The organism is Candidatus Tisiphia endosymbiont of Myopa tessellatipennis (assembly GCF_964031105.1).
In the GTDB taxonomy this organism is placed as follows: Bacteria; Pseudomonadota; Alphaproteobacteria; order Rickettsiales; family Rickettsiaceae; genus Tisiphia.
The window spans coordinates 173,014-288,356 of sequence record NZ_OZ035005.1; the positions used below are offsets into that span (position 1 = coordinate 173,014).

General features: G+C 32.8%; 100 protein-coding genes, 3 tRNA genes and 3 pseudogenes (2 of these 106 only partly in view). 41 read left to right on the top strand and 65 right to left on the bottom strand.

The window, feature by feature from the left end; genetic code table 11:
• Positions 1 to 2, top strand: a 2-nt sliver of a protein-coding gene (locus tag AAHN03_RS00880; RefSeq protein ID WP_342278796.1) for an NADH-quinone oxidoreductase subunit J. The gene continues 613 nt to the left of window position 1, outside the view; a 2-nt sliver of its 615-nt coding sequence is all that appears in the window; its start codon lies off the left edge, out of view; its stop codon straddles the left edge of the window (only 2 of its three bases are visible, at positions 1 to 2).
• A protein-coding gene (gene nuoK, locus AAHN03_RS00885; protein WP_341757565.1) for an NADH-quinone oxidoreductase subunit NuoK crosses the window boundary here: on the top strand, positions 1 to 309 show its 3' portion. It extends 6 nt beyond the left edge of the window; the window shows 309 of its 315 coding nt (coding positions 7-315); its start codon lies beyond the left edge, outside the window; the stop codon is at positions 307 to 309. Before AAHN03_RS00880 ends, nuoK begins: the two co-directional genes overlap by 8 nt.
• Before the next feature lie 5 nt (positions 310 to 314).
• Complete coding sequence (nuoL, locus tag AAHN03_RS00890) at positions 315 to 2,240, top strand: NADH-quinone oxidoreductase subunit L (RefSeq protein ID WP_342278797.1); 1,926 nt, start codon at positions 315 to 317, stop codon at positions 2,238 to 2,240.
• Positions 2,241 to 2,259: 19 nt separating this feature from the next.
• Positions 2,260 to 2,964, top strand: coding sequence for a cyclase family protein (locus tag AAHN03_RS00895; RefSeq protein ID WP_342278798.1), 705 nt, complete (start codon positions 2,260 to 2,262; stop codon positions 2,962 to 2,964).
• 7 nt (positions 2,965 to 2,971) lie between these two features.
• Positions 2,972 to 3,637, top strand: a complete 666-nt coding sequence (locus AAHN03_RS00900; RefSeq protein WP_342278799.1) for a penicillin-binding transpeptidase domain-containing protein — start codon at positions 2,972 to 2,974, stop codon at positions 3,635 to 3,637.
• A gap of 55 nt (positions 3,638 to 3,692) precedes the next feature.
• On the opposite strand, the gene AAHN03_RS00905 is transcribed toward AAHN03_RS00900, so the two are convergent.
• The 3 genes from AAHN03_RS00905 to AAHN03_RS00915 form a co-directional block, all read right to left on the bottom strand.
• Entirely contained in the window at positions 3,693 to 5,363 is a 1,671-nt protein-coding gene (locus AAHN03_RS00905) for an IS1634 family transposase (protein WP_342278361.1), read from the bottom strand.
• A 407-nt stretch (positions 5,364 to 5,770) separates the two neighbouring features.
• Positions 5,771 to 6,010: a membrane protein insertion efficiency factor YidD gene (gene yidD / locus AAHN03_RS00910; RefSeq protein WP_341762207.1), complete on the bottom strand. Its 240-nt coding sequence runs from the start codon at positions 6,008 to 6,010 to the stop codon at positions 5,771 to 5,773.
• A 129-nt stretch (positions 6,011 to 6,139) separates the two neighbouring features.
• Entirely contained in the window at positions 6,140 to 6,445 is a 306-nt protein-coding gene (locus tag AAHN03_RS00915; RefSeq protein ID WP_342278800.1) for an HU family DNA-binding protein, read from the bottom strand.
• Positions 6,446 to 6,722: 277 nt separating this feature from the next.
• Here AAHN03_RS00915 and AAHN03_RS00920 point away from each other — a divergent pair, with 277 nt between their 5' ends.
• Complete coding sequence (locus tag AAHN03_RS00920) at positions 6,723 to 6,938, top strand: palindromic element RPE1 domain-containing protein (protein ID WP_342278801.1); 216 nt, start codon at positions 6,723 to 6,725, stop codon at positions 6,936 to 6,938.
• Between the two features lie 93 nt (positions 6,939 to 7,031).
• Here the strand turns inward: AAHN03_RS00920 and mgtE are convergent, their stop codons facing one another.
• The 18 genes and pseudogenes from mgtE to AAHN03_RS01015 all read right to left on the bottom strand — a co-directional run bounded on the left by mgtE (position 7,032) and on the right by AAHN03_RS01015 (position 26,536).
• Positions 7,032 to 8,402 carry a magnesium transporter gene (mgtE, locus tag AAHN03_RS00925; RefSeq protein ID WP_342278802.1) on the bottom strand — a complete coding sequence of 457 codons (1,371 nt, stop codon included), beginning with the start codon at positions 8,400 to 8,402 and terminating at the stop codon, positions 7,032 to 7,034.
• Between the two features lie 291 nt (positions 8,403 to 8,693).
• A tRNA-Leu gene (locus tag AAHN03_RS00930) sits at positions 8,694 to 8,778 on the bottom strand.
• A 389-nt stretch (positions 8,779 to 9,167) separates the two neighbouring features.
• Complete coding sequence (locus AAHN03_RS00935) at positions 9,168 to 10,037, bottom strand: TIGR01459 family HAD-type hydrolase (RefSeq protein ID WP_342278803.1); 870 nt, start codon at positions 10,035 to 10,037, stop codon at positions 9,168 to 9,170.
• Between the two features lie 536 nt (positions 10,038 to 10,573).
• Positions 10,574 to 11,546: pseudogene (ftsZ, locus tag AAHN03_RS00940) on the bottom strand (cell division protein FtsZ); the annotation flags it as partial.
• Between the two features lie 93 nt (positions 11,547 to 11,639).
• Positions 11,640 to 13,022 carry a class II fumarate hydratase gene (fumC, locus tag AAHN03_RS00945; RefSeq protein ID WP_342278804.1) on the bottom strand — a complete coding sequence of 461 codons (1,383 nt, stop codon included), beginning with the start codon at positions 13,020 to 13,022 and terminating at the stop codon, positions 11,640 to 11,642.
• A 555-nt stretch (positions 13,023 to 13,577) separates the two neighbouring features.
• Positions 13,578 to 14,279: a DUF2278 family protein gene (locus AAHN03_RS00955; RefSeq protein WP_342279226.1), complete on the bottom strand. Its 702-nt coding sequence runs from the start codon at positions 14,277 to 14,279 to the stop codon at positions 13,578 to 13,580.
• A 679-nt stretch (positions 14,280 to 14,958) separates the two neighbouring features.
• Positions 14,959 to 15,366: an HI0074 family nucleotidyltransferase substrate-binding subunit gene (locus AAHN03_RS00960; RefSeq protein WP_342278805.1), complete on the bottom strand. Its 408-nt coding sequence runs from the start codon at positions 15,364 to 15,366 to the stop codon at positions 14,959 to 14,961.
• Positions 15,353 to 15,646 (bottom strand): nucleotidyltransferase domain-containing protein, encoded by a 294-nt coding sequence (locus tag AAHN03_RS00965; protein ID WP_342278806.1) that lies wholly within the window; start codon positions 15,644 to 15,646, stop codon positions 15,353 to 15,355. The genes AAHN03_RS00960 and AAHN03_RS00965 overlap by 14 nt, the downstream gene beginning before the upstream one ends.
• 371 nt (positions 15,647 to 16,017) lie before the next feature.
• Positions 16,018 to 16,713 (bottom strand): hypothetical protein, encoded by a 696-nt coding sequence (locus AAHN03_RS00970; protein WP_342278807.1) that lies wholly within the window; start codon positions 16,711 to 16,713, stop codon positions 16,018 to 16,020.
• A 196-nt stretch (positions 16,714 to 16,909) separates the two neighbouring features.
• On the bottom strand, positions 16,910 to 17,701 hold the full coding sequence (gene xth, locus AAHN03_RS00975; RefSeq protein ID WP_342278808.1) for an exodeoxyribonuclease III: 792 nt from the start codon (positions 17,699 to 17,701) through the stop codon (positions 16,910 to 16,912).
• Positions 17,698 to 19,086, bottom strand: a complete 1,389-nt coding sequence (gene ubiB / locus AAHN03_RS00980) for a 2-polyprenylphenol 6-hydroxylase (protein WP_342278809.1) — start codon at positions 19,084 to 19,086, stop codon at positions 17,698 to 17,700. Before ubiB ends, xth begins: the two co-directional genes overlap by 4 nt.
• A gap of 101 nt (positions 19,087 to 19,187) precedes the next feature.
• A complete protein-coding gene (locus AAHN03_RS00985) occupies positions 19,188 to 19,835 on the bottom strand; it encodes a dienelactone hydrolase family protein (protein WP_341762099.1) in 648 nt (215 codons plus the stop codon).
• A 251-nt stretch (positions 19,836 to 20,086) separates the two neighbouring features.
• On the bottom strand, positions 20,087 to 21,325 hold the full coding sequence (gene ftsA / locus AAHN03_RS00990) for a cell division protein FtsA (protein WP_342278810.1): 1,239 nt from the start codon (positions 21,323 to 21,325) through the stop codon (positions 20,087 to 20,089).
• 5 nt (positions 21,326 to 21,330) lie between these two features.
• Positions 21,331 to 22,125 (bottom strand): cell division protein FtsQ/DivIB, encoded by a 795-nt coding sequence (locus tag AAHN03_RS00995; RefSeq protein ID WP_342278811.1) that lies wholly within the window; start codon positions 22,123 to 22,125, stop codon positions 21,331 to 21,333.
• Complete coding sequence (locus AAHN03_RS01000) at positions 22,122 to 23,084, bottom strand: D-alanine--D-alanine ligase (protein ID WP_342278812.1); 963 nt, start codon at positions 23,082 to 23,084, stop codon at positions 22,122 to 22,124. The genes AAHN03_RS00995 and AAHN03_RS01000 overlap by 4 nt, the downstream gene beginning before the upstream one ends.
• The gene (murB, locus tag AAHN03_RS01005) at positions 23,077 to 23,964 is read right to left on the bottom strand and encodes a UDP-N-acetylmuramate dehydrogenase (protein ID WP_410521338.1); all 888 of its coding nucleotides are present in this window, start codon (positions 23,962 to 23,964) and stop codon (positions 23,077 to 23,079) included. Before murB ends, AAHN03_RS01000 begins: the two co-directional genes overlap by 8 nt.
• A gap of 297 nt (positions 23,965 to 24,261) precedes the next feature.
• Complete coding sequence (gene murC, locus AAHN03_RS01010) at positions 24,262 to 25,728, bottom strand: UDP-N-acetylmuramate--L-alanine ligase (protein ID WP_342278813.1); 1,467 nt, start codon at positions 25,726 to 25,728, stop codon at positions 24,262 to 24,264.
• Between the two features lie 130 nt (positions 25,729 to 25,858).
• Positions 25,859 to 26,536 carry a hypothetical protein gene (locus tag AAHN03_RS01015; RefSeq protein ID WP_342278814.1) on the bottom strand — a complete coding sequence of 226 codons (678 nt, stop codon included), beginning with the start codon at positions 26,534 to 26,536 and terminating at the stop codon, positions 25,859 to 25,861.
• Positions 26,537 to 27,209: 673 nt separating this feature from the next.
• On the opposite strand from AAHN03_RS01015, the gene AAHN03_RS01020 reads away from it, so the two are divergent.
• Positions 27,210 to 28,832, top strand: a complete 1,623-nt coding sequence (locus tag AAHN03_RS01020) for a glycoside hydrolase TIM-barrel-like domain-containing protein (protein WP_342278815.1) — start codon at positions 27,210 to 27,212, stop codon at positions 28,830 to 28,832.
• A gap of 62 nt (positions 28,833 to 28,894) precedes the next feature.
• Entirely contained in the window at positions 28,895 to 30,025 is a 1,131-nt protein-coding gene (locus AAHN03_RS01025; RefSeq protein WP_342278816.1) for a glycoside hydrolase TIM-barrel-like domain-containing protein, read from the top strand.
• 360 nt (positions 30,026 to 30,385) lie between these two features.
• Here the strand turns inward: AAHN03_RS01025 and hpf are convergent, their stop codons facing one another.
• Positions 30,386 to 30,970, bottom strand: a complete 585-nt coding sequence (gene hpf / locus AAHN03_RS01030; protein ID WP_342278817.1) for a ribosome hibernation-promoting factor, HPF/YfiA family — start codon at positions 30,968 to 30,970, stop codon at positions 30,386 to 30,388.
• Between the two features lie 486 nt (positions 30,971 to 31,456).
• Positions 31,457 to 31,816 (bottom strand): hypothetical protein, encoded by a 360-nt coding sequence (locus AAHN03_RS01035; RefSeq protein ID WP_341747969.1) that lies wholly within the window; start codon positions 31,814 to 31,816, stop codon positions 31,457 to 31,459.
• A gap of 638 nt (positions 31,817 to 32,454) precedes the next feature.
• Between AAHN03_RS01035 and def the strand changes: the two genes are divergently transcribed.
• Positions 32,455 to 32,982, top strand: a complete 528-nt coding sequence (def, locus tag AAHN03_RS01040) for a peptide deformylase (protein ID WP_342278818.1) — start codon at positions 32,455 to 32,457, stop codon at positions 32,980 to 32,982.
• Positions 32,979 to 33,899, top strand: a complete 921-nt coding sequence (gene fmt / locus AAHN03_RS01045) for a methionyl-tRNA formyltransferase (RefSeq protein ID WP_342278819.1) — start codon at positions 32,979 to 32,981, stop codon at positions 33,897 to 33,899. The genes def and fmt overlap by 4 nt, the downstream gene beginning before the upstream one ends.
• Here fmt and ligA read toward each other — a convergent pair.
• From ligA to AAHN03_RS01065, 4 genes are all read right to left on the bottom strand, one after another.
• Positions 33,888 to 35,987 (bottom strand): NAD-dependent DNA ligase LigA, encoded by a 2,100-nt coding sequence (ligA, locus tag AAHN03_RS01050; protein WP_342278820.1) that lies wholly within the window; start codon positions 35,985 to 35,987, stop codon positions 33,888 to 33,890. The two genes, fmt and ligA, sit on opposite strands and share 12 nt — an antisense overlap.
• A 375-nt stretch (positions 35,988 to 36,362) precedes the next feature.
• Positions 36,363 to 37,346, bottom strand: coding sequence for a polyprenyl synthetase family protein (locus tag AAHN03_RS01055; protein WP_342278821.1), 984 nt, complete (start codon positions 37,344 to 37,346; stop codon positions 36,363 to 36,365).
• Positions 37,347 to 37,620: 274 nt separating this feature from the next.
• Complete coding sequence (locus tag AAHN03_RS01060) at positions 37,621 to 39,288, bottom strand: hypothetical protein (protein ID WP_342278822.1); 1,668 nt, start codon at positions 39,286 to 39,288, stop codon at positions 37,621 to 37,623.
• A gap of 1 nt (position 39,289) precedes the next feature.
• Positions 39,290 to 40,792, bottom strand: coding sequence for an Npt1/Npt2 family nucleotide transporter (locus AAHN03_RS01065; protein WP_342279228.1), 1,503 nt, complete (start codon positions 40,790 to 40,792; stop codon positions 39,290 to 39,292).
• Positions 40,793 to 41,274: 482 nt separating this feature from the next.
• Between AAHN03_RS01065 and AAHN03_RS01070 the strand changes: the two genes are divergently transcribed.
• The 5 genes from AAHN03_RS01070 to lpdA all read left to right on the top strand — a co-directional run bounded on the left by AAHN03_RS01070 (position 41,275) and on the right by lpdA (position 45,233).
• Positions 41,275 to 41,997, top strand: coding sequence for a transglycosylase SLT domain-containing protein (locus AAHN03_RS01070; protein ID WP_342278823.1), 723 nt, complete (start codon positions 41,275 to 41,277; stop codon positions 41,995 to 41,997).
• 123 nt (positions 41,998 to 42,120) lie between these two features.
• Positions 42,121 to 42,810 (top strand): methyltransferase domain-containing protein, encoded by a 690-nt coding sequence (locus AAHN03_RS01075; RefSeq protein ID WP_342279229.1) that lies wholly within the window; start codon positions 42,121 to 42,123, stop codon positions 42,808 to 42,810.
• Between the two features lie 303 nt (positions 42,811 to 43,113).
• Entirely contained in the window at positions 43,114 to 43,356 is a 243-nt protein-coding gene (locus AAHN03_RS01080) for an AbrB/MazE/SpoVT family DNA-binding domain-containing protein (RefSeq protein WP_341762081.1), read from the top strand.
• Positions 43,343 to 43,741, top strand: a complete 399-nt coding sequence (locus tag AAHN03_RS01085) for a type II toxin-antitoxin system VapC family toxin (RefSeq protein ID WP_342278824.1) — start codon at positions 43,343 to 43,345, stop codon at positions 43,739 to 43,741. Before AAHN03_RS01080 ends, AAHN03_RS01085 begins: the two co-directional genes overlap by 14 nt.
• Before the next feature lie 94 nt (positions 43,742 to 43,835).
• Positions 43,836 to 45,233, top strand: coding sequence for a dihydrolipoyl dehydrogenase (lpdA, locus tag AAHN03_RS01090; protein WP_342278825.1), 1,398 nt, complete (start codon positions 43,836 to 43,838; stop codon positions 45,231 to 45,233).
• Between the two features lie 253 nt (positions 45,234 to 45,486).
• On the opposite strand, the gene trpS is transcribed toward lpdA, so the two are convergent.
• Positions 45,487 to 46,479 (bottom strand): tryptophan--tRNA ligase, encoded by a 993-nt coding sequence (gene trpS, locus AAHN03_RS01095; protein WP_342278826.1) that lies wholly within the window; start codon positions 46,477 to 46,479, stop codon positions 45,487 to 45,489.
• Positions 46,480 to 46,574: 95 nt separating this feature from the next.
• On the opposite strand from trpS, the gene AAHN03_RS01100 reads away from it, so the two are divergent.
• Entirely contained in the window at positions 46,575 to 47,318 is a 744-nt protein-coding gene (locus AAHN03_RS01100; RefSeq protein ID WP_341762076.1) for a lysophospholipid acyltransferase family protein, read from the top strand.
• Positions 47,319 to 47,766: 448 nt separating this feature from the next.
• Here the strand turns inward: AAHN03_RS01100 and AAHN03_RS01105 are convergent, their stop codons facing one another.
• From AAHN03_RS01105 to truB, 4 genes are all read right to left on the bottom strand, one after another.
• Positions 47,767 to 48,432, bottom strand: a complete 666-nt coding sequence (locus tag AAHN03_RS01105; protein ID WP_342278827.1) for an N-acetylmuramoyl-L-alanine amidase — start codon at positions 48,430 to 48,432, stop codon at positions 47,767 to 47,769.
• 291 nt (positions 48,433 to 48,723) lie between these two features.
• Complete coding sequence (gene pnp, locus AAHN03_RS01110; RefSeq protein WP_342278828.1) at positions 48,724 to 50,970, bottom strand: polyribonucleotide nucleotidyltransferase; 2,247 nt, start codon at positions 50,968 to 50,970, stop codon at positions 48,724 to 48,726.
• A gap of 66 nt (positions 50,971 to 51,036) precedes the next feature.
• Complete coding sequence (gene rpsO / locus AAHN03_RS01115; protein ID WP_341758004.1) at positions 51,037 to 51,306, bottom strand: 30S ribosomal protein S15; 270 nt, start codon at positions 51,304 to 51,306, stop codon at positions 51,037 to 51,039.
• A 255-nt stretch (positions 51,307 to 51,561) separates the two neighbouring features.
• The gene (gene truB / locus AAHN03_RS01120) at positions 51,562 to 52,482 is read right to left on the bottom strand and encodes a tRNA pseudouridine(55) synthase TruB (RefSeq protein WP_342278829.1); all 921 of its coding nucleotides are present in this window, start codon (positions 52,480 to 52,482) and stop codon (positions 51,562 to 51,564) included.
• A 291-nt stretch (positions 52,483 to 52,773) separates the two neighbouring features.
• On the opposite strand from truB, the gene AAHN03_RS01125 reads away from it, so the two are divergent.
• The gene (locus tag AAHN03_RS01125) at positions 52,774 to 54,255 is read left to right on the top strand and encodes a hypothetical protein (protein WP_342278830.1); all 1,482 of its coding nucleotides are present in this window, start codon (positions 52,774 to 52,776) and stop codon (positions 54,253 to 54,255) included.
• Positions 54,256 to 54,584: 329 nt separating this feature from the next.
• Positions 54,585 to 57,230, top strand: coding sequence for a pyruvate, phosphate dikinase (ppdK, locus tag AAHN03_RS01130; RefSeq protein ID WP_342278831.1), 2,646 nt, complete (start codon positions 54,585 to 54,587; stop codon positions 57,228 to 57,230).
• On the opposite strand, the gene AAHN03_RS01135 is transcribed toward ppdK, so the two are convergent.
• From AAHN03_RS01135 to AAHN03_RS01180, 10 genes are all read right to left on the bottom strand, one after another.
• Positions 57,203 to 58,312, bottom strand: a complete 1,110-nt coding sequence (locus tag AAHN03_RS01135) for an RluA family pseudouridine synthase (RefSeq protein ID WP_342278832.1) — start codon at positions 58,310 to 58,312, stop codon at positions 57,203 to 57,205. The genes ppdK and AAHN03_RS01135 overlap by 28 nt on opposite strands.
• A 148-nt stretch (positions 58,313 to 58,460) precedes the next feature.
• Positions 58,461 to 58,739: a helix-turn-helix domain-containing protein gene (locus AAHN03_RS01140; protein WP_341755153.1), complete on the bottom strand. Its 279-nt coding sequence runs from the start codon at positions 58,737 to 58,739 to the stop codon at positions 58,461 to 58,463.
• Positions 58,736 to 59,062, bottom strand: coding sequence for a transcriptional regulator (locus AAHN03_RS01145; RefSeq protein WP_342278833.1), 327 nt, complete (start codon positions 59,060 to 59,062; stop codon positions 58,736 to 58,738). The genes AAHN03_RS01140 and AAHN03_RS01145 overlap by 4 nt, the downstream gene beginning before the upstream one ends.
• Positions 59,063 to 59,273: 211 nt before the next feature.
• Positions 59,274 to 60,287, bottom strand: a complete 1,014-nt coding sequence (locus AAHN03_RS01150; RefSeq protein WP_342278834.1) for a COX15/CtaA family protein — start codon at positions 60,285 to 60,287, stop codon at positions 59,274 to 59,276.
• Between the two features lie 39 nt (positions 60,288 to 60,326).
• The gene (locus tag AAHN03_RS01155) at positions 60,327 to 61,013 is read right to left on the bottom strand and encodes a hypothetical protein (protein WP_342278835.1); all 687 of its coding nucleotides are present in this window, start codon (positions 61,011 to 61,013) and stop codon (positions 60,327 to 60,329) included.
• Positions 61,014 to 61,234: 221 nt separating this feature from the next.
• Entirely contained in the window at positions 61,235 to 62,545 is a 1,311-nt protein-coding gene (gene proS / locus AAHN03_RS01160) for a proline--tRNA ligase (protein ID WP_342278836.1), read from the bottom strand.
• Between the two features lie 15 nt (positions 62,546 to 62,560).
• Complete coding sequence (gene folE, locus AAHN03_RS01165) at positions 62,561 to 63,133, bottom strand: GTP cyclohydrolase I FolE (protein ID WP_342279230.1); 573 nt, start codon at positions 63,131 to 63,133, stop codon at positions 62,561 to 62,563.
• A gap of 23 nt (positions 63,134 to 63,156) precedes the next feature.
• Positions 63,157 to 64,533: a hypothetical protein gene (locus tag AAHN03_RS01170; protein WP_342278837.1), complete on the bottom strand. Its 1,377-nt coding sequence runs from the start codon at positions 64,531 to 64,533 to the stop codon at positions 63,157 to 63,159.
• 16 nt (positions 64,534 to 64,549) lie between these two features.
• Positions 64,550 to 64,626: transfer RNA gene (locus tag AAHN03_RS01175), tRNA-Ile, on the bottom strand.
• A gap of 125 nt (positions 64,627 to 64,751) precedes the next feature.
• Positions 64,752 to 64,827: transfer RNA gene (locus tag AAHN03_RS01180), tRNA-Lys, on the bottom strand.
• A gap of 160 nt (positions 64,828 to 64,987) precedes the next feature.
• Here AAHN03_RS01180 and AAHN03_RS01185 point away from each other — a divergent pair.
• Entirely contained in the window at positions 64,988 to 65,716 is a 729-nt protein-coding gene (locus AAHN03_RS01185; RefSeq protein WP_342278838.1) for a 3-deoxy-manno-octulosonate cytidylyltransferase, read from the top strand.
• A 142-nt stretch (positions 65,717 to 65,858) separates the two neighbouring features.
• Here the strand turns inward: AAHN03_RS01185 and AAHN03_RS01190 are convergent, their stop codons facing one another.
• The 7 genes from AAHN03_RS01190 to dapF form a co-directional block, all read right to left on the bottom strand.
• Positions 65,859 to 66,599 carry a biotin--[acetyl-CoA-carboxylase] ligase gene (locus tag AAHN03_RS01190; RefSeq protein ID WP_342278839.1) on the bottom strand — a complete coding sequence of 247 codons (741 nt, stop codon included), beginning with the start codon at positions 66,597 to 66,599 and terminating at the stop codon, positions 65,859 to 65,861.
• Between the two features lie 132 nt (positions 66,600 to 66,731).
• On the bottom strand, positions 66,732 to 68,189 hold the full coding sequence (gene nuoN, locus AAHN03_RS01195; RefSeq protein ID WP_410521339.1) for an NADH-quinone oxidoreductase subunit NuoN: 1,458 nt from the start codon (positions 68,187 to 68,189) through the stop codon (positions 66,732 to 66,734).
• A gap of 368 nt (positions 68,190 to 68,557) precedes the next feature.
• Positions 68,558 to 70,354, bottom strand: a complete 1,797-nt coding sequence (mrdA, locus tag AAHN03_RS01200) for a penicillin-binding protein 2 (protein WP_341763102.1) — start codon at positions 70,352 to 70,354, stop codon at positions 68,558 to 68,560.
• Positions 70,344 to 70,850 (bottom strand): hypothetical protein, encoded by a 507-nt coding sequence (locus tag AAHN03_RS01205; RefSeq protein WP_342278840.1) that lies wholly within the window; start codon positions 70,848 to 70,850, stop codon positions 70,344 to 70,346. Before AAHN03_RS01205 ends, mrdA begins: the two co-directional genes overlap by 11 nt.
• Positions 70,847 to 71,803 carry an NAD(P)H-dependent glycerol-3-phosphate dehydrogenase gene (locus tag AAHN03_RS01210; protein ID WP_342278841.1) on the bottom strand — a complete coding sequence of 319 codons (957 nt, stop codon included), beginning with the start codon at positions 71,801 to 71,803 and terminating at the stop codon, positions 70,847 to 70,849. Before AAHN03_RS01210 ends, AAHN03_RS01205 begins: the two co-directional genes overlap by 4 nt.
• On the bottom strand, positions 71,800 to 73,047 hold the full coding sequence (gene mtaB, locus AAHN03_RS01215; protein ID WP_410521340.1) for a tRNA (N(6)-L-threonylcarbamoyladenosine(37)-C(2))-methylthiotransferase MtaB: 1,248 nt from the start codon (positions 73,045 to 73,047) through the stop codon (positions 71,800 to 71,802). The genes AAHN03_RS01210 and mtaB overlap by 4 nt, the downstream gene beginning before the upstream one ends.
• Positions 73,040 to 73,996 carry a diaminopimelate epimerase gene (gene dapF, locus AAHN03_RS07620; RefSeq protein WP_410521341.1) on the bottom strand — a complete coding sequence of 319 codons (957 nt, stop codon included), beginning with the start codon at positions 73,994 to 73,996 and terminating at the stop codon, positions 73,040 to 73,042. Before dapF ends, mtaB begins: the two co-directional genes overlap by 8 nt.
• 70 nt (positions 73,997 to 74,066) lie before the next feature.
• On the opposite strand from dapF, the gene AAHN03_RS01235 reads away from it, so the two are divergent.
• The 6 genes from AAHN03_RS01235 (at position 74,067) to AAHN03_RS01260 (ending at position 78,816) form a co-directional block, all read left to right on the top strand.
• Positions 74,067 to 74,240 carry a palindromic element RPE1 domain-containing protein gene (locus AAHN03_RS01235; protein WP_342278843.1) on the top strand — a complete coding sequence of 58 codons (174 nt, stop codon included), beginning with the start codon at positions 74,067 to 74,069 and terminating at the stop codon, positions 74,238 to 74,240.
• Positions 74,241 to 74,478: 238 nt separating this feature from the next.
• The gene (locus tag AAHN03_RS01240; protein ID WP_341763098.1) at positions 74,479 to 75,012 is read left to right on the top strand and encodes a DUF1543 domain-containing protein; all 534 of its coding nucleotides are present in this window, start codon (positions 74,479 to 74,481) and stop codon (positions 75,010 to 75,012) included.
• Between the two features lie 182 nt (positions 75,013 to 75,194).
• Complete coding sequence (locus AAHN03_RS01245; protein ID WP_342278844.1) at positions 75,195 to 76,457, top strand: pitrilysin family protein; 1,263 nt, start codon at positions 75,195 to 75,197, stop codon at positions 76,455 to 76,457.
• Positions 76,454 to 77,149 carry a uroporphyrinogen-III synthase gene (locus tag AAHN03_RS01250; RefSeq protein ID WP_342278845.1) on the top strand — a complete coding sequence of 232 codons (696 nt, stop codon included), beginning with the start codon at positions 76,454 to 76,456 and terminating at the stop codon, positions 77,147 to 77,149. The genes AAHN03_RS01245 and AAHN03_RS01250 overlap by 4 nt, the downstream gene beginning before the upstream one ends.
• A complete protein-coding gene (locus AAHN03_RS01255) occupies positions 77,130 to 77,744 on the top strand; it encodes a hypothetical protein (RefSeq protein ID WP_342278846.1) in 615 nt (204 codons plus the stop codon). The genes AAHN03_RS01250 and AAHN03_RS01255 overlap by 20 nt, the downstream gene beginning before the upstream one ends.
• A 4-nt stretch (positions 77,745 to 77,748) precedes the next feature.
• Complete coding sequence (locus AAHN03_RS01260; RefSeq protein WP_342278847.1) at positions 77,749 to 78,816, top strand: tetratricopeptide repeat protein; 1,068 nt, start codon at positions 77,749 to 77,751, stop codon at positions 78,814 to 78,816.
• A 2-nt stretch (positions 78,817 to 78,818) separates the two neighbouring features.
• Here the strand turns inward: AAHN03_RS01260 and AAHN03_RS01265 are convergent, their stop codons facing one another.
• The 6 genes from AAHN03_RS01265 to nuoF form a co-directional block, all read right to left on the bottom strand.
• Positions 78,819 to 81,188, bottom strand: a complete 2,370-nt coding sequence (locus tag AAHN03_RS01265) for a penicillin-binding protein 1A (protein WP_342279234.1) — start codon at positions 81,186 to 81,188, stop codon at positions 78,819 to 78,821.
• Positions 81,189 to 81,715: 527 nt separating this feature from the next.
• A complete protein-coding gene (gene miaB, locus AAHN03_RS01270) occupies positions 81,716 to 83,053 on the bottom strand; it encodes a tRNA (N6-isopentenyl adenosine(37)-C2)-methylthiotransferase MiaB (protein WP_342278848.1) in 1,338 nt (445 codons plus the stop codon).
• Between the two features lie 81 nt (positions 83,054 to 83,134).
• Positions 83,135 to 83,449 (bottom strand): type II toxin-antitoxin system RelE/ParE family toxin, encoded by a 315-nt coding sequence (locus AAHN03_RS01275; protein WP_342278849.1) that lies wholly within the window; start codon positions 83,447 to 83,449, stop codon positions 83,135 to 83,137.
• Positions 83,436 to 83,702: a type II toxin-antitoxin system Phd/YefM family antitoxin gene (locus tag AAHN03_RS01280; protein ID WP_342278850.1), complete on the bottom strand. Its 267-nt coding sequence runs from the start codon at positions 83,700 to 83,702 to the stop codon at positions 83,436 to 83,438. Before AAHN03_RS01280 ends, AAHN03_RS01275 begins: the two co-directional genes overlap by 14 nt.
• 63 nt (positions 83,703 to 83,765) lie before the next feature.
• Positions 83,766 to 84,752 carry a hypothetical protein gene (locus AAHN03_RS01285; RefSeq protein ID WP_342278851.1) on the bottom strand — a complete coding sequence of 329 codons (987 nt, stop codon included), beginning with the start codon at positions 84,750 to 84,752 and terminating at the stop codon, positions 83,766 to 83,768.
• A gap of 42 nt (positions 84,753 to 84,794) precedes the next feature.
• Positions 84,795 to 86,060, bottom strand: a complete 1,266-nt coding sequence (nuoF, locus tag AAHN03_RS01290) for an NADH-quinone oxidoreductase subunit NuoF (protein WP_342278852.1) — start codon at positions 86,058 to 86,060, stop codon at positions 84,795 to 84,797.
• A gap of 636 nt (positions 86,061 to 86,696) precedes the next feature.
• Here nuoF and AAHN03_RS01295 point away from each other — a divergent pair.
• The 9 genes from AAHN03_RS01295 (at position 86,697) to AAHN03_RS01335 (ending at position 97,631) form a co-directional block, all read left to right on the top strand.
• Complete coding sequence (locus tag AAHN03_RS01295; RefSeq protein WP_342278853.1) at positions 86,697 to 88,727, top strand: hypothetical protein; 2,031 nt, start codon at positions 86,697 to 86,699, stop codon at positions 88,725 to 88,727.
• Between the two features lie 138 nt (positions 88,728 to 88,865).
• The gene (locus tag AAHN03_RS01300; protein ID WP_342278854.1) at positions 88,866 to 89,027 is read left to right on the top strand and encodes a hypothetical protein; all 162 of its coding nucleotides are present in this window, start codon (positions 88,866 to 88,868) and stop codon (positions 89,025 to 89,027) included.
• 145 nt (positions 89,028 to 89,172) lie between these two features.
• Positions 89,173 to 90,234, top strand: a complete 1,062-nt coding sequence (locus AAHN03_RS01305; protein ID WP_342278855.1) for an IS110 family transposase — start codon at positions 89,173 to 89,175, stop codon at positions 90,232 to 90,234.
• A 1,059-nt stretch (positions 90,235 to 91,293) separates the two neighbouring features.
• A complete protein-coding gene (rho, locus tag AAHN03_RS01310; protein ID WP_341762045.1) occupies positions 91,294 to 92,646 on the top strand; it encodes a transcription termination factor Rho in 1,353 nt (450 codons plus the stop codon).
• A gap of 20 nt (positions 92,647 to 92,666) precedes the next feature.
• The gene (mdh, locus tag AAHN03_RS01315; protein WP_342278856.1) at positions 92,667 to 93,614 is read left to right on the top strand and encodes a malate dehydrogenase; all 948 of its coding nucleotides are present in this window, start codon (positions 92,667 to 92,669) and stop codon (positions 93,612 to 93,614) included.
• Positions 93,615 to 93,767: 153 nt separating this feature from the next.
• Positions 93,768 to 94,520 (top strand): peroxide stress protein YaaA, encoded by a 753-nt coding sequence (locus AAHN03_RS01320; protein WP_342278857.1) that lies wholly within the window; start codon positions 93,768 to 93,770, stop codon positions 94,518 to 94,520.
• A 332-nt stretch (positions 94,521 to 94,852) separates the two neighbouring features.
• The gene (locus AAHN03_RS01325; RefSeq protein ID WP_342278858.1) at positions 94,853 to 95,587 is read left to right on the top strand and encodes a hypothetical protein; all 735 of its coding nucleotides are present in this window, start codon (positions 94,853 to 94,855) and stop codon (positions 95,585 to 95,587) included.
• 270 nt (positions 95,588 to 95,857) lie between these two features.
• Positions 95,858 to 96,364 (top strand): transposase DNA-binding-containing protein, encoded by a 507-nt coding sequence (locus AAHN03_RS01330; protein ID WP_342278859.1) that lies wholly within the window; start codon positions 95,858 to 95,860, stop codon positions 96,362 to 96,364.
• Positions 96,365 to 96,569: 205 nt separating this feature from the next.
• On the top strand, positions 96,570 to 97,631 hold the full coding sequence (locus tag AAHN03_RS01335) for an IS110 family transposase (RefSeq protein WP_342278860.1): 1,062 nt from the start codon (positions 96,570 to 96,572) through the stop codon (positions 97,629 to 97,631).
• Positions 97,632 to 98,153: 522 nt separating this feature from the next.
• Here the strand turns inward: AAHN03_RS01335 and AAHN03_RS01340 are convergent.
• The 4 genes from AAHN03_RS01340 to AAHN03_RS01355 all read right to left on the bottom strand — a co-directional run bounded on the left by AAHN03_RS01340 (position 98,154) and on the right by AAHN03_RS01355 (position 101,638).
• Positions 98,154 to 98,378 carry a hypothetical protein gene (locus AAHN03_RS01340; protein ID WP_342278861.1) on the bottom strand — a complete coding sequence of 75 codons (225 nt, stop codon included), beginning with the start codon at positions 98,376 to 98,378 and terminating at the stop codon, positions 98,154 to 98,156.
• A gap of 21 nt (positions 98,379 to 98,399) precedes the next feature.
• Positions 98,400 to 99,140 carry an NAD(P)-dependent oxidoreductase gene (locus tag AAHN03_RS01345; protein WP_342278862.1) on the bottom strand — a complete coding sequence of 247 codons (741 nt, stop codon included), beginning with the start codon at positions 99,138 to 99,140 and terminating at the stop codon, positions 98,400 to 98,402.
• Positions 99,141 to 99,468: 328 nt separating this feature from the next.
• On the bottom strand, positions 99,469 to 100,773 hold the full coding sequence (locus AAHN03_RS01350; protein ID WP_342278863.1) for a hypothetical protein: 1,305 nt from the start codon (positions 100,771 to 100,773) through the stop codon (positions 99,469 to 99,471).
• 121 nt (positions 100,774 to 100,894) lie between these two features.
• Entirely contained in the window at positions 100,895 to 101,638 is a 744-nt protein-coding gene (locus tag AAHN03_RS01355; protein WP_342278864.1) for a class I SAM-dependent methyltransferase, read from the bottom strand.
• Positions 101,639 to 101,820: 182 nt separating this feature from the next.
• On the opposite strand from AAHN03_RS01355, the gene AAHN03_RS01360 reads away from it, so the two are divergent.
• Positions 101,821 to 102,468, top strand: coding sequence for an HD domain-containing protein (locus AAHN03_RS01360; RefSeq protein ID WP_341762036.1), 648 nt, complete (start codon positions 101,821 to 101,823; stop codon positions 102,466 to 102,468).
• Positions 102,469 to 102,987: 519 nt separating this feature from the next.
• Here AAHN03_RS01360 and AAHN03_RS01365 read toward each other — a convergent pair.
• Positions 102,988 to 104,050: pseudogene (locus tag AAHN03_RS01365) on the bottom strand (IS110 family transposase).
• Between the two features lie 145 nt (positions 104,051 to 104,195).
• Entirely contained in the window at positions 104,196 to 104,357 is a 162-nt protein-coding gene (locus AAHN03_RS01370) for a hypothetical protein (protein WP_341761148.1), read from the bottom strand.
• A 199-nt stretch (positions 104,358 to 104,556) separates the two neighbouring features.
• On the opposite strand from AAHN03_RS01370, the gene AAHN03_RS01375 reads away from it, so the two are divergent.
• Positions 104,557 to 104,859 (top strand): hypothetical protein, encoded by a 303-nt coding sequence (locus tag AAHN03_RS01375; RefSeq protein ID WP_341762035.1) that lies wholly within the window; start codon positions 104,557 to 104,559, stop codon positions 104,857 to 104,859.
• Positions 104,860 to 105,133: 274 nt separating this feature from the next.
• Here the strand turns inward: AAHN03_RS01375 and AAHN03_RS01380 are convergent, their stop codons facing one another.
• Complete coding sequence (locus AAHN03_RS01380) at positions 105,134 to 106,348, bottom strand: EAL domain-containing protein (RefSeq protein ID WP_342278865.1); 1,215 nt, start codon at positions 106,346 to 106,348, stop codon at positions 105,134 to 105,136.
• A gap of 80 nt (positions 106,349 to 106,428) precedes the next feature.
• Between AAHN03_RS01380 and AAHN03_RS01385 the strand changes: the two genes are divergently transcribed.
• From AAHN03_RS01385 to AAHN03_RS01395, 3 genes are all read left to right on the top strand, one after another.
• Positions 106,429 to 106,695: a BolA family protein gene (locus tag AAHN03_RS01385; RefSeq protein WP_342278866.1), complete on the top strand. Its 267-nt coding sequence runs from the start codon at positions 106,429 to 106,431 to the stop codon at positions 106,693 to 106,695.
• A 97-nt stretch (positions 106,696 to 106,792) separates the two neighbouring features.
• Positions 106,793 to 108,214: a DASS family sodium-coupled anion symporter gene (locus AAHN03_RS01390; RefSeq protein ID WP_342278867.1), complete on the top strand. Its 1,422-nt coding sequence runs from the start codon at positions 106,793 to 106,795 to the stop codon at positions 108,212 to 108,214.
• 141 nt (positions 108,215 to 108,355) lie between these two features.
• Positions 108,356 to 109,978, top strand: a complete 1,623-nt coding sequence (locus tag AAHN03_RS01395; protein ID WP_342278868.1) for a hypothetical protein — start codon at positions 108,356 to 108,358, stop codon at positions 109,976 to 109,978.
• Between the two features lie 105 nt (positions 109,979 to 110,083).
• On the opposite strand, the gene AAHN03_RS01400 is transcribed toward AAHN03_RS01395, so the two are convergent.
• Positions 110,084 to 111,043 carry a hypothetical protein gene (locus tag AAHN03_RS01400; protein ID WP_342278869.1) on the bottom strand — a complete coding sequence of 320 codons (960 nt, stop codon included), beginning with the start codon at positions 111,041 to 111,043 and terminating at the stop codon, positions 110,084 to 110,086.
• A 159-nt stretch (positions 111,044 to 111,202) separates the two neighbouring features.
• On the opposite strand from AAHN03_RS01400, the pseudogene AAHN03_RS01405 reads away from it, so the two are divergent.
• Together AAHN03_RS01405 and AAHN03_RS01410 are read left to right on the top strand one after the other, a co-directional pair.
• A pseudogene (locus AAHN03_RS01405) lies at positions 111,203 to 112,759 on the top strand (DHA2 family efflux MFS transporter permease subunit).
• 16 nt (positions 112,760 to 112,775) lie between these two features.
• Positions 112,776 to 113,249 carry a Na+/H+ antiporter subunit E gene (locus AAHN03_RS01410; RefSeq protein ID WP_342279235.1) on the top strand — a complete coding sequence of 158 codons (474 nt, stop codon included), beginning with the start codon at positions 112,776 to 112,778 and terminating at the stop codon, positions 113,247 to 113,249.
• A gap of 67 nt (positions 113,250 to 113,316) precedes the next feature.
• On the opposite strand, the gene AAHN03_RS01415 is transcribed toward AAHN03_RS01410, so the two are convergent.
• Complete coding sequence (locus AAHN03_RS01415; protein WP_341762027.1) at positions 113,317 to 113,820, bottom strand: RNA pyrophosphohydrolase; 504 nt, start codon at positions 113,818 to 113,820, stop codon at positions 113,317 to 113,319.
• Positions 113,821 to 113,924: 104 nt separating this feature from the next.
• A complete protein-coding gene (locus tag AAHN03_RS01420; RefSeq protein WP_342278870.1) occupies positions 113,925 to 115,283 on the bottom strand; it encodes a PleD family two-component system response regulator in 1,359 nt (452 codons plus the stop codon).
• Positions 115,284 to 115,343: the final 60 nt, after the last annotated feature.

Genomic DNA, 115,343 nt, shown 5'->3' on the forward strand with positions numbered 1-115,343 from the left:
AGTACTATTACTTTGGAACATTATTTAACTTTGTCGGCCCTCATTTTTAGTATAGGGATGGTTGGTTTGTTTATGCATCGTAAGAATGTTATAACAATTCTTATGTCGATTGAATTGATGCTGCTGGCTGTAAACATCAATTTTGTGGCATTCTCTACTTATGCACATGAGATATCTGGGCAAATTTTTAGTATAATAATTTTAACAATAGCAGCTGCCGAGACCACAATAGGACTTGCAATATTACTAGTTTATTTTAGAAATAAAGGCTCAATAGAAGTGGGTGATATAAATCAGATGAAGGGCTAATTGATATGATAGCTTCGGCAGCAACACTTACAGTAATGTTACCTTTAATCTCTGGTATCATCAATGGTTTGTTTTGTCAGTGTTTTAGCAAAAAACAAGCAGCTTTCATTTCTACTATTGCTATAAGTTTATCGGCCTTATTATCTATGTTTATATTTTACAATGTGGGTGTAAACAAAGCCATTATTCATATAATTTTAGCAAAATGGCTAGAAGTTGGTAACATGAAAGTAAGTTGGGCGATTTACGTCGATCAGCTAACCGCTATTATGTTTATAGTGGTTACTTGGATTTCAGCTGTTGTACATATTTATTCTCTTGGCTATATGGCAGATGATGATGGATTACCTAAATTTCTAGCATTTCTATCATTATTCACTTTCTTTATGCTATCTTTGGTATCAGCAGATAATTTTTTACAATTATTTTTTGGTTGGGAAGGTGTTGGTCTCTGTTCATATTTGTTAATTGGTTTTTGGTATCAGAAAGAAGCGGCGAATAAAGCAGCAATTAAAGCCTTTATAGTAAATAGGGTAGGAGATTTTGCTTTTATACTTGGGATTATTACCATTATTGTTTATTTTGGTGTAGTTGATTTTACTAGTGTATTTGCTAAAGCAAAGTCATTATCTAATATACAATTAAGTATATTAGGTTTTAAAGCAACAGTAATTGACGTGGTATGTTTGCTATTATTCTTGGGATGCATGGGCAAATCGGCTCAAATTGGCTTGCATATATGGCTACCAAATGCTATGGAAGGTCCAACTCCAGTTTCAGCACTTATTCACGCTGCAACTATGGTAACAGCCGGGGTCTTTTTAGTAGCTAGATGTTCTTATTTATTTGAATATAGTATAGGGGTATTGCACTTTATTGCCATTATTGGTGGTATTACATGTATATTTGCCGCAACTATTGCCATAGTTCAAGATGATATAAAAAAAATTATTGCCTATTCTACTTGTAGCCAACTTGGTTATATGTTTCTTGCTTGTGGTGTGTCAGCTTATAATGCTGGTATTTTTCATTTAGTCACCCATGCATTTTTTAAAGCTTTATTATTTTTATCAGCTGGTAGTGTAATTCACGCTTGTCACGAACAAAATATTTTTAAGATTGGTGGTTTGAAAGATAAGATGCCAATTACTTATTGTAATTTTTTAATTGGATCACTAGCTCTCATAGGTATTTATCCTTTAGCAGGATTTTATTCAAAAGATGCTATTTTAGAGCTAGCATATAGTAGCGGTGGTATCGGTACTATCGTGTTTATTCTTGGAATTTTTGCTGCAGTTCTGACTGCCATTTATTCTATGAAAATTATCTTATTAGTATTTCATGGAAAAACTAGATTAACTATTGACATCAATCATGTCCATGAATCACCCAATATCATGAATGGACCACTTAGTCTTTTAGTGGCAGGTAGTTTTTTTGTAGGAATGATAGGTTATTATATATTGTCTTTTGACAAACCAAATGGTTATTTCCTTGATAGTATATTTAATATTCATATTTACCAAATACTAACAATTCATCCTCCTCTTTATATAAAATTATTACCAATGGTTTTGGGACTAATAGGTATTGTTTTGGGGATTTATTTTTATAGAAGAATCAAAGAAAAAATAAAAATAGGATTTATAGAAAAGCTGTTGGTACATAAATATTATTTTGATGAGGTTTATGACTTTGTGATAGTAAGATTAGTAACTAACTTAAGTAAGTTATGCAATTTGATGGATCAAAGAGTGATAGATAGATTTGGTCCAAATAGCTTTGCCAAAACGGTAAATTACTTTGGTTTTTTGGTGAGTAGATCGCAGACAGGTTATGTATTTAATTACACTTTATATATAGTTTTATGTATAGTTGTTTATATTACTTTCTTTATAATAGGAATATTGCGAACTGATTCTTTTTGGTAAGTTTGAAGTAGGGATAGTCATGATTTTTCCATACAAAATTATTGATCTTACACACACTCTTGATGAGCAGACTCCTTCGTGGAGTGGAGGTTGTGGGTTTAATATTGAAGTTAAATTGGATTATTCTGACTGCCGACAGAATGAAGAATTTCGCGTGCAGCAGTTCAAAATGCATGCCGGGATTGGTACACATATGGATGCACCAGCACACTGTATTCCAAGTAGTACTACCATTGACCAAATACCATTATCGCAGCTGCTTGCTCCTTGTGTTGTTATTGATGTATCAAGCTCTTGTCATGAGCGTTATAGTCTAAGCCTAACGGACATTGAACATTTTGAAGAACAATACGGAATGATCAATGAGGGAAGTTTTGTGATGATCAAAACAGGATGGGAAAAGTTTTGGAGTGATCCGGGAAAGTATAGCAATAATCACGTTTTTCCTTCTATATCAGTTGAAGCAGCGGAGATACTGACAAAACGAGGTGTGTGCGGACTTGGTATTGACACTTTGTCACCAGACAGGCCAGCAGATGGATTTCCCGTTCATAAATTGTTTTTGGGCAATGGCAAATATATTGTTGAAAATGTTGCTAATTTGGCAAATCTACCTATAACAGGAAGCTGTATCTTAGCTCTACCAATTAAGGTAAGAGGGGCAACAGAAGCTCCGATAAGGCTTATTGGCTTAATAAAAGAAGAAACAAATTTAAATTTTTGAGGGTATAATGAAAAAACTTATTTTCTATTTAAGCATAGAGTTATTGTTTAATACATCCTCACTGGCAGATACCAAATGCTTTTTGGTTAAAGAAAATGATAAAATTATCAAACAAGAAGGTGATTGTGCATCACGCTATGCACCTTGCTCAACGTTCAAAATCGCCATTAGTTTAATGGGATATGAAGAAGGATTGCTAGTTGATGAGACTCATCCTGAGTTACCATTTAAAGAAGGTTATGTAGATTGGCTTGACAGGTGGAAACAGCCCCACAATCCAACAACATGGATGCAAAATAGTTGTGTTTGGTATTCTCAAGTTTTGACGCAAAAGCTTGGGATGAGTAAATTCAAAGACTATGTTATAAAATTTAACTATGGGAATCAAAATGTTTCAGGTGATAAAGGTAAAAACAATGGATTAACGAATTCATGGCTATCCAGTTCGTTGGAAATTTCACCTGAAGAGCAAGTCGTGTTCTTACAGAATCTTATTGATAACAAATTACCAATAAGTCTTAAATCTCATGAAATGACAAAAAATATACTCTTTATAGAGGAACTACCAAACGGCTGGAAACTTTATGGGAAAACAGGCAACGGTTCTCAGCTTAATAAAAATAGAACGAAGAAGTTAGACCTCCCGACTTCCGCATTTTTTAATAAGGCATAAGCTTAGAAGGGTCATAGTGCTAGGATTTTTAAAATTTAGGCACAACATTATTTTGTTATTTTAAATATATTGCAGCATGGTCTGAACGTTTGATGTTAAAGGTTTTATAGATTTTTCTAGCTTCGTTTTTTATTGCACTTGGTAGTCTATAAAGATCACCAGTCTTTGTATGTCTTAAGATTGAATCCTGTACTGATATTAATAATTCAACGATGTTAGTTACACTGATCTTTTGGGTCAGAGCAACCTTGTATTCTATAGTTTTAAGCACTGCAAAACTCATATAACACACAGCTATGTGTGCTTCTATCCTTTGTTTAGTCCAGTGAAAAATTGGACGCATTTGTAAATTATGTTTATTGATTCTAAATTGCTCTTCAATTACCCATAATCTAGCATATTTTGCTATTGCTTCATGTGGAGTTATAGTCTGGTCATTGGTGATTACCCCATGTATGCCATCCCACAACGCATCCTGCTCTATCTTCTCTGCGTCAATATAGCTCTTGCCATTTTCACTAGAAGTATATTTTTTTACTCCACTATTAGATATAAGTTTTTTAGTACTACCAAACTCACCAATAGTCTTATTAATTTTATCTAAAATTTTTTGTCGCTCCTGTGCATCATTAATAGCCCTTTTAGATTTATAACTGGTAATTAGACGTTTACCATCATGCTCTAGATCGGCAATCCAAGTAAGATCATTGCCTATAACAGTAGGCTTATAGTTTTCCTCTGATAATATTTCTTCTTTCTTTTCTTTCTTGAGTGTTTTAAGCTTTGCTGCCACAATATAACGATAACCACCTTCATCGAGAGCTTGCAAGTTAGCTTTACTAAACATTGCACGATCAGCAATAAAACAGACATCTTTAACTTTAAGATACGCTTGCCAGCTGTTAATTGATTTAATTAAGGTGCTAACTTCTGCGGTATTACCACTAAACAGCTCATAGCCAAGTGGTAATCCATCCTCATTAGTTGCTAGGGCAAGAACTAGTTGGGTAGTATTAAAGCGATGATCTTTACTATAGCCAAAGGCTCTTAGCTCATCTATTTCTACTGATTCAAAGTATAGTGTAGTAACATCAAAAAATACTAGGCTAATCTCTTTATTAGGAATCAGGGTTAGGGTGTTTTTAAAGCATAATTCTTTAATTTTAGGTATTTGCTCATGTAATTTGTCCATCATCCGATAAGTAGCATCTAGATCATGATGCCTGTCAAATTGATCGCTTAAATACTCAACTATCCCTTTTTTACTATTTGGTCTTACCATACGGGCTAACACTAAATCCTTCAGCATCCCAGCGTCACGTTTCCTTGCTAGTAACTGGTTAAAATGCATTTGATCATAAACATGCCCCCCTATTTGATGCACTCCTTCAACAACTCGCTTGACTTCTACAACCTCATTTAGTTTTACTTCGTTAACAGGTAGAATATCTTTTAGCAGCTTGTTAGTTGGACGACCTCTTTTAACCTCGTTAGTATCATCAGTAAACAAATTCCCCTGCCCAGTTGCAGCTTCTCTCTCAGCTTTAATCTTGGCAATCAAATATTGTGCTAGGGCAACTAATTTAGCTTCTTCTACTTCATCTACGAAGACTCCTAAATGACGTACTATACGCTGTTTGACGTTACCTTTACTATCACGATAACCTTCCACTATTTGAATAGATTGCCTTGGACTATTAGGAGTTTTTTTACGACGTATGTACATATTAGGGCTATAAAATATGGGGCTATATTTAATTAATTAAATAATAAACAACATCGCAGTTAAAGTCAATAATAAAATATCTACTAGGCACAACAGAACGAGAGTACCACTTCACCTCCTTACTAATGCCACTTATAACAACTAATATCAAAAAATCTGCGGAAGTCAGGTAGAAGTTAGACCTCCAGCAAGGATGGTTTATTGGCTGGATTCAAAGAGATAATAGGACTATTGTATTTGTAAACCATATTACAGATGATAGTAAGCAAGACACTTATTCAAGCCTACGTGCTAAAGCAGAGGCAAAAGAAAAATTACTACATTTGATTAAAGACTGAGCAAAAATGATTTGAAAAATTAGGCTTCGTGAAGATTTTGTTTTTATGAGTAGCTCTATACTTTTCTAATTAATTTTCAGGTTGGGTAGTATTAGGCACAGGATCATATCCTCCTTGACAGAAAGGATTACACCTAATTATTCTCTTAATAAATAACCATAATCCTTTAATATTACCATGCATTCTTATTGCTGATCTAGCATATTCTGAACATGATGGATCAAAACGACAATTATCACCAAGTAGGGGGGAAATAAAGAATTGATAAAATCTAATAAGTATGAGTAACAAATTAAAGCGATGTTTCATTTTGATCATGGTTACCTCAAAAAGAGTATACTCAAATGATCCTACGAATTGGATTTGAAAATGAATGGTGAGCATGCGAACCCATGATATTTTCAAAAAACAATTCTTCAAATCATTTGAGTATATTACTTACTTTGCAGTTTTTAGTTTTGAGTCTTTACGTCCATTGCAGGCAGATTTTAGTTTTTCACCAGCAGAGAACTTAGGTTGAACGTAAGCTTCAATTTTAAGAGGCTGACCAGTTCTAGGATTTTTGCCAGCTCTAGCTGCTACTTTACTAGAGTAAAACTTACCAAAGCCAATCAGTATTACGTCTTTACCTTCAGCAAGAATAGAAGTAACTGCATTGGTAAATGTATTTATAATCTTTTCAGCTTCAACTTTAGTACAATTTTGTTGGTTTGCTATATAATCAATGAATTCACCTTTGTGCATAAATTTTTCCTTTAAGTGAGTTAGTTTAATTTAATTCAGCTAATGATAGCTTGCCTATCAGGTAAAGATATAGATATAGATGTTGTAAATCAATAATTATTAGCTATTAAAGTTATCTATATTATAAAATATTTTCACTTTACGTTTCTTTTTGATATTATTAACACAGATATCTATTTGTTGTTACTGGTTGTCAAGCATCATCATATAAGCATTCAAGCAGGGCAGTTTAAAAGCCACAACTAATGATAGAAAAGTTTGTTTTTAAAATGCATAAATGTCTATTAGCGAAGAGCCGCAAAGCGGTGACGCTAATAGACGTCTTGTACTTTTCTACAATAGACTTCTTTCGAAACTCGCTTATGCTGAGGGATTTGAAGGAGACGCGGAACGCAGAACCGCAGCGTACTCTAATGTACGTGAGGATTCGAGTGCCGCATCGACGTACAAATCACCAGCAGAAGTAGAGTTTCGAAAGAAGTCTAATTTTTAAATTGCCATGGGGGTTATGCGTAAGGTGTGAGTAACTAATACTTCAATACTTCTTGTAGCACTTTAAATTAAACTCGATAATCACAAGGCAAGTTTACACCAAAAAGGTATAAGCTAAAGTAAGAAAGGTAAAAAATGCAAATGAATCAGTTATGGTGGTTAAGAATACACCTGAGCCAGTGGCGGGATCAATATTTAAATAATGTAGAGTAATTGGTATTACTGAGCCAAAAAGACCAGCAATTAGAAAAGTTAGGATAACGGCTATGGAGAAAATCAAGCTAAGATTTGGATCAGAAAGCATGGCTAAGCTTAATAGCGCCCCAACTAAGGCCAGTATAGAGCCGTTAAATCCGCATACAGCTATTTCTTTAAGAATCACTCTCAGCACGTTATTATGGTGAATATCTTTGTTGGCAAGTGCTCTCACTGTCACTGTCATGGCTTGTGTGCCGGCATTCCCTCCCATAGAAGCAACAATAGGCATAATAGCTGCCAGTGTTATAAGTTTTGAGATTGTAATACTAAACTGGTTAATAATTATCGATGTCATACAAGCAGTAATTAAATTGACAAATAACCAAGGGAATCTGTGTCTCACAGTATAAAATAGATTGTAAAATGTATCTTGAGTATAAACGCCACCGAGTGACATTATATCTTTTTCTGTTTGTTGTTCAATGATGTAAAGCATACTATCTATTGAAACAGTACCTATCAACTTGCCACTTTTATTCACCACTGGTACAATTGTTAGAGCATATTGTTTAAAAATAAAACTTAACTCACTTAAATTAGTAAATACATCGGTAATTTTAAATTCAGGATTCATAAGATCTTTTACTAACTTATCCCCTTTATGCTTCAGTAAAGTGCTTAGAAGTATACTACCTATAGGTCGGTATTTACTGTCGAGTACAATAGCAGCATGAAAATCTTGTGCTATATGTTTGTGTCTAATAAAATCTATAGCCGTGGCTACTGTCCAATCTTCTTTAAATGACACAAAATTTCTTTCGATTACCCTACCAACAGTATCTTCTGGGTAAGTACAGCCTTCTATAATTTGCTGTCTTTTTTCTGCTTTGAGATTATTTAAGATCATTTCTTTTGTTAGATCATCAAAATCCTCGATAACTTCAACAGCATCTTCTATAGCAAGTTGATTAATTAGCTGTACACTTTTCTGTACACCTAAAATTTGCATTATAAGTGGTTTACTGTTCACGCTAAGTTGTACTAAAGTTTCAGGCTTTAGTGTATCCTGTAACAAAGGAATAATTGTTTTATATGTTTTCTGATTTATATTATCTAAAACATCTGCAAGATCTGCATAGTGTAGATTACTCATAATCTCTATTGCTTTGCCAAATTCATCATTATTCAGAAGATTATTAATATGCTCAAATGTTTCGTCAAATTGGTTTTGATGAACCGACAACATATTTTTTGATTGATTTTGCATAACTCCTCGTTTGAGTATACTGCTATGATTTCAAGAGTTAGTACGAAGGTCAACTTCAAGAAGAGCTAGGCAGTAGCAAAGTCGAGCAGCAGAGCATACATGAGTAACGGAGCAGCTTCGATTTTTAGATACGACGACCTTAATTCTTGAAGTTCACCGAGTATACTCAAATGATTTGAGTATATATACTGAATTTTCTAAAAGTACCCTCAATAGCCAAGAAGGATGAGTCACTTGTATTCTAACATGTTAGGTTTTATAAGACAACTAAGTTGAGAGTATATAGAAAACTGGTGCGGTCGAGAAGACTTGAACTTCCACTCTGTTAAGAACAGCCCCCTCAAAGCTGTGCGTCTACCAATTTCGCCACGACCGCAATTAATAATAAGTTTTTAATAAAATTATTCCTGTAGCCTAAATAATTTTGGTTAATCCAAATAGTGTATATAACAAATTATTCTACTAATATCAATATATATACTCGAATGATCCTACGAATTGGATTTGAAAATACGCGAATTCGGGATAAGAATTTGTCAATTCTTATCCCGAATTGGGTAAAATGCATAACTGTTGAAAGTTAAAAAACCGTCTATTAGCGAGCGAACGTACGTGAGCGTGGCAATCCATGAAGCTTGTCATATATTGCTTCGTCGACCTACGGTCTCCTCGCTAATAGACGGTTTTTTAACTTTCAACAGTTGTGGGCGAATACCCCGCAAGTATTTGCAAGAGCCAATTCTTCAAAGTATTCAAGTATCCGAGTCAATTTGCAGTCAATTGAATAACAAAATTTGGCATTACTTCCTGCTCAGTTGCTGCAATTTTCAAATGGTACATTTTTTCTTCAATAGTATGATACTGGTTATGAAACTTTGTAGCATTACCTGTTAATACTAAAGCTGAATTAATTCCTACTTTATTTGCCCCTAAAATATCAGTATAGAAAGTATCGCCTATCATAAGAATACGTTTCAATGCAATATTTGGTAATTGGTTTAATACTTTATGATATATTTCTATATAGGGTTTGCCGGTAAAAATTACTTCACTACCAAATTGTTTTATTTTTGCAGCAAAGTATCCAGCACAATATCTCTGTATTCCTTGTTGCCTAATTCCAAGATCTGGGTTTGCACATATGCTAATCATGTTTCTTTTAACTGCAGTTTTTAATAAATCGTCAAACTCATCTAAATTTAAATTTTTTTCTTCATCACGATAAAGCGTTAACAGCAAAATATTAGCTTCATTTATGTTTGTGGTGGTAGGTGTCTGTAATCCCTCCATAAGATCATTACTTTCTTGACCAAGATGATAAACTATAGGATTTTTTATACCAAATCTTTTATCACTTTCTAGTATCATATCAATTGCTACTTCACCAGAACTAATAATCATTTCTTTCGTTGCGTTAATGCCCCAGCTGTTAATTTTGGTAAATAAGGAAAATGTGTTGCGTGGGACATTAGTAACAAAAAAAACTTTCTTTTGTTGTTTAAGTATCTTGTTAATATTGTCAACTACTCCGGGATAAATTTGGTTACCTTCTACTACCACTCCCCAAAGATCAAATAAAAAAACATCATAATCATCTATTACAGATGAAATATGTCTAAAATCTAGTTTTGTCATTTTACACACTATACTTATAGGATAATCTGATGATAATAGACAATAAATATTTTTAGTAAAATATATTTGTTAAAAATTGTAGGGTAATTTAAAAGCCCACCCTAAAAAATCTCTCATAAAAAAATAAATTATGTTAACAAATTATTTTGGTTTCCTTAGAAAGGTTGGAATATCATGGATATCAACTTCTATATTATCCTTCTGAGGAATAGGCGGTGTAGGCTTTTTTATTTGCTCCTGAGTTTGAGTAGTATTAGATCTGAGTGAATTCCACATTCTACTTAGTAAAGATGATTTTGCATCATTACTGCTTATAGTTTGCTGATTTAGCATATCAATTGATGTTGCTTGAACACTTAAATTTAAATGTTGTGTTTCAGAATCCACTAAACTAGGCTTTTCGCCAGTATATTGAGCAAAATCTGGAATTTCTTCTAATATTGTTGTTTCTATCGAATTGGACTGACTATCCATCTGTTCAGAACTCGTAGTAGTACTTGCTATTAATTCAATAGGTTGGGATTTGCTACTTATTGAGTGATCAGCATCAATACCAGTAGCAACTACCGATACTCTAATAACACCATTTAATTCTGGATTAAACGTAGAGCCGAAAATAATATTAGCATCGCTATCACCCACTTCTTCTCTAATTCTATTAGCAGCACTATCAACTTCAAATAATGTCATATCCGTACCACCAGTAATGTTAATTAAAACCCCCCTAGCACCACGCATTGAGTTATGATCTAATAATGGGTTAGAGATAGCTGCTTCAGCAGCTTTAACTGCCCTATCCTCGCCAGAGGATTCCCCAGTACCCATCATAGCTTTACCCATTTCGCTCATCACCGTTCTAATGTCGGCAAAATCTAGATTGATAAGCCCTGGCATGATCATCAAATCAGTAACCCCTCTAACTCCAGCATGTAATACATCATCTGCCATTTTAAAGGCATCTGCAAATGTAGTACTCTCATTTGCTATACGAAATAAATTTTGATTCGGTATTACTATCAAAGTATCAACAAATTTCTGTAAATCTAGTAAACCTTGCTCGGCAGTTCTAATCCTATGCTTTCCTTCAAAATGAAAAGGCTTAGTTACCACTCCGACAGTAAGAATTCCTAGTTCCTTGGCTATCTTTGCAACGACCGGAGAAGCACCTGTACCAGTGCCTCCACCCATCCCGGCAGTGATAAACACCATATTGCTACCCTCTAAGTATCCTTTAATCTCGTCAGCTGATTCTTCAGCGGCTAAAGCACCAATCTCTGGAGATGCACCAGCTCCAAGACCCTTAGTAATAGCAACTCCTAACTGTATTTTATTATCACATAAAGAATGTTCTAGTGATTGTGCATCAGTATTAGCAACGACAAAATTTGCTCCTTGTAATTTTGCAAGTACCATATTATTTACCGCATTACCACCAGCTCCCCCAACACCAAATACTGTAATAACTGGTTTAAGAACTATATTCTCTGGTGCTTTGAAATGTAAAGCCATAATAATACTCTACCTGTTAAATTAAATTGTTGTTAGTATAGTAAAGAATCCAAAAATTTCCACCAAAAAATATACTTATAGGCATCACCCTAATTATACCATATTTTCTGCTAGCACTAAGCTATCAAAATCTTCACCTGATAAAAAATTTAATTTTATAGCCGCTTCTCTTAAAGTTATGCCTTCTTGATAGGCTTTTTTTGCAATCTTTGCTGCATTATCATAGCCTATATGTGGATTTAATGCTGTTATTAACATTAGCGATTGTTCTCTGAGCTTATTAATACGTTCTATATTGGGTACTAGCCCATCAATACAGTGCGTAACAAAACTATTGATGCTAGAAGACATTAAGTCTATTGACTGCAAAATATTATATATTATAACAGGCTTAAAAGTATTTAGCTCGAGACAACCGTTTGACCCGGCTACAGTTACTGCAAGATTATTTCCCATGACCTGAACACAAACCATAGTTAATGCTTCAATTTGTGTTGGGTTGACCTTACCTGGCATAATTGACGAACCAGGTTCATTTTCTGGTAGATGTAATTCACCAAAACCACATCTTGGTCCTGATCCGAGCAGTCTAATATCATTAGCAATTTTCATTAAACTTACCGCTATAGTATTTAGGGTACTAGAGAATTCTACTAATGCGTCATGAGTAGCTAGTGCTTCAAATTTATTAGCAGCACTTTTGAACGGATAGTTAGTATATGAGGCAACTTTATCAGAAAATTTTATCGCAAATTCTTTACGGCAATTAATACCAGTACCTACTGCAGTGCCACCTTGTGCCAAGAAATATACTCTTTTTAGTGATTCTTCAACCCGTTCTATAGCATATGCCACTTGTGCTACATATCCAGAAAATTCTTGTCCAAGAGTTATAGGTGTAGCATCCTGCAGATGAGTACGCCCTATCTTAACTATTTTATTCCAAGCTTGAGCTTTGGTATTTAACGCCGAATGCAGACTTGTTAAGGCTGGAATCAATTGTTGTTTACTCGCAAGTACGGTTGCTATATGCATAGCAGTTGGGAAGGAGTCGTTGGATGATTGAGCCATATTCACATGATCATTAGGGTGAATTGGTGATTTACCACCCTTTTTACCTACTAGCTGTTCATTACCAATAGAGGCGATTACTTCATTCATATTCATATTAGTCTGTGTACCAGACCCGGTCTGCCATACTACTAAAGGAAATTGATTATCAAATTCCCCATCTAATATTCTAGTGGTAGCTTGATCTACTGATTCTGCTATTTCAGGCTTAAGATCACCTAATTCCTTATTGACCTTTGCTGCACATTTTTTTAAAATTGCCAGTGCCTTAATCAATTGGATAGGCATTTTTTGATTACCTATCTTAAAATTTTCAAGAGACCTTTGAGTTCCCGCACCCCAGTAAAATCGATCATCTACTTTAATTTCTCCAAATGAATCAGTTTCAATTCTATAATTTTTCATAACAATCTTTTCCTTTTTTACCTTCCATACTCATCTGCTTAAGTTTTTAATTTAACCATTAGTTTGATGTAAGACATCGTTTAATATCCTAGGGTATTATCCCTACTTTCCTTATGTTATCTCAGCGAAAGCTGGGATCTATAATAGACTTCCTGCATAATTCTACTTTTGCTGGTAATTTGTGCGTGATACCGGTACTCTGCTCCTCACGTACATTTGAGTACGCTGCGGGTCGAGGTTCCGTGTCTCATACAAATTCCTCAGCAAAAGCGAATTCTGCAAGAAGTCTAATATCTAAAGCACCCTTCTTATCTATTTTTTTAGACCCCTGCTTTCGCAGGGGTGACGTAATGGCGCATAGGCGTCAACTTAAGAGCGTAATGATTGAACATGTATAAGTAAATCAAACACAGCCGTCATCGCGAGGCATCGTTAGATGCCGTGGCGATCCAGATAAACAGCGAAGCTGTTTTTTAGAGTAACGCTTCGCGTATCTTAGATTGCCGCGTCGCCGCTTGCAGCGGCTTCTCGCAATGACGTTTAGGTTTGATTTACTTATACATGTTCAATCATTACGCTCTTAAGTTGACGCCTATGCGTAATGGCGGTACTTGAGGTTAATTTACCTTCTTCATTCAAAGGATTGCCTGCATCATCAGTAACTAAAGATTGCTCAGCAAACTTAAAGAAAAAAGCCATAGTTGTGTTATCAGGCGTTTCTACAAATATAGCTCCATCTTGATAAATACCATTATTTTTACTTTGCGACATCATTAAAGAAGTACCTTGGTTCATATGTATATCATGTATACCTCTAGGAGGTAGATGATTATATGTTTGTCTTAGATGTAAGCCATAAGGTATCTCTTGTATTGTTTCACTATTATAATACGATTCACCTAAAATACACACTTTTGCACCACATATAAGATATTGGTCTAACAAAGCTGATATTTCTTGCCATGATTTTGGTAGTATATTCTTTAAATCAGCTACTTTTAAAATTCCACTACGAAGATAATCAAGCCTAGAAGTGCTAGGTAACTTATCCAAACTAAACAATCCTTCATTTCCTAGTTTATTTAAATTAGTTAATAGTTCATTACTAAACTGATCGGTATAGTACACCTTAACATTAGGTATCGAATCGGACTGAGTATCTATATTTACTTGATAGTCTAATCCATTAGCTTGTACTATAAGATTATGATGAGTCATTGTGTGTTTTATATGATCTTCTAAATCCTGTGATACGATTCCCTTTAAACACGAATAGTTTTTTTACATACTAATAGCCTTTTTATACAGAGTAGATTTACTCATTCTACTATAGAAGCTTGTGAAGTGCTACCGTATTTTAAATTCTTTATATTTAAATTACTTGACTCTTTTTCCTACTATATTATACTTATAATTCGATAATCAAGTTTTTCCTTAACTGTCTATTAGCAAGAAGCCGCGAAAAGCGGCGTAGTAGCAATCTTTTGAAGTAATACTTGTCCCCACTTCACAAGATAGAAACAATCAGGTTTGAAGCGGCTGCCCACCTGATTGTTAAAATATAATACTCCATTCAATATGTGATTTTAATTATTAAAATCACATATTGAATGATGAAAAAAGTTAAAATGCACCCGCGTCAGCCGCTTCAAGAGTGCATTTTTCCTTATAACAAAGCCAGTTCGATATAAGAATTAATTAATTCTTATATCGAACTGAGGTTACCTACGATCCACAACTGTCGAAAGTTCGAAGAGGAAGCGGTTTTAGGCAGGGCAGTTTAAAAGTTGTATGTGGTCAACGTCTATTAGCGAAAATACCGTAGGTCGACGAAATAATCCACAAAAGTAACCAAAAATGGATTGCTTCGTCGGCTTATGCCTCCTCGCAATGACGCTAGGCTGTTTTTCCTATAACTTTTAAATTGCCATGGGGATTATGCGTAAGGTGAGTGATTAAGAAAGTTCAACTTATCAAATGTACTTCTTAATGTGGGAATGTAAGTTCTAATATTATTATAAATTTTATCCGCTAGCTGCTCATCATAAGTATGAGAGGTAATATTTCTATCTAGCAGCATTTTTAACCACTCTTGTTCATGATCAATCAGATGTCCTTTAAATGCTTCTCTTAAAACATCTTTAGGATATTGCACTTCTACTCCTTTGCTTTCAAGAATTACCCTTAATAATTTCCAAAATAGTTCTATTGTAAACTCAAATCTTTGAATGGTAGCATCTATATTACTTCGATCTTCTAGCACGGGCTTAAATACAATATCTTCTAAAGATATTAAAGCTCTACTTAGCTTTGAAAAACCTAACTCTATTTTAGGATCTTTCATATAATTTCACCCCTTCTCGTATTATAGATAATTTTAAGTCTGATGAATCCTCTAATTCGTCAAGCCTTATACAATCTATTTTTAAGAGTGTATCAGCATTATCAACAATTTCTTGTAATTTCAACCAATCCTTAGTAGTAGCATTATGACATACTATAGCTAAATCAATATCTGCTCTATCCTGATTATCGTTCCTTGCCCTAGAACCAAATAACCAAATTTCCTCAACCACAATCTGTGATATTAAATCATTATAAAATTTATAATCCTGAACTTTCATTTATTAATTCCATACCTTCTATTATTTTAATAACTTTTTAAAATAATAAAGAGGTAAGATCAGATTGCAATAAAGTTATCTTCACAATTTTAAAATTATATTATAGCTAACCCGAAAAGGTTTTAGGTATATGTTAATCTTGCTTAGCTAGAAAGCGATGTCATCCCTGCGAGGGTTTATGTCACTCCTACGTATGCAGGAATCTAAAAAATGACCAAGATAGGTGTGTTAAGTTATTTTAGATATCTACCTACGCAGGGATGACATCGTAAGATCATATTTAGATTCCGCTACCTACGCGGGAATGACACCAAGGCTATCACATGCCTTAAACGTGTTAGCTATACCTAAGATTATTTACTTAACCTTGCTTAAGAATTAACTATTCTGCATATTTCTTCTTTGACTCTTTCTATTTTTTGAATCATATTAATCACTCCATTTTTTGTTTTTTGATTATATATCGTAATATCGGCAACAACTTTTGTTCCATTTCTGTAAGGATATATTTTTATAGAAATGTCAAATTGCTCATCATTAAGGTTTAATCTGTAATTAGTGCTATCTTTACCTAACAGGCGATCAAAGTTTGCTTTTATTGAATCACCATTATATTCTGAATTGAGTTCAAATACATAATCAAATACAGCACTTGATAAATAAGATTCTATATCAAAATCAGGCACAGGAAATGGCAAAACTACACCCTGTTGGTATGTTTCTTGAGTCTTAGGCGTTAGTATAACCCATGTGCTATCAGGCTTAGATATAGTATTTACGTCAACATTGTAAATCACACCAGAACCTGCCACCCCATTGTCAGTCCTTCTTTCTATTAACAAACCATTATGTTTAGAATTAATATGTAACCTTTCTCTTTTACTCTCAGGTCCACAATTATATTGCTTGAACCTTAGTCCATTAACTGTCCCAGCATTTTGTTCAACCCCATGTGGTAAAATATATGTTACTTGGATACCTGTAATATCTTGGGCTAAATTAGCCTTCGGCATCAAAACCCCATCTCCAACACACCCTGTTAAAAATAGAAAAACAGATAATATCATTATTAGTGTACTTAAACGCACATTTTCCTCTTATTTACATAATTAAGATATTTTTTATAATTTAAACGTAAAAAGCAATTTTTATATTAAACAAAAATAATTGTACATATCTAATATAATTAGAGATGGACTCATGTCAACAATTTTTAAATTATTAATCATTAATAACACGAATTTAACATAACAGTTTTACCTTTTACCCAACACTCCCCAATGTTAAAAAATAAGGTACATGATCAGAGGGCATAAGCCAATTCCTAGCTTCTGATAAGGAGCTGACAGATAGCATCTTATCTTGTAAGTTAGAACTAGTCCAAATATGATCTAATCTACGTCCCCTATTAGATTTTTGCCAGTCTATATTTCTATAACTCCACCAAGTATAACATTTTTCATTATACGGTATGAAATAGCGGCTACTATCGATAAAACCTAAGGAAGCCTGTAATTCCAACAGAGTTGAACGCTCTATGTCTGTATGGCTAACAACATTACGTAATTGACGGCTAGACCATACATCATGCTCATGAGGAGCAATATTTAGGTCTCCCGTTATAATAATCTTACTATCTTTACTCCGATTATTGGTTAACCATTCTTGTATTAATTTTACGTATGCCAATTTATGTTTAAATTTTTCATTAACATTTACATCAGCTATATCACCACCAGCCGGTACATAAAAATTATGTATCTCAATACCTAAAACTTCTACTGCTACGTGCCTTTTATTGCTATTATACAATTCAAGAATGAATTTATTGGTAAAAGGAAATTTTGATAAAATTGCTACTCCATTATAAGACTTCTCTCCTGAACAATATATATGCTGGTAGCCCATATAATTAATAGCTTGGTAAGGGAATAGTTCATTAATTGTTTTAATCTCCTGCAGTGATATAATATCAGGCTGATGTTCATCAATTAGCTTTTTGAGCAAACTAAGTCGCAAACGTACCGAATTAATATTCCAGGTTACTATTTTCATTTATTAAATCTCTCCAATATTTCCACTACAACATGCTTTAAAATTCTAAGAATTTTTGCCTCTGGGCTAAGATTCTTAGCCGCCCATTTCTTGATCCATGGTTCTATAAGCTGCCATACGTTAATTTCTGGATCAAGCTGCTGCCCTACCCCTTCTACTACTACTATAGTTTTCTGTAATAATAGCAATTGTGGTTGTACCTCCATGCCAAAATCTTCGGTGATTTTAAATAATTGTGCAAGTAACCTACCTATAGAAATATCTTTGACGACATATCCCATAATCGGTTCACTCACCGCTCTACACGCTTGAGCAAAAAGATCAAGATCGGTATTCTGAGGAATATAACCAGCCCTAAGATGGACAAGTGCTACTAACTTATAGTTTCTACTTAAAAAACCAAATAGGCTTTCAGCAATTGCCATTCTATCTTTATCAGATAACCTACCCATAATACCAAAATCTAGTAACACTATGCTACCATCCGACCTAACTAAAATATTGCCGGGGTGTAAATCTGCATGAAAGAAGCCATCTCTATATACTTGGTTAAAAAATATTGTAGCAAATCTTTGGGCTACTTTAGTTAGATCTAAGCCCTGCTCTATAAGCTTATCTCGAGCATAAATTGATATTCCATCTACCCATTCTGTGGTTATTATATATTCATGAGTCAGTTGCCAATAAACTTTAGGAATATATATATCAACATCATTTTGCAGATTATCAGAGAGTTCTGAAGCTGCCGCCGCTTCTAAACGTAAGTCAAGCTCAAATTTCATAGTAGTATTAAATACATCTATTACCGCTACTGGTTGCAGTCTTTTAAATTTTATAAATATTCTTGCTACTAGTTTAGCAAGAATATATAAAAGTTTAATATCCTTATTATATGTATGATGAATTCTCGGACGTAATATTTTTACTGCAACGAATTCACCAGACTTCAACTTAGCTCTGTGTACTTGAGAAATAGAAGCTGCTGCAATTGGTATATCCTCAAAGACGGAGAATAACTCATCGGTACTTTGACCAAAAGACTCATCAATAATCTTTCGTGCTATACTACTACTAAAAGGTGGCAACTTATCTTGAAGAGACTGCAAATAACTGGCAATCTTAACTCCTATAAGATCCGGTCTTGTGGAAAGAGTTTGGCCAAATTTTATATAAACAGGACCTAATTTTTTAAAACAATCAGTTAACCTTATAGCAAAATCATCTTTTGGTGTTTTAAATAGACCAATTGGATAAATTACTATGGTTATCACCCAGCCAAGAATTTTTAACCTAGATGGTAATCTTATTATACCAGGATAAGTCAGTATTTGCTGCTTGCTTACCACTCTTAATATATATAAAAAATTCAATAATAAGCTAATCATATATACTCAAATGATTTGAAGTTTTAAGCTACTTGCCTAAGCAGTAAAACATCTGCTAAATTCCTTGGGATTAAGTACTTAAAAAAACGTCGTATTACAATTTACTGTGCTTTAGTATTTATAAACTTGACGGCAAATTGTAGTCCCCTATCATCAATAGAATGCATAAGATTTGGTATCTTGTAATTACTATGATCAATATTATATTTCTGTAAATATTCTATTATCTCGTCCATGCTACTTACATCAACCACATCGTCTAATTCGCCATGTATTACGCAAACTGGCGTAGTTTTATTGATACATTCTAATGGGGCGATTAATTTACCAGAAAATCCTACCACACAAGCAAAAGGCTCTTTTTGTACCAAATTTAAATACAGTCCCATCATAGTGCCTTGTGAAAAACCAATTATGATAGTATCTTTATTAGTTAAATTTAGTTCAGCTTGTTTTTTTTGAATTATCTTTGTAACTAAACTACTATTTTTAGCAACTAATTCCCCTATTACATAAGGAGTACGATCATTTAGACTAAACCATTGTCTACCATACGGTGCATTATCAAATTTTTCAACTCCATGCGGCGAAATAAAATGACAATCTAGCAATTCCTTAGATATAAAGGGAACTAAGCTTATTAAGTCATGCCCATCTGAACCAAGCCCATGTAACAATACAACAAGCTTTTTACATTGACCATTCAAACTTTTTACTTCTGGGTAAGATAATATTTCATTTTTAATCATTTTTTAAGCTCTTAAAAAGTTTCCACAGGGGTAACACCCCGTTAACCTAGACGATGCACACAAAATTAGTAAGATGTATACAACTTTTAGTTAAACGTCATTGCGAAAAGCCACTTTAGTGGCGACACTGCAATCCAAATTACTTATTATATTTTTTGTGGATTGCTTCGTCGGCTCATGCCTCCTCGCTAATAGACGTATCTTTTAATAATTCTAAAAAGCTTGATTATCGAGTATTAGGCATTTTCTTTTCAAATATTCTCCTTCAACCAAATTAGAAATTTTTTAAACCAACTAGTATCGTTATTATCATTAATATTAAAATTATTTTTTTGTATTTTTAAAGATTGATTTTTTACCATACCTATAGAAGTGGAGTATATATGGGGATTATAATCTTCAGCAAAACCTGGTAAGACCTCTGGTTTACCAATTCGTACTTGTTTTTCAAAAATTTTGCTTGCCAGTTCTTTTACTCCTCGGAGCATTGCCCCACCGCCGGTAATAACAATGCGATAAGCGATCATATTGCCTGCAACAACTTTGTCATATTCTGCTTGAACCATCAATAATATTTCTTCTACTCTTGGATTAATGACAGATGCAAGATATTTTGAAGTAATTGTTGGTCTGCCGCTATCAGGAATCTCCATTTCAGAATCTTCTAAACTAATAACACTATCTTTATCAAAAGAAGATGGCATAGCATTACCATGAAGAATTTTAAGTTTTTCTGCAATATCAAGGCTTACTGAAAAGACTTTTGCTATGTCAGATGTAATATGAAAGCTACCTATATCTATGTAGCTTGTATATAGTAATTTACCTGAGACGAATACACCAAATGAGGTAGTTCTAGCACCCATATCAATTATAATAGAGCCAAGAGTTTTTTCATCTTTTGAAAGACAAGCAATTCCCGAAGCGTAAATTGCTAATATAATATTATTTATTTCAACATGACATTTTGCAAAACAATTGGTAATATTCATTAGCATATTAGAATTTGCTGTAATAATATGTAATTCACACCCTAATTCTTTGCCAAACATCCCAACTGGATCTTCAATAGCATTATTATCGTCAAGAATAAATTCTATAGGAAAATAATGAATAATTTCTTGGTCTTTAAGCTTGAACTCCAATAGGGCTTTTTTGATAAGTTTTTTGATATCTTGCTGTGAGATTGGCTGATTAGAAAGTTTTATTTTATTATTTATGTAATAAGACTTAGTGCCATAGCCTGTTAGTGATATAGTTATTTTTTTTATGTTTTTACCGCAATCTTTTTCTAATGCATAAATCGCCCCGACTATGCTATTTTCTGCCTCTTTTAAATCTAATATAACTCCTGATTTAATGCCTTTTGAGTAATACAGATTTTGGCTTATTATTTTTGCTTCCTCTCTTTTGTCAATATATGCCGCAATGCAAGCTATTTTACTACTGCCAAGGTCAAGAGTAATAAAGTTAGACAATTTGGCTTTCATAATTTTTAATATTTTTCTATATAAACTTTAGTCGAATCTCGTAAATCTATAATTTTATAGTTCTGATTAAATAATATATTTTTCATATCCAATCCTGCAAGATAATCTAAAGCATGTTCAAACCTTAAGTCCGGCATTTTAACAGTAATACCTTGTTCTAGATTTAAATCCCAACGTCTTCCTCCATAACGTACAGAAGAGATAATTTTTTTAGCTAATTCAGGGTGTTTAGCTAAATCCTGAATTAATTTGCTAGTATAAATATTAGCATCCGATCCCACAACATGCAAAAGATTAGAGAAACTACCTATATTATTGGTAATTTTATATCCTTCTTGATCAATAAGAAAAACTTGCCCATTAATCTGCCAAATAGCAATGGGTATTCTCTCAATTAGTCTTATGTAAAGAGTATTAGGTAATCTTCTCTCAATAATTGAGACATTTTTAATCCAAGGATTGCGTCTTAAATTACTTTTTATTGAATCCAAATCTAAAGAAAAAATAGCTGTACCCTTATCGGCATTTAAAGTAGCCAATATATCTTCTTCCTGAGTATTATATTGCCCTTCTATTAAAACATTTTCAAGTCTAAAACCAATATCAGAAGTGAATTCGTAAACATATTGGGCAATTTCTTGTTTTACAGAACTAAAATAGTTGGTGAAGAAAAATAAAGAAAGAAAAACTACTAGGATAATTTTAATAAACAATACCACCCTAACATACACCACTCCAATCTTTCGTCGCAGCGGTATATTAGCTTTTTTTTTCTTATTAAACATCTTATTCTTTTTCATGGGTCAATGCTTGCTGTTTCTAAAATTCTTTCAACTAGCGAGCGGAAATCCATCCCCTGTAAGGCAGCTATTTCTGGTATAATCGATAAAGGGGTCATACCAGGATGAGTGTTAATTTCTAGAGCAAAAAATTCATTTGTGCTTTCATCCAAAATAAACTCTGCTCTAATTGCACCTCGGCAATGCATGATTTTATATATTCTTTCAGACTCTTCTAGTAACTTATTATACATATTCTGTGGTAATGGAGCTGGGCATAAATGCTGTGCTAACCCTTCTGTGTACTTAGTATCATAATCATAAAACCGCCGTTTTAGGAGTTTTATTTCCAATACCCCTAAGGCCTTGCCGTCTAAAACGGCAACCTGCATTTCTCTCCCCTTAATATATTCCTCAATCATTACCTCACCATAAGGAAAAGCATAATCAGCAAAGTTAAAATCATCCTCAACAAATATCACCTCAACACCAATACTTGATCCCTGTGTAATAGGTTTTATAACATACGGTCTTGGCATAGGGTCGTTGGTAATATTATCAGATTTATTAACTACAATATTCTTGGCTATCTTAATATCATTGGTAACAAACCATACTTTTGCATGTGTTTTACTAAATGCTAAAGAAGAAGCAAGAACGCCACTGTGAGTATAAGGAATCCGTAGGATATTTAGTAAGCCAGGAAGACAACCATCTTCACCATAAGTGCCATGTAAACAATTAAAAACTACATCAGGTTTTACCTGCAAAAGTACTGATGCAATATCTACTCCCATATCGATAAAAGTAACTTTATATCCACTATCTACCAAAGCTTTATTAACTGCAGAAGATGATACTAAAGAAATTTCTCGTTCAGCCGACATACCGCCACCTATTAGTGCCACGTGCTTTTTCCCTTTATTACTCAATATGGTAACCTTAGAATTCGCAATAAAGCTAGTATGATATTTATGCATATTTTCCTATTCGTTTAATCTCCCATTCTAGACTAATTCCACTATCTTCAAATACATTCTTTTTAACGAGATCACCTAGATCTTCTAAATCACGAGCAGAGCTATTACCATGATTTATCATAAAATTACAATGTAGTTGCGACATAGAAGCCCCACCAATTCTGTATCCTCTCATACCAGCCTTGTCAATTAGTTGCCATGCTTTATGATTTTCTAGATTAGCAAATGTACTGCCGCTCGTCCGTTCTTTAATCGGTTGGGTTGCTAGCCTATTTTTATTTATTTCATCCATTTTTGCTAGGATCATCTCTCGCTCCCCAATAGTTGCCTTAAAGATAGCCCTAGTTATAATCAAATCTTTTGGTAAATTATTACCACGATACTTAAAACCTATCTTTTCGTTAGGGATTAGGATAAAATTTCCTCTAGAATCTATTGCTTCAATTGCTATGATGATATCTTTAAACTCTGAACCATACGCCCCAGCGTTCATAACCACTCCACCACCTATAGTACCCGGTATACCAACCAAAAACTCAAACCCGGTAATTGCTTGACTTTGACAGAATTTTGCCAAATTATAGTTCAGGCAACCAGCTCCCACTGACAATTTGTTATCGCCTTGAAATCCTATATTAGTAAAATTTTGACCAAGTTTTACTACAACTCCATCTATACCACCATCTCTAATGATAATATTTGATCCAGCCCCTAAAACAGTTATTGGCCTCTGTTGTTGGTTTTGTGATACAAAATTTGCTAAATCTTGTACATCTAATGGTTTAAACAAGACTTCAGCTGGTCCACCAACTTTAAACCAAGTTAGATGACTTAAATTGTAATTATTTCTATATTCACCAACAGTCTTAGGTAATTCCATAATTATAAAATATCTCCCTTAATACCATAGTACTCTACATTTTTCTATAATCATCATAGCACATAGGTGTCAACTTAAGAGCGTAATGATTGAACATGTATAAGTAAATCAAACCTAAGCGTCATTGCGAGAAGCCGCTGCAAGCGGCGACGCGGCAATCTAAGATACGCGAAGCGTTACTCTAAAAAACAGCTTCGCTGTTTATCTGGATCGCCACGGCATCTAACGATGCCTCGCGATGACGGCTGTGTTTAATTTGTTTATACATGTTCAATCATTACGCTCTTAAGTTGGCGCCTATGCGTTCGAGCTTCGCGGCTCCTCGCAATGACGTTCTCGCGTAAATTGCTGATGCAAATCATTGGCCCAAGCAGAAATGCTCCCAGCACCCATCATTACTATTATATCATTTGGCATAGCTTCACTAATAATAATTTTAGCTATATCTTTGTGATCCTCGATAAAGGCTGCCATTGGATGAGATTTAGTATTGTTGATTTCATCCACTATACTTTTTCCTGTTATACCATCTATTGGCTGTTCACCACCAGCATATATATCCGTGATATACACCTGGTCAGCATCAACAAAACAAGTCAAAAAATCATCAAACAAATATTTAACCCTTGTGTACCTATGTGGTTGGAAGATTGCTATAATCTTACTATTTTGCTTGTTAGCAATGTTTCTTGCTGTAGCAAGTGTAGCTTTTACTTCCTCTGGATGGTGAGCATAATCATCAATTATGGTAGCACTGTTATATTCGGCTACCTTAGTAAATCTGCGTTTGATCCCTTTGAAACTATTAAATCCATTTTTAATGATTTTAATACCAAAATCAAGTTCCACAGCTATCGCTATAGCAGCAAGAGCATTAAGGATATTATGTCTCCCTGGGGTAGGTAAGGTAATTTGCTCTATAATTGTTACACCATTTACGTTAGGTAGGTTAATTCGCACATCAAAAGTCGATGATGTAATATCGAAATTCAAATTAAAGGCTTGTATGTGAGCATCATTTGAGTCTATGCCATAAGTTATAATTTTACGCTCAAAGATGCTACTTACTAAATTTCTAACAACTTTATGATCAATACAAGCAACTGCAAAGCCATAAAATGGTAAATTAGTTATAAAGCTCCTAAAAGCTTGAATTAAACTATCAAAATCATGGTAAAAATCTAGATGCTCAGGATCAATATTAGTTATTGCCGCAATCGTTGATGGCACACGAATAAAAGTTGCATCAGACTCATCGGCTTCAGCTATCAGATAATTCCCAGACCCAAGATAGGCATTAGTAGATTTACTATTAACAATACCACCATTAATTAAAGTCGGACAAAGCCCGGCAGCTTCAAATAAACAAGCAACAAGTGATGTTGTAGTAGTCTTGCCATGTGAGCCAGAAATTGCTACAGAGCATTTTAGCCTCATTAATTCAGCCAGCATTTCAGCCCGCCTAATTATTGGTATCTTTCTATGTAAGGCTTCCTGAATTTCAGGGTTATCTTTATTTATAGCTGATGATACTACTACATATGAAACATTAGTGACATTTTGTCCTTGATGACCAAGGAAAACCTTAATACCATTAGTTTCTAGTCTTTTGGTATTATAATTTTCTACTATATCAGAACCTTGTACTTTATATCCAAGATTATGGAGTATTTCGGCAATGCCACTCATACCGATTCCTCCGATACCTATAAAATGCATCGTATCAAGAGTTCCGTTTATTTTTTTTAATTCTAATAAAAACATTTTATATAATAATAGTTATAGTTGTTTATCTCTTGCATAATCAGTTTTTAACCAAAGGTCAAGCTTTTAAGAAAAAATATTTCGATTGATTTGAGTATACTCACTAACAATAATCACAGACCTCTGTGACCTAACCCATTAGCTGATCTATTTCAGGTTTTATTTGTGATTCCCAAGTTTTAGCAAGTGTGCAATCCGTAGGATCAATAAACAATACTTTTGTTTTTGCTGTAAATTCGTGATCTGCTGCCATAATTTCATAAGTCGCTCTCATTTTATTAGAATAATGATCGTACTCCTCTACAGTCATTTTTGCCTCCCAACTTTTACTATTACTACATTTAGCTATTATTTGTGATCTAGTAAAAGAATTAACACAAATAAATATTATATCAGGAAATTGTACGGTCTTATGAGTAGTTTGTACCTGATCTGTATAATGTCTTTTTAGCATCTCCCAACTAAATCCTTGATCTCCACAAACAGCACCTTGGTATCCAATTACTTCTGGAAACCCTCCTTTACAAAATATGTACTGATGATTTTCTAAAGCACTACTAATTAGATTATCATAGATATTACAGCTTGCAGTTATATATAATGCTCCACTTACTGTATTGTTAATTTTATCTTCTACTCTATCAAATTGAACAATTTTCTCTCCAAACTCAGTACTTTTTGGATCATCTACAATCGAGATAAGTTCTTCTTTAACGTTTCTTTTTTGCATAAGATAATCTACAGACATTTGTCTATATTCGTTTTTTCCAGCAAAACTCATACCACAAAACATTACGTATTTACTCATAGTTATACCTCCCTATTTATATTATTTTATTATAATAACATAAAATAATTAAACACTAAGTACCTTAGATAAATTTTTACAATTAATAAAGTAATAATCTTTCTAATTAACCTGAGCATCCGTAATGGAAGTCAATAAAAGTTGACAACTCTACATGATGATTCAATTACCCGGTGCTTTACAAAAAGGTCAAGTATGCGTATATATGTTCGTCTAGTAAGAGTTAATTACTATAATTAAATAATTTTGTAATATTTAGTTTGTATTAATTAACATTTATTAGATTATATCTTTAATTAATAATAATGAGCATAAATTTATGACTGATAGTCTTCCATCTAATAGCTACTTTAGTAAATCACCAAAAGTAGAGGATGATAATCTTACTGTTAATCCTGCTGTTAATCTTGATACAGTTTCTGATGATTCAGTTTCTCCCCCGCCCTTCTCCTTGCCTTATAGTGTTGCTAACTCAACGTTTTACACTTCCCTTGTCGATTTACAGGGACACACGAACGACCACAATAACGACCACAATTAGGGAATATAAAATTATAGAAACCCATTATGAAAACAAATATGACTATTGCTAAAAAAAATATCCACCCACACTTAGTGCAACTATATTACATGATATAATATCTTATATTAACTATAAATATAAGGTATTAATATGTTTGGTCAGATTTTAGGTAACATAGGAGGTAGCATTGGTGGTGTTTTTGGTGGCGGTATATTATCCACTATTGGGCGATTTGCCGGTAGGACACTCGGTGATTACTTAGAACATTTAAATTATGAACCTGAGGAGTATTACCATTTTAAAAATATTAGAGAAAGTTTTTCCTTATCAAAAGCTGTATATGGACATCCAATAACCTTAGTTTTTGGTACGGCAAGGGTCAATGGTAAAATAATTTGGGCAAGTCAAATTAAGGAAGTACAAGTTACCAGTGTTACACAACGAGGTTTATCAGCTACTGCCGAAACTGCTTCTATCCATAATGTAACGGAATGTGAATATTATTTATCCTTTGCAATTAGCTTATGTGAAGGCGAAATAGCTGAGATTGGTAGAGTATGGGTTAATGATCAGTTACTCAATCTTGAACAATATAAATTCAGGCTTTATTTAGGGTCAGAAGAGCAATTACCCGATCCTTTAATTGCTGCAACTGAAGCTCAAGGTCAAGCACCAGCATTTCGTGGATTAAGTTATGCTGTATTTGAAGACCTACCCTTAGCTGATTTTAATAATTCGATACCTAATTTCTCCTTTGAAGTAACTAGGAAGGCTAATATTCCCGGTGACGTTGAAGACGATAATAGCTCTATTGCGAAACTGTATATGAGAGAGGAATTCTTAGGAAAAACCAAGCAAAAAACCGGAGCATACTTTAGCGTATGTGAGGATTTTGAGCTTGATTTTGACAACAAAATTACCTCTCAGATACAGTTTCGGAGTGTAGAAGATTTAGTTGAGGCTGTTGACATAATCCCAGGATCTGGAGAATTTGTTTACGACACTATAGTACAATACAAAACTATACTAAACTCTTTAGGCGGTATCATTAGTAAAAAACCAATAAATTCAAATAATTACCGTAATATTGCTAATAGTCTTTATAGTCTAAATCAAATGAAAATTATATGCCCTAACATCAAATGGGTTGCACCAGTTGTATGTTGGTTTGGCGATAGTTTGGATATTGCAAGTTGTACTATTAAACCTGCTGTGGAATTTAATGATCCAAATACAGAATATTCAGAACAATGGCAAGTTGGGAAATATTTACGGGATACGGCAAGGCTAGTATCACGAGATGCAGATGATTTCCCTAAATATGGCGGCAGCGTCAATGATGCTAGCTTAATCCGTTACTTACAGGAACTAAAACGTAGGAATTTTAAAGTTATGTTTTATCCAATGTTTTTTTTGGATGTTTGGCAAAAGCCATGGCGTGGTCATTTAACAGGCTGCGTAAATTCAATAGTAGATTTTTTCAATAAAGATGAGGGTTATAATAATTTTATCCTACATTATGCTAAATTGGTTAAAGATCATATTGATGGTTTCGTAATCGGTTCTGAACTAATAGGTTTAACTAGTGTCAAGGATCAACATAATAATTTTCCCGCTGTTACCCAATTGATAAAATTAGCAAAATTAGTCAAAGAAATCGTGGGTAATAATGTACTTGTTACTTATGCAGCAGATTGGTCAGAGTATCATCACACACAAGATGGATGGTATAATTTAGACAAATTATTTGCCTCAGAATATATAGATTTGTAGGTATTGATGCCTACTTTCCTGTAACGAGAAGCATAAATTCAGGAATTTTACCAGAAGAAATCATGAAAGGCTGGCAATCAGGTGAAGGATATGATTACTTTATAGATGAAAATGGTGGCAGGCATCAGTTAGCTGCCGATTATGCTTGGAAGAATTTAAGACATTGGTGGGAGAATTATCATCGTAATCCTGATGGTGTTACAACAGAATGGCAACCAAGAATGAAAAAAATTTGGTTTACGGAATTTGGCTTTCCTTCCATTGATAAAGCAACTAATCAACCTAATATATTCTTTGATCCTTTATGTAGTGATGGTGGAGTACCGAGATATTCTACTGGCGAAGTTGATTTTTCTATTCAGCGTAAAGCTATCCGAAGTTTTATTGAATATTGGCAAACGCAAGAATATATCGAACAAATGTTTTTATGGACTTGGGATGCCAGACCTTACCCAGCTTGGCCACATAGTAATATTTGGCGAGATGGTAACTTATGGGCAAAAGGGCATTGGGTTAATAATAAATTTGGGGCTTGTAGTTTAGCGGCAATAATTCTCGAATTGTCTTATAAATGCGGTATTCCATTAAAGAACATCGATATATCAACTCTCGATGAAGCTGTAGAAGGGTTGGTATTAAATAAAGCTTTGTCTTGTATTGATGTTATTAACCTTTTGCGGATTATATATTTCTTTGATATCATAGCTTATCAGGAACAAATTAAGTTCACCAAACGTGGATATTCTACCCCTAGTCATATTAGTCCCAAAATATTGGTTAAACTATCAAGCAATAGTTATTTAGAACAAATAGAAATTTCTAAAACTAGCATTATTAGTAAACTAGCACTAAACTTTATCGACCGGTATGATGATTATAATAATAGCTTCTGCCAAATAAATAGTGAGAATCTTTCACATAGAGCTATTCCTAACTTAAAACTACCTATTATACTATCTTATCTTGAAGCTGAAAGATTAGGGCAGTTAATCCTAAAAAATGCCGCTACTGAAACTAAAATTTTAAGATTTATCATGCCAGCAAATTTTATCAAATATCAACCGGGGGATTTTATCATATTATATTATCGGAATTATCAATATCAGATTAGAATTATCTCCATGAGATTATTTCGCCTAACAGCTGAAATTCATGGAATTATTGATGAAGTTGAGAGTTATATATTCAAGTGAATAGCTGCTTATAGTACCCTTTTTTATATAACCACTATTAAAATGGCTGCTGTTCGTTATTGTGCATAGGCGTCAACTTAAGAGCGTAATGATTGAGCATGTATAAACAAATTAAACTCAGCCGTCATCGCGAGGCATCGTTAGATGCCGTGGCGATCTAGATAAACAGCGAAGCTGTTTTTTAGAGTAACGCTTCGCGTATCTTAGATTGCCGCGTCGCCGCTTGCAGCGGCTTCTTGCAATGACGTTTAGGTTTGATTTACTTATACATGCTCAATCGTTACGCTCTTAAGTTGACACATATGTGCCAAGACGACAAGGCAATTTTTGATTTTCATCGAGTATATAAACAGCAAAAATTTATTTGGAATCTATCCAAGATATATTCCCATCCCGACGATAATAAACTACATTCATGCGATTAGTATGACTATTTTGAAACATTAAAGCAGGAAGGTTCTCCATATCCATTTTCATCACTGCTCCACTTACTGATAGAGTTAATATTTCTACAGATTTTTCTGCTATAATTACAGGATTATCATATGCTGCCACATTATCTTCGTCTTCATGTTCATATTGATGGGGTGTTATAGTATATTTAACTGCTTTAGATGTTACTTCGGATATTTTAACTCTATCATGACGATCCTTGAGCTTAGATTTATACTTTCTAAGCTGCTTTTCAAGTCTAGCAAGAGCAATATCAAAAGCTGAATATATGTCATCTGAAGCAGCGTTACCTTTCAATATCATATGTCTGCCTGTACCATCATTCACTACAATATCACAAACCAGTTGGAATCCTTGTTTAGAGAAATGCACATTTGCACTAATTATTACATCGCAAAAATACTTTTCTGACACCTGCATAGTACGGTTTCTTACGTAGTCTTGCAAAGAATTCCCGATAGAAATATGTTGACCTGATACTGATATTTGCATAAAATCCCCTTTATATTTAGTTAAGTCAAATATTATATGTAATAATCAGATGCAGAGTCGTCTCAAATCTGATTGTTTCGATAATTTCACCGAATTTGGGATACTCAAATGATCCTACGAATTGGATTTGAAAATGAATAGTGAGCAGGCGTAGCGTACATATAGTATAGTTACGCATGCGAATCCATGATATTTTCAAAAAACAATTCGTAGGAGCAGAAGAGTATATAAGAATTAACAAATTCTTATCCCTAATTCGTACAACTACCTATCTATACAACTAATGTATAATCATGTGAATTTCAAGCCATTATTTTGAAATTTTTATAATGACTTGATAATTGCTTTAGATAAAATATAAGCTTATAACGCTTACTTCAAATTGTTTTTTTAAAGTATTTTTCAGTTAAAAAGCGATTCTTTGACCGTAATTTTACCTAAATTGTAACATTTTATAGCTAACTTAAATAAGGTTATAATTTTGTTCTAAATAATGTTTTTTTTGTTTTTACTATCTACTGAGTTTTGTTGTGATGACTTTCTAAGCCTAGATTTATTCTTATGTAGCTTTATAATTGCTTTGGTTACTCTTACTACAAAAGATGGCTCAATCCCACCTTCTAGACAAGTTTCTTTAAAAGATTCACTACCACCAAAAATCCATAATTTTGCTTCTTGTTCTAGCTTTTTTGCTGTGCGGAATTTTGATATATTGGTTGCATCAATAATTGCCTGAGTAATAATAGCTTTACGTAAGATAACATCAGGTGAATTAGTGTATGATTTAAGACGTTCAAATGGGGATTGGAATTTAATAACATTATATATATTTACTTTGTTAACCATAAATTTATTACTATATATTGATTTTAATTAAGTTCTGCGTGCAGAACCTAAGAAGTATAATGATTTTTATGCGTGTACTAATAGTTTCAGGGTAAAAAAGTGTAAATATTTTAAACTTTCTTAATAATTTAACCTGAATTCGATGCAACAAGTTAATACTAGGCTCAAGTAATCATCCCCATTAGGAGGATATCAGCCCTGCGTAGCTTACTATTACCCACATCTTTTTTTCGTTCGCTAGCAAATAGCTCACACTAGACTCATTGGTTATTTTGTGGTACAATATAAATGTTTTGGTATATTCGAATGATCCTACGAATTGGATTTGAAAATGAGGGACAAGCGAACTAGGTGTACATTTAGTACGTGAGCAGCGGAGTTCTTTAGACACCACAACTGTTGAAAGTTAAAAAACCGTCTATTAGCAAAGCTTGTTGTAAGGCTTAAACCGTCTATTAGCGAGCGAAAGTATGTGAACGCGGCAATCCATGAAGCTTGTCATATAATTGCTTCGTCGACCTACAGTCTCCTCGCTAATAGACGATTTTTTAACTTTCAACAGTTGTGCTTTAGACACGACGACCTTAATTCTTGAAATTCTACCTGAGTATATAAATAATTTATGGTTTTAAAGTACTATGTCTGTGTTACCTATTGTTACTGCTCCAGATTCAAGATTAAAACAAAAATCTTTACCAGTAAGTATAATCGATGATACTATAAGAAAGTTGATGGATAACATGGTTGAAACTATGTATCATGATCGTGGTGTGGGGTTAGCTGCCATTCAGATTGGAATAGCTAAACGTATATTGGTAGTTGATTTGCAGAATAATGATGATACAGAAAGACCAGTTGGTTTTTATCCATTATTTATCGCTGACCCGAAGATAATAGACAAATCTAAAGAATTAGTTGTGGCAGTAGAAGGGTGTTTATCTTTACCGGAGCAACAGGTCGAGGTAGCAAGGTCTGAGTCTATAACTATAAGATTCTTAGATTATAATAATATCCAGCAAGAATTAAAAGCTGATGGTTGGCTTGCTAGGGTTATTCAACATGAAATGGATCATTTAGATGGTAGGCTACTAATTGATTATTTAAGTGATATAAAAAAGGACGTAGCATTACGTAAATTAAAAAAGCTAAAAAATAATATTTTGTGAAAGTAATTTTTATGGGTACGCCAGAATTTGCTGTACCTACTCTTAAGAGTTTAATTAACAGCAAAGATCACCAAGTGGTTGCCGTATTCACTCAAGCTGCAAAATCTAAAGGAAGGGGACTAAATGAGGTAGCATCACCTATCCATAGTTTGGCATCAAAATATGATATTCCAACTTATACCCCTAAAACCTTGAGAACCGAAGAAATAACCAATTTAATTAATTCAATTGATGCAGATATAATAGTAGTAGTTGCTTATGGGTTTTTGATACCACAAGCTATCCTACAAGCCAAAAAATATGGATGTCTTAATATCCATCCCTCAAGTTTACCACGTCATAGGGGAGCGGCCCCATTGCAGCGTACTATTATAGAGGGAGACCCTGAAACTTCTGTATGCATAATGCAGATGGATGAGGACCTAGATACTGGTGATATTATATTGCAGCATTCGTTTTCACTCTCTCCTAGAATAACTTTACCAATTTTGCATGACCAATGTGCAGAAATAGGGGCTAATTTATTGGTTAAAACTTTAGATAATATTGATAACTTACCAAGGATTGTCCAAGATAAAGATGGAGTAACTTATGCTCATAAACTCAAGAAAGAAGAAGGAAAGATCGATTGGTATGAGACCGCTTACAAAATAGATTGTAGAATTCGCGGTATGAATCCATGGCCTGGAATATATTTTGAATATAGAGGTAAAGTTATAAAGATCCTAGAAGCGTATTATAATGATTTGGATGTTAAATTGCCGCCTGGTACTGTGGTTAATAATAGTGTCTTAGAGATAGCTTGTGGTAAGGGTACTTTGATTATCAAAAAATTACAGCAAGAAGGAAGAAAAGCTTTAAACGTTGAAGAATTTATACGTGGAGTACAAATCCCCCTAGGTACTTTATTGGATTGATGTGGGAGAATTAGTATATACTAACTCCAACCACTCGTCTTCATCAATAATTTTAATTCCAAGCTCCTTAGCTTTTCTGAGTTTACTACCGGCATCTCTACCCGCTACCACTAAAGCAGTAGCAGACGAAACACTACTACTTACTTTAGCTCCTAACTTCTCTGCCTGAGATTTTGCTTCTGCTCTTGAAAGAGTGAGTAGAGAACCGGTAAATACCACAACTTTGCCAGTTAATGCGGTTTTAAGGGTTTGACCACTATAGTCTTGAATTTCTAAAATTTTACTTAGCTGATGAATAATTTGTAGATTTTCTTTAATATCAAAGAAGTCGATAATATCCACCAAAATTTTATCTCCTATTCCTTCTAGATCATTTAACCTTTGGTACATAGGCTGATCACCCTTTAATAAAGATTCCATAGCTTCTATAAAATTACCATAATTCTGAAATTCTCGAGCAAGTAATTTGGCATTTTGTTCGCCAATATGCCTAATTCCTAAGGAATAAATGAATCTGTTTAAGGAAACATTTTTAGCTTTGTCGATGTTTGCGAATAAGTTTTCTACAGATCTTCGCCCCCATCCTATCATATTTTCAAGCTTGACTAAGCTTTTTTCATTATTATTTTGTAAATAAAAAATATCCACTGGATTTTTTATTAAAGACTCTTTCAGTAGAAATTCTATTTGCTTTTTTCCTAAACCGTCTATATCTAAAGCATTTTTAGAGGTAAAATGACAAATTCGTTCGTAATTCTGAGCAGGGCAATTTAACCCATTATCACAACGAATTATTATTGTCTCTTGATTATAATGTAAATGAGAACCACAAGATGGGCAAAGTTTTGGTATATCGATTTTTTGTGATTCACTAGAACGTCGAGTAAAATCTATGGCAATAATTTGAGGTATGACATCACCTGCCCTCTGCAAAAACACATAATCATTGATCCTTATATCTTTCCTTATGATTTCCTGATAATTATGTAATGTAGCTCTTGATACCCTAACTCCCCCAATAGAAAGCGGCTCTAACTCAGCAACAGGCGTTAATACACCTGTCCTACCTACTTGTAGAGTAATATTAATTAGTTTAGTTTGACCAACTATTGCAGGGAATTTATGAGCAATAGCAAATCTTGGACTTCTTGCAATAAACCCCATTCTTTGCTGCAAAGCAAAATCATTTAACTTATACACAACACCATCAATTTCATAAGGCAATTGATCTCTAGATGAATTCAAATATTCGTAGAAAAATTTCAGATCATCTTCAGAATACGCTAATTTTCCTATATTATTAACAATAAATCCTATATCTTTCAGTTTATGTAATAAAGCATCTTGAGAACCAGCTATTTTGCTACTACTACTTCCTACGGCATAAACAAAATATTGTAGAGGTCTACTTGCTGTAATGTTTGGATCTAACTGCCTTAATGATCCGGCAGCAGCATTACGTGGATTTGCAAACTTATCTTTCCCATATAATTCCTGTACTTGATTTAATAATAGGAAATCATTTTTATTAATATAGACCTCACCTCGTACTTCCAAAATTTCGGGGCTTGATACTATTGAATGAGGGAAATTCTTGATAGTCTTAATATTTTCAGTTATATCTTCTCCAATAAAACCATCACCTCTTGTCGCAGCAGTGGTGAGTATGCCATTCTTATAGGTAGCAGAAAAAGATAGACCGTCTATTTTAGGTTCGCAAAAGATAGGTTGAAAACTATCAAGACGTAAGAAATTCTTTATTCTATTTATAAATTCTGATACATCCTCATTATCAAATGCATTACTAAGAGAAAACATTGGATTTATATGTTTTACTTTAGAAAATTTCTCTGCAGCTAGGCTACCGATTTGTTTAGTTGGACTATTTGCCAGCACAAGATGAGGAAATTTTTTTTCAAGTTCAAGATTTAAATTAAATAATTGATCATATTCAGCATCAGAAATCAGAGGAGTATCTTCTTGGTGATATGCTTTATTATATTTTTCTATCTCACTTGCCAGTTGTTTTAGTAAGTTTTCTACCTCTGATTCAGAAAGATGTTCAATATTGGTTGGAATATTTTGCATATTAATCGTAAAAGTTTGAAGATCAGATTTAATTGTAACTAGGTATGACGTATGAGGTACGGTAATGTTGTATCGAACTCAGGTTAAATTATTATTATCGCATAAATCTTGGCAACATAACCTAATAACCTCAATTTCGGATTAATTTCATTAATCCGAAATTGGAATGAGAATGTAAACAATCAGGCTTAAAGCGGTTTGACGCCTGATTGTTAAATATTTCATTTGCTAATAATCTTATTTTTATACCAATAAAAATAAGATTATTAGCGATAATAGATTAAAATGCATTCGTAGAACCGCTTCAAGAATGCATTTTTCTGATATTCTAGCCAGTTTTGGATTAAAATTAAAAATTTTAATCCAAAACTGAGGTTAATAAGACCTATTTAACGTAAACTCAAGTAAAGAAGCTAAATGATCTTTATAAATATTCTGTATAGGGATTTGCTCCAATAAATTACTAGCCTCATTCTTAATGTTTGTTAGATGGTCGATAATTTGTTGCTTAATACCATGTTGTATCATCAAACTTCGTATTATCTCAAATTCACTCTCAGATCTATTATCCGCCTTAATCATTTTCTGAACTGTTAATTGCCCGGTATCATCAAGCTTCTTATATAAAAAGATTAGGGGTAGAGTTATTTTTCCTTCTAAAAAATCATCACCTATATTCTTGCCCATATCATGACTATTTCCTAAATAATCAAATAAATCATCAATAATTTGGAAAATATTTCCTAAATATCTACCAAATTTTTGTAAACTTTCACAAATCTCGTTAGATTGACTAGAAATAATTGCTCCTACTTCACAAGATACTCCAAATAACTCTGCCGTTTTAGCCATAATTATTTCATTATATTCTGTTTCGTCAATAATTCTCCGCTGATTCAATTTCACAAGCTGAGAAACTTCACCTTCTGATATAATTGCTGAAGCTCTTGATAAAGATTTCATAGCTTTAACAGATTTGGTATCTACCATTAGTTGAAATGATTGACTAAATAAAAAATCTCCAACTAGAATACTAGCCTTACTCCTCCAAACAACGTTAGCAGTAGGTTTGGATCTTCTCATTGTACTTTCATCTACTACATCGTCATGAAGTAAAGTTGCTGCATGAATAAATTCTACAGCCCCAGCAAGTTTTATATTATCTTCACCGACATAACCAAACATTTTACTAGTTAAAATTGTTAGTAATGGCCGTATTCTCTTTCCACCAAATTCCAATAAATATTTACCTACTACGCCAACTAGTGGTTCTTTGGCAGCTAAGTGGGTCAGAATAAGTTTATTTAAGCTAGACAGTTCTACTGCTAAATCTTTATGTATTATTTTTATAGTATCCAATTTACATCTCTAATGCTATTTTAACCTCAGTTCGATATAAGAATTAATAATTCTTATATCGATACTTGCTTTGTTATAAGGAAAAATGCACTCTTGAAGCGGCTGACGCGGGTGCATTTTAACTTTTTTCATCATTCAATATGTGATTTTAATTATTAAAATCACATATTGAATGGAGTATTATATTTTAACAATCAGGTGTAGAACCGCTTCAAACCTGATTATTTCTATATATAATACTGAATTCGATGTAACAAGTTACATCGAATTCAGGTTATTTTATGATTTCCTGCCAAACATCACTATCAACCTCCAAAAAAGGCTGGATCATTAATTGTTTTAACAATGAATGATGCTCATTAAAATCAGGTACTAGTTCTTGTATCCTTTTTGTTACATTATCACCAATATGTATTTTTTCCGAGGCTTTTTTGTATAATGCTAGATAATATAATGGCAAAAATTTATTAAAGTCTACGGAACCTATTTTGCCTTTTTCTATATTACTTGAATCTAATTTATACTCAAAACTTATGTCACCTGAGTTAGAATCAGGATGATCTGATATGGTTTTTAAAAAATACTTCGTACCTTCTTTGTATACAATACGACTATCTTCTGAGAATGTTTTAAACCTACCCAAGTTAAAGAAATAATTGGTTATAATATCCGTTGCCTTTAAATAATTATTGAAGACAACAAGTCCCTTAATATCAAATTTTCTAAATGCATCTAGCCTGCATTCGCTTGATAATCGAAATCCGGTATTATTAGAAAACAAACTAAGATTATTTATTTGAGCTCTCATTATATCTTGTTTTCTAGCAAGAAAATCTATATCTAAATCAAAAATATATTGATGATCCTCTAATTCAGTCAAGTTGAATTTATCTTTATTACTGTTAATATATTGTAATTCTTCTATTAAAGATGAACTATTAGGAAGTAGCGATATATATGACAATAAGTACTGTATAGAATTCAATATATTATCGGAAAATCCTAGCTTCAAATCAATTTTTGATTCAACCTTAAGATGACTATCATTGCTACCTTCTTCTACTTTACTTTGATACAATAAAGTAGTCAAGGATTCTTGAATACTACTTGAGAACTTGCTTGATATCATTTTTATTTCTAAATCTTTAGCAAACTCACTATATAAAGATTTATTAGTTTTTATATAAAACTTACCTTCAAAACTAAAAGGCATCGGCCAAGCAAATCTATATAATAAAAGACCAGCTGGTATTCTTCTGTTTATAATATTACTTTCTAATATTTTTGTTGAATAAGCGATATTTAATTTTTGTGGCACATTATTTTTAAAATCTTCTATATCAGTATAGTATTTATTCTTTTCTAGTGAAAATGAAATAATTGTATGATCTTCATCATATAGTTTTTGCCCGTCAACTAAATCAAAAATTTTTGTCTTGTCAGATGTTAATTCCAATTCTTTTATAAAATTTATAATTTCAAACGGATCTTTTTTTTGTATAAAAACCTTAAGTAACTTAAAGCTTAAAGGAATTTTTGCTATAAAAGAATAATTACCACTTTCGAATCTTGTACCAAATCCCAAATCAATAGGTTTATAGCGACCTGTTGCGTTACCAAAATAACTAACAAAGCAAGCCTGTTTCAGTAAATCATAACCTATATAAATCGGGGAATTAAATTCAATTATACTATTTTCTCCCTCTTCATGCCAACCAATTACTTGCAAGGCAATTTTAAACGGAAAACCATAGAGAGCAACTTTATTAAACTTAATGAAATATCTTTGTTCACTATCTATTGAATTAACAGCGATATAACGGTTACTATATTGCCCATTAATCTTATTAGCTACAGAAGTAACAATTACCAACCATGAGATGGTATAAATCAATAGGATTACAGCAATTATAACTGATATATATATTAACGTTTTTCGCATGCTAATTACATAACTTCACATATTCACGATTTAGTTGTACTATATTCCAAAACCACAAAATAACTATAATAATAAAAATTGTTAGTAAATAAACTACTATTGAATCACATGTGGCAGTAGGCACTATAATAAATATAAAAGACTGGATAAAAGCTCCTAAAGACTTACCAAATTTAATACCAATAACCTCAACAGCAGCTTTACCTTTTGTTCGAAGTTCGGATGATAAAGGAATATATGCCATTTCCTTTGTTGAATCAAATAACGAATATTTAGTTGATTTACTTAGAATATTTTGTACTCCTCCGATAATTACAGCCGCATAAATTGGATTAAAGTCCTTTATACCAAAACTTATATATTCTGAGAAAATAACAAAGATAAAAAACATTAAGCCAGTTATAAAAAGCATTAAGGGTGTTAATAATGCTGAAATTAACCAAGTAAATTTCCTAATCACATTACTACCAACTATCATAAAAGTAACGCTAGAAATTCCCATCCAAATATTAAACCTACCCATAAAATGTATATAATCTAACGTATTGGGATTAAGCTCCCTTACCTTAGCTTTCCACGGACCTTCTACTATATTAATTAGTAGTGCATAACAAATTATCAATAAAGCAATGCGTCCAATATATTTTGAGTTAATAACCAACCTTATACTATCCATAAGCGATAAGGAAGTTTTTGCCTGTATTTGAACTATTTGGAAATCAGCCTTTAGCACCTTGTCATTCAAAATAAAATAATTAATTAACCTAAATAATACCATGGAAATTATACCGGCAAACACTATTATAGAAATAACAGGTTGTAGCATTAGTTCTGACTTATATTGCAAATCTTCATTTATTATAACTTGAGCATCGACTACCCCTCGTACATTTGAGAAAGCTACTAATACATTGCCAGCTAAAATCAAACCAACATTACCTACCATTCCTAAAATTGGATAGAAACGTTTCGCTTTACTGGTATCAAAAATATTATTAGCAAATTGCCAAAACATTAGATTAATAATTACTGCACTCCATAATTCTGAACAGATATACATGAGAGCATAACTCCACTTACCCATTATCTTGATAAACCATCGAAAATTAGGATACAATGATACTAAATGTTCTACCTGCTCAGCATTTGGATGATAAAAGTCCTGATTAGGGTAAATGATATAAGCAAATATCAGGAAAAAAAGCAAAAAACTCGAAATTACTATATAAAAAATATATTCAAAACGTATGTGATTACTAAGTTTTACATATATTATAGTAAATAATATAGAGGAAGGAAGAACAAACCAAAGTTTTAGAAAACTAATGACTTCTGCTCCTATTGATGGTATGACCAATCCGTCTTTAACGGATCTAAGTGTTCCAAAATTAAAAAGAATACACAGCATCATTAATGCCATAGGCAAAAAAAGTTTCAATTCCTCTCTTTCTATAGGCCAAATGATTTCCTGAATTTTAGTAAAAATACTTTTGAATGGTAACATTATTTTATACAAAAAATTACCTAAAAACTAACACTATCTATTTAACATAGATACGTAATGGAAGTCGAACTAAACCTTTTAAAGCTCTATGCAAATAAAGTCAATGAAAATAAACATATTTTTCTATTAACAAAATATTTATGTGACAAAATTATAGGACAACGAGACATAACTTGCCTTGTAGGAAAATTTTTAATATGCTACAAAAGACCCTAATTCGGGATAAGAATTATAATTCTTATCCCGAATTAGCTGTGATATAAAGAAAAATGTACTCTTGAAGCGGTTCTGCGAGTACATTTTAACTTTTTTACCGTTCAATAGATGATTTTAATTATTAAAATCATCTATTGAATGCAAATTATATTTTAACAATCAGGTGTAGAACCGCTTCAAACCTGATTGTTTCTATATATACAGCCGAATTTGGGATAACTTGTTATCCCGAATTCGCGTAAAAGATAAAGTAAAATGATAATGTTATGTCCATTAGGTCAATATTAGCCATATATTTATTGTTTCTTTTTCCGTTATATTTATATGTTAATGTGGCATATGCTAATATAGACGTAGAAATTGCTGAATCACATAAATGCTCAAGGATGTTTCCTTACTTTGAAAAGATACATAAAATTCCTCCTAATACGTTACACTCGATAGCTTTAAAAGAATCGGGCAAAAAACATACTGAATATAAAATTAAAGTAGTTTGGCCTTGGACTGTCAATATTGAAGGTAAAGGCTATTATTTTAATACTAAAAAAGAGGCAATATCATTTGTAAAAAAACAAATTATTCAAGGCAAAGAAAATATTGATGTAGGATGTATGCAAATCAACTTAAAACATCATTTAAATGCATTTAACTCTTTAAATCAAGCTTTCAATCCTAAGAAAAATGTCGCCTATGCTGCTAAATTCCTAAAAGCTAAATATGATCAGTTAGGTAGTTGGCACAAAGCAATTGCTCATTACCATTCAGCCACCCATGAGTTTGGCTATAGATATAAACAAGATGTTATCAAAATTGCTAACAATATGGATTTGTATAAAAACTCTATTAACATGTATAGTGGGTACAATTATTATAATAATACACCTACTCTGCCAACAAACATGCTTTTGAGGAATAAACAGAGAGCTTCATTTGAAAGTAATATTAGGAAATATAAGAGTAATATTATTGGTAGTATTACCAAGAGCTAGCTAGAGGTAACAATTATATTTGATCGTGAGAAGTTAAAATCTAATCGTGACAAAGTGGTGGATAATATCGCTGAGTGTGCGTTTTTTAAATATGCAGCATTCGATATTATTGAGCGTCTAAATATTATTGATAAAGAATTTCCTGATATTTTAGATTTAGAATGTCGTACTGGTATACTAACTAAACTATTAGTGCAGAACTATAACTATGCTATAATTGTAGCGGCTAGTACATCAAATGCTATGTTACAATCGTTTGACCATACTCCCAAATTACTAATTGATGAAGAAAACTTACCATTTAAAGCAGCTAGTTTTGACCTAATAACTTTTTCCTTAGGTCTACACTGGATCAATGATGTACAAAATTTTCTGTTACAGATAAAACGTATTTTAAAACCAAATGGTCTATTTATTGGTAATTTTATCGGTGGTAACAGCCTAAAAGAACTACGAATGAAATTCATTGAAGCTGAAATAGCATTAAGTCGCCCTCACTTCCAACATGTTTCCCCTTTCATCCATTTTGATCACGTAACACCTTTACTAGGACAGGCAGGATTCACAGAAATTATCGTTGATTATGAAAATATTCAGCTGAGCTATAAAAGCCCTTTAGATTTCATTAGAGAACTAAAGAATATTGGAGAATCTAGAGCATTATTAAAAAACTCTCATAACATAATATCGAAGCAAATGCTTTCTATTCTAAGCAATGATACTAACACTTTTACCGAACAAATTAATATAATCAGCTTCATTGCCTCTCCGAGTAAGAATAGTATAAAAATAACTCGTAATTTAAAACAGTAGAAAAAATAAGTATTTATAGCTTGCTCTTACTTTCTCCTTACATTATTATAAACCTCAGTTTTGGATTAAAATTTTTAATTTTAATCCAAAACTGGCTAGAATATCAGAAAAATGCATTCTTGAAGCGCTTCTACGAATGCATTTTAATCTATTATCGCTAATAATCTTATTTTAAAATAAGATTATTAGCAAATGAAATATTTAACAATCAGGCGTCAAACCGCTTTAAGCCTGATTGTTTACTTTCTCATTCCAATTTCGGATTAATGAAATTAATCCGAAATTGAGGAATTATGGTATCTTATGAAAGCACACTGTTCAACAGTTACAAGTAAGGGACAAGTTACTATCCCATCATATATTAGAAACAAGCTACACTTATCTTCTGGTAGTAAATTAGAGTTCATTATGCAAGATGACTCTTTTATAGTAGTGCCAATTAATAAGCCAGTTAAAAATTTAAAAGGAATACTACCCAAACCAAAAACACCATTAAGTATCGAAGATATGAATGAAGCCATTAAGAGCGGATATGATCGGAATTGATACTAATGTTTTAATTCGTTATTTGATCCAAGATGACGAAGTACAGAGTAGCAAAGCTACAAAACTAATTGAGCAATATTCAGGTGTTAGTGATTCTATATTTATTAATAACATAGTAGTTTGTGAAATAATTTGGGTTTTAGGGCGAGGTTATAAATATTCAAAAAACCAAATAATAAATGTACTAAAAGAAATATTTGCTACTATAGAATTCCGCTTTGAGGATCACAAAACTTTATCGCTAACTGTTAGAGAATATGAGAACTGTAATACAGATTTTGCTGATATTTTAATAGGTAAACTAAATGAACTAAGTGGTTGTAGTACTAGTTTCACTTTTGACCATAAAACATCAACTCTGCCAATATTTACTACAATAAAATAATCAAAAAATAATTAAATTAAATTCAAATTAGCTATTAGTGTTCGTATATTTATGGTTTATAATACCATTAATTATTATAAGTAAGGGAAAATATATGCAAGAATTTGATTTAATAGTAATTGGTAGTGGTCCAGCTGGTTATACAGGGGCAATAAGAGCAGCACAGCTGGGTATGAAAGTTGCATGCATAGAAAAAAGGTCAACGCTTGGTGGTACTTGCCTAAATGTTGGATGTATTCCTTCAAAACTATTACTAAATTTTTCTGAAAAATTTAATGAGGTATCAAACCATTGTGCTGATATTGGTATTATGACCTCAACCAAACTTGATTTACAAAAAATGATGACTAAAAAAAGTCAAGTAGTGTCAGACTTATGCAAGGGTATAGAAAGTTTGTTTGTAAAAAATAAAATCACTAAATTTAGTGGAAGTGCCAAGTTTATTTCAGCCAATCTTGTGGAAATTACTAACGGTAAAACAGTTGAGTCGATTTCGGCTAAGAATATTTTAATTGCTACTGGCTCTGATATTATTGAAATACCCAATATTGTTGTAGATGAGGAATATATAGTTTCATCAACGGGAGCTTTGAGCCTTCCTAAAGTTCCAGAAACTATGGTAGTAATTGGCGGTGGTTATATAGGTTTAGAGCTTGGTTCGGTATGGAATAGGCTTGGTTCTAAAGTAACGGTTATTGAATATGCTGATAGCATTGTCCCAGCTTTAGATAAAGAAATTATTAATCAATTTACTAAAATCCTACAAAAACAATCCATTGAATTGCGACTGAATAGTAAAGTACTATCTGCTGAAAAAAAAGCAGGAAAAGTTACTTTAAATATACAACAAACATCTGCTTCCTTAGTAGAGCAAATTACTGTTGATATAGTTTTATTAGCTGTCGGCAGAAAAGCCCATACAACAAATTTAGGTCTAGATAAATTAGCAATTCAAACGGACAAACAAAACAGAATTACGGTGAATAGCCAATTCCAAACAATAATCCCTAATATTTATGCCGTTGGTGATGTAATTGCAGGACCTATGCTTGCTCATAAAGCAGAAGAAGAAGCTGTCGCTGCCGTCGAAATTATGGCGGGTCTAGCTGGTCATGTTAATTATAATCTTATTCCAAGTGTAATTTATACTTGGCCGGAAGTAGCAAGTGTTGGTTTAACTGAAGAACAACTAAAAGAAGCCAAGATTGATTACAAAGTTGGTAAATTTCCATTTTTGGCAAATAGTCGGGCGAGAAGCACAGGTTCTACTGATGGGATGGTGAAGATATTAGCTGATAGCATAACTGATAAAGTACTTGGGGCACATATAATAGGACCTTGCGCTGGAACTATGATTGCAGAACTTGTAGCATTTATGGAATTTGGTGCTTCTTCAGAAGATATAGCGAGAACTTGCCATGCCCATCCTACCCTAAGTGAAGCTATAAAAGAGGCGGCTCTAGCTGTAGATAAGAGGACTATTAATTTTTAGGATTTTTACTTTAGCTTACATGGTAAAAAAGATGTTGCCCTTACGCCTTCAATGTTACCCCATAACTGTTGAAAGTTAAAAAATCGTCTATTAGCGAAGTACTGTTGTAAGGCTTAAAGCGTCTATTAGCGAGCGAACGTACGTGAGCGTGGCAATCCCCATGAAGCTTGTCATACAATTGCTTCGTCGACCTACGGTCTTCTCGCTAATAGACGATTTTTTAACTTTCAACAATTGTGGGGTAAATTGGTTTTTACACAACAAAACCAAATAATTTTTTGATTTCAGTAAGAGTTTTAGAAGCAATAATTCTAGCTTTATCCGCTCCTTCATGTAGTGTAGTTACTAGATAATCTTGGTTTTTCATTAACTCTATATATTGAATATTAATGGGAGTCAGAGTTGTGATGATAATATCAGCTAGATCATCCTTAAATTTAGCAAAACCAGTATTTTGGTATTGTTCAACTATTGTCTCAACATTAATACTAGATAAACTGCAATAAATGTCAATTAAATTGCTGATTTCTGGTCTATTTTGACGATCATAACTGATTTCAGCTAAATGATCTGTTTTAGATTTTTTAATTTTTTGGTAAATTTGATCCCGGCTATCATTTAAATTAATACGAGATAAATCAGATGGATCAGATTTACTCATTTTTTTACGACCATCTTTTAAACTCATTATTCTTGCTCCTGAGCTTTGAATTAATGGCTCAGGTAATTTTAGAACTTCTTGATTAAACTTTCTATTAATAATAGCCGCAATATCTCTGGTAAGTTCTAAATGCTGTTTTTGATCATCACCAACAGGGACGCAATCAGCATTATATAATAATATATCAGCTGCCATTAATACTGGATAAGACAATAATCCTAAACCAGCACTTTCTTGGTCTTTTCCAGCTTTGTCTTTAAACTGAGTCATGCGTTTAAGCCAACCAAGTGGGGTAACGCAATTTAATATCCAAGCAAGTTCAGCATGTTCCTTCACCATACTTTGTGCAAATATAGTGGTTTTCTCCGGCAAAAGTCCTGTTGCTATATACATAGCAACAGTTTGCAATATGGATGAGTTTAGCTCAAGAGGTAAGCGATCTATAGTAATAGAATGCAAATCAGCTAAAAAGAATAAGCAATTGTACTCATCTTGAATCTTAAGCCAATTAGATATTGAACCAAGATAGTTTCCTAAATGCAAAGCCCCTGTCACTTGAACTCCAGATAGAGCTGTTTTTTTCATTTAATTTCCCCAAATAATTACTAATTATATCTATATGTAGACGTAATTTTATGCTATTGTACCCGTTAATTATCAACAACTAAGATTAACCAACCATGTTTTGGCGTTTAAGAGTATTAACATTTTATGCATTACTTGCTATATTTACCATTACATTCTTCCTTATATGTTACATACCCGTAACATTTTTTAATGTCAACTATTATATACGTTATAGGATTGGAGTTATTTTTTCCTATGTATTTATTTGGTTGGCTAGAATCTTTTGTGGTTTAAAATACCAAGTTTCTGGTCTAGATAAATTACCTTCTGTTCCTTCTTTAGTATTGTCTAATCACCAATCATGTTGGGAACAAGTATTTATACAATTAATTATACCTGAACATTCTTGGGTATTAAAAAAAGAGTTATTTAATATCCCCTTATTCGGTTGGGGTCTGCAAATGGTTAAGCCAATTGCCGTAGACCGTAATGTTAATATCTCGGTTAGTCAAATTTTAAGAGAAGGACAGGAAAAGATAAAAGATGGTTTATGGTTGGTTATTTTTCCTGAATCTACTAGATTTAGACCAGAACAAAATGCTAAATTTAAACCTAGTGCAGTAAAATTAGCATCACTAGCAAAAGTACCGATCGTGATGATGGCTCACAACGCAGGGGTATACTGGCCAAAAGGTTTTTGGATTAAGAAACCAGGGGTAATCCAAGTAAAGATTATTAATGTTATTCCTGTAGAGGAAATAGAACAATCTGATGTTCGAGAATTGACAAGCAAGATAGAACAGGTAATCAATACCGAAAAGCAAATATTATTTGAACAAGCTGGTATACTCAAATGATTTAAAGAATTGGATTTGAAAATGAGGGGCAAGCAAGCAGAAGAATATACTTCCGAAGGAACAGGGATGACACCCACAACTGTTGAAAGTTAAAAACCGTCTATTAGCGAAGCACTATTGTAAGGCTTAAACCGTCATTGCGAGCGAACGTACGTGAGCGTGGCAATCCATGAAGCTTGTCATATAGATACTTTTAACTTACAATTGCTTCGTCGACCTACGGTCACAACTGTTGAAAGTTAGTAAACACAGCTTCTCTATACGTCTATTAGCGAGGAAACCGTAAGGTTGACGAAGCAATCCAGTAACATCATTTATCTATAGATTGTTTCCTAGATTGCTTCGCTTACGCTCGCTAATAGACGCTGTGGTATAGGTACTTGTAAACTTTCAACAGTTATGGGGTGGTGTCCTCTAAGAACACCTTTTTTTATTACAGCAATTCTGATTAAGCATGTTCAAGGCCACTTACTAACTCAACAGCACCTGCTAAAGTTACATGATTAGGGTAAAGTCCATCTAAAACAAGTTGACTCGCCTCACTCCATTCATTTGGAGGGGATTGCTCTAGAACATAACGTGTATTAAATTTTTCAAACCAAGTTGCGGTTTTGTCACCACATTTTCCATCAACTTCAATACCATAACCATGCTCTTTTAACTGTGTTTGAACATGAGAGACTTTTTGACCTTCATCATCTTTTCGTATTAATATGTGTTCTGCTTGTTCTTTCGTAGTAGGTATAAATTTACCAAACCCAGCATCTGCAAGTTGTTTCCAAGGGAAAAATTTTCCGGGTGCTATGTGCCTTTCAGCGACTTCACCCAGCCCTACAAGATTGTCCTTATTATCCCAATTTGGGTATCTAACTTTAATATCTTCAAGTAATTTTATTACTTTAGTTATTTGAGAATCTGTAAAAGCACTTTTTGCATCATTAATAAACATGATGCCTATGCCAAGGTCATTAACCTTTTCTTGCCCTTTCCAACTACTCTTTCCAGCATAAAAGGCTTTTTCTTTTGAATCATTATGGTATTGATATTGTTGCTCATTCTTAGCATTTGGTTCTTTATCTATTATGTAATGTACGCTTGTTCCATTATATTGCATAGTATCTATTGCAGAATTTAATGTATTACAAACGGAATAGGTTAGTACTACACAACTTGGCTCTACCCCCGGTTCTCTAGGTGCAAAAATTTACTATCATTAGTAGTGCTAACACCATTATTTTTACTCATTACGACCTCCATTAAATAATTTTAACCTAATTATATTTACGCTGAACAATAATATATAGCCAAATTGTTTAGTGTATACTCACTAGGTTGTTATATCTAGATATAACAACCTAGTACTTAATATTTGTAGCATTGTATTTTTATTGAGTCAATACCTTAATCAGTTGAAATACTTACGCTCAGTTACAACTTCATCTTCATTAGAGGAGGCTGTTTTGTTATTTTGCCATTTCTTTGCAGATTCGCGTTTATTACCATTATTATCGCTGTTATCTTTATAAGACTCAGATTTTTGATTAGTTATAACGTCCTGAGTAACTTTAGCATCGATATTTTTTATGGTTAATTTTGCTTTGCCTTTATTGTCAAAACCAATAAGTTTAACTTTTACTATATCTCCATGTTTTAAAACACTAGATACAGATTCAATACGTTCTTTTGAAATCTCACTAATATGTATAAATCCATCACGATTACCTAAATAATTGATAAACGCTCCAGAGTCTAATATTTTAACAACAGTTCCATTGAATATGCCACCAATTTCAGGGTCAAAAGCAATTGACTTAATTTTTTCGACAGCCATATCTAGCTTCTCTTTGCCTATAGTCGAAACAGTTACATTGCCATCGTCACTTATGTCAATTTTAGCCGATGTCATATCACAAATTTCGCGTATTACTTTGCCACCCGGTCCTATGACGTCTCTAATTTTATCTTTATCAATTTTAAAACTTTGAATACAAGGTGCATACTGGCTAATATGGTTATTGGTTTTATTAATAGTCTTATCCATTTCTTGTAAAATATGAACAAGACCAAGCTTTGCTTGAACTAAAACATGCTTCATTATTTCAAACGTTACTCCAGATATTTTTATATCCATTTGTAATGCGGTTATGCCGTGTTTACCACCAACCACTTTAAAATCCATATCTCCAAGATGATCTTCATCCCCCATAATATCGGATAATACTACAAACTTATCACCTTCTTTTATCAAACCCATAGCGATACCTGCTATAGGAGTTGTGATGGGTACTCCAGCATCCATTAGAGCCATTGAACTACCACAAATAGTAGCCATAGATGACGAACCATTACAGGAGGTAATTTCTGACACTACTCTAATAGAATAAGGAAATTGTTCTTTAGTTGGCAGCATGCGGTTAATGGCTCTCCATGCTAGTTTACCATGCCCTATTTCTCTACGTCCAGGAGCTCTTACTGGGGTTGCTTCGCCTACTGAATAAGGAGGGAAAATATAGTTAAGCATAAAACGCTCTTTATATTCCTCGTCTAAACTATCAACAATTTGTTCATCTTGACCAGTACCTAGTGTTGCAACTACTAAACTTTGTGTTTCCCCTCTAGTAAACAAGCTTGAACCATGTGTTTTTGGCAACAAAGCCACTTCACAAGCTATGTTTCTTATATCTTCCGGTTTTCTACCATCGATACGAATATTGCTCTTTAATACGTTTTGCCGTAATATTTCTGATTCTACTTCTTTAAGAGCGAACTCAACCTGAGCATTAGTAAGATTATTATTAGCAATATCTTCGGCAAAATGTCGCTTAATTATATCAGAAACATGTTTTACCGCTAAGACCCTTTCTTGTTTTGATTTAATAGAAAAAGCATGCTGAATATCTTCTGATGCGATGCTTCTAATTTGTTCCTTTAAGCTAGTAGGGAATAAATCGGCAAGCTGTAATTTAGGTTTCCCAGCACTTTTTACTAAATCATTAATCAATTCAATTACAGGCTGTAATGCCTTGTGACCAAACTCAATAGCTTCCAACATTTTTTCTTCGGACAATAGATCGGCTTCAGATTCAACCATCATAACTGACGTCTTAGTGCCTGCCACTACTAAGTCTAATTTACTAGTCTTTAATTGGCTAAATGAAGGGTTTAATATGAATTGATCATTTATCAAGCCAACTCTGCTAGCTGCTACTATATCTTGATAGGGGGCGCTAGACAAAGCCAATGCAGCCGATGCTCCGATAATTGCTAATATATCCGTATTACATTCAGGATCGTATGAAAGAACAGTACAGATTACTTGCGTTTCATTAAGAAAGGCTGGGTGGAATAATGGCCTAATCGGTCTGTCGATCAAGCGTGAGACTAATACTTCTTTTTCTGACCCTTTACCTTCTCTTTTAAAAAATCCTCCAGGTATTTTACCAGCAGCAAATGCCATTTCTTTGTAGTGTACAGTAAGAGGAAAGAATCCTATCCCTTCTTTTACTTCTTTGCTACTCACGGCAGTACATAATAAGACACTTCCTCCCATTTTTACCATAACTGCTCCATCAGCTTGACGAGCAATTTTACCAGTAGTTAATTCTAGTAGTTTCCCACCTAATTCTATCGTTTTAGTTATTTCTTCAAACATTCTTATTCCTTATTTAATGAACAAAAAACCCGGCTAAAATTTTTGATTTTTTAACCGGGCTTTATTTTACTTTCTTATTCCTAGTTTATTAATCAACGACAAATATCTGCTTAGACTTTGCTTCTTGATATAATCCAACAATCGACGCCTACGACCAACTAACATCAATAATCCTCTTCTCGAAGAAAAATCTTTGTGATTAGTTTTAAAATGCCCTGTTAAGTTATTGATTCTTTCGGTTAGAATTGCACATTGCACTTCACTAGAACCAGTATCGTTTTCTTTAGTAGCATATTCTGTAATTAATTGCTGCTTACGCTGTGCTGTAATCGACATCATTAATCTCCATGTTTATTTTTATTAGGTTAACCTGAATTCGATGTAACAAGTTACATCGAATTCAGTATTATATATAGAAACAATCAGGTTTGAAGCGGCTGCCCACCTGATTGTTAAAATATAACACTCCATTCAATATGTGATTTTAATTATTAAAATCACATATTGAATGATGAAAAAAGTTAAAATGCACTTGCAGAACCGCTTCAAGAGTGCATTTTTCCTTATAACAAAGCCAGTTCGATATAAGAATTAATAATTCTTATATCGAACTGATGTTAGGTTAAATACTCGAAAAGAATTAAAGCAATTTTCACTCAAGCTACCAATTGCTAAGAGAGAGCCATGATATCGAATCCAAATTAATTCAATATTTTCAGGATAATCAAAATAGCATTTCTGACCATGAATGATTTTCTTAGCTTGCTCAGTAGTAGCATCAAGCACCAGGATGTCGTCCAGTACTGCTTCAATCTTTATAGCTTTTTCTGCAAGAAACTGTTGCATTTCTTGCTTTTGTATATCAAGTTCTGTTAATTTAATAGCATTGCATGCTGTAAATATTCCAACTTTAGTACGCTGTAATTCTACCACAAATCCTAAACTTTGCAAGGATAAAGCAATATCTTCTGCTAGAGTCCTTACATAAGTCCCTTTAGAACATTCAACCTTATAGCTAGCTTGATTATTTTGGTGGTTGAAATTAAGACATTCTAAATTATATATTTCAATATTTCGAGGAGTTAATTCTACTGCCAAATCTTCTCGTGCTAATTTATAAGATCTAATACCATTAACTTTTATAGCAGAAAAGGCAGGAGGACGTTGTTTTATTGTACCTATGAATTTTTTACATATATTATGGCAATCAATTGAAGTGGGAATATTATCAGTAACCTTTATTATTTTACCTGCAGCATCTGCTGTATCAGTTTGCCTACCAAACTGCACCGTGAAAATGTAAGTTTTCTTTGCATCTACTAGAACTCGCACTAATTTTGTTGCTTCACCAATTGCCAAAGGTAATACACCTTCAGCTTCAACATCCAAAGTCCCACAATGACCAACTTTAGCCCCTAAAAGGTTTTTCTTAATGATAGAAACAAGCTTTGCTGAGCTTATGCCTTTAGGTTTATAAATATTAAGCCAGCAATTATTAAGGTGAAACGTCATTTGTTCGGTTATTTACGAATATTGTTAGCATAAGAGTAATTTAAATCTTAGAATAATCCTATCCTATGAAAAAAACACTATTTTTCTTACAAAAAAGGACTTTGTATATCAAAATATATATTGTATATATAGAATGTTATGATAAAATAGAAATGATAGGCTAACTATATATTAAACATAAACTTAAAGATACTTGCAATATGCATCTTTGTTTTTTTTATTAGCAAAGCTTTTGGTAGCTTATCATATGAGGTTTATCATTTTCCTAAGGATAAGAAGCTTAGAATTAAGTTGGAATTTACTTCTCCTAATTCAAATCAAACAGAATTATATATTCCTCATCAAGTTTGGGGACATGATTTGTCTAATCAAATAAAAAATATTCATGTAGAAAATGGTGTTTTTATAAAAAATGCTAATAAAATAACGCATAAACCCAATCAAAAGATTATTGTATGGTATGATATATTGAATACTCAAGAAAAACTTGGATCAAATTATTATACTTACATAATCGACCAAGGATTTTATTTTTTATATAAGTTTGCCTTAATATGCCCCAAATTATATACAAACGGCGAAAGTATAGATGTAGATATTAAATTTGCTAGTCATAATGATGTATTTACTAATTTTGGCAATATTGCTGCTAATAAAATACAAAAGCTTAATCTTACTGCAGATAGCTTAATTTCAAAGGGATTTGCTATATCTGGAAACCATAGTATCTTACAAAATGTAAATTATAAGGGTAACAACATAATATTTTTTAGTATAGATACCAAATCACAGGAAAGCTTAACAAAACTTTTGTATGAAATAATAAATGCTCAAGAGAGATTCTTTGAAACAAAGAATAATGATAATTTGTTTGTATTCATAAATAACCATAGAAAACATAATAGTTTCTATGGTACTTTAATTGGCGGTAATACTGTTCTGTATCTATTACCTGAGAAGTTTAATGTAAATGATTTTAATATTAAGCACCTACTGGCACATGAAAATTTGCATAAGTGGATAGGCAATACTCTGATAAAGGAAAAAGAGGAAACACTATATAAGTGGTTTACAGAAGGATTTACACAGTATTTTACTGACAAGATTAATTTAACTAATGGAATTGTAACATTTGAAGAATATTTAGGGAACTATAACAAGATTTTACAAAAATATTATACCTCTCCTTACTTATTATTTGATAATGAAACTATATCAAAATTATATTGGGATAATGCTCTAGCTAGCGAGTTACCATATGACAGAGGCTATATAATAGCATCTGTACTAGATCTAAAAATACAAAACCTAACTAATACTCAGTTTAGTTTGGATAATCTTATAAAAACAATAGTGGCAAATCATACTCATAATAAAAAAGAGAAATTCACTACCACAATTATGATGCAATATATTAACAATATTACCAAAAGTAACTTGAAACGTACAGTTAATAAATTTGTACAATATGGTAATTTTGATTTAAGTAATTTCTTAAATAACTCAAAATTACATTATAAAAAAATTGCCATAAATGATTATGGGTTTGATATTACAAATTTTCAGAAGATAGTTAGCAACTTAAAAAAGGATAGTGCAGCATATAAAGCTGGGCTACGTAATAATGATAAATTCAAGAAAATTCATATTTCACAAGAAAATCAAGAAGCTATAGCGGAAATAACCATTGAACTAATTAATGGAAGATTAATAAAATATTATGCTAAAAAGAAATTAATAAAAATTCCTGAATATACCAGTATTTATAAGTAGGCAGGATTACCAAAAGCTAAAAAACAGAAACTTGATTTTAATGAATTATTATTGAGTGGTACAAAATTTGTTCAACTAGAAATCAAGAGAGTGAGGGAAAAGACTTGAGTGATGAGATATCTTCTAGTACAGGGCATTTAAACATTGCAGCTTATCTAGCCATATTATATAATAGCTATACTCTTCTGCTTTGAAAAATTGTTTTTTGAAAATATCATGGATTCGCATGCGTAACTATACTATTATGTACGTTCCGCTTGCTCACCATTCATTTTCAAATCCAATTCTCCAAATCATTTGAGTATATATTAGAAATTGTTTCGGTATTTATGAACAAATGGATCTATTATTTTGGTACTAACGGCGGGGAAGGCAATGCCCAAATGAAAGACATACTCGGTAGTAAAGGAGCTGGTCTTGCTGAAATGTCTAACTTAAATTTACCTATTCCCGATGGTTTTACTATTACTACAGAACTTTGTAATTATTTTTATAAAAATAATTACAATTTGCCTAAAAATTTTAATAAGGACTTAGCGGTAGCTGTTAAAAATTTAGAAAATACTACTGGTAAAATTTTTGGGGATCATAAAAATCCACTACTACTATCCGTCCGTTCAGGCTCAAGAGCTTCTATGCCCGGCATGATGGATACTATACTTAATCTTGGGTATAATGATCAAGTTTGCGATGTGCTATCCAGTACTGGAAATGAAATTTTTGCTCTTGACAGCTACCGAAGATTCTTAGAAATGTACGGATCAACAGTATTATCCGTTTCAAACGGATTATTTAAGAATGCATTTGAAATGCATAAGAGCAAATGTAATATTTATCAAGAAAATGAAATTACTGGGGATTTCCTAAGAATAATAGTTGAAGAATTTAAAAAGATAATCTTTAATCATTGTGGTGAATCGTTTTTTGATCCATATACACAACTAGAAGAATCAATAAAAGCCGTATTAAAATCTTGGACAAGTGATAGAGCAATAACTTATAGAAAGCTACATAATATACCCAATGATTGGGGTACAGCGATTAATGTACAGTCAATGGTTTTTGGTAATCAAAACAATAATTCTGCAACAGGTGTAGTATTTTCACGTTGCCCTGCAACTGGTGAAAATAAGCTTTTTGGCGAATATTTAGTAAACGCCCAAGGTGAAGATGTAGTGTCAGGGACAAGAACCCCAAGCCCTATTATGTCAAACGATCATAATCTTGACTGCTCAATGCAAACAGTTATGCCACAAATATTTGAGCAATTACAGGGAATTTGTAAGAAGTTAGAACTACATTACTTAGATATACAAGATATAGAATTCACCGTGGAAGACGGTAAATTCTATATCTTGCAAACACGTACTGCTAAAAGAACAGCTTTAGCCAGTATTAAAATTGCCACGGATATGGTACAAGAAGGACTGATTACTAAACAACAAGCAATAATGCGTGTAGATCCGGAATCGCTAACTCAGCTTTTGCACACGGCTATTGATTATAGCAATACTCTAAGCCCCATTGCTAAGGGACTACCAGCATCTCCTGGGGCTGCTACTGGTATAGTAGTTTTTTCTCCATATGATGCAGAGAAAATGTCGCATCACCATAAAGTGATTTTGGTACGCCATGATACTAGTCCTGAAGATATAAATGGTATGTATGTTTCAGCCGGTATTCTTACAGCTAGAGGTGGAATGACATCACATGCGGCTGTAGTCGCTAGAGGATTAGGAAAACCATGTGTTTGCGGGGCAAGTGATGTGGTAATAGATGAAAAAAAACAGCTCTTTAAAATAGGGGAAACTATTATTAATTATGGTGACTTAATAACTGTAGATGGTGGAACAGGAAAAATCTTTTTAGGGGAAGTACCACTTATTCAGCCTAGTTTTACTAAGGAATTTCAAACAATTCTAGATTGGGCAGATGAATTTGCTACTTTAAAAGTTAGAGCCAATGCTGAAACTATTTTAGACGCTGGTGTTTCCATGAAATTTGGAGCATGTGGAATTGGACTATGCAGAACAGAACATATGTTTTTTGACCCTGATAAAATTCCATTAGTACGAGAAATGATAATTGCTCCTGATATAGAACGGAGAAAACATGCGATAAATAAATTATTGCCCTTGCAAATTCTAGATTTTAAGGCATTATTTCGAATTATGCATGGTAAAGCCGTAAATATAAGACTGCTTGACCCTCCTTTACATGAATTTTTGCCAACAACAGAGATTGATAAAAGAAGCTTAGCAGATATTATGAATCTACCTTTATCTGTTGTGGAACAACGTTTGCATGCATTATATGAAGTGAACCCCATGCTTGGACATAGAGGATGTCGCCTAGGTATTTCTTATCCTGAGATTTATCAAATGCAAATAATGGCAATTTTTACTGCTATCAGAGAATTGCAAATTGAAGAAAATATAAATATTGTTCTAGAGTTAATGATTCCTTTAATCAGTGATGTTAATGAGCTAAAAGCTTTAAAGATACATATACAAGATGTGATCATTGACATGGAGAATACTAACCAATATAAGTTTGATTTTACTCTTGGTACTATGATCGAGCTACCAAGAGCTGCTTTAAAAGCTGGAGAAATTGCCAAGCAGGTAAATTACTTTAGCTTTGGTACCAACGATTTAACCCAAACAACTTACGGCATTTCTAGAGATGATGTAGCGTCATTTTTTCCAGACTATTTGGAAAAAAAAATCCTTGCATTTGATCCTTTTAGTGAATTGGATGAGGAAGGGGTTGGTGAGTTAATAGAAATTGCTATAAAACGTGGGCTAAAAAACAACCCTACATTAAAACTTGGCGTATGTGGAGAACATGCGGGCAATCCTGATTCTATAGAGTTTTTTCATAAAATTGGTTTGCATTATATATCATGTTCACCATACCGTATTCCTATCGCAAGGATTGCTGCAGCTCAAGCGGGAATAAAGAGATGTGGGTAAAAATATCCAGGTAAATCTATATTAATTATTATTTCTTTACCAAATATTTTCTCCGGTAAGATTATTCTTTTGGCATGTAATAGCATTTCCTTGGATAAAGCTATTGCTTCTTGAGTGCCATATTTTGTATCACCTATTATGGGACAACCCAGCATTTTCGCATGAAATCGAAGTTGATGCATCCTACCAGTAAGAGGAGTGAACTCAACCAGCATTAAATCCTTATTGGTCAAACCATTACAGCTAACCCGATTAGCATTTAGCCATAATAAACTGGCGTCATTGCGAGGAGACGTAAGTCGACGAAGCAATCCATTTCTAATCACTTTCCTAGATTGCTTCGTCGCTACTAAAGTAGCTTCTCGCAATGACGTCTGTGAATTGGGAGTAATATTAGTCGGGTTAGCTATATTTAAATTCTTAAGCACCTTATAGCGAGTTACGGCTAATTTGCCATGTTCCTCATCATTTTGCACAGTCTCATACACCCCTCCCCTATTCTTCCCTATCATACCACTAATTTCTCCTTCATGTTGCGGAAGGTTACCTAAAACTACGGCAATATAGGTTTTCTGAATATTCTTTTCCTTAAAGGCTTTCATTAATTTTATACTACTCGCATAATTTTTCGCGATTAGTAATATACCTGAAGTATCTTTATCTAACCTATGTACTAGTTTTAAATCTGCCCCTTGGCTATTTAAATATTGTAGTGCATCATCTATAGATAGGCTTATTTTACTACCACCTTGGGTTGCAAGACCTACCGGCTTATTAATTGCTATAAGCCACTCATCCTGATAAACTAGGTAATCCTTCATTAACTTACCGGCTAGTATAACTGCCGAACTCGAAAAAACCCTATCAGAAGCTTTTTGAGGTTCTAAATTTAAACTATCCTCTATAAAAATTTGATCACCGGCCTTTATTCGCAAATTTGCCGCTACCTTACAAGAATTAACCATTATCTGTTTAAACCTTAAGGCACGCTCAACCATCCCTTGGGTAAGGCTAGGATATAACTTCTTCAAGTAACGATCCAACCTACAAGGCAGTTCTATATCTACATTTAATATTGCCATAATGAGAACATTAATACGCTATTTAATCAGGGCGATTTAGGTAACTGGTCGCTCTACCAGCTAATACCCTACTATTTAATAACCTTTTATTTATTAGCTTTACGAACATAATTGAGGCGTATGGTTAAACGAGTACACTCCCTTCTCCTTAGTTTAAATCAAGAAAAATTTCAGGATGTTTTTGTACTATTCTTAATAAAGATATAGCTGAACCACGGGGTTTACGTCTTCCTTGTTCCCATTCCTGTAATGTTCTTAAATTAATGCACATTAATTCTGAGAATTCTTTTTGTGAATAACATAATTGTTTCCTAATATTTATTATCTCATTATTACTTTTTATTGTCTTTATTGTACCTTTTCCTTTTTTTATATCTTTGATAGCTGATAAAAGTTCTGCTCCTATATCCCTTTTTTTTGCTTTCATAATTCTAATTCTTCCTTAATTTTTCTTAAAATACCAATTGATATGTTTTCAGTTTCATTTTTTGCATAAATGGTTAATAACCATATTTGCTCTTCTTCCATTTTATAATAATAAATAATCCTAACTCCACTTCGTTTACCACTATCTTTAGTAGACCATCGTATCTTTCTAAGTCCTCCACTTCTAGGTATCAAATCGCCTGCTTTTGGATGTAGAGATAATTCCCATTGAAATGCAGCATATTGATCATCAGTAAAATAGGACCTTAATAACTTACTAAATAAAGGGGATTCAATATATTCCATCACTATATAATACGTCATTGCCGTATAAAATCAATTATTTTATTAGCAAATGCTAGGTTGAACCCCAAGTTATACCATTTCCCAAAACTAAATTAGCACTAGGAGTACGAGTGTCGAGCACCGGAGCGTACATACTAGTACGTGAGGAGCGGAGATCATGAAGTACGACGACGTGATGATTAGTTTTCGGAAATGGTATTATTAGCAAAAGTAGAATTATGTAATAGGTCTATGCACTCTTTAACAAAAAATACCCCCATAATATACATGATAATAGTATAATAGCAAAAATCTGATGCACTAAGGCCATTAATATAGGTACTGAATATAAAATGGTAATTATGCCAGCTAACATTTGTAATATCAGTACACCAACAATATAATAAGCGACTTTGTTTAATTTAGGATGCTTGGTTTTTATTAGACTCAACACCAACAAACCAACACTAGTACAAACAATATACGCTCCAATTCTATGGATAAACTGAACAAAAACAGCATCACTTAAACTATCTCTACTCAGTAGTTTAAAAGCTATTTCTTGAGGTATGAAACTATTCCCCATTAACGGAAAGCTATTATATACAAGCCCTGCATCAAGACCTGCAACTAGACCACCTAGAAAAATCTGTATATAAACTATAATAATAGTTAATATACAAAAGAATTTTGCTAAATTTAAACTTATTGTCCGTTCAACTAGTAAAATATCAAAGCTATTTTTCATCAACTGATAGAACAGTAAATTATAGATAATAACTGCAATAACCAAATGACAAGCTAAACGGAAATGACTGACATATGGCTGCAAAATTAGACCACTTTTCACCATATACCATCCCATAAATCCTTGGACTGCAAATAATAACAATATCGCCAAATATACAGGCAGTAACCTTGTATCAATCCGTCCACGCACAAAAAAATACAGTAATGGTACTAGATACAACAAACCTGCTACTCTGCCAGCAAAACGGTGAATAAATTCAAGCCAAAAAATAAATTTAAACTCTGAAAGAGTCATATTAGTATTTTTTTGCTTATATTCGACAGATTGTTGATATTTAGCAAACTCATCCTGCCAGTCAGCATTACCCAGCGGGGGAACGACACCTGAAACCGGTTTCCATTCAACAATTGATAAACCAGCATCAGTAAGCCTAGTGAGACCTCCTAAAAAAATCATAAATATTACCATGCAGCAGCATACCACCAACCAACGCTTTACTAGTATTTGTGACATAAAACATAAACTCAATGCTCTGTATAATTTTGAAGACTATTATACAACAGGCGGTTTTTTATTATAATTAAAACTAATCGCAAATAAGGTGTAAATTGGGTTAAGCCAACCAATAGCTGTGATGTCTAAGTTATCTCTATCTATGGTAATTGTCATATCAGCTCCAGGACTATCTGGGTCATATATATGAAAAGTTATCGTTTTTTCTTGTAATATATATTTATATGCTACTACTTGATGATGTTGAATTATATTTAACCATGTTTTAGGATTAAAAAAACTTGCTTTTGCTCTAATTAATCCAACTAAGACAGGAGTATCTGTATCAATTGTTTGCATAATAATAGGATACTGATTACTTAATTCTTTTGCATCAGTACTTTTGGCAGTAAACATAAATCTAAAATAATTAAACAAAGCTTTTACGGTGAGACTAGCCACCTGACAATTTTTTACAAAGGTAAATAGTTGAGGATCAGTTTTTATACTTGGAGTAATGTTGTTTTTAGGTGTTACAATTTTATACTTATAGTATAAGATTGATGCTAAAGACATACCACCACATAAGCCATTTTTTGCATTCCCTACTGGAATACCATACCAATAAATAACATAGGATTCAAATTTGTTTGTAAAACGGAATGTATATTGTTCTAGAGTAAAATCTTTAACCTGATGTTCTTTTGTAAAATTCATTAGATTATTGGATGAATTTTGGACTGTCATATTGTACCTTATTAAATTAATAATAATTTATTAGTATAGCAGATTTTTTTAGCCCACTAATACTGATACTCATTATTTTTTAAAAAATTTTATCCATAACTAATTCCTATTTTTAATCAGGATATCTACTCTTCTGCTTTAAAGAATTGTTTTTTGAAAATATCATGGATTCGCATGCGTAACTATATTATATGTACGCTACGCCTTCTCACCATTCATTTTCAAATCCAATTCGTAGGATCATTTGAGTATATTATTTTATCACAAATTGCATCTATAAACAAATCTTCTATTTTCCCAGTTTTACGACTTTTCAGTTCAGCCACATTATTTTCAGCTTTTTTAGGACCAACGATTATTTGGTATGGTGATCCTATAAGATCATGAGTGGCAAATTTGCTACCAGCTCGTTCACTAGTATCGTCGTATAACACTTCTATATTATTTGCTGTTAGTTTATCATATATGCTTCTAGATAAGCTATTACAGTAATTATCATTTATGTTCAAATTTATTAATGATACTAGAAAAGGAGCAATATTTGTAGGCCATATAATCCCTTTATCATCGTGACTTGATTCGATTATGGCGGCTAGAAGTCTTGAAATACCAATACCGTAAGAACTCATTTCCACTGGCACAAGATTACCATTATTACTATTTACTAAAGCATTCATGGCTTTGGCATATTTTGTGCCAATATAAAAAATATGCCCAACTTCAATACCCTTACTACTGGCAAGATCATGTTCTGATAACAGGCATTTATCAGGGTCATGTTTTTCTTCTGCTGCCGCATATAAGGTTTGTAATTTTTCAATATCTAAACTTTCCTGATCTGTTAAAGATAGGAATTTTTTATCATAAAAAATTGTACTCTCACCATTATCAGCAAGAATATGGAACTCGTGGCTTAAATTGCCACCAATTGAACCATTATCAGCAAGTACTGGGATTACAGTTAAACCTATATCACGAAATGTTTGCATATAGGCTAGATACATCTGATTATAGGTTTTTACAGCACTTATTTGATCTATATCAAAAGTATATGCATCTTTCATTAAGAATTCTCTACCACGCATAACCCCAAAGCGAGGTCTAATTTCATCCCTAAATTTCCATTGAATATGATATAAGTTTTTTGGCAAATCCTTATAGGACTGAATATTATTTCTAAAAATATCAGTAACCATGTCTTCATTAGTAGGCCCAAACAATAACGTATTATCATGGCGATCTTGGAATTTTAGCATTTCTTTGCCATAATTCTCAAATCTTCCAGATTCCACCCATAAAGATGCTGGTTGAATACAAGGCATTAATATTTCAATAGCCCCTACCTTGTTCATATTAAGTCGAACGATATTTTCAACATTTTTAAGGGCTTTTAAGCCTATCGGCAACCAGCTATAAATCCCAGCAGATTGCTGTCTTATCATACCGCTTCTAAGCATCAACCGATGAGAAACCACTTGTGCCTCCACTGGTTCTTCCTTCAGCACAGGTAAAAAATATTTTGATAGTAACATAAAGTTTACCTTGGATTATTTTTTGGAAATAATATTTAGGAATTCGTGGCGATATTTCTGGTGCTCTATATATATACCTGTATAATGCATAGTATTCATAATACTATCATTTTGCATAACTCCTCTAAGGGTCATACAGCTATGTAATGCAGAAATCTTAACCGCAACACCTAGGGGCTTAATATATTTCTGTAATGTTTCAGCAATTTGTACAGTCATCTTTTCTTGAATCTGTAGTCTCCTAGCAAAAACATCAACTATCCTAGCGAGCTTGCTGATACCTATTATACAATTATCAGGTATATAAGCTATATTTACCGTACCAGTTATCGGTAACATATGATGTTCACAAAATGAATTAAAATGTATGTCTTTTAGCACTATGAAATCCTGAAAGTTACAAGTATCGTAAAATTTAGTCGTTAATATTTCTTCCACATCTCTATCATACCCAGAAAACACTTCTTGGTAAGTTTTTATTACTCTATCAGGAGTTTTTAGTAGTCCTTCCCTATTTGGATCTTCACCAATAAATCGTAATAAAGTTTTAACTGCCTCTTTGGCTTCTTCTACAGTAGGTTTTTGCAAGTCCATTATTTTTATTATACTAATTATTTAAATAACATCCTTCTACCACAAATAATAACAAACATCAAGCCACCAACAATAGCAATCCCGCCTCCACCACCCATGATGCCCATCAGTAACTTATTGGTAACCGGCATTTCTACCCAAGGTGTTTTTCGTAGTACTCCATACCCACCAGCAAAGAGCAGAGCTATAATATGTAACATCTGCCCTATAGTTATCGTTATAATTGCTGTTGTGAAATATGAGTTCTTCTGCTGTTTATCGTCACATAGAAGAAAGCAGAAACCCATAAAAGCTACACTAATCCCAACAATTGAACCGTGATAGTGTGCAGGAATAGTAACATTCATGCCTGTAATTAATATACCAATAAATCCCCCGGACAGAAATAATATACTGGAGCAAATTATGGTTGTCTTCACCAAACTCATTTGCACTTCCCTGATGTCTTTGCTTCCCTTTATGTAATTTCCGCTTTCGTGGGAATGAAACCATTTTAGCTCATAAAACATTACTATCAAAGATAAAACCGGTGCTATTCCTCCTCCATATTTCATTTGTTTAGTGTAATATTCTTTGAATTCAGCATCTATAATATCATATAATAAGTGTCCACTAATAGCTGCAATACTTATAATAAAATTTAAATATAATAGTGCAAGGTACAGTTTTTTAAATCTTAATTCCTTACCTATCCAAGCATGGAATAACACTGTCATTACTAATATCAAAATTTGCGTGTAAATAAATTGTAATAAATGCCCACCACTCCAAAAAAGCAATTCATAGTAAAATTCTATATCGACTGGTACAAGTTTAATAATTTCTTGTAATTGGCAATAAGACCAAATAAAACATACCCATACTAACACCCACATTATTACGGTAGAAAGGATAGTAAAATTAATGAGGGAGTTAAAATAAGATTTAAAATAAGATATTTTGCAACAGTTCCATAATGTATATAAGGCAAATAACAATACAGATACACCAAACAAACTAATTCCGAGAATAAATATTATATTCTCCAACATTGGTATGTAATTGTTCATTACAGGAAAATTTTGACCACAAAATGGTGATAAAGCTATTAGTGCCGTAGAAATAAATGCTATTATTACACATGCTATGCTGAAAGTAGTTGACTCTAAATTATAGCTCCAAACACATGCTGTAACTGACATCAACCAAACTAGGATTGATAAATTAACATGAATAACCAAAGCTGAACGAAAAATTTCTGTATTTGAAAATAAGTTAATTAACATTGGAGTGCGGAGCATTACCAATATTATTGAATACACCCCAGCAAGAGCAAGCGAAAATATACCATTTCCAAGCCAGTAAATAGCTAACTTATTACGGCTTAATTGTGGAATTATATTCTCAAGATTCATAAAGAATACTTACGAATGGTGGGTTTGAGAAGACTTGAACTTCCGACCTCACGCTTATCAGGCGTGTGCTCTAACCAGCTGAGCTACAAACCCATTAATACCCTTAGCATTTCAAGTGTTAGCAGTGTCATGCATCAGATATACTTTTTTAGCTGGCTTCACTTGGGATTATAAACCCAACATACGCAGATATGTTTATGGTTTTAAGTACCCTAAAGTGGTGGGCTCGCCGGGATTCGAACCCGGGACAACCTGATTAAAAGTCAAGTGCTCTACCAGCTGAGCTACGAGCCCTAAATACGCTCTCGATGTCATTCCTAGCTAAAAGCGGGAGTCCATGCTTAAGAGCCATATATAATAAGCTTTACTTTATCGTTTAAAAAGGTTATGTTGTCAACAATTATTTTGTGTTGTCAACACTTAAATTTTAGTAAATATAGTCATATGGTAGCTTATGCATTCTGATGTTGCAATTATTATCCCTTCAAGACTTGATTCTGTAAGACTTCCCAAAAAACCTCTACAACTTGTAGGGGGAATCTCAATAATTGAGCGTGTTCTTAGGCAAGTATATTTAACCAAACTAAAAAATATTTATGTGGCAACTGATTCAGAAACTATAGCTAAAAAAGTTACTGATTGCGGTGGACAATTTATTATGACAAACCAAGAATGTCAAACTGGTACCGACCGTGTATACGAAGCATTTCAGCTAATCCCTAACAATCACCATATTAATTATATCCTGAATGTACAGGGTGATATGCCTTTTGTTGAACCGGAATCAATTATCAAAGTTATTGAAAGCCTAAAGTCCAGTAGCCATGATATTATGACCCCAGTAGTAAAAGTTGGTATAGATGCCGTAAATGGTCATAGTAATGTCAAAGTTATTACTGACCATAATGATAAGGCTTTGTATTTTTCTCGTAATCTCATTCCACACGGTGCAGAAGAATTTCTATATCATGTAGGAATGTATGGGTTTCGCAAAGAAGCATTAACTAAATTCATAAACTTACCTGTTTCAACTTTAGAATTAAGCGAAAAACTTGAACAACTAAGAGCATTACAAAATAACATGTCCATAGGGGTATGTTATGTTAACAATATCCCCATTTCTGTTGATACAGCAGAAGATTTAAACAAGGCTATAGAGTTTTATCAAAAAAATATCAGTTAATATACTCGATTAAAATCAAGAATTGCGTTGTCGTCTTCAGGGATCTTCGGTGCTTACGTACTAAATGTACGCTCCGCTCCTCGACCCTTCGACTCCTAGCACTTCATAATTTTAATCTTCGTCTATCAACGCGAATTAGGGATTAATAAATTATTTCCGTAGCATAATTAACACAACAAACCTGCCCTGAGGCAAGCTGAATCCTTATGCTCCCGTTTTCATCTATGTCTTTAAAAATTCCTGAAATTTTTGTGTTTCCATCATTTACGGTAACCATCTTACCTAACTTATAAGCTCTTTTAAGCCAATATTGTCTTATTTTACTAAACCCTTCTTGTTTCCATCTACTAAAATATTTTTCAAAGTTAATCATGAGAAGCTCTAATAAATATTCTAGATCTTTTACTTCTATATTCTCATCGGATAAATTGGTTGCCAATTGATCAATATTTAAAGGGCTTCCCTTAACGTTGATGCCAACGCCTATAATAAGATAATTATTATCATTTATACTAATAGATTCAAGCAATATACCCGATACTTTCTTGTCGTTTATCAAAACATCATTGGGCCATTTTAATTTGATAGAATTTTCTGATCTAGTGGTCAAAGAATTGATAGTTTTATAAACAACAATAGCCATAACAAAAGATAATTGCGGAATATAGCTAAGATTAATCTTATGATTTAATAATATACTAACATGCAAATTCCCTAGACTAGAATGCCAAATTCTACTATTTCTTCCACGCGATTTTGTCTGATTTTTTGCCAATATTACATAATTTTTATCAGGACAATCCTTAGCCATCCTAATAGCTTCAGAACTGGTACTATCTATCTCATCAAAAATTAGTAGATTATATTTTTCCTGCCACGACATAGCTATAAACCATCCATAGTATACTCTTCTGCTTTGAAGAATTGTTTTTTGAAAATATCATGGATTCGCATGCTCACGTACTAATGTACGCTCCGCTTGCTCACCATTCATTTTCAAATCCAATTCTTCAAATCATTTGAGTATATCAGCAAATGGCTGGATAAAAACACACAGTAGCAATAAAACTCCAATAATCAAATAGCATATAAATTTTAAGCTCTTAGGTGTTGGTACTAAAACTCGTTTCAAACTTTTATCCGCCTCAAAAAAATACATAAACTTAACTATTTTCAGGTAATAATAAGCCGCTACAACACTTGTGCCAATAGCTATAAATGCTAGAGTAAATTGTTTCTCTATAATAGCCTGATAGAAAACGCTGTATTTCGCAAGAAATCCTGCCAGTGGTGGAATGCCTATCATAGAGAACATGATAATCGCAATCCCAGCAGCTAACGCCTTACGGGTAGAAGCAAGACCTTTAATATCATCAAAAGTTGCCGTATCTGATTTTTTACCTAGCAGATTAATTAGGCAAGCAAAAAAGCCAGTGACAGAAGCAGCATAAATAACCATATATAGTAAGGCTACTCTATCACCGTAAGGAGTATGAAAAGAAATAGCCATTAACACATAGCCAATATTTAGAATAGTGCTGTAACCCATTAGCCTTTTGAGGGAGGTTTGTCTAATAGCACCAGCTGCCCCAATAAGCATAGACAAAATCGCAGTGATTTTTATTAGATCAACTGAAATTTGCTTATAATCTCCAATTACCATAGTCATTATATTTAATAATACCACCACATTACCAATTTTTGTGGCAGCAGAGAAATAGGTAATTGAAGGAATGGGAGAACCTTCATATACATCTAGCGTCCAACTATGCAAAGGAGCAGCTGACAATTTAAACAAGATACCACTTAAAAAAAGCACTAAGCCCACTATTAAACCAATATTTGGCTGCGGCGAATGATTCAATTTCTGAAAAATATTACTATAATCTAAACTACCGCCAAATCCATAAATAAAGGAAATGCCAAATAACGTTAGGCAGCTAATCAAAGACCCAAGGATAAAATATTTTAACGCTCCTTCTGATGCTTTAATATTATTCAGATTAAAACCAGCTAATATATAGGCTACCAGTGCCTGTAACTCCATAGCAACAAATAAAAGTAAAAAATTACGGGCTGATATAGTAATAAAAACACCAACAGTAGAAAGCAGCACTAAGGTTATAAATTCTGTTTTAAACTCCTCCCCAGTAATTTTACAATATGCATGATAAATTATCATAGTCATTATTGAAAATAATAAAACAAAGAATTTAAAAGCAACAGTAAAATGATTAACGACAAAAGAATTATGAAAAGCTATTACATCATTATCTGAACCTTGTAAAGCAAGGTACTGCAACTGTTGAAAAGCGACAATAAGTAATATTGCTGATAGTAATATCTGAGTATTGCTAATGGCTTTAGTTTTTGTACTAAATAACACGGCATATGTCTGAGAAAACAAAGCTAGTAAGGTCAGCATTATCTCAGGTAAAATAATTACAAATTGTTTAAAAATTGGGTCTGTCATATTGCAAGTTTCTAAGTTTTTATATAAATGCTAATATATACTATAAAATCGCTAGCACTAAGTACGAATAGTAAAAAATATTCAATTATATAGCTCCCGAGTAAGTTCTTGATATTATAGCTAAACTGGAAAGGTTTTAGCCAAAAAACCGTCATTGCGAGAAGCCGCTGCAAGCGGCGACGCGGCAATCTAAGATACGCGAAGCGTTACTCTAAAAAACAGCTTCGCTGTTTATCTAGATCGCCACGGCATCTAACGATGCCTCGCGATGACGAATGTGTTTAATTTGTTTATACATGTTCAACCATTACGCTCTTAAGTTGACGCCTATGTGCAATGACGGAGGGGCTATCTAGAACCTTAACGGGTTAGCTATATTTATCAAGTACCATAGCCATAATCTTACTAGCTATAGGGGCTGCTGCCCTGCCTCCGCCTCCACCATGATCTACAAAAACTAAAATAGAGTAACGAGGTTGTAGGTAAGGAGCAAACCCAGCGAATATAGCGTGGTTACGCCTTTCCCAAGCAATTGACTCTCTATTTAAATCATCATTGATATTAGCCTTTGATTGCACTTGTGCCGTACCTGTTTTACCAGCTAATTGATGCCCTTCTGTCAAAATTCTACTATAATAGGCAGTCCCACCTTGCGTATTAACTGCTCTATACATGCCTTCTTTTAAAATATCTAGATATTGTTGATTTATATTAACCTGATCAAATACTGACCCATCTTTTACTGATATATCTTTAGCAATTTTAGGATTATACAATTTCCCATTATTGGCAATTGCCGTTACAAATCTAGCTAACTGGATTGGAGTAGCTGATAAGAACCCCTGCCCTATCGATAAATTAAGAGTATCACCAATCGTCCATTTAGAGTTAAATTTTTTCATTTTCCACTCTTCTGAAGGAACAAAACCTGATGCTTCTCCAGTTAAATCAATGCCAGTTTTTGTACCAAAACCAAAATTTCTGGCCATATCTAATATTCTTTTATGACCTATTAAGCGAGCTATTTCATACATATAAGAATTACAAGAATATTTGATAGCATTATACATATCAACGATGCCATGACCATGACGATTCCAGCACCTAGCGCTATTATTACCTAATACTGAAGCCCCAGTACAATTAACAGTTTTAGTCGGTTTAATGCCATTCTCTAATCCAGCTAAAATTGTAATAATTTTAAAAATAGATCCAGGTGGGTAAGTACTTTGTATAGTCTTATTAATCAACGGCTTATAGGGATCATTGACTAAACTTTGCCAGTAATCTTGGGATAATTTTATAAAATTATTAGCCTCAAATACTGGTGACATAGCCAGCACTAGCACATTACCATTAGTGGTATCGATAACTATTGCAGAGCAACCTTGTTTATTTAAGTATGGCTGCACTCTTTGTTGCAGTTCCACGTCAATATTTAGATGTAAGTCCTCACCTTGCTGGCTTTGAATATTGGTGATTTCTCTTACTTGTTTGCCCAAAGCATTTACTTCTATCTGCTTATAACCAAATTTCCCACGTAACTTGTCTTCATAATATTTTTCTACACCAAATTTTCCAATATTAAAATCCCCTAAATTGTTAATTTGTAAATCTTGTTTTTCTTGCTCATTAATCTGTCCAGTGTACCCTATCACATGACAAGTCGCTTCTGAAAAATGGTAAAATCTTGCATAACTAGCATCTACAAAAATAGAACTTAAATTTAACTTTTGTTCTTCAATAAGTGACATTTGTTGCCAGCTAAGATTATCTAGTATAACCAAAGGAATATGTTTATTGGCTTTTTTTATTTTTTGCTTAATGTAATTTTGTTCTTCTTCGGATAATTCTAGGATATTGGCAACTAGAGCTAATTCGTTTTTATAATCATTGCCATTATGTATGTCAAGTAACAACCTAAAACAAGTTTGGTTTGTAGCCATAATGTTACCGTTGATATCATAAATTTGCCCTCTAAAAGGTGGAATTAGAATAAAACTTATACGATTTTTATCAGATAAAGTACGATATTTATCATTTTCAAGCAACTCCATAAAAAACATTCTTCCAGCCAATAATGAAAGTAATGTCAGTTTTCCTGAACCTATGAGAAAAGCCCTTCTTGATATTAACTGGCTATATAATATTTTACTATTTAGCATGTTTTCTAAAATATTCTAATGCTTTATCAAGTGGAATTCGTAGCAAATTATATGAGAATATAGTAGTTAGATACTGCATTAACATCATAAAATACCCCTCCGAAGATAAGCCTTTGCTTAAAATTAGCAAATATCTAAAATGTAATATAAAGAAATAATAGAAACAAAAGACGATAAAATTTGTTAAATAACTTCTAAGTACAAAAAATTTTCCTGTGAATTCTAAAATTATGTGAGCAATTATCAGAACCAAAGAATTTGTACCAATTGGCATGGAATATAACTGGTCAAAAATTATTCCTGCTAAAAATATTAGCCAAAAACCAATATGATAGAATGTGGAAAAATAGTAGAGTAAACTAATTTCAAAAGCTGGGAAAATAATAGATTCTCCATTAATTCTAAAATTTTCTAACGGAAAAATTAATAATAACAAACATAATTCTAATAATATTATTTTACCAAATATTTGTGATAAATTGCCAAAAAACTTCATACTAATTTTAGTTCTTTAATTACTGATGAAATAATCGGTAATGTTAGATCATATTTTCTTATGAGATCCAATACCAGTTTAGCAGATTCTCGACCCTCCACTAAGTATAAATTTTCATTTAAAAATTTATTAACATCTGAATGCTTCCCTAATTCATAACCAAATCTACTATTTCGTGATTCTTTAGAGTAACAAGTTAGCACCAAATCCCCTAATACGCCTGGAGCATATAAAATAGAGCTATCCCCTAGTTCTCCGTCAATGGCCTCAGATAAAATTTTTATTTCTTGAAGCCCCCCCGTTATCAGACCTGCTTTAGCATTCTGTCCATAACCTTTTGCCTCATACCACCCACTTTTTATCGCTACAATATTTTTAACAGCAGATGCCACTTGCATTGCTACCACATAGTCAGTTATAGTAACCTTAAATTGCTGTGATATTAAACTAATTGCCAATCTTCTTGCAAGGTCAATGTCTACAGAGGCAATAGTTACCGAACTTAATAAATTTTGGGCAACTTCTTTAGCTAGGTTAGGTCCAGCGATAAACGCCAACGGATTATTTGGTAATATCTTTTTTACTTTATCGGATAGTAGTTCTGTAGGATCTCTAGAAAAGCCCTTAGTTGCAACTAATAACGCCACATCCTTAGATATCCCAGTATCTTTTAATATATTCAGAGTATCATGAAAAGCAAAAGATGGTACAGCAATAATTATTACTTCTTGATCTAAAATAGCTGCCAACTCACTATAAGGCACTATATTACTTGGTAATGTAACATCACTACCCAAATATTTGCTATTGGTTTTACTATTTTTTATTTCTTCAACAATATTATTATCACGTAAAAATATGGGAGCAGCATCATAGCACCTTGCCACCTGACAGGCTAGTGCAGTTCCCCAACTACCGCCACCATAAACAGCAATATTTTTAAATTTTTTCATACCAAAATTTCTGAAATCATATGATTATCTTCTATAGCAACTAGCCGAGCCTTAACAATTTGTCCTACATCAAAATTACCTTCAAGCTTTACCGGAATAAAATTTTCTGTATGAGCTATGTTATTTTGTTCTACAAGTAGCTCTACTTCCTGCCCTATATTCCTTTGGAAAAATTTTTGTAATTGTTGTTCCCCGGCAGTTCTTAGAATTTCTGCTCTTGCTTTTCTAATCGATTTTGCTATTTGCGGCATTCTTGCAGCCGGAGTTTCATCACGTTCAGAATATGGGAAAACGTGTAAATATTGTAAATCTGCCTCAGAGATCAGTCTTTTTGTATTATCAAACATTGCATCAGTTTCCGTCGGAAAACCAGCTATAATGTCTGCACCAAATGATACATTTGGTCTTAAATTACGCAACTTATGACAAAAATCAATAATATTTTGACGATTATGGCGACGTTTCATACGCTTAAGTATCATATCATCACCAGTTTGTAAACTAATATGAAAATGCGGCATAATCTTTGGTATATAAGCCATAAGATCGAACAAATCGTCATCGATCTCAGCTACATCAATTGAAGATAATCTAAGCCTCTTTAGTTCTGGAACCAAGCCAATAATTCGTCTAATCATCTGAGCAAAAGTTGGAGCTCCTGGCAAATCTGGTCCATAAGCCGTCACATCAACACCTGTAAATACTACTTCATTGTAACCATTTTCTACTAATGCCCTTAACTGTCGTACTATAGCACCCATCGGTACTGACCTACTATTACCTCTACCATAAGGTATCATACAGAACGTACAACGATGATTACAACCATTTTGCACCTGAATGAAGGCACGAGACCTACCATCAAAACTACTCACCATATGATTAGCAGTTTCAGTAACCGACATTATATCATTTACCACCACTTTTTCTTCGGTAAATTGATAATGGGCAGCTATTAACTTTTCTTCATTACCAAGTACTTTATCAACCTCAACCATATTAGCAAAAATAGCTGGGTTATTCTGAGCAGCACAACCAGTAACAATAATTCTTACATCAGGATTATTTCTTTTAGCCTTACGAATTGCTTGACGTGATTGTTTTTCAGCTTCCTTAGTGACCGCACAAGTATTAAATACTATGACATTCTCAAGACCAGAAAGAGCTAGATTATTTTTGATCACTTCACTTTCATAAATATTTAATCTGCAGCCAAAAGTTACAACTTCTTGTGATTTAGTCATAAAAAAACTCCCCACGTGAAACTAAAGTAGCAGGACCAGTCATTATTATATTCTCACCTTGCTTTGACATTTGTAGACTACCCAATTGAAATACTACTTGACAAGGAGAGCTAATAAATCCTAGCTTGACCGCAGAAGCAAAACTAGCACATGCTCCACTACCACAAGCAAGAGTTAAGCCTGTACCTCTTTCCCAAACCGATAAATAAATTTTATTATCCTTGATTGAAGCAAAATTAACGTTAACACCATCAGCAAATAATTCTTTTTCCTGTAATTTCTCTCCTATTATTTCTTTATCTTCAATAGCGAGATCACTAAAAATAACAAAATGTGGATTACCAATATCGGCACAGATAACTTCCTTGATGTCGATCATATAACGCTCTACAACCGGCCAAATTTTTTCGGATGAAAGCATCCAATCTTCCTCGAAACTAACTATCCCACTATCTACTTCAATCTCGTGCTCATTCAGTATCTTACAAGATAATTCTTTTCCATATATTAGACCTCTTGCAGGATTCGCTTCTGCTGAGGAATTTGTAGGAGACACGGAACGGAGAACCGGAGCGTACTCTAGTGTACGTGAGGATTCGAGTACCGGATCGACACACAAATTACCAGCAGAAGTAGAATTATGTAAGGGGTCTATCCTCAAAGTGATTTCCTTTATCCCTAAATCAAGATATACCAGCTTGGCAAGACATCTTGAAGCATTACCACATAATTTGGCACTTGATCCATCTTGGTTATATATAATCATCTCATAGTAATTTGGTTTTTTATCATAAATAATAAACTGATCACAACCAATACCAGTATGGCGATTGGCAATCTTTAGAGATAATTGTTGCAAATCACAATTTTTAGGTAAATCACGCTGGTTGATAATCACAAAATCGTTACCTAATCCATGCATTTTAGCGAAATTGATTTTTTGGGACACAGAAATATCTTTAGTTGTTTGAGGTTATTATACCAAATATATGAAATTTATGTAGAAAATAATAGACTCCTTGTTAGTATCTAGACTTCTTGCAGAATTCGCTGCTGTTGAGGCATTTATAGGAGACACGGAACGGAAAACCGCATCGTACTCTAGTGTACGTGAGGATTTGAGCACCGGATCGACGCCCAAATTACCAGCAGAAGTAGAATTATGCAAGAAGTCTAATGATATTAACAACTAACTAATAACTATTAAAAATATATCTAGTAAACCTACTTTTATAGAGATAAAATGACAAAAATTACCAAGCACCATTGACATAATAAATGCATGAAATATTTTCTTAGTAGTATAACATGATAATCATCTATGAAGTAAAGTTATTTAATAGTGATCGAAACCAAAAGTATGCAAACCACTACATGGGTAATGTTTCCTAAGATATTTATTGAGTTAGCCAAAAATTAAAAGAGCTTTATATGCCTTATTTGCAAAAATTTGTATTTGACTCACCTATGTTATGTGTTTTCTATTTAGGAGGAAAAGTTGAAGGTTGCAATATAGAAATGCATGATGTTGTATTTGCAGTCGGGAAATCTGATATTGAAATTTCTCAAAAAATTAAAAGCAAATGGTGTGGTATAAAAACATCTTTACATGTTGATTCTTGGTTCATACTAGCTAGTCTTAACGGTTTTGATGTTAAAATTACGGAAATAAAACCTCAATCTAGTACCAATCATTTATATTTTGTTAACCTTGGTTCTTATAAGAAAAACTTATTTGGAGAAAATCATTTTATCACTTTTGTTGTTGCACAATCGAGAAGCCAAGCCATTGAACAAGCAAGAAGAGAAGTGTCTAAGGGTACAGAAATGTTACATACTGACAATATCTATGATATAGATGAATGCATTAGAATTACTGAAGTTGATAATTACCATATTGCACTTGAATATACTGGCATAAAAAAGAAGTTAAGTATAATCAATGGTTATCAGCAACTCAAATAAATAGTTATAATATTAAATTAAGGTCATATATACTTCTATGATTTCAAGAGTTGTGCTTTAGACACGACGACCTTAATTCTTGAAGTTCACCGAGTATACTTTGTTTTGATAGGAAATGACTCCTTGCATAACTAGTTGTAAAGAGTTATTTTAAGGTCATTGGAATCTAAATAAGTGATAAAATGACTTTTAACTCAAGCAAACTTAAAAATGGTCTAACTATTCTTACCTATAATATGTCTAATGTAAATTCTGTAGCTATTAATGTCATTGTCAATGTAGGTAGTCGCTATGAACAATCTTCAGAAATAGGCATATCCCATTTTCTTGAACATATGGCATTTAAAGGCACAACAACTAGGTCTGCTAAACAAATTGCTGAAGAATTTGACTCTATAGGAGGACATTTTAATGCATATACCTCGCATGAACAAACTGTTTATTATTCAAAAATATTGAATGAAAACTGCTATAAAGCTTTAGAAATACTGGCGGATATCATACAAAATTCAGTTTTTTCAAAGGAAGAAATAGCCAAAGAATATCAGGTGATTCTACAAGAAATTGCTCATGTTCAAGATAACCCTGATGAACTTATCCACGAAAAATTTTATAGTAGTGCTTATGAGAATCAAGCACTTGGCAGGTCAATTCTAGGAACTCACGACAGTTTGGCTAAATTTGATAGAGAACATTTTAGTAATTACGTTGACAAACATTATAATGCCGAAAATATTTACTTATCAGTAGCAGGAAATATTTCCCATGAGCAAGTTGTAGAATTTGCCAAAAAATTATTTTGTTCATTAAAAAATAAACAAAATAGTCATTTTGAGAAAGTTAGATATACAGGGGGACATAGCTTTATCACCAAAGACCTTGAGCAAACTACCCTAGTTCTAGGTTTCGAAAGTGTGCCGTATTTTAACATACAACAATTATATCATACGCAAGTTCTTTCACTAATACTTGGCAGTGGTATGTCATCAAGATTATTTCAACAAATCAGGGAAAAACTTGGACTGGTTTATTCAATTGGTAGCTATAATAACTCCTACTATGATAGTGGGATTTTTGGCATATATGCCTCCACTAATCACGATAAACTACCATTCCTTGCAGAACAATTAGTTAATGAAATAAAAAAAATTTCTACAGACATCAAAGACTCAGAAATTGATAGGGCTAAAGTACAACTAAAAACTAGTATCTATATAGCTCAAGAAGAATCTTCTTATAAATCAGAAGAAATTGGTAAGAATTTTGCTGTTTTTGGCAAATATATACCTACTGAACAAACTATTGAATATATTATGAATATAACAAAACAAGATATAATAAATATTGCTAACAAAATATTTGTTACAAAACCTACTTTATCTATTATTGGTCCTAAACCACTTGCCATAGATTATCAAGAATTATGCCATAAGCTAGCTCTATGAAATCGGTGCTATTAACTAGAAGTTTAGAGGATAATGATGAAATCATTAGAGAATTGGAGAAAAATTGTAGTTTTAAATATATCTGTTCTCCTTTAGTAGAATATCAAGCTTTGCCATTAAATAGCACTACTTTGCATAATATTTTGCATAATTATGTTAATATAATTGTCACCAGTAAAGTTGCTGCTAGAATCCTTGCTGGACATCAAGAGCTAGAACAAAAGAATTTATGGATAGTCGGCAATTCATCAAAGTTAATTCTAGAACAAAAAAATTTTGTAGTACGATATGTTGCTACAAATATTCAAGATCTACTAGAAAACATCCCTCAAGAAATATATGAGCAAACCATATATTTATCGTCAAATGAAATTACTCAAGATTTGCCTCAAAAAATAAAAAGACACATTATTTATCGGGTAAAATACGCGACCCAGCTATACCAAATAGCAGAGATTGAAAAGGGCATCAATTTTATTTTACTATATTCACAGAACAGCACTAAGACTTTTATTGAATTATTAATAAAAAATAATTTGCTAAAACTACTAGATAATAGTTTAGTAATTACTATAAGTGAAAAGGTAGCAAATATTATTAGATATTTTGCCAAAAATGTGGTTTATTGTGATAATGGACAGCCGCAACAAATGTTAGAGTTATTAATTTATAATGCAAAAATCAGAAACTAATATAATAAAAGTTCGTAGTAATAATCCTATTATTCTCACAATTATTCTAATTGTGTTATTTGCCATATCAATAGGTTACATGACTTTTTTCAATAATAAAAAGGTCGATTCTGAATTACCCAATAATACAACTATTTCTAAAACAGACTCTATGTTAGAACATGATGTAATTCAAGAAGATAATAGTCCAAAACAAGAAGAAGTCTCATTAAACCACCAACCCGAACCATCTAAGACCCCCCTTAATTATAGCATTTATTTACTTAGCGTTAATCTTTTAGTGATGAATTTTTTACAAGATAAAGATTATACACAGCAAATTCGTCAAATTGAAACTATAGAGTTACCTACAAGAATAAAAAATACTTTGCTAGACCTACATAATTATAATGAAAATTATTTACTTAATAACAGTTTAGGTTTAATCAAGATATTTCCACAAGCAAATTGTTGGATTGAGAAATTTATTAAGATTGAAAGAAAATCTAGTTTTACCAAAGATAAAGAAAAACTAAAGTTGAGAATAATAGGCAATCTAGATTTTTTTATTAATTTCTTTTATTCAGAAGAATTACAACAAGAATTTGTAGAGTAAAATAATGATAAGATTATTAATAATTTGTATTACATTTTTGTTATTATATTTAGGTTTTTCTGTCTTAAATCAGCTTGACTCAACATTAACCTTAAATTTATATGATTATTATATAGAAACCTCCTTTTTTACTTTCATTATTTTATATATATTATTTACACTTTTTAGTGCTATTTTTTTAAAAATAATATTTCTAATTATTGACCTACCTGCTAATTTAAAAGATATTTTCTTTTCCAAAAGAGCTACTACTGATAATTACCTACTGATGAAGGCTATGGCAGAATATATTGCTGGTGAAAAATCAAAGTCAGTAGCAACTAGTCAAAAAATAGCTCATCGTTTAACTAAAGAAAACAAGGTATTTCATACTTTACTTTTAGCAGAAGCAGAATTAGATACTTCAATAAGAATAAAATATTTTCAGGAATTAGAGCAATCTAAACATTATAGTGCCTTTGTTACCAAAAGACTTGCACAAATATTTTATCAAAATAATATGTATGAAACAGCTGAGAATTATGCTGTTAGATCATTTAACCTAAATGAATTTGATAGTGAAACTTTAGAAATTTTACTTGATTGTTATGCTAAACTTTCTCTGTGGACAAAATTTATCTTTGTGGTATCCAAACTTAACAGAGTTGACGCACAAAAACTAGAGTCTATAAAGAACAAAATAGCTGATTATTATGTTGACGCTGCCAAAAATATGCTAGAAGCTAATGAGACAAAAGATGCTATCCATTATTTAGAATCAGCTATTAAACTTATACCTTCACATATCTCCGCATTAAATCTCTATCTACCTCTAAATTCTTCTAGCTGGAATAATAAAAACATTGAAATATTAAAAGCTGCCTTCGCAAATAACCCTTCTTTTGAGATTGTAGAATTATATAAGCAATTTTCTTCTGTACCCCCTTTAAGAATTTATGAAGATCTAGTAATGTTAGTAAACCCTAAACAATATTTAGGGCTATTTTTAGCTATAGCCGCTTATTTAGGCTTACCGGAAAAGATTAAAAATCTTAAAAATGAACCTGAACTATTACCTTTTCATGATATTTGAGCTTAATATATCTCCTGAGAAGGATCTTTTTCGGGAGGAATATTATGGAAAGCATCATTATCTTGACCTTGGTTCTGATAATCTAATACTGGTATATCATGAATTTTGAATGCTTCCATAATACTACTAGCAGAAGTAACTTTACCAGTTGTTGGATCTATTGGTAACAATTTAATTGATTCTGGTACTTTAAATGCCAGTGATGGAATATCAGAATAAGCCTTCTCCATAAAATCAATAAATATAGGTAAGGCAACACTTGAGCCTGTTGCAGTTTTTCCTAGTGTTTTTGGCGTATCATAACCAATATATGTTCCGACAACTATTTTTGGAGTAAAACCAATAAACCAAGTATCCATACTATCGTTGGTAGTACCACTTTTGCCAGCTATAACTTTACCAAGTTTTTTTGCAGCGGTTGCCGTACCTCTTTCAACTGCTCCAGTGAGAAATGAGATAATCTGATAATCACTTGCTTCATCGGTAATCATCCGATAGTCGGGTTGAGGTAGGATAGGGAGTGATACGTTATCAGTAAGCTGGGAATCAGATACATTACAATTTTTACATTCCCTATTGTCTCTACGATAAATTATTTTACCATTACGATCTTTAATTAGTTCTACGAAATGCGGTGTAACTTTTTTCCCTGAATTAGCAATTATTGCATAAGCATTGGTCATTTTTTCTAGTGTAGTTTCGAGCGAACCAAGCACCATAGAATAAAATCTCTTCGGCTCATTATTAATACCAAATCGCTTGATTATCTCAGCAACTTTGCTTAGTCCTATAGCTTGTGCTACCCTAACAGTAACAAGGTTTCGTGATTTCTCAAGCCCTATACGCATAGTAATTGAACCTAGAAAATTTCCTTTATAATTTTTTGGTCGCCAAACTGGCATGCCAGGACCTTGCGGAATCTCTACTGGACCATCTTCAAAAATTCTATTTGGCTGGATTGCGTTTTCTAAAGCAGCAAGATAAACAAAAGTTTTACTGAGTGATCCTGGTTGTCGCAACGCCTGAGTAGCACGATCAAATTTACTAACTGTGAAATCATATCCACCAACGCTGGCAAGTACCTGACCTGTTGTAGGATTCATCACTATAATCGCACCATTAACGGTAGGAATTTGCCTTAATCCGTAATTAGCATTTACTTTTTCGACTACTATAACATCACCCTTTTGTAAAAGAGTTTTTACTGATTTAAGATCATTTTTTGCCCACTTCATTTCTGATAAAACTATTTTTGACTTACTCAAGTCACAAAGACCAATTTCCGCTTGATTATCTGAAACATTTAACACAACAGCTAATTGATATTCTAAAATAGCTGGAGGTTTTGCTACTTTATTTAAATTATCTTGCCAGTTATTTAAATCAATATTAGTTATAACTCCTCTAAAACCATGCTTCCTATCATATGCTCTTATGCCTTGCCTAAGAGCATTTTCTGCAGCTTGCTGATAACCAGCATCAAGTGAAGTAATAACCGTTAACCCTCCAGTATAGAAATATTCTTTACTGCCAATTTTACTAATGACTTCTTCCCGTACTTGCTCAGCATAATAACCGGCTGTAACGGTTTCGTTACGATCCCGCTTTTGCAAAGTAATAGGGGTATCTACTGCTTCTTTTGCTGTCTCTTGCGTTATATAACCATCTTCCAACATTCTCATAATAACATAATCTCTACGATCTTTCACCCTAGCATAATTTCTCTCCGGATTAAAATTTGATGGTGCTTTTGGTAGGCCAGCGATAAAAGCTGATTCGGCAACAGTTAAATCTTCAATAGACTTATTAAAATAATTCTGAGCAGCCATGGCAACTCCATAAGCTCCCCTACCAAAAAATGTTTGATTAAGATATAACTCCAAAATTTGATCTTTAGTAAAGGTTTTTGAGACCCTATAGGATAAAATTGCTTCTTTGATCTTACGTTCTATTGATACTTCAGAGGTTAATAAAAAATTCTTAACTACTTGTTGAGTAATAGTTGACCCTCCTTCTACTCTACGATGATGCAAAATATTAGAGATATTGAATATGGCTGCTCTGATTATACTTATAACATCAACTCCTGGATGTTCAAAAAAATTCTTATCTTCTGCTGAAATAAACGCTTCTATAAGAGAACGTGGTACACTACTAATAGGTACAAAAACTCTACGTTCCAAAGCATATTCCTCCATTAATTTTCCATTTTGTGCATAAACTCTTGTTACCGATGGTGGATGATAATCGGCAAGTTGAGAATAGTCAGGTAGATCTTTAGAGTAATGATACAACAAATATATACAAGCACTAAGAGCTATTATGCCTGATATTATAAATAATTTAAAAAATATATAAAAAAATTTGAGCATTTTTGACAAAGTATTTCTCACATTTATTCAAGTAAAAGTTTTATCTTAGATAATATTTCTGCTACCAGCTTTTTGTCTAACGTAATACTCGATAATCAAGTTTTCTTCTGAAGACTACAATTCATGGCAGTTTATGTCATTCCCGCCTACGCGCATAGGTGTCAACTTAAGAGCGTAATGATTGAGCATGTATAAGTAAATCAAACCTAAACGTCTATTAGCGAGAAGCCGCTGCAAGCGGCGACGCGGCAATCTAAGATACGCGAAGCGTTACTCTAAAAAACAGCTTCGCTGTTTATCTGGATCGCCACGGCATCTAACGAGCCTTGCTATGACGACTGTGTTTAATTTGTTTATACATGTTCAATCATTACGCTCTTAAGTTGACGCCTATGTGCCTACGCAGGAATGACATATTAGTGATCCACGCGGGCAATGCCTACACGGGAATGACATCTTCTCAGCTTCTTTTCATGACTTTTAAACTGTCCTGAATTATATAACTCAATAAAAACCTGATTATCAGGTCACAGCACCATTTCTCCGCTCAAACTACTTGCCCCAGCCTCGGTAATTTTTACATCGATAATCTGACCAAACAAATCTTTTGCAGGGTTTATTACATGCACCGACTGCATATAACATGTTTTTCCTATCAGTTGATTGTCCAATTTACCGTCACGATCAAACAATACTGGCATTATTTTGCCAATACAACTTTCATTAAACAATAATTGTTGGCGAGATATTTCTTGCTGTAAAATTGCTAAACGCCTAGATTTGATATGTTCAGGCACTTGCTCTTTAACCGCAGCAGGTGTACCAGGTCTTGGACTATATTTAAAAGAATAACACTGACCATAACCAACCTTCTTTACTAAATCTAAAGTGTCAGCAAAGTCTTCATCCGTTTCTCCGGGGAATCCTACAATAAAGTCAGATGAAAAGACTATATCTCTTCTCGCATTTCTTAAACGATTAATAATATCGAAATAATAATCTCTGTTATGTTTACGATTCATTGATTTTAAAATTTTGTTAGAACCTGACTGTACTGGCAAGTGTAAAAACGGCATCAATTTTGATTCCGACCCATGTAACAGAATTAAATCTTCTGTCATATCAATAGGATGAGAAGTAACGTATCTAATACGCTCAAGATTTGCTATTTCTGCTATGTAGCTGATTATATCTGCTAAACTACATTCTTTGCCTTCAATAGTTTTTCCATGATAAGCATTAACATTCTGACCTAGCAAGATTACTTCTTTCGCTCCGTTTGAAACGGATTTTATAATTTCTCTGTATATTTGTTCTAGATTTCTTGAGAATTCTGCACCCCGAGTATAAGGGACAACACAGAAAGTACAAAATTTGTCACAACCTTCCTGAACTGAAATAAGGCTACTTACTCCTTGTATATTAGATTGTTCAGGTAACTTATCAAATTTAGCTTCTTCAACAAAATCTAATTTAATTACATGTTTTTCATGTCTAGCAATCTTTGCTATTAGCTCTGGTAAATCGTAGTAAGATTGTGGACCTACTACTATATTTACATAACTAGCTCTTCTAAAAATTTCATCACCTTCAGCTTGTGCAACACATCCAGCAACAGTAACGATTACATTACCTGCTCCCTTTGACTTTCTATCATCTTTAATTTGTTTGATACGACCAAGCTCGGAATACATTCTTTCTGCAGCTTTCTCCCTAATATGACAAGTATTTAAAATAATCATATCAGCTTGGTGCATAGAATCAGTTGGCTGATAACCAAATGGCTCTAGCAAATCCTGCATTTTGATGGAGTCATATACATTCATTTGACATCCATAAGTTTTAATAAAAAGCTTTTTTCCCATGTTTTTTACTTAACAAAAATAAATTAGGTTGCATTATATATAATACTGTAAAAAAGATGACATATTTTTTTGGGAATGATTTTATTTGAGGTTATTGAGGTTTGGAAAGTTATGAAGCTTATAGCACATATGTTTGTGTAATACTCTAACTATAATAATACCATACTCTTGTTTTAGATAATACAATATATGTTTTTTTGTAGGGAAGCTCAATAAGGTAGGATATATATCATTTCGTAAAGTACCTATATTAGGATTAAGACTTAAAGCAATAGCTTTGTTATGTATCTCATCTAAATATTTTATAGTTTGCTGCCTTCCCCAATGTTTTAGTGTGTAATCTCTAATATCTTCAAGATCACGTTTCGCACTATTTGTAAATTTACACTGAATCATTAAGCTTTATTTTTAAGTTATCAAAAACAACCTTATGAGAGTGTATTTTATTTTTTGCTAAGTCATCTAATCCTTCAGAAATTGCAAGTTTTAATACTTGTTCTTTAAAAGATTCTAATTCATGAAACTCTTTATCAGAAACTATTACAGCTATAGGCTTGCCATTTCTACTAATGCTGATAGGTTCTGTTTGCACTTTGATAAGTAATTCACCAAACTCACGTTTTGCTTCAGTTGCATTTAATTCTTCCATGATAATAATTATTTTAATTAATATGATTAATTAAAACATAAATTATTAATATAATCAAGTTAATTACAATGTCTTTTTCTTTTGGAACATTACATTATGCCAATCACTAAAAGTTTGATTCTCAGTTCTTGTTCGCACAAAATTATAGAATATTTTTAAGGTATTATAACGATCCAACTTCCATTGACAGCGATAATTTTGAACACTAGGCTTACAACTTGGTATTAACTTATAACCATTACTAACTGATTCTACATATGTTACCAAATCATCGAATGGTTGTAACTCGCCAGCTTCTTGTTGTTTTAACATCATAAGCTCAGCTGTAGCTGCCGTGGTACGACCATCTCCACCTAAGCAATGTAAATAAACCCATCGACTTGGATTTAATTTTAATTTTTGATCAAAAAGTGCTACCATTTTATCTAAATTATCACGATTGGGCTCTCGATGATCTAATGTGGTAATTCTATAATAATCAATATTCAAACCTGCCATTATATCAGCTTCAGTCTTAGTAGAAATAGGTATACAGATTGCCGGATCCTTCTTTGTTGGCGTAGTCTTCAAATTATTTACATATATACTAAGTTGCTTGTAAGTTGGTAATATTGAACCAAAAAGATATTGCTCCCGTACTATAATTTCCTCTTGAGATTTATTAGCGTTGACGTCATCATATGGTAAACTGATAAAGGACACTGGGTTTAGGTCGTTGAATCCATGATACTCATTCCTTAAATCAACATCAATAATATCTGTTTTAGATCCAATAGCATTTTTAAATTGGTTGACACTAAATTGTCCACTGGCAATTATATTATATTGTTCAATATATCTAATATTTTTAGGAAGTAATTCTTGTAGTTTATTATGATTATTAAATTGGAAATATGCTAAATTTCCATTATTTAAATATTCCGATGGCAACATGTAAATAATACAAGATGAACGACTACGATATGATATAAGCAATAATAACCCCATTATAACAAATGCAATAATAAATTGAGATTTTCTACTTATGTTCAGACTTATTATTTTCTTCATTTATATGATACTAATTTGCTAACAATAACAGAGCAATCTAAACTAAACCCCTTGCCTAGCTAGTCTTTCTTCAATCTCATGACGGAAATGACGAATTAACCCTTGAATAGGCCAAGCAGCAGCGTCTCCAAGGGCACAAATAGTACGTCCTTCGATCATTTTTGTAACGTCCAATAATTGATCTATTTCATCTATTTTTGCCTGACCGCGTACCAGTCGCATCATAACTCGCCACATCCAGCCTGTACCTTCTCGACAGGGGCTACACTGACCGCAAGACTCATGCATGTAGAATTTACTAAGCCTAGCAATAGCGTAAATAATATCCGTAGAATTATCCATAACAATAATTCCACCAGTCCCGAGTGCCGAACCAGCTGCTCTTAAACTATCAAAATCCATTGCAACATCCTGACATAATGACTTTGGTAGCAACGGTACTGATGAACCACCTGGGATAATAGCTTTCAGATTACTCCATCCACCCCGTACACCCCCGGCATATCTCTCAATCAACTCCTTTAAAGGTACGCCCATGGCTTCTTCAACATTACATGGCTTATTTACATGACCAGAAATACAGAAAATCTTTGTTCCGGTATTATTAGGCTTACCGATTCCAGCAAACCAATCAGCTCCACGCCGAAGTATAGTAGGCACAACGGCAATTGATTCAACATTATTAATAGTTGTTGGACAACCATATAAGCCGAAATTAGCCGGGAATGGTGGCTTTAATCTAGGGAAGCCCTTGTTGCCCTCTAAGCTCTCGAGCAGAGCTGTTTCCTCACCGCAAATATACGCCCCAGCCCCTCTATGCAAATGAATGTCAAGATGATACCCTGTACCACAAGCATTACTGCCTATAAAACCGGCATCATAAGCCTCATCTATAGCACGCTGTACATTGGAGGATTCGTTATAAAATTCACCACGAATATATATGTAACAAGTATGTGCGTTAATAGCAAAGCCGGCGAGCAAACAACCTTCAATTAATTTATGTGGCTCATACCTCAAAATATCACGATCCTTGCACGTACCAGGTTCTGATTCATCAGCATTAACCACTAGGTAACTAGGCTTTGGATGGTCTTTAGGCATGAACGACCATTTGGTGCCAGTCGAAAATCCAGCACCACCCCGTCCTCGCAGACCTGATTTTTTTACTTCATCAATTATCCATTCTTTACCTTTAATAACAAAATCTTTTGTATTATCCCAATCTCCACGTTGCTTACTACTTATTATATCACATTTTTCCTGCCCACTAAGATTAGAAAAAATTTTATCGCTAATTTGTAACATAATTAACTCTTAGAATATCTACACATGCTATTATAGCTGAAGGCAAACAATTGTGAAGAATAAATATTAGCAACCTCAATTTCGGATTAATTTCATTAATCCGAAATTGGAATGAGAAAGTAAACAATCAGGCTTAAAGCTGTTTGACGCCTGATTGTTAAATATTTCATTTGCTAATAATCTTATTTTTGTACCAATAAAAATAAGATTATTAGCGATAATAGATTAAAATGCATTCGTACCAGCCGCTTCAAGAATGCATTTTTTTGATATTCTAGCCATTTTTGGATTAAAATTAAAAATTTTAATCCAAAACTGAGGTTAGCAGGGTTTTTTACAAAAATACAACAACGCCAACTCTGAAATGCGTTAAGTATATTTATTCTATATCAAAATGCTTGCAAGAATCATCAATTCAATAGAGACTCTTTTGCAATAGGGATTATATGTCTTCCAATTTTGTGGTTAATATACTGCTCGTAAATGAAGAGTTGATAGACGATAGAATCAAAATCAACAAGTGCTAGGAGTGTCCAAGCCGAGGAGTACAGCGTACATTAGTACGTGAGTACCGCAGGTCTTGGACAATGACAACGCAATTGTTGATTTTCATCGAGTATATAATGAAAGGTTTTTATGTCAGACAATAGAGCAACTATAGAATCCAGTAATTTAAATATATCTAATTTTGAGAGTGATAAGGAGTCTATTCATTCTGAATATAGTACGAATCAAGATGATAATATATCGGTAAGATCTGTTGATTCTGGGTACGAAAGTGATAGCCATTTAGCAGATAAACAAGATTATATTATTAGAGTTAACACTAAAAACGAGATTGAAAATATAAATAAATTAATAGGAAGGGCATACACATATAAACTTAAATTTCTAAAACAACCAACTCCACAATTATCAAAAGAATTTATAGCTAATGGAGTACTCATTGGTACTAACGAATCATTTATGAGTGCAATGACTGGATTAGCAACAGAAAGTTTTTACTGTAATTTATCTGATAAAAAGACAGAAGAACTTCTTGATAATTTTAGTTTAAATATAGAACGTTCTAAAAGGCTTATGAACGACAATGACAAGGCAAAAGCAGATAGGCAATTTGCAAACTTAGAAGCTAGTTTAAAGGGATTTGTATTAAATGATATTAAAAGTAACAATGATGAGGATAAGATCGCTCTTGAAGCTGTTAAAAAAGTAATATTAGAATTAAAAGGTCAAGCAATTCCTAAATCAGATTATGCCAGTACAGTAATTAACAAAACTATGGAAAGTTTACAAGCAGATACAAGACATTTTAGTACCGAGCAACTTAATATTTTTAATAAAACTATTAGCCAAGGAAATAAAACTGTTAAATTTGCTAAAGAATTCACAAAACTTAATAAGACAGAACGTACAGCTCTTTCTAATGCAGTTAATGAATCTACTAATTCTTTTATAAAAGAATTAGTAGATAGTAGGAATAATGGGTTAAGTCCAGAGTTTGTTAATTATAGAGCAAATGAAACCAAAAGGCTTTTATTGACTCTTAGTATAAAGATACAGGATACTGGTCCTATGGAAGAACAAAAGAGTAGACAAGAGGCTTTTTGTAAACAGCTGCTACCTTATGTCCATATGCCGAGTGAATTAGCAACTGAGTTATTTGAAGAGTGGAAACCAACAGAATTACATAGCTTAATTGGCAAGGAAGCTCAGAAATTTTTTAGTGTAGATAATGCTCAAAAAAATTCTTCGTTTCTAACCTTAGATGAGACAAAAATTACAGAAGAAAATATCAAACGATTTGCCGATTCTATTAATCCAATTATTAAAGATAAAGATGCAGAATTAGTCTCAAAACCAATCCTTAAAGAATCTATTAACAGAATTCAAAATAAAACAGATATAAAGATTACAGAACAACAAAATAATAAAATCTCGGAACAATTATCTCCAACTTTAATAGAACTTGGTTCTGAGCAACTAAGAAATCACAAAGACGAGATAATATCTGACATAACAAATAAAATTGCAGCAGATAAATCTTGGTATTCTTCTGTGATTAAAAAATTACCTATTTCTACAAATAATTTACAGGATATTGCTACACACCTTACAGACAAATATAGCAATCAAACTGCACCAACCATGTCAACTTCAGTGTCCACACCACCACCTCCTCTTACTCAACATTCTAGCATAGAAACAAAACAAATACCCGAACCTAGTAGTTCTAATTTTGTGGTATCAACACCAACAGAAGCTAAGTTAGAAAATATAGAAGCACACAGATTAAATGAGTTAACTACGGACCAACTAGATAACAGAGTCTTGGTGGATAAGTTACAGAGCAATTCGATAGCTCAGATGGACAAATCTATATCTCAAGAGCTAGCTGAAGATACTGCTGGTCTGCCCAACCCAAAGGTAGAAGAAATGCCTACAAAAGCCTCCATAGTTCAGGAAACTCAAACAGATAAATTATCATCAATGAAGCCACAAAATAATCCAAGCATGTCTAGTATTATTAGTACTAATGTTAAAATAGAAATTCAACAAGTAAAAAAAACGTTAAGGCATGTAGAAACAATTAAAAGAGAACTAACAACATCTACTAAACCTACTAAACCTGCTCTTAAAGCAGTAAATAAAGGAAGGTTATGGTAAATTGGTCAATTTTGTCGTATAGAAGCTAGTATAGTACCCTTCCTGTCTATTTTTTTCGATACCAGCTTTCGCTGGGATGACATCGTAAAATTGTATTTAGATTTCGCTACCTACGCGACTCATCTTCGAGACAAAAAAGTGCTTAAAACGTCTAAAGAATCAGGTTTGCAGTGGTTTTGGCATGAAGTTTGTAATCATGTAAACATCACTTTTCTACTTGACATACTAAAAATTAGTCAACATAATGCTTCTTATGTGTATTACCATTGTTTTGTTTCAAATAAAAACTCTTGTCATTAAAGTACACTTTTATCAGTATTTCTTTATTATAAAATTCCACAGGTGAAAAAATAATGGTATGGATCTCCTGATATACAGAATGAAAAGCAGTTGCTAATCTTCTAAAGTTAATATTAAATATTAAAATAACAATCAGGATGCTAAGATGGAAGTTACCACAATTGGTATAGATATTGCAAAAAGAATTTTCCAAATTCATGGTGTAGATAAAAATGGTAAGACGGTATTAAAGAAAAAATTAATGAGAGATCAAGTTTTAACATTTATGGCTAATTTACCAAAATGTTTGGTAGGGATGGAAGCTTGCGGCGGAGCTAGTTACTGGGCAAGAGAAATAACTAAATTGGGGCATACAGTAAAACTAATGGCAGCACAATTTGTCAAACCGTATGTTAAAACTAATAAAAATGATCAAGCTGATGCAGAAGCTATATGTGAAGCGGTAACAAGACCAAATATGAGGTTTGTACCAATTAGAACTGTAGAACAACAAGATATTTTATCAATTCATCGAGTAAGAGAGAGATTGGTAAAAAATCGTACTGCCCTTGCTAATGAAATTAGGGGTCTACTACATGAATTTGGTTTTATTATTCCTCAAGGGATCAATAAGGTTATGACAAAATTAACCGAGATTTCAGATGAAGGAAATTTAAGCCAGCTGGGTTATCAAACATTTAGTGAACTGAAAGAGGAATTTTTGGATAATGACAAAAAAATAAAAGAGATAGAAAAAAGATTAAAAATAATAGCTAGCAACTTAACTCAATATCAACGATTAACAGCTATACCTGGTCTTGGTTTAATTACTGCTACTGCTTTAATAGCATCAATAGGTAATGCTACAAGTTTTGAGAATGGTAGGCAATTATCGGCATGGTTTGGATTAGTGCCAAGGCAGCATTCCAGTGGAGGGAAAGATAAGTTGCTTGGAATTAGCAAGCGAGGTGATGTTTACTTGCGTACTCTATTGATCCAAGGAGCTAGAGCTGTACTAAATGCCAAGATAAGATTTACATTGGAAGAACAAAAATCTAAAAAAGATTTTAGCAAATTTACGCAGTGGATGTTTAATTTATCTGAGCGAAATGGACATAATAAAACAGTAGTTGCTGTAGCTAATAAACTGGCAAGAGTGGTGTTTGCAGTACTAAGGTCAGGGGATGATTATGTAGAGAGTAAAGTTTGTAGCACAAAGCTATTATAATTAACATAAAATAAAATAAATAGTGGTTTATTAATTAATAGGTAAACAAAGAATATGTAAGAGATTCCAACCCGGAATATGCGTGAGATAATAATATTGATGGTAAATAAGACAAACCTTAGCTTACAAAGAAACTGATGACTACAATGGCTCTTTGAAGCCGATAAAATGATAAGTATATAGTAAATTTGTAAGCCAGCGAATTCCATCAGGGCTGTAGGATAAATTACACATAATTTATTAACTATAAGCCGGATACATGTATGCATTTGCATTTTTGCTATTAGATGTTATTTTTTTCTTGCATTTTACAGGAGGTTCATACATGTAGTCAGTAACGAGAATTTAATTCTACACTCCACTCGTCGCATAATACTCACGTTCTATAGCATAATTTCTGCTCATATTTATCTCGAAGATGAGACGCGAGACATCAAGGCTTCACCATTACTATACCTAAAACCTTTTCGGGTTAGCTATAAATTACCCTACCATGTGTAATTTGTTTGACAACCGCAAAATAATTTGATAAATATAAATAATTAAGTTAGTATTAATACCAATTCCCAAATTAAGTTAGTTACTCGGAAATACGAATGCTCTCTAGGTTCACATAGTCTAGCTGAGCTGTCAAAATTTTGTGATGCTAATTTCAATAAATTTCTTGCAGAGTTCGCTTATGTGCAAGGATTTAAGGAAGCCACGAAATCTCGACTTGCAGCACACTCAAATTCCGTTACGGATTTGAGCCTAGGCACGACGAATAAATTACCAACAAAAGTAGAATTATGCAAGAAGTCTAATCATTCGAGTAGTAGTCTAACCTTAATCTTTAAGTAACTTGACTTTCGTAGGTTTCGTGATTCTCCCAGTTTTTAAAGCAATAGACCTATTTCAAAACTAGCTATGAAAGGAATTTTTACTAAAAAATTAATCAAAAAATCGTAAGTAGTACTAGTGTACATGAGAATTCCTTCGATTGATTCTAACAACAAAATGACCTAGAAAGAATAAAGTTTCTAGAAAAGTCTGATCTTAACTAATCTAAAAAAAATAGGTATGACCCAAAATACAGTTACTAACAATAAGGAATCACCTGATATTTATTATAATAATAGTACCAAGTATGATAATCCTAATAAAGATGGTATTGTTATCATCAATCTTAAACAATTAAAACGTAAGTCACCTGAAGAATTGCAAATACAGGCAGAAAATCTTAATATTGAAAATTCTAGTGCTTTGCTAAAACAAGAGCTAGTCTTTGCTATACTCAAGAAATCTGTTGAGCAGGGTGATTTGATTTCAGGAGAAGGCGTACTTGAAATTTTACCTGATGGGTTTGGCTTCCTTAGATCTCCAGAAGTAAATTACTTAGCCGGTCCTGATGATATTTATATTTCCCCAAGTCAGATTCGTCGTTTTGGACTACGTACAGGGGACACGGTAGAAGGGCAAATTAGAGCTCCAAAACCAGGAGAACGTTATTTTGCCTTGTTAAAAGTAAACAAAGTTAATTTTGAAGACCCTTCTAAGGCCTATCATAGAGTACATTTCGATAATTTAACGCCACTTTATCCTGAAGAAAAATTATCCCTAGAGCTAGAAGATAATAGTAAGGATTTTAGTACAAGAATAATTGAATTGGTTGCTCCTATGGGTAAAGGACAACGTGCGTTGATTGTTGCTCCACCAAGAACGGGAAAAACTGTTCTATTGCAAAATATAGCTCATGCTATTACCACCAATAACCCCGAAGTATTTTTAATTGTTTTGTTAATTGATGAACGCCCAGAAGAAGTTACTGATATGCAACGTTCAGTGCGTGGTGAAGTAGTTAGCTCAACTTTTGATGAACCCGCTATTAGACACGTTCAGCTTGCTGAAATGGTTATTGAGAAAGCTAAAAGGTTGGTCGAGCATAAAAGAGATGTAGTAATATTGGTTGACGCAATAACAAGACTTGCAAGAGCTTATAACACTGTTGTACCCTCGTCTGGTAAGGTTCTTACTGGGGGAGTTGATGCAAATGCTCTGCAACGTCCAAAAAGATTCTTTGGAGCGGCAAGAAATATTGAGAGTGGTGGTTCATTGACTATAATAGGAACTGCTTTAATTGAAACCGGTTCTCGTATGGACGAGGTAATCTTTGAAGAATTTAAAGGTACTGGTAATTCTGAAATAGTCCTCGATCGCAAAATAGCTGATAAGCGTGTTTACCCTGCGATTGATATTACTAAATCTGGTACACGTAAAGAGGAGCTATTGGTTGATAAAGCCATTTTAACCAAAATGTGGATTCTTCGTAGAATCATTAACCCAATGGGAACTATCGATGCAGCAGAATTTTTAATTGATAAACTTAAAAACACTAAAACTAACACAGAATTTTTTGATTCAATGAATTCATAAAATGTTTTTCAGGAGGAAGTATGGCTAAAAGAACAAAAATTGCTTTAATTGGTGGAGGAAAGATTGGCGGAACACTTGCACATTTGATCAGCCTCAAAGAACTTGCTGATATAGTTATGTTTGATTTATCTGAAGACCCTTCGCAGGGTAAGACTTTAGATATATCACAAGCTGGAACAATTACCGGATCAGATATAATTGCCAAAGGTACTAACGATTATAAAGACATAGAAGGTTCAGATGCTATAATTGTTACAGCTGGAGTACCACGCTCACCCGGAATGAGTCGGGATGATTTAATTAATGTTAATACTACTGTTATAAAAACTGTGGCTAGCAACATTAAGCAATATGCACCGAACGCTTTTGTCATTGTTATAACCAATCCACTTGACGCTATGGTTTACGTAATGTTAAAGGAAAGTGGACTAGCTAGCAATATGGTGGTTGGTATGGCTGGGGTACTTGATTCATCAAGATTTAACTTTTTCTTAGCCAATGAATTTAATGTTTCCGTAGAAAATGTTAGTAGTTTTGTACTTGGAGGTCATGGTGACTCAATGGTTCCTTTGGTTAGATATTCGACAATTAACGGCATACCAGTTTTAGATTTAGTAGAAATGGGGTGGTCAACGAAAGAACGTATTAATGCGATAATAGATCGCACAAAAAATGGTGGTGGAGAAATTGTTTCACTACTTAAAAATGGTTCTGCCTATTACGCTCCGGCAACTTCTGCTATTGAAATGTTAGAGAGTTATCTAAAAGATAAACGTAAAATATTAAGTTGTGCTGCTTATCTTCAAGGGGAATATGGAGTAAAAGATATGTATGTCGGAGTGCCAGTTATTATTGGTAAAAATGGTGTAGAAAAAATAGTGGAAATAAAATTAAATGATGAAGAACAATATCTATTTAATAAATCAGTAGATGGAGTTAGAAAATTAATTGAATCAGTTAAGTTGTAATACTACCATTTCCCAAAACTAAATTGCTACTCGGAGTACGAGTGTCGGCTACCTTCGCATACAACTAGTACGTGAGGAGCGGAGATCATGAAGTATGACGACGTGATGATTAGTTTTCGGACATGGTATAAATTTTTTGTCTAGATTACAGATATGCTAAGTATAATTTCACCAGCTAAGACTCAGGATTTCATCTCGGAAATACCGGATTTACCATGTACGCAGCCACATTTCCTTACTAAAATGCAGTATCTCTTACAGATATGTAAAAGCCTATCACAAAATCAGATCAAGCAGGTAATGAATGTAAGTAGCAAACTGGCTGAGCTTAATTATTATAGATTTCAAGATTTCGATAACCATCCCCAAAAGCAAGCGATATTTGCCTATGATGGGGATGTTTATGATAATATTGATAGACGAAGTTTCTCTAAAGAGCAATGGGATTTCTTGCAGGGACACACGTTAATTATATCAGGTTTATATGGACCACTAAGAGTTTTAGATAAAATAAAACCCTATAGGCTAGAAATGTCAACAAAATTGCCAAATTTAGAAAAATTATCCAATTTTTGGCAAATTGATATTACCAATTATCTAAATCAAATATTAGCAACTCATCAAAATAAATATCTAATCAACCTAGCCTCTAATGAATATTCCTCTGCCATAAATCAAAATGATCTTAAATATCCAATAATTAATATATATTTTAAAGAAAAAAGAAATAATAAATTACAAATAATAGCTATAAACGCCAAGAAAGCTAGGGGCAGCATGCTTAACTTTATTGCAGAAAATCTTATAGACGTACCTGAAAAATTAAAACAGTTCTCTAAACAAAACTATTACTATAGTGAAACTGAGTCTTCCAACAAAGATTGGGTATTTGTTAAAAATGAATAAGTTGTAATATTACAACTACATTTAAATTTAAAGATAATAACTTGGAATTATATATTAGTGTTCTTTAAATTCTTTACTATTCTGATTATTATTTATTAGTAGTTTATAAAATAGTAGTATCTATGCAATTTAACCGTAACAGAGCAATTATTAGTTTCCTTAAAGCCAATGAAGGTTAGAAATTTACTTCTAGAGAAATAGCTGCATGGCTAGTAAAAACTTATCCTGAGGAAGTCAAGAGAAAAGCGGAGAACAGTAAATGCAAATCAATACTCAATGTAACTGATCCAGCAAAAATAGCTCAAATTATTATAGTACTCTTTAGTGGAGAAATGACTAAAGAACGTAATGAAGCCATACAAAAACAAGAGCCTGGTATTAAAATAACACAAGAGTGTCCACGTAAATACTATTTTACTAAAAAAACTGATCAAGCGGAGATAGAAGAAGCTGAAAAATGGTCAAACATAAAAGAAAAAGAGGTGTATCTAAAGCTTTCAGAATTTCTTTGGGATGAGCTTAATATTTATAACATGACTATTAATGATAAACGTTCTTCAAATCGTAGTGGTACTAATGCTAATAAATGGTTATATCCCGACCTAGTGGGAATGGAGGCTATGACGAAAGGTTGGGCAGAGCCGATCAAAGATTGCGTCAAACAATATGCGGATATAAAAGCTAAACTTTGGTCTTTTGAGGTGAAAGTAAAAATTAATCACTCCAATGTACGAGAATCTTTTTTTCAAGCACTATCAAATTCTTCATGGGCTCACTATGGATATTTAGTAGCTTTCTCTCTAGTAGAAAGCAAGGATAGTAACACTTCTCGTGAACTGGAAATTCTTTCTGCTAGGCACGGTATAGGATTTATTTTATTAAACATAAACGAATCCGAAAAAGGTCGAATACTAATTCCTGCTAAAGAAAGATTAGAGATTGATTGGAATATGGCTAATAGGCTAGTTAAAGAAAATTCGGATTTTGAACATTTTATAAAAGAAGTAACTTCTTTTTATAAAACCGGAGAAACTAAACGCTCCGACTGGAAAAATATGAATTATTAAGGCTCTAGGCTCTGTCCAACTGATTGTGTGTACGTCAAGATAAGGTGCATTAATCTTACAGGTGAAAGTCCTGTTATGGAAGGAGTAGCTAGCTCCACCATATAGCGAGTCTTGTGCAGCTGAAGGTAACGACACAGTAGTAAAGCGTAGACAGCGAAACATCCGCCGAGCCGAAACCAAATCTAACAGTTAGCCTTAAGTTTTAATTGCAAGGATTAAAAAGAAATAAGATAATATTAAATTTTATTTTTTAAAATTTGAGGTAAGCAATTGGGTAGTTTGGGACTAGGAGAAGGAAGTAATAAGTTATTTTTTGAATCAGAATTTGAAAGTTTAGTTTTAAAAGATCAACGTCTTAAATCAAAAGCTTTAAAGATTTTTACAGCCCTAATGGCAAAATTTACAATCTGTATTAAGAATCTTTTTGATAATCCGCAAGATCAAAGACAAGCTTATGATTTTTTTGTTAATAGCAAAGTTAACAATGATCATTTAATAGAGCCGCATTTTAGGCAAACTACTGATAGAATTAACAATAATAATGATAATTTATTGCTAGTGATACAAGACAGTACGTATCTTAACTTTACTAACCACAAAGCCAAGATTGACATTGGTATAGTCAATTCAGGAGAATTTGGTGACGTCGTCGCTCCTCATCTTCGAGACAAAAAAGTGCTTAAAACGTCTAAAGAATCAGGTTTGCAGTGGTTTTGGCATGAAGTTTGTAGTCATGTAAACATCACTTTTCTACTTGACATACTAAAAATTAGTTAACATAATGCTTCTTATGTGTATTACCATTGTTTTGTTTCAAATAAAAACTCTTGTCATTAAAGTACACTTTTATCAGTATTTCTTTATTATAAAATTCCACAGGTGAAAAAATAATGGTATGAACCTCCTGATATACAGAATGAAAAGCAGTTGCTAATCTTCTAAAGTTAATATTAAATATTAAAATAACAATCAGGAGGCTAAGATGGAAGTTACCACAATTGGTATAGATATTGCAAAAAGAATTTTCCAAATTCATGGTGTAGATAAAAATGGTAAGACGGTATTAAAGAAAAAATTAATGAGAGATCAAGTTTTAACATTTATGGCTAATTTACCAAAATGTTTGGTAGGGATGGAAGCTTGCGGCGGAGCTAGTTACTGGGCAAGAGAAATAACTAAATTGGGGCATACAGTAAAACTAATGGCAGCACAATTTGTCAAACCGTATGTTAAAACTAATAAAAATGATCAAGCTGATGCAGAAGCTATATGTGAAGCGGTAACAAGACCAAATATGAGGTTTGTACCAATTAGAACTGTAGAACAACAAGATATTTTATCAATTCATCGAGTAAGAGAGAGATTGGTAAAAAATCGTACTGCCCTTGCTAATGAAATTAGGGGTCTACTACATGAATTTGGTTTTATTATTCCTCAAGGGATCAATAAGGTTATGACAAAATTAACCGAGATTTTAGATGAAGGAAATTTAAGCCAGCTGGGTTATCAAACATTTAGTGAACTGAAAGAGGAATTTTTGGATAATGACAAAAAAATAAAAGAGATAGAAAAAAGATTAAAAATAATAGCTAGCAACTTAACTCAATATCAACGATTAACAGCTATACCTAGTCTTGGTTTAATTACTGCTACTGCTTTAATAGCATCAATAGGTAATGCTACAAGTTTTGAGAATGGTAGGCAATTATCGGCATGGTTTGGATTAGTGCCAAGGCAGCATTCCAGTGGAGGGAAAGATAAGTTGCTTGGAATTAGCAAGCGAGGTGATGTTTACTTGCGTACTCTATTGATCCAAGGAGCTAGAGCTGTACTAAATGCCAAGATAAGATTTACATTGGAAGAACAAAAATCTAAAAAAGATTTTAGCAAATTTACGCAGTGGATGTTTAATTTATCTGAGCGAAATGGACATAATAAAACAGTAGTTGCTGTAGCTAATAAACTGGCAAGAGTGGTGTTTGCAGTACTAAGGTCAGGGGATGATTATGTAGAGAGTAAAGTTTGTAGCACAGAGCTATTATAATTAACATAAAATAAAATAAATAGTGGTTTATTAATTAATAGGTAAACAAAGAATATGTAAAAGATTCCAACCCGGAATATGCGTGAGATAATAATATTGATGGTAAATAAGACAAACCTTAGCTTACAAAAAAACTGATGACTACAATGGCTCTTTGAAGCCGATAAAATGATAAGTATATAGTAAATTTGTAAGCCAGCGAATTCCATCAGGGCTGTAGGATAAATTACACATAATTTATTAACTATAAGCCGGATACATGTATGCATTTGCATTTTTGCTATTAGATGTTATTTTTTTCTTGCATTTTACAGGAGGTTCATACATGTAGTCAGTAACGAGAATTTAATTCTACACTCCACTCGTCGCATAATACTCACGTTCTATAGCATAATTTTTGCTCATATTTATCTCGAAGATGAGCAAAAATTATGCTATAGAACGTGAGTATTATGCGGCGTGTGGGAAAACTAAACCTCATTTCCATCAACTTTTTATTTACTCTTAATCGGAAATTTAGGTTTATAGAAAATATCGTGAGATAATATCATTACTTACATATTCTCCGCTAGAATTATTTTTAATCCACTCTTCATCTAAAAAATTCATAACTACTAAATCATTAGAAAATTTGTACTTTTGATTATATACTAATTCTTTCACTATTAATTTTTGTATTTTAGGATGTAACATATATTGTTGTGGCTTTTGATTAACCTCTTGAACTAAATGAAATACTGCTTGCACGATTCCACCAAGTAATAATCCTCAAGTAAGTTGTATATCATTGGCTGGCACAGATTCTCCAGAATTATCCAAATTTACAGGGTATCCTCCTCTAAAAATATTGAACGTTGCACTATCTGTAGAATATTCTATATTATCCAATACGTTAGAGGTATTAATAGAAGAATTATCTTGAATAATATGCAATAATGACTGAAATTCTATATCTTGTGATGAGCAACTAATTAGATTCTTTGTTCCTCGTATTTTATTGACGTCAAGAGATAAAGTAATATCTTCTCCTGTACAACCAAAAATATACTCAGATTTCTGAAATAAAGATAGAATATTATTTGCAGTTTTAATCTTCTTCATAAGATTATACTTACTGTCAGATTTATCATATATTATTACTTTATGATTTAAAGATAATAGTTTCCGGGCGACAGCCCTTCCTATAGCTCCAAGACCTACTACTCCACAAATAAGGCTATGAGATTGTAAAGGCAAAATTTTATCAAGTTTTTGTATGACGGCCTGAGCAATCATTGGAGGTTCTAATATCTGCTTTGTAGCAGAATAAGCAACGTCAATAAAAGGTAACGTGGTATTATTCTTTTTAGTAATATTAACAACACCGGATGATGTTTGCTCTACAGCAAAGACTTTGTAATTATCACTTAGTAACTTTGGAATATTTGTTGTACATTTACTACCATCATCTAGTATGATAATAGTGTCAGATTTTACATTCATTATGGTAGTAGCAACATTAGCCCACATATTAGCTATATCTATATTAAAATAATAGTTAAAATAGCCAAATTGTTGCGGGAACTAGGGTAGTAATTTACTCCCATTTCTATAAGTTGGGCAATTACTATAGGACAATTTGAGTATATTTTACCCATTATATGAATATTATTCGGCTTAGCACCTAATTTGATAAGAGATTTTATTAAATCTATTGTTGTAAATAACAAATGTTGTACACAAACAAAGGTAACATTTTTTAAATTAAGATCCTTACATCCTTTTAATTTATCTATTATACTTTGTAGAGTTGCTAATATGGGTGTATTTAAATTACTTATAATATAAACTCAAAAAATTACTCGTCATTGCATATAGCAATACAACCATTAAAAAAACTAGATGAGGAGCAAAATACTCTTGCTTCCTTACCATTACTATTATACTCTAAAAATCTAGCATCATCTTCAGATATAATTTTACTAGATAATATCTGACCAAATGGATCGTTTCCAAAATGAAATAACTCAAATTTTATGTTTTTAAGTGAGTTGACACTATGATTCTCAATTTGGTGAATAGTATTTATTAAAATATCTAATAATCTTTTAATCTCTCTTTGATCTTCAATTATACTTGGAGGATTTCTACAATAAGGAGAGCTATTAAATAGAGTAGGAAAGCTAAGAGAATAATAGACTTTACTATTTTTAGTAAATTTTGCTGGTTGCATAATATTTGGTATATAATCTTTTAGATTATAATCATTTACATATATTTGCTGTATTAAATTCATTGGCAAACCTGTATCATCCGTGGATGGCTTAAATGCTATAGCAGAACCTTTAGAAATCAAAATTAAATGTCTAACAGTGTCTATTAAATATGATCGTGGTTTTAAATTACGTAGATTAATTGCATGAATAAAAAATGACCATAATAAACTAAAATCTGTAAAATCTTCTAACAATTGAAATTGTTTCCAACATTGATTAACTAGATAATTATAAAAACCACTATATCCAAGATCATTTGGTTGAAGAAACCACTCATTAGAAAATACTAAAATGCTATTATTCCAATTTGAATTATGAGAATACTTATTAATATCTACAAATGTCTGCCAATGATCTGACAAACTATAGGGAGCATAGATATCAACCCCTAATTTTTTTTTAATTCTATTATGACCCACTGTATCAGAAATACTTGGAATCATAACAGTAGAGCGAGCTCCGGCTGACACATTCCAAATAGGCATGTCTAGTGAAGATGTTTGGTTTAACATATGCATTAATTCAAATAGACCAAAAAGTTCACCAGTCAAAAGAACATTAGGAGAAACAATTCTATTTTGTATCTGAACAAATACTTCACTCAAACTATTAATAATTAAGGATAAGGGAATATGACTATATCTCAACTTCTTTTTTAGAAATTCTGGAATTCTTGAGTCATTTATAGGAATTAGTTTACCATCTTTAGTTGGTAGATGAAACTCCCCCCTATTGACAATATATGCTCCATAAGGATATTTTATTTTGAATAAAGAATATTTTCCGCATTGATTAACATTATCACATTTTTCTGCCAGTTCAGGATTAACCTTATAAACTTCATCCTTAACTTCAGACCATTTGACTTCTTCAACACTAAAATTCAAATCTTCTCCTATACTAGATTCTCGTATAATTAAATGAACTTGAAAGTGATTAAAATTGTTGAGTCTAAATAAATATAATAGACTTATTGCAGAAGCGAATTCTGCAATAAGTCTATTATATTTATTTCTCTGCCTCTATTAATAAGAGTATATTAGATTCTTTTATAAGGTTAAATTCTTGTTCTGTAAAGCTCTGTAAAGCATTTTCTTTTAAAAACAAGTTATGTTTCCTTACATTCTTGAAGCCCAATTTTTCCATTAATCTCTTTATAGTATCAAAATCCATATGATAGCACGTTACAACACAATCATTTGTAATACTAATTTCTATGGGGCAACCATCCGTGTACTCATCTTTCAAAAACCTCGTGGGAAGTTTTAATATATCAAAAACCTCTGGATAAGAATATGCGCTTATAATATCTAAAGTGCATATTACAACTTTTCCTCCTTGTTTTAAGCATTCATAACAATTTTTGATAAATATTTCTAATTTACTTAAAACATCTATATATAAAATCACAAAGATATTATATACAATATCGTATTCATGTTGTCCCAAAATTGCAGAACTTTCAACATCAGAAAAATCTAATACATGTAACTCAATATTACTATTTTTGATATTTTCTTTACATAGCTCTACTTGATAAGGAGAAATGTCACACCCTACTAATTTCAGTGGATTCTCAGCATAGAAAATTTCTAAATATCTACCAAATCCACAACCTATCTCTAATAGAGCCTTGTCTCTTACATTTCCTATAATATTTTTTACGTGTGGGTTAATAATATAATTATTAAATCTAAATTCCTTAGTTTCTCTATAAGAATCAATAATAGTTTTTAATTTCCAGTTATTCATAATTTTACCATTGAACAATTAGAGGAACTGCTTTTTATTATTTTAACAATAAGAATTAAAATTAAAAAGCACTAAATTACAATAGCATAATTTTAGCATGCTATTCTTGCCCCCTATTTTCAGTCTTACCAAGTGTGTTTATATATGGTTTCTTTATACTTATTATAAAAATACGAGACTTTATGAGAGATCAGGATTATTGGCAAATAAAATTCAAAATGTGTCAATACTCAAAAAGATTGTTAAACCAGCTTTTAATATTAAATGAACATATTAAAGACAAGGTGGATATTATTGAAATTAAGAAAGCAATATATTATGCTAGGAAATATCATGCTGACCAAAAAAGACAATCAGGAGAGCCATATTACTCACATCCAATAGAGGTAGCTTACATGGTTGCTACTTACACGGCTCAAACACGTCCACGATTTTTTAGAACAGACATGATAGTTACCTCATTACTTCATGACTGCCTTGAAGATACAAATATAACTGAAGAAACGATTAATATTATCTTTGGTAGTAAAGTTGCTAATCAAGTTCAAGACTTAACTAGAATAAAACCAGAAAAAAAGATTAGTGTCGTGGAAATGATTAATTCTTTATTTATTCAAGGAAAGTCAGATATACTGATTATTAAAATTTTTGATCGTTTGCATAATATGAGAACTCTTTACGCAAAATCCTCTGAAAAAATTGATAAAACAGTTAATGAAACTTTATGTTATTTTGTACCACTTGCTATGCATCTTAATATGAATGATATAGCAAACGAATTAATTAATATATCTTTAAAATACCTATTAGGTCGTAACTGTAAATTGTAAGCAGTGTTTGACCCTCTAATAAAAATTAACCACCTAATACCATTTCCGAAAACTAATCATCACGTCGTCGTACTTCATGATCTCCGCTCCTCACGTCTCATCTTCGAGATAAATATGAGCAGAAATTATGCTATAGAACGTGAGTATTATGCGACGAGTGGAGTGTAGAATTAAATTCTCGTTACTGACTACATGTATGAACCTCCTGTAAAATGCAAGAAAAAAATAACATCTAATAGCAAAAATGCAAATGCATACATGTATCCGGCTTATAGTTAATAAATTATGTGTAATTTATCCTACAGCCCTGATGGAATTCGCTGGCTTACAAATTTACTATATACTTATCATTTTATCGGCTTCAAAGAGCCATTGTAGTCATCAGTTTCTTTGTAAGCTAAGGTTTGTCTTATTTACCATCAATATTATTATCTCACGCATATTCCGGGTTGGAATCTCTTACATATTCTTTGTTTACCTATTAATTAATAAACCACTATTTATTTTATTTTATGTTAATTATAATAGCTTTGTGCTACAAACTTTACTCTCTACATAATCATCCCCTGACCTTAGTACTGCAAACACCACTCTTGCCAGTTTATTAGCTACAGCAACTACTGTTTTATTATGTCCATTTCGCTCAGATAAATTAAACATCCACTGCGTAAATTTGCTAAAATCTTTTTTAGATTTTTGTTCTTCCAATGTAAATCTTATCTTGGCATTTAGTACAGCTCTAGCTCCTTGGATCAATAGAGTACGCAAGTAAACATCACCTCGCTTGCTAATTCCAAGCAACTTATCTTTCCCTCCACTGGAATGCTGCCTTGGCACTAATCCAAACCATGCCGATAATTGCCTACCATTCTCAAAACTTGTAGCATTACCTATTGATGCTATTAAAGCAGTAGCAGTAATTAAACCAAGACCAGGTATAGCTGTTAATCGTTGATATTGAGTTAAGTTGCTAGCTATTATTTTTAATCTTTTTTCTATCTCTTTTATTTTTTTGTCATTATCCAAAAATTCCTCTTTCAGTTCACTAAATGTTTGATAACCCAGCTGGCTTAAATTTCCTTCATCTGAAATCTCGGTTAATTTTGTCATAACCTTAATTGATCCCTTGAGGAATAATAAAACCAAATTCATGTAGTAGACCCCTAATTTCATTAGCAAGGGCAGTACGATTTTTTACCAATCTCTCTCTTACTCGATGAATTGATAAAATATCTTGTTGTTCTACAGTTCTAATTGGTACAAACCTCATATTTGGTCTTGTTACCGCTTCACATATAGCTTCTGCATCAGCTTGATCATTTTTATTAGTTTTAACATACGGTTTGACAAATTGTGCTGCCATTAGTTTTACTGTATGCCCCAATTTAGTTATTTCTCTTGCCCAGTAACTAGCTCCGCCGCAAGCTTCCATCCCTACCAAACATTTTGGTAAATTAGCCATAAATGTTAAAACTTGATCTCTCATTAATTTTTTCTTTAATACCGTCTTACCATTTTTATCTACACCATGAATTTGGAAAATTCTTTTTGCAATATCTATACCAATTGTGGTAACTTCCATCTTAGCATCCTGATTGTTATTTTAATATTTAATATTAACTTTAGAAGATTAGCAACTGCTTTTCATTCTGTATATCAGGAGGTCCATACCATTATTTTTTCACCTGTGGAATTTTATAATAAAGAAATACTGATAAAAGTGTACTTTAATGACAAGAGTTTTTATTTGAAACAAAACAATGGTAATACACATAAGAAGCATTATGTTGACTAATTTTTAGTATGTCAAGTAGAAAAGTGATGTTTACATGACTACAAACTTCATGCCAAAACCACTGCAAACCTGATTCTTTAGACGTTTTAAGCACTTTTTTGTCTCGAAGATGAGTCACGTACTAGTTGTCACACTACTGGACAAAAGAAATGGAGTGGTTGCAAGAGCTAGAAAATAGAGTATTTTAGATTGAATACAAAAAAATCTGTGGAACTCTATGTTACTAGCCGAATTACTACCTAAGCATTTTTAGATGAAAGATTCAAGACTAAATACGTTCAAGAGATGGGATATTGAAGCTGCCTTTAAAGAGTGCAAAAGTAATGGTTTTAGAATGGAATACGCATATAAAGAGTAAAGTACGATTAGAGAATTTTATAAAATGTTTATTTGTAGCATATGCAATAGCAATAAAAATAGGAGCAATTGGAGAGCAAGAGCAACCGATAAAAATGAAGAAAACGTTAGGATGCAGGAGTTATTCTGTACTACAGTTAGGTATAAGATCAATTAAACAAGCTTATAGTCGTTCTAAGCAATTTTTTGATTCCTTAGTCATAAAATTGCTTAAGTTACACTTTGCACAACCAATATAACCTTTTCGTTCAGTAGTGTGACTAGTTGTACGCTCCGGTGTACAACTGTTGAAAGTTTACAAATACCTATACTACAGCGTCTATTAGCGAGCGTAAGCGAAGTAATCTAGGAAACAATCTATAGATAAATGATGTTACTGGACTGCTTCGTCGACCTTACAGCCTCCTCGTAATGACCTTGGTTATTTTTCTGCAACTTTTAAACTGCCATGATGAGCTTTAAAACCGCTCCCTTTTCTAACCTTCAACAGTTGTGGGGACATCGTGCTGATGATTATTTTATTCTGTTAACCGATGCCGGTGAGAAGAAATCGCCTTGCATATTATCGATTTTTAAGTTGATTAAAAAATTGGCTATTTCCCCATTTTCAACAAATTCTGCTACAGTTTGAACACCTAAATTTTCAGAAATTTTAATTAACCGTTTAATGAAATCTTGACTTTGTATATCGCTAGTGATGTTACGTACATAACTACCATCAATTTTAATAATATCTATCGGTAGATTTTGTAATTGTTTAAATGAAGTAAACCCAGCTCCAAAATCATCCAAAGCAAATTTACAACTAAATTTTCTTAATCTGTGCATAAAGAATTTTATTTGTTGGTAATGCTGATTAAGGGTAGTCTCAGTAATCTCAATAATTAATCTTCCTGAAACATCATATGTTTGTAATAGTTTTTCTACTATCTCTAGGAGAGAAACATCTAATATACCAATATTTGAAATGTTAACTGCAAGCACTAAGCTAGGGTTAGCATCTAGTTCTTTAATTGCCATTTCTAGCACTATTTGATCTATTATAAAAATTAAACCTTTCTTTTCAGCTTTTGGAATTATTGCACCTACAGAAAATAGATTATTATTTGTGTCAGGAATCCTTAGTAAACATTCATAGTAATGAATCTTCATTGTTTTACGGTCAATAACTGGCTGATAAGCAAAAACCATTGTTTTGTTTAATAAAGCTTTTCTTAAGAGATTCAGCTGCTTATTGGACTCTTTAACAAACTCTATATTATAATATTTATGGTCATACTCACGATAATAACTTTGGTCACCTTGATAAGAAACTAGCCAATTTAATAGATTATATACTTCTTTAGCTTGATTGGTAAACTTGGGAAACTCTATGCTAGCACTACTGCAATTCATATAAACTGCAGGTAACAGATCATCGACATAAAGTTGAGATAATAAATGTATTTTTAGGACAACTTCCTTAGCTAGATTTTGGTCTAGTGTGGGTAAAACCAACAATATTCTATCATGCTCAATTTGTTTATAAACTGATATAGAAGGAGCAGTAATTAATTTATTACAAACTTCAGAAATAATTTTATTAAGTTTGTCAATTATATAAATATCTCCTCCCATCATAGCATTCAATTCGTCGTAATTTAATAACTTAAAAGAGATACAATACCCATGCCCGGCTTTATCAAGTTCAGATTGCAAATTTCTAATTTTTGTATCTAATTTTGCCATAACCAACTAAATATAATATTTACTAAATACTAAAATCCCAGTAGACTTGATACAAGTAAAAGTTTTATATATATATAACTATGACCAAAATAAATAGAATAAAAAGAAAACTAGATGTGTTAAAACCACATTATTGCGAAATAGTTGACGAAAGTTACAAGCACGCCAGCCATAATGGTGGCATTACTGAAAGTCATCTTAAGATCAAAATTTTTGCAGCAGCTTTTATAGGAAAAAGTTTGCTAGAACAGCATAAAATAATTAACAATCTTTTAGCAGATGAACTAGCTAGCGGACTACACGCATTATCAATTGATACGAAAAACCCCCACTCACCTACTGATTAATAAACTCTTCTTTTTTTCTTGACAATCAATTATATTACATAAGAATGGACAAGGTTCATTCAAATAAGCTTTTACTCGATCTTGAAATAAATTTATTATGCCTAATATGTGTAATTGGAACAAAAATTTACCTATTCTAATTCTTGTTATTTTAGCTTGTGTAATATGGTATATACCGACCCCTGAAGGACTTGATGTTAAGGTGTGGCATCTTTCTATTATATTTATTACCACTATTGCAGCTATAATTCTTAATCCTTTACCTATGGGTGCTATAGCCTTATTTAGCATACTCTGTTGTATTCTGACCCAAACCCTTTCCTTAGAACAAAGTCTATCCGGGTTTAGTCATAGCATTATATGGCTGGTGCTGCTTGCTTTTTTTATTGCTCAGGGTTTTATAAAAACAGGCTTTGGGGAGCGGATAGCTTATCACATCATTCTACTTGTCGGACAAAGTACCCTTGGTCTTTCATATGCTCTAGTAATTGTTGATTTTATACTCGCACCTTTCATTCCTAGTGTATGTGCTAGGGGAGGAGGGATAATTTTTCCTATCGCTCAGTCACTCTGCACTGCTTACTCTAATAAAACAAATTACGAAACATCCGTTTCAAACGGTGGATTTCTCATGAAAGTAGTCTTTCAATCAAATGTGATAACTAGTGCTATGTTTATTACCTCTATGGCCGCTAATCCTTTAGCTGTTAAGTTCGCAGCTGATGCTGGGATTATAATTTCATGGAGTGACTGGGCAATAGCAGCTATAGTGCCAGGCGTGATTTCTCTTGCTGTCATGCCTCTTATTCTTTATTATTTACATCCACCCTCAATTAAATACGATCCATCTGCTATACAAATAGCTAGGGCAAAATTGCAAGAAATAGGTGATATATCATTGCAAGAGATTATTATGCTAATAACTTTTGTAATTTTAATTTTTTTATGGATGCTTGGCAGCAAATGGGGATTATCAGCTACTACAGTTGCACTATTGGGCGTATGTATTTTATTATTATGCAAAGTAATTAAATTTGAAGATACTCTTGCAGATAAAGGGGCATGGCATACCTTTATTTGGTATGGCACTTTAGTTATGATTTCAAGTTTTTTGTCTGATTTTGGTTTAATATCATGGGTTAGTGATAAACTTAGATATAATTTATTATGTTTTTTCTCTCCAATGATTGGTATAATTATACTTTCTATAATATATTTTTATATACATTACTTTTTTGCCAGTACTACAACCCATATTGCTATACTTTTTCCTACTTTTCTAGCGTTATTTATACATGCTAAAATGCCTGGTTTACTATCTGCATTGCTACTTAGTTTTTTATCAATATTATCTTCGGGTCTTACTCATTATGGACTCAGCAGTGCTCCAATATATTTTGAGACAGGATATATGAAGATCAGAACATGGTGGTATCTTGGTTTAGTTTTGAGTCTAGTATATGGCATTATATGGATTTTTATAGGCGGTATGTGGTGGAAAACACTAGGTTTGTGGTAGAATTGCTACTAGAATATATAGCAATCATTGCTGAATAATTTTATTTATTATAGAATTAGTCTTTAATCTTGTATAATTTGCTGTTAGACTCTCTTTTAAGATTAAATATGATAGGAGTCTAATACCAATAGGTAGTATATTATGACAGATGACAAAAAAGAATCTACGCCGTTTGAAAACCTTGAAAGTTCTGAGATAGATAGTACTACAATTGTACCTAAAGAGATAGAAATAGCTAATACGTTAGACAATCAAACAGTGCAACCCAAGCAAAGAAAAGCAGAGCTTTCCAAAAGCTTTGATGATATGGAGCTTGAACGTGAAAATAAGTTAAAACGTACTCCCTCTCAAAAATCTGTAAAAAGTAAAGATGATTTACATATAATTGAGCAAGAGAAAAGTGAAAGATTAAAATCGGTTAAAACAAATGAAGTTAAAATTTCAGATGAATTTGCAAAATCTTTAGAACAGGAAAGTACAGAACCAAAGACAGAATCAAAATTTAAGAGATTTTTAAATAAAATTAAAGCTGTTGGGGATTGGACAAAGAGTACAAGACTTTTCAAGGGTATAGAGTGGCTGTTAGATACAAAATTGGCGAAGGTGCTATTTGGTAGTGCTATAGGCCGTACTGTTACAATTGCACTTGCAATAGTAACACTAGCCGGGGTCTCCCCTCCAGCAGCTTTGACCGCGGCTGCAATAGCATTAGCTGGAGTAACTAGCGAAATAGTAGCTGATGTTATCAAAACAAGAAGACTCCGTAAACTTGCACAAGAAAATGACCTATTGATGCAAAATCGAGGGGACATAGACAAGCAACAATACTTACTACTACTCGATCCCAAATTAGCCAAGGCATTGGAAAAGAAATTACATGTCCCAAATAATCATGTTCCAAATGGCAAAGATAAACATTACCACTATGTAGATCCCAAAGTAGAAATGGCATTTAGTGCAAGCAAATTCATAGTTGATAATCTTCAAAATGCCGCTAATTTAGCGTCTAACATAACTGCTGCTACTAGTGGGAATCCTGTTAAGATTCTTACAGCACTAAAAAGTGGTACACTTTCAGCTATTTCTATAATTGGCTCAGGTGTAACTGAAAAGGACTCAGCTAACCTTACTACAGCATTTAAAATCAATATTAATGATGAACTCCGTAAGGATGATGTTGCCTATTATAGGAATTTACGAGAGCTACGTGAGATCACCCAAAAACAACATATCCAAACTGCAGCTTTGGCTGAATTAATACAAGATAAAGATTATTTTAAGTTAACCGATGAGCAAAAACAAAATAAATTTGATATATATCAACAAGCTTTAACTGAACTGATGTTTGACAAAAATTATAACAAGTTAACCGATGAGCAAAAACGAGCTACACTTCATACAGCAGTCAATAAATTTGAAGAAAAACCTAATGAAAAAGCAACTGAACCTGAAACTAAAGAAAAGAACAAAAGTAATAATATACTGACAGCAGCTGCAAAAGGTACACTAAGCCTTTTAAAAGATCTAGGTAGGACACATAATCCTTTTTATAAACAACCTAAGGTAATAAGGGATTATAGCCCATTAACGAAAGCTATGGAGGCTGCTAAAAAATCTGCTAAAGAGATCGTAACACCTGAGGTTATAGCACAGTTACGAAAAAGTAAATCTGTACCAAATTTATTACAAGAAGAAGAACGCTTTCTTCATCGGAAAAAACTGCAGAGAAGTAATTCTATAGATAACAATCAACATTCAATGTAACTCACCTACCATTACCCACATCTTTGGACTCGTGGGACGTCATCCTGAAACAAGTTTAGGATGACATCGATATCTTCAAAGTGTATGGCTTTTAAAAGATGTAAGTTACCTACCACCCCTATCGTTCTTATTTACTGGTGGTTTTACTGGAGGAGTACTAGGTGGTGAAATAATAGATGAAGTACTAGAACGCAAAGGTTTATTATTATCATGCTTTGCGAAACTATTCCTTAGTTTTTTTGCCTTGGATACTTCTCTGCTCACTTTTTGTTCTTCTTTTAATAATTTTGCTTTCTTTTGTGCCTGTATTACTGGTGCTAATATTTCTTGTCTTTTCTGCCTGAACTCCTGTAGATCTTGTTGTTTAGGAGATGGAGTATCTTGATTTTGTGAATTGTTCAAGAGTTCTTTAACAATATCAACAACCTTATCTATAATCTTTGCAAACCAGCTTTTTTCCGGCTTTATATCATCCAAAATAGCGTTTTCCTTTGGAACATCGTGTCGTCTATTATTATTGTTAATTTTTGGTGGCTTAGATGGTTTCTGCTCCTGTACCCTACGAGAATTAGCTGCTAAATTATTATTCCTTGGGCTATTATTCCTTGGGCTATTATTCCTTGGGCGTGGGGCTACTTTACCTATTGGTTTTGTTGACTGAAGTATTTTTTTCTCATCTTCTTTTAATTTTTTCAGTGTTTCTCGCAAATCGTCTACAGTTGGAATTGGACCTTCCACAGTTGGAGTTGCAGAATTTTTTAATGTTTCTTCCTTAGGTCTTGAATCTCTTAGAGCCTTAAGTCTATCTTCTATTTCTCGATCTTTTCGTTTACCTAATTCAGCATATTTATTATCTAAATTAACTTCAGATTGTATTTCTTCCATCAACTTATCTACTTCCGAAGAAGAAACAGAACCACCCATTCTATCTAATGAGTCATTAATCATACCTGTCACCACCTCGGATTCAAACAATTTCTTATCTAACTCGCCAAGTGTTTTCTCAAATTTTTCATCAATATTTTGTATTTTCTTACTCAAATCATTAGATTTTTTCTTGGACATATGTAACTAACCCGCTATTTAAATACATAAGTTATTATAGTTTATTCTATTAGATACTACTAAATAATTTTATCAAATATATATTTTTTGAGGATATTTGCTTGTAAGATTGTTACTTTTGTGATATAAGTGATATGCTATAATTAGGTTTCATTTTCTATGCAACAAGATCTTGACCCTCCTCCACTATCAAATAAGCAGTTACTTGCATTTTTTGCAATGATAGTAGGAATGTTTATGGCAGTGTTGGATATTCAAATTGTTGCCAGTTCTTTATCAGTCATTGCAGCCGGCCTTTCTGCTTCTAGTGATGAATTATCTTGGGTTTAAACATCCTATCTTATAGCAGAAGTGATTATAATACCAATAACCGGTTTTACAGCCAAGCTTCTCTCCACTAGAATTTCTTATTTTATTGCTGCTCTTGGTTTTACCGTTATGAGTATTCTATGTTCGCTAGCCAGCAATATAGAAACAATGATTATTTTTAGAGCTTTACAAGGATTTTTTGGTGGAGCAATGATACCAACTGTCTTTAGTACAGTATTTATAATTTTTCCTGCCTCAAAACGCCCAGTAGTTACTGTGATAGTAGGATTAGTCGTAACAATAGCCCCAACACTTGGATCAACACTTGGTGGTTACATTACTGAAAACTTATCTTGGCATTTTATGTTTTTACTCAATGTAATACCTGGTATTTTTGTTTGTGTGGTCGTATATTTATACGCTGATTTTGATCAACCTAATTACAATTTGCTCAAGAATTTTGATTTTGTTGGCATTATTTTACTAACTGTTACTCTTGCTTCTTTGCAATATGTTTTAGAAGAAGGAAATAAGAAAGGCTGGATAGAAGATAATTTGATATTATTCCTTATCATACTAATTGTTGTTGGATTTATTCTGTTAGCTATTAGAGAACTGACATTTATTAATCCAATCTTAGATCTAACAACTTTTGCTAACAAAAATTTTACTTTTGGTTGTATCTACTCTTTTGTTATAGGTATAGGGCTATATGGTGCAGTCTATTTATTACCTTTATTTTTATTTACAATAGCTGGTTTTAATACTGTGCAAATTGGTTTTACCATGATGGTTACTGGTATGGCACAATTTCTGTCAGCTCCACTTGCAGGAAAAATGCTTGGCTCTGGACTAGATTTAAGAATTATGCTGGCTATCGGTCTTGCTATGTTTAGTTTAGGTTGCTACCTAAATAGTTTTTTAACAGCAGATGCTAAATTTGCCGAGTTTTTTTTACCACAATTTATTAGGGGGCTTGCTTTAATGTTTTGCTTTTTACCTACTAATAATATTGCTTTAGATAGCATGAGTAAAGATAAAGTAGGGAATGCTAGTGGGTTATATAATCTTACTCGTAATCTTGGAGGGGCTGTTGGTCTTGCAGTTATTAGCCTACTTCTTACAGATAAAACTAAAATTTTTAGCCAATATTTAAATGAAAATATTTCTTCCACTTCACCCTCTGTTCTAATGAAATTACAATTTTTAGGACAATTATTGGATGGTAAAGTGGTTGATCCGGAAAAGGCTTCGTATTTTTGGTTAGCCAGTAATATAAATAAGGAAGCATTTGTAATTGCGATAAATAGCATTTTTGGTATTATAAGTGCATTATTTTTTGTGGTAATGATCTTTCTACCGTTTACATCAACTGTTAAAGGTGGAGGAAAGTATGATGCACACTAAAATCTTTACTTTAATTATGTTGTTATTGGTGTTGTTTGGTTTAACAGGAGTACCTACTGATATTTTTGCATTGTTGTTTTCCTTAATTATCCCCAGTATATCTTATCTTGTGGCAATAAAACTCAATTTGATCCCTGATAGGATTTATTTAAATTATCATTCTATATTATATTTTATTTGGTTAATTAAAGAAATAGTTGTATCTAGCTTAGGAGTAATGAAGATTATATGGCGTAGAAATCTTAATCTACAACCAGTCTTTGAGTGGATTAATTCAGAACAAAAAAACGATACAAGTCTTGTAATATATAGTAATTCTATTATTCTTACACCAGGAACTGTAACACTTAACATATCAAATGGTATGTTATTAGTTCATGCTCTAGAACAATCATCAATCGACAATCTAAAATTTGGTAATTTTACTATGAGTAAAAGAATTCAGCACATTTCAAAGAACGACTATAGTCAATTCAGGAGAATTGGATAGCAGGAACGATGGAGCGAAGCCTATAGATAATAGGTGAGCGATCGAAGACGACATCACCAAATTCTCATCAATTGACTATATCATGAACGATAGGGGCAAATTCCTTAACTACAGCTTTATAAAGCTTGCGTTTAAAGGGAATTATAATTGATAATAACTCATCAAACTTAGCCCAACGCCATTCCTCAAACTCTGGGTTACGAGTATTAATATTAATATCTTCGTTAGTACCGGTAAACCTAATTAGAAACCATTTTTGTTTTTGACCTCGGAAATTACCACCCCATAATTTAGGTATTAAAATTTTAGGTACATCATAACTATACCAATATTTGCTTTCTGCAATAATATAGCCTTTATTACAACCTATCTCTTCGAACATTTCTCTAAGGGCAGCAACACTAGGTGTTTCTCCTAGATCTATACCACCTTGAGGCATTTGCCAAGCTGGTATTTTGGTATCTATTCTTTTTCCAACAAATACTCTATTAGCACTATCTATTATCATCATGCCTACACTTGGCCTATATGGCAATTCACGATAACATTTACAAATAGTTTCATTTTTCATGATTTTAGGTTTTTATATGAAAGGTAGACTTCTTTAAGAATTACCCTCTCATAAGCTAGTTTTACAATAAGTCTAGTATACCTGATGAATCTTCATTTGTGTATCTAAATTATTCTTATCACTTTATTTCTTCCGTCCTCCTTTGCTTGATACAGAGCTTTATCGGTACGTTCTATAAAATCACTAATAGATTCCCCAATTTTGTATTCAGTTACTCCTATGGAGATAGTTTTCTTAATAGGATATTTCTGCGTTTTAACTTTAAAATCGATAGACTCCACTCTTGTTCTTGCCCGCTGTGCTATATACATAGCTTCGTCAATCGTTATGTCATTTAAAAGGATAGCAAATTCCTCTCCGCCATATCTAGCAACCAAGTCTGTAACCCTAAAAATACTCTTCAGAACATTAGCAATGGTTTTTAGCACTATGTCTCCTGCTTGATGACCATAAGTGTCATTAACTTGCTTAAAATGATCAATATCACACATAAGTAAGCATAAAGGTCTTTTACTATCAGTAGATTTTTTTACCATTTGCTTTATGTGTGTATCAAAATAGTGACGATTAAATATGCCTGTCAAACCATCTTTGATCGACAAATTTACGCTTAACTCTAAATCATTGCGTAAAGTATCTTGGTAATGTTTTCTTTTCAATTGAGTTCTGATTCTAGCTAATAGCTCGTTTTTATCTACTGGGTATGTAAAATAATCATTAATACCCAGCTCTAAACCTTTGATAACTATCGATGTATTTTCTTCTTCAGCTTGTAATATGAGTACCGTATCATGGAATTTAGCATCAGACCGTAGCATTACGCTTATTCTTAAAGGATCTCCTTGCTCTAATTGGCAGCTGATAATTACTAAATCCGGGATATATTCGCTATCTTTCTTCAATTCATTGATATCAGATATTATTTTGATATTGGGGGTAAGGCTGAGAAGCGTTTTATTTATGTTTCTTGCCTGCACTATATCATCGTTAACTAAAAGTATTTTACTATCTGAAAAATTATCTTTTACCTCTATGACGTCACCACCTAATTCAGCATTAGTAGTGTTTCTAAGTTTGAGTTCATCAATAACCGCCTTCATTCTAGCAAGAGATCGTACCCTTGCAAAAAGAGCAGTGTCATCAATAGGTTTTGTTAAGAATTCATCAGCTCCAGCTTCAAGACCTTTTATGCGATCCTCAGTATCAGAAAGAGCCGTAACCATAATCACTGGTATATGAATAGTGTAAGGATTAGACTTAATTCGTTTACAGGTTTCAAATCCATCTATATTAGGCATCATGGCGTCAAGTAATACTATATCAATTCTATTAAGGGCAAGAACATTCAATGCATCTTTGCCGTTATTGGCAGTAAAGACTGTATAATATTCTCCTAAAAGTTTAGCTTCCAGTAATTTAACATTTGATTCTATATCATCAACTACTAGTACATTGGCTGTCATAAAGTAATATATTTTTCTACAGACTCTTCAAATCCTTACACATAAGTGAATTTTGTAATA

Excerpts from the sequence above, each read along its gene's own strand:
- nuoL (WP_342278797.1), top strand. The coding sequence starts at position 315 with ATGATAGCTTCGGCAGCAACACTTACAGTAATGTTACCTTTAATCTCT.
- AAHN03_RS00895 (WP_342278798.1), top strand. The coding sequence starts at position 2,260 with ATGATTTTTCCATACAAAATTATTGATCTTACACACACTCTTGATGAG.
- AAHN03_RS00900 (WP_342278799.1), top strand. The coding sequence starts at position 2,972 with ATGAAAAAACTTATTTTCTATTTAAGCATAGAGTTATTGTTTAATACA.
- AAHN03_RS00905 (WP_342278361.1), bottom strand. The coding sequence starts at position 5,363 with ATGTACATACGTCGTAAAAAAACTCCTAATAGTCCAAGGCAATCTATT.
- yidD (WP_341762207.1), bottom strand. The coding sequence starts at position 6,010 with ATGAAACATCGCTTTAATTTGTTACTCATACTTATTAGATTTTATCAA.
- AAHN03_RS00915 (WP_342278800.1), bottom strand. The coding sequence starts at position 6,445 with ATGCACAAAGGTGAATTCATTGATTATATAGCAAACCAACAAAATTGT.
- AAHN03_RS00920 (WP_342278801.1), top strand. The coding sequence starts at position 6,723 with ATGTCTATTAGCGAAGAGCCGCAAAGCGGTGACGCTAATAGACGTCTT.
- mgtE (WP_342278802.1), bottom strand. The coding sequence starts at position 8,402 with ATGCAAAATCAATCAAAAAATATGTTGTCGGTTCATCAAAACCAATTT.
- AAHN03_RS00935 (WP_342278803.1), bottom strand. The coding sequence starts at position 10,037 with ATGACAAAACTAGATTTTAGACATATTTCATCTGTAATAGATGATTAT.
- fumC (WP_342278804.1), bottom strand. The coding sequence starts at position 13,022 with ATGAAAAATTATAGAATTGAAACTGATTCATTTGGAGAAATTAAAGTA.
- AAHN03_RS00960 (WP_342278805.1), bottom strand. The coding sequence starts at position 15,366 with ATGAAAGATCCTAAAATAGAGTTAGGTTTTTCAAAGCTAAGTAGAGCT.
- AAHN03_RS00965 (WP_342278806.1), bottom strand. The coding sequence starts at position 15,646 with ATGAAAGTTCAGGATTATAAATTTTATAATGATTTAATATCACAGATT.
- AAHN03_RS00970 (WP_342278807.1), bottom strand. The coding sequence starts at position 16,713 with ATGATATTATCTGTTTTTCTATTTTTAACAGGGTGTGTTGGAGATGGG.
- xth (WP_342278808.1), bottom strand. The coding sequence starts at position 17,701 with ATGAAAATAGTAACCTGGAATATTAATTCGGTACGTTTGCGACTTAGT.
- ubiB (WP_342278809.1), bottom strand. The coding sequence starts at position 19,086 with ATGATTAGCTTATTATTGAATTTTTTATATATATTAAGAGTGGTAAGC.
- AAHN03_RS00985 (WP_341762099.1), bottom strand. The coding sequence starts at position 19,835 with ATGATTAAAAATGAAATATTATCTTACCCAGAAGTAAAAAGTTTGAAT.
- ftsA (WP_342278810.1), bottom strand. The coding sequence starts at position 21,325 with ATGAAAGCCAAATTGTCTAACTTTATTACTCTTGACCTTGGCAGTAGT.
- AAHN03_RS00995 (WP_342278811.1), bottom strand. The coding sequence starts at position 22,125 with ATGAAAAAGAATAAGATGTTTAATAAGAAAAAAAAAGCTAATATACCG.
- AAHN03_RS01000 (WP_342278812.1), bottom strand. The coding sequence starts at position 23,084 with ATGCATAAATATCATACTAGCTTTATTGCGAATTCTAAGGTTACCATA.
- murB (WP_410521338.1), bottom strand. The coding sequence starts at position 23,964 with ATGGAATTACCTAAGACTGTTGGTGAATATAGAAATAATTACAATTTA.
- murC (WP_342278813.1), bottom strand. The coding sequence starts at position 25,728 with ATGTTTTTATTAGAATTAAAAAAAATAAACGGAACTCTTGATACGATG.
- AAHN03_RS01015 (WP_342278814.1), bottom strand. The coding sequence starts at position 26,536 with ATGAGTAAATACGTAATGTTTTGTGGTATGAGTTTTGCTGGAAAAAAC.
- AAHN03_RS01020 (WP_342278815.1), top strand. The coding sequence starts at position 27,210 with ATGTTTGGTCAGATTTTAGGTAACATAGGAGGTAGCATTGGTGGTGTT.
- AAHN03_RS01025 (WP_342278816.1), top strand. The coding sequence starts at position 28,895 with ATGAAAGGCTGGCAATCAGGTGAAGGATATGATTACTTTATAGATGAA.
- hpf (WP_342278817.1), bottom strand. The coding sequence starts at position 30,970 with ATGCAAATATCAGTATCAGGTCAACATATTTCTATCGGGAATTCTTTG.
- AAHN03_RS01035 (WP_341747969.1), bottom strand. The coding sequence starts at position 31,816 with ATGGTTAACAAAGTAAATATATATAATGTTATTAAATTCCAATCCCCA.
- def (WP_342278818.1), top strand. The coding sequence starts at position 32,455 with ATGTCTGTGTTACCTATTGTTACTGCTCCAGATTCAAGATTAAAACAA.
- ligA (WP_342278820.1), bottom strand. The coding sequence starts at position 35,987 with ATGCAAAATATTCCAACCAATATTGAACATCTTTCTGAATCAGAGGTA.
- AAHN03_RS01060 (WP_342278822.1), bottom strand. The coding sequence starts at position 39,288 with ATGCGAAAAACGTTAATATATATATCAGTTATAATTGCTGTAATCCTA.
- AAHN03_RS01065 (WP_342279228.1), bottom strand. The coding sequence starts at position 40,792 with ATGTTACCATTCAAAAGTATTTTTACTAAAATTCAGGAAATCATTTGG.
- AAHN03_RS01070 (WP_342278823.1), top strand. The coding sequence starts at position 41,275 with ATGTCCATTAGGTCAATATTAGCCATATATTTATTGTTTCTTTTTCCG.
- AAHN03_RS01080 (WP_341762081.1), top strand. The coding sequence starts at position 43,114 with ATGAAAGCACACTGTTCAACAGTTACAAGTAAGGGACAAGTTACTATC.
- AAHN03_RS01085 (WP_342278824.1), top strand. The coding sequence starts at position 43,343 with ATGATCGGAATTGATACTAATGTTTTAATTCGTTATTTGATCCAAGAT.
- lpdA (WP_342278825.1), top strand. The coding sequence starts at position 43,836 with ATGCAAGAATTTGATTTAATAGTAATTGGTAGTGGTCCAGCTGGTTAT.
- trpS (WP_342278826.1), bottom strand. The coding sequence starts at position 46,479 with ATGAAAAAAACAGCTCTATCTGGAGTTCAAGTGACAGGGGCTTTGCAT.
- AAHN03_RS01100 (WP_341762076.1), top strand. The coding sequence starts at position 46,575 with ATGTTTTGGCGTTTAAGAGTATTAACATTTTATGCATTACTTGCTATA.
- AAHN03_RS01105 (WP_342278827.1), bottom strand. The coding sequence starts at position 48,432 with ATGCAATATAATGGAACAAGCGTACATTACATAATAGATAAAGAACCA.
- pnp (WP_342278828.1), bottom strand. The coding sequence starts at position 50,970 with ATGTTTGAAGAAATAACTAAAACGATAGAATTAGGTGGGAAACTACTA.
- rpsO (WP_341758004.1), bottom strand. The coding sequence starts at position 51,306 with ATGTCGATTACAGCACAGCGTAAGCAGCAATTAATTACAGAATATGCT.
- truB (WP_342278829.1), bottom strand. The coding sequence starts at position 52,482 with ATGACGTTTCACCTTAATAATTGCTGGCTTAATATTTATAAACCTAAA.
- ppdK (WP_342278831.1), top strand. The coding sequence starts at position 54,585 with ATGAACAAATGGATCTATTATTTTGGTACTAACGGCGGGGAAGGCAAT.
- AAHN03_RS01135 (WP_342278832.1), bottom strand. The coding sequence starts at position 58,312 with ATGGCAATATTAAATGTAGATATAGAACTGCCTTGTAGGTTGGATCGT.
- AAHN03_RS01140 (WP_341755153.1), bottom strand. The coding sequence starts at position 58,739 with ATGAAAGCAAAAAAAAGGGATATAGGAGCAGAACTTTTATCAGCTATC.
- AAHN03_RS01145 (WP_342278833.1), bottom strand. The coding sequence starts at position 59,062 with ATGACGTATTATATAGTGATGGAATATATTGAATCCCCTTTATTTAGT.
- AAHN03_RS01150 (WP_342278834.1), bottom strand. The coding sequence starts at position 60,287 with ATGTCACAAATACTAGTAAAGCGTTGGTTGGTGGTATGCTGCTGCATG.
- AAHN03_RS01155 (WP_342278835.1), bottom strand. The coding sequence starts at position 61,013 with ATGACAGTCCAAAATTCATCCAATAATCTAATGAATTTTACAAAAGAA.
- proS (WP_342278836.1), bottom strand. The coding sequence starts at position 62,545 with ATGTTACTATCAAAATATTTTTTACCTGTGCTGAAGGAAGAACCAGTG.
- AAHN03_RS01170 (WP_342278837.1), bottom strand. The coding sequence starts at position 64,533 with ATGAATCTTGAGAATATAATTCCACAATTAAGCCGTAATAAGTTAGCT.
- AAHN03_RS01185 (WP_342278838.1), top strand. The coding sequence starts at position 64,988 with ATGCATTCTGATGTTGCAATTATTATCCCTTCAAGACTTGATTCTGTA.
- AAHN03_RS01190 (WP_342278839.1), bottom strand. The coding sequence starts at position 66,599 with ATGTCGTGGCAGGAAAAATATAATCTACTAATTTTTGATGAGATAGAT.
- nuoN (WP_410521339.1), bottom strand. The coding sequence starts at position 68,189 with ATGACAGACCCAATTTTTAAACAATTTGTAATTATTTTACCTGAGATA.
- mrdA (WP_341763102.1), bottom strand. The coding sequence starts at position 70,354 with ATGCTAAATAGTAAAATATTATATAGCCAGTTAATATCAAGAAGGGCT.
- AAHN03_RS01205 (WP_342278840.1), bottom strand. The coding sequence starts at position 70,850 with ATGAAGTTTTTTGGCAATTTATCACAAATATTTGGTAAAATAATATTA.
- AAHN03_RS01210 (WP_342278841.1), bottom strand. The coding sequence starts at position 71,803 with ATGAAAAAATTTAAAAATATTGCTGTTTATGGTGGCGGTAGTTGGGGA.
- mtaB (WP_410521340.1), bottom strand. The coding sequence starts at position 73,047 with ATGACTAAATCACAAGAAGTTGTAACTTTTGGCTGCAGATTAAATATT.
- AAHN03_RS01240 (WP_341763098.1), top strand. The coding sequence starts at position 74,479 with ATGCCTTATTTGCAAAAATTTGTATTTGACTCACCTATGTTATGTGTT.
- AAHN03_RS01245 (WP_342278844.1), top strand. The coding sequence starts at position 75,195 with ATGACTTTTAACTCAAGCAAACTTAAAAATGGTCTAACTATTCTTACC.
- AAHN03_RS01250 (WP_342278845.1), top strand. The coding sequence starts at position 76,454 with ATGAAATCGGTGCTATTAACTAGAAGTTTAGAGGATAATGATGAAATC.
- AAHN03_RS01255 (WP_342278846.1), top strand. The coding sequence starts at position 77,130 with ATGCAAAAATCAGAAACTAATATAATAAAAGTTCGTAGTAATAATCCT.
- AAHN03_RS01260 (WP_342278847.1), top strand. The coding sequence starts at position 77,749 with ATGATAAGATTATTAATAATTTGTATTACATTTTTGTTATTATATTTA.
- AAHN03_RS01265 (WP_342279234.1), bottom strand. The coding sequence starts at position 81,188 with ATGCTCAAATTTTTTTATATATTTTTTAAATTATTTATAATATCAGGC.
- miaB (WP_342278848.1), bottom strand. The coding sequence starts at position 83,053 with ATGGGAAAAAAGCTTTTTATTAAAACTTATGGATGTCAAATGAATGTA.
- AAHN03_RS01275 (WP_342278849.1), bottom strand. The coding sequence starts at position 83,449 with ATGATTCAGTGTAAATTTACAAATAGTGCGAAACGTGATCTTGAAGAT.
- AAHN03_RS01280 (WP_342278850.1), bottom strand. The coding sequence starts at position 83,702 with ATGGAAGAATTAAATGCAACTGAAGCAAAACGTGAGTTTGGTGAATTA.
- AAHN03_RS01285 (WP_342278851.1), bottom strand. The coding sequence starts at position 84,752 with ATGAAGAAAATAATAAGTCTGAACATAAGTAGAAAATCTCAATTTATT.
- nuoF (WP_342278852.1), bottom strand. The coding sequence starts at position 86,060 with ATGTTACAAATTAGCGATAAAATTTTTTCTAATCTTAGTGGGCAGGAA.
- AAHN03_RS01295 (WP_342278853.1), top strand. The coding sequence starts at position 86,697 with ATGTCAGACAATAGAGCAACTATAGAATCCAGTAATTTAAATATATCT.
- AAHN03_RS01305 (WP_342278855.1), top strand. The coding sequence starts at position 89,173 with ATGGAAGTTACCACAATTGGTATAGATATTGCAAAAAGAATTTTCCAA.
- rho (WP_341762045.1), top strand. The coding sequence starts at position 91,294 with ATGACCCAAAATACAGTTACTAACAATAAGGAATCACCTGATATTTAT.
- mdh (WP_342278856.1), top strand. The coding sequence starts at position 92,667 with ATGGCTAAAAGAACAAAAATTGCTTTAATTGGTGGAGGAAAGATTGGC.
- AAHN03_RS01320 (WP_342278857.1), top strand. The coding sequence starts at position 93,768 with ATGCTAAGTATAATTTCACCAGCTAAGACTCAGGATTTCATCTCGGAA.
- AAHN03_RS01325 (WP_342278858.1), top strand. The coding sequence starts at position 94,853 with ATGACTAAAGAACGTAATGAAGCCATACAAAAACAAGAGCCTGGTATT.
- AAHN03_RS01335 (WP_342278860.1), top strand. The coding sequence starts at position 96,570 with ATGGAAGTTACCACAATTGGTATAGATATTGCAAAAAGAATTTTCCAA.
- AAHN03_RS01345 (WP_342278862.1), bottom strand. The coding sequence starts at position 99,140 with ATGTGGGCTAATGTTGCTACTACCATAATGAATGTAAAATCTGACACT.
- AAHN03_RS01355 (WP_342278864.1), bottom strand. The coding sequence starts at position 101,638 with ATGAATAACTGGAAATTAAAAACTATTATTGATTCTTATAGAGAAACT.
- AAHN03_RS01360 (WP_341762036.1), top strand. The coding sequence starts at position 101,821 with ATGAGAGATCAGGATTATTGGCAAATAAAATTCAAAATGTGTCAATAC.
- AAHN03_RS01380 (WP_342278865.1), bottom strand. The coding sequence starts at position 106,348 with ATGGCAAAATTAGATACAAAAATTAGAAATTTGCAATCTGAACTTGAT.
- AAHN03_RS01385 (WP_342278866.1), top strand. The coding sequence starts at position 106,429 with ATGACCAAAATAAATAGAATAAAAAGAAAACTAGATGTGTTAAAACCA.
- AAHN03_RS01390 (WP_342278867.1), top strand. The coding sequence starts at position 106,793 with ATGCCTAATATGTGTAATTGGAACAAAAATTTACCTATTCTAATTCTT.
- AAHN03_RS01395 (WP_342278868.1), top strand. The coding sequence starts at position 108,356 with ATGACAGATGACAAAAAAGAATCTACGCCGTTTGAAAACCTTGAAAGT.
- AAHN03_RS01400 (WP_342278869.1), bottom strand. The coding sequence starts at position 111,043 with ATGTCCAAGAAAAAATCTAATGATTTGAGTAAGAAAATACAAAATATT.
- AAHN03_RS01410 (WP_342279235.1), top strand. The coding sequence starts at position 112,776 with ATGTTGTTATTGGTGTTGTTTGGTTTAACAGGAGTACCTACTGATATT.
- AAHN03_RS01415 (WP_341762027.1), bottom strand. The coding sequence starts at position 113,820 with ATGAAAAATGAAACTATTTGTAAATGTTATCGTGAATTGCCATATAGG.
- AAHN03_RS01420 (WP_342278870.1), bottom strand. The coding sequence starts at position 115,283 with ATGACAGCCAATGTACTAGTAGTTGATGATATAGAATCAAATGTTAAA.